Origin of the sequence: Thermostichus lividus PCC 6715 (genome assembly GCF_002754935.1) — a bacterium.
Lineage (GTDB): Bacteria > Cyanobacteriota > Cyanobacteriia > Thermosynechococcales > Thermosynechococcaceae > Thermosynechococcus > Thermosynechococcus lividus.
In genome coordinates, this window is the sequence record NZ_CP018092.1 from 55514 (window position 1) to 168492 (window position 112979).

109 protein-coding genes, 2 tRNA genes and 6 pseudogenes (2 of these 117 running past the window's edge) are annotated in these 112979 nt (G+C 54.0%); 55 read left to right on the forward strand and 62 right to left on the reverse strand.

The window, feature by feature from the left end:
- The 21 genes in view from infA to rplC are tightly spaced (at most 50 nt apart) and all read right to left on the reverse strand, a layout consistent with a single transcriptional unit that may run on beyond the window.
- Nucleotides 1–205 carry the 5' portion of a translation initiation factor IF-1 gene (infA, locus tag BRW62_RS00305; protein WP_011055956.1) on the reverse strand. The gene continues 20 nt to the left of window position 1, outside the view, so 205 of the gene's 225 nt are visible here — the first part of the coding sequence; its start codon is at nucleotides 203–205; the stop codon falls past the left edge of the window.
- On the reverse strand, nucleotides 198–785 hold the full coding sequence (locus BRW62_RS00310; protein WP_099797583.1) for an adenylate kinase: 588 nt from the start codon (nucleotides 783–785) through the stop codon (nucleotides 198–200). The genes infA and BRW62_RS00310 overlap by 8 nt, the downstream gene beginning before the upstream one ends.
- Nucleotides 785–2095, reverse strand: coding sequence for a preprotein translocase subunit SecY (gene secY / locus BRW62_RS00315; RefSeq protein ID WP_099797584.1), 1311 nt, complete (start codon nucleotides 2093–2095; stop codon nucleotides 785–787). Before secY ends, BRW62_RS00310 begins: the two co-directional genes overlap by 1 nt.
- Nucleotides 2096–2107: 12 nt before the next feature.
- Complete coding sequence (gene rplO / locus BRW62_RS00320) at nucleotides 2108–2569, reverse strand: 50S ribosomal protein L15 (protein ID WP_099797585.1); 462 nt, start codon at nucleotides 2567–2569, stop codon at nucleotides 2108–2110.
- A 13-nt stretch (nucleotides 2570–2582) separates the two neighbouring features.
- The gene (rpsE, locus tag BRW62_RS00325) at nucleotides 2583–3107 is read right to left on the reverse strand and encodes a 30S ribosomal protein S5 (RefSeq protein WP_099797586.1); all 525 of its coding nucleotides are present in this window, start codon (nucleotides 3105–3107) and stop codon (nucleotides 2583–2585) included.
- An 11-nt stretch (nucleotides 3108–3118) separates the two neighbouring features.
- Nucleotides 3119–3481, reverse strand: a complete 363-nt coding sequence (gene rplR, locus BRW62_RS00330; RefSeq protein ID WP_099797587.1) for a 50S ribosomal protein L18 — start codon at nucleotides 3479–3481, stop codon at nucleotides 3119–3121.
- Nucleotides 3482–4045, reverse strand: coding sequence for a 50S ribosomal protein L6 (gene rplF, locus BRW62_RS00335; protein WP_099797588.1), 564 nt, complete (start codon nucleotides 4043–4045; stop codon nucleotides 3482–3484).
- An 18-nt stretch (nucleotides 4046–4063) separates the two neighbouring features.
- Nucleotides 4064–4465 carry a 30S ribosomal protein S8 gene (rpsH, locus tag BRW62_RS00340; RefSeq protein ID WP_099797589.1) on the reverse strand — a complete coding sequence of 134 codons (402 nt, stop codon included), beginning with the start codon at nucleotides 4463–4465 and terminating at the stop codon, nucleotides 4064–4066.
- Between the two features lie 30 nt (nucleotides 4466–4495).
- Nucleotides 4496–5041 (reverse strand): 50S ribosomal protein L5, encoded by a 546-nt coding sequence (gene rplE / locus BRW62_RS00345; protein WP_099797590.1) that lies wholly within the window; start codon nucleotides 5039–5041, stop codon nucleotides 4496–4498.
- A gap of 50 nt (nucleotides 5042–5091) precedes the next feature.
- Complete coding sequence (gene rplX / locus BRW62_RS00350) at nucleotides 5092–5442, reverse strand: 50S ribosomal protein L24 (protein ID WP_099797591.1); 351 nt, start codon at nucleotides 5440–5442, stop codon at nucleotides 5092–5094.
- Entirely contained in the window at nucleotides 5442–5810 is a 369-nt protein-coding gene (gene rplN / locus BRW62_RS00355) for a 50S ribosomal protein L14 (RefSeq protein ID WP_099797592.1), read from the reverse strand. The genes rplX and rplN overlap by 1 nt, the downstream gene beginning before the upstream one ends.
- A gap of 12 nt (nucleotides 5811–5822) precedes the next feature.
- Complete coding sequence (gene rpsQ / locus BRW62_RS00360; RefSeq protein ID WP_099797593.1) at nucleotides 5823–6071, reverse strand: 30S ribosomal protein S17; 249 nt, start codon at nucleotides 6069–6071, stop codon at nucleotides 5823–5825.
- A complete protein-coding gene (rpmC, locus tag BRW62_RS00365; RefSeq protein ID WP_099797594.1) occupies nucleotides 6071–6283 on the reverse strand; it encodes a 50S ribosomal protein L29 in 213 nt (70 codons plus the stop codon). The genes rpsQ and rpmC overlap by 1 nt, the downstream gene beginning before the upstream one ends.
- A 2-nt stretch (nucleotides 6284–6285) precedes the next feature.
- Nucleotides 6286–6717, reverse strand: coding sequence for a 50S ribosomal protein L16 (gene rplP / locus BRW62_RS00370; protein ID WP_099797595.1), 432 nt, complete (start codon nucleotides 6715–6717; stop codon nucleotides 6286–6288).
- A gap of 14 nt (nucleotides 6718–6731) precedes the next feature.
- The gene (gene rpsC / locus BRW62_RS00375; protein ID WP_099797596.1) at nucleotides 6732–7448 is read right to left on the reverse strand and encodes a 30S ribosomal protein S3; all 717 of its coding nucleotides are present in this window, start codon (nucleotides 7446–7448) and stop codon (nucleotides 6732–6734) included.
- A gap of 12 nt (nucleotides 7449–7460) precedes the next feature.
- A complete protein-coding gene (gene rplV / locus BRW62_RS00380) occupies nucleotides 7461–7829 on the reverse strand; it encodes a 50S ribosomal protein L22 (RefSeq protein WP_099797597.1) in 369 nt (122 codons plus the stop codon).
- Nucleotides 7830–7865: 36 nt separating this feature from the next.
- Entirely contained in the window at nucleotides 7866–8144 is a 279-nt protein-coding gene (rpsS, locus tag BRW62_RS00385) for a 30S ribosomal protein S19 (protein WP_099797598.1), read from the reverse strand.
- A gap of 22 nt (nucleotides 8145–8166) precedes the next feature.
- On the reverse strand, nucleotides 8167–9033 hold the full coding sequence (gene rplB, locus BRW62_RS00390) for a 50S ribosomal protein L2 (RefSeq protein ID WP_099797599.1): 867 nt from the start codon (nucleotides 9031–9033) through the stop codon (nucleotides 8167–8169).
- A gap of 15 nt (nucleotides 9034–9048) precedes the next feature.
- Nucleotides 9049–9351, reverse strand: a complete 303-nt coding sequence (locus BRW62_RS00395) for a 50S ribosomal protein L23 (protein WP_099797600.1) — start codon at nucleotides 9349–9351, stop codon at nucleotides 9049–9051.
- Nucleotides 9344–9976 (reverse strand): 50S ribosomal protein L4, encoded by a 633-nt coding sequence (gene rplD, locus BRW62_RS00400; RefSeq protein ID WP_099797601.1) that lies wholly within the window; start codon nucleotides 9974–9976, stop codon nucleotides 9344–9346. Before rplD ends, BRW62_RS00395 begins: the two co-directional genes overlap by 8 nt.
- A gap of 19 nt (nucleotides 9977–9995) precedes the next feature.
- A complete protein-coding gene (rplC, locus tag BRW62_RS00405; protein WP_099797602.1) occupies nucleotides 9996–10637 on the reverse strand; it encodes a 50S ribosomal protein L3 in 642 nt (213 codons plus the stop codon).
- A 385-nt stretch (nucleotides 10638–11022) separates the two neighbouring features.
- Between rplC and tgt the strand changes: the two genes are divergently transcribed.
- Together tgt and BRW62_RS13190 are read left to right on the forward strand one after the other, a co-directional pair.
- Nucleotides 11023–12144, forward strand: coding sequence for a tRNA guanosine(34) transglycosylase Tgt (gene tgt, locus BRW62_RS00410; protein ID WP_099797603.1), 1122 nt, complete (start codon nucleotides 11023–11025; stop codon nucleotides 12142–12144).
- Nucleotides 12137–12598, forward strand: a complete 462-nt coding sequence (locus BRW62_RS13190; protein WP_227517453.1) for a DUF2752 domain-containing protein — start codon at nucleotides 12137–12139, stop codon at nucleotides 12596–12598. The genes tgt and BRW62_RS13190 overlap by 8 nt, the downstream gene beginning before the upstream one ends.
- On the opposite strand, the gene lpxB is transcribed toward BRW62_RS13190, so the two are convergent.
- The 4 genes and pseudogenes from lpxB to BRW62_RS00435 form a co-directional block, all read right to left on the reverse strand.
- The gene (lpxB, locus tag BRW62_RS00420) at nucleotides 12584–13744 is read right to left on the reverse strand and encodes a lipid-A-disaccharide synthase (protein WP_099797605.1); all 1161 of its coding nucleotides are present in this window, start codon (nucleotides 13742–13744) and stop codon (nucleotides 12584–12586) included. The genes BRW62_RS13190 and lpxB overlap by 15 nt on opposite strands.
- A gap of 2 nt (nucleotides 13745–13746) precedes the next feature.
- Nucleotides 13747–14898 carry a glutamate--cysteine ligase gene (gene gshA / locus BRW62_RS00425; RefSeq protein WP_099797606.1) on the reverse strand — a complete coding sequence of 384 codons (1152 nt, stop codon included), beginning with the start codon at nucleotides 14896–14898 and terminating at the stop codon, nucleotides 13747–13749.
- Nucleotides 14899–14930: 32 nt separating this feature from the next.
- Nucleotides 14931–15807: pseudogene (locus BRW62_RS14930) on the reverse strand (shikimate dehydrogenase).
- A gap of 6 nt (nucleotides 15808–15813) precedes the next feature.
- The gene (locus BRW62_RS00435; RefSeq protein ID WP_099797607.1) at nucleotides 15814–16152 is read right to left on the reverse strand and encodes a P-II family nitrogen regulator; all 339 of its coding nucleotides are present in this window, start codon (nucleotides 16150–16152) and stop codon (nucleotides 15814–15816) included.
- A gap of 452 nt (nucleotides 16153–16604) precedes the next feature.
- Here BRW62_RS00435 and rph point away from each other — a divergent pair.
- The 5 genes and pseudogenes from rph to BRW62_RS00465 all read left to right on the forward strand — a co-directional run.
- Nucleotides 16605–17267: pseudogene (rph, locus tag BRW62_RS00445) on the forward strand (ribonuclease PH); the annotation flags it as partial.
- Nucleotides 17260–17871 (forward strand): hypothetical protein, encoded by a 612-nt coding sequence (locus BRW62_RS00450; protein WP_099797609.1) that lies wholly within the window; start codon nucleotides 17260–17262, stop codon nucleotides 17869–17871. The pseudogene rph and the gene BRW62_RS00450, both read left to right, overlap by 8 nt.
- 320 nt (nucleotides 17872–18191) lie before the next feature.
- Nucleotides 18192–18896, forward strand: a complete 705-nt coding sequence (locus BRW62_RS00455; protein ID WP_099799765.1) for a response regulator — start codon at nucleotides 18192–18194, stop codon at nucleotides 18894–18896.
- An 8-nt stretch (nucleotides 18897–18904) separates the two neighbouring features.
- Entirely contained in the window at nucleotides 18905–20428 is a 1524-nt protein-coding gene (locus BRW62_RS00460; protein WP_099797610.1) for a YifB family Mg chelatase-like AAA ATPase, read from the forward strand.
- The gene (locus BRW62_RS00465) at nucleotides 20382–21668 is read left to right on the forward strand and encodes an ABC transporter substrate-binding protein (protein ID WP_099797611.1); all 1287 of its coding nucleotides are present in this window, start codon (nucleotides 20382–20384) and stop codon (nucleotides 21666–21668) included. The genes BRW62_RS00460 and BRW62_RS00465 overlap by 47 nt, the downstream gene beginning before the upstream one ends.
- Nucleotides 21669–21670: 2 nt before the next feature.
- On the opposite strand, the gene hpnH is transcribed toward BRW62_RS00465, so the two are convergent.
- Entirely contained in the window at nucleotides 21671–22681 is a 1011-nt protein-coding gene (gene hpnH, locus BRW62_RS00470; RefSeq protein ID WP_099797612.1) for an adenosyl-hopene transferase HpnH, read from the reverse strand.
- 565 nt (nucleotides 22682–23246) lie between these two features.
- On the opposite strand from hpnH, the gene BRW62_RS00475 reads away from it, so the two are divergent.
- From BRW62_RS00475 to BRW62_RS00490, 4 genes are all read left to right on the forward strand, one after another.
- Nucleotides 23247–25289, forward strand: coding sequence for an Rne/Rng family ribonuclease (locus BRW62_RS00475; RefSeq protein WP_099797613.1), 2043 nt, complete (start codon nucleotides 23247–23249; stop codon nucleotides 25287–25289).
- An 11-nt stretch (nucleotides 25290–25300) separates the two neighbouring features.
- Entirely contained in the window at nucleotides 25301–26185 is an 885-nt protein-coding gene (locus BRW62_RS00480) for a glutaminase (protein ID WP_099797614.1), read from the forward strand.
- A gap of 570 nt (nucleotides 26186–26755) precedes the next feature.
- On the forward strand, nucleotides 26756–28237 hold the full coding sequence (locus tag BRW62_RS00485) for a hypothetical protein (RefSeq protein ID WP_099797615.1): 1482 nt from the start codon (nucleotides 26756–26758) through the stop codon (nucleotides 28235–28237).
- 45 nt (nucleotides 28238–28282) lie between these two features.
- Nucleotides 28283–29047 (forward strand): hypothetical protein, encoded by a 765-nt coding sequence (locus BRW62_RS00490; RefSeq protein ID WP_198406074.1) that lies wholly within the window; start codon nucleotides 28283–28285, stop codon nucleotides 29045–29047.
- Here BRW62_RS00490 and BRW62_RS00495 read toward each other — a convergent pair.
- The 4 genes from BRW62_RS00495 to moeB are packed head-to-tail and all read right to left on the reverse strand — an operon-like array spanning nucleotide 29044 to nucleotide 32410.
- On the reverse strand, nucleotides 29044–29931 hold the full coding sequence (locus tag BRW62_RS00495; RefSeq protein ID WP_099797616.1) for a hypothetical protein: 888 nt from the start codon (nucleotides 29929–29931) through the stop codon (nucleotides 29044–29046). The two genes, BRW62_RS00490 and BRW62_RS00495, sit on opposite strands and share 4 nt — an antisense overlap.
- A 27-nt stretch (nucleotides 29932–29958) precedes the next feature.
- Complete coding sequence (locus BRW62_RS00500; RefSeq protein WP_099797617.1) at nucleotides 29959–30465, reverse strand: hypothetical protein; 507 nt, start codon at nucleotides 30463–30465, stop codon at nucleotides 29959–29961.
- Between the two features lie 33 nt (nucleotides 30466–30498).
- Nucleotides 30499–31236 carry a lipoate--protein ligase family protein gene (locus BRW62_RS00505; RefSeq protein WP_099797618.1) on the reverse strand — a complete coding sequence of 246 codons (738 nt, stop codon included), beginning with the start codon at nucleotides 31234–31236 and terminating at the stop codon, nucleotides 30499–30501.
- Between the two features lies 1 nt (nucleotide 31237).
- Nucleotides 31238–32410 (reverse strand): molybdopterin-synthase adenylyltransferase MoeB, encoded by a 1173-nt coding sequence (gene moeB / locus BRW62_RS00510; protein WP_099797619.1) that lies wholly within the window; start codon nucleotides 32408–32410, stop codon nucleotides 31238–31240.
- A 293-nt stretch (nucleotides 32411–32703) separates the two neighbouring features.
- Here moeB and BRW62_RS00515 point away from each other — a divergent pair, with 293 nt between their 5' ends.
- Nucleotides 32704–33693: a cysteine synthase A gene (locus BRW62_RS00515; RefSeq protein WP_099797620.1), complete on the forward strand. Its 990-nt coding sequence runs from the start codon at nucleotides 32704–32706 to the stop codon at nucleotides 33691–33693.
- 144 nt (nucleotides 33694–33837) lie between these two features.
- Entirely contained in the window at nucleotides 33838–34653 is an 816-nt protein-coding gene (locus tag BRW62_RS00520) for a M48 family metallopeptidase (protein ID WP_099797621.1), read from the forward strand.
- Here BRW62_RS00520 and shc read toward each other — a convergent pair.
- On the reverse strand, nucleotides 34650–36572 hold the full coding sequence (gene shc, locus BRW62_RS00525; protein WP_099799767.1) for a squalene--hopene cyclase: 1923 nt from the start codon (nucleotides 36570–36572) through the stop codon (nucleotides 34650–34652). The two genes, BRW62_RS00520 and shc, sit on opposite strands and share 4 nt — an antisense overlap.
- 86 nt (nucleotides 36573–36658) lie before the next feature.
- Between shc and BRW62_RS00530 the strand changes: the two genes are divergently transcribed.
- Together BRW62_RS00530 and BRW62_RS00535 are read left to right on the forward strand one after the other, a co-directional pair.
- Complete coding sequence (locus BRW62_RS00530; protein WP_099797622.1) at nucleotides 36659–37363, forward strand: phycocyanobilin:ferredoxin oxidoreductase; 705 nt, start codon at nucleotides 36659–36661, stop codon at nucleotides 37361–37363.
- A 189-nt stretch (nucleotides 37364–37552) separates the two neighbouring features.
- Nucleotides 37553–37634: transfer RNA gene (locus BRW62_RS00535), tRNA-Tyr, on the forward strand.
- 232 nt (nucleotides 37635–37866) lie between these two features.
- On the opposite strand, the gene BRW62_RS00540 is transcribed toward BRW62_RS00535, so the two are convergent.
- The gene (locus BRW62_RS00540) at nucleotides 37867–39360 is read right to left on the reverse strand and encodes a hypothetical protein (protein ID WP_198406075.1); all 1494 of its coding nucleotides are present in this window, start codon (nucleotides 39358–39360) and stop codon (nucleotides 37867–37869) included.
- A 99-nt stretch (nucleotides 39361–39459) separates the two neighbouring features.
- Between BRW62_RS00540 and BRW62_RS00545 the strand changes: the two genes are divergently transcribed.
- The 4 genes from BRW62_RS00545 to fumC all read left to right on the forward strand — a co-directional run bounded on the left by BRW62_RS00545 (nucleotide 39460) and on the right by fumC (nucleotide 45961).
- Nucleotides 39460–41205 (forward strand): FAD-dependent oxidoreductase, encoded by a 1746-nt coding sequence (locus tag BRW62_RS00545; RefSeq protein WP_099797624.1) that lies wholly within the window; start codon nucleotides 39460–39462, stop codon nucleotides 41203–41205.
- A gap of 97 nt (nucleotides 41206–41302) precedes the next feature.
- Entirely contained in the window at nucleotides 41303–42598 is a 1296-nt protein-coding gene (locus tag BRW62_RS00550) for an FGGY-family carbohydrate kinase (protein WP_099797625.1), read from the forward strand.
- Nucleotides 42599–42736: 138 nt separating this feature from the next.
- Nucleotides 42737–44536: a proline--tRNA ligase gene (locus BRW62_RS00555; RefSeq protein WP_099797626.1), complete on the forward strand. Its 1800-nt coding sequence runs from the start codon at nucleotides 42737–42739 to the stop codon at nucleotides 44534–44536.
- A 21-nt stretch (nucleotides 44537–44557) separates the two neighbouring features.
- Nucleotides 44558–45961 carry a class II fumarate hydratase gene (gene fumC / locus BRW62_RS00560; protein WP_099797627.1) on the forward strand — a complete coding sequence of 468 codons (1404 nt, stop codon included), beginning with the start codon at nucleotides 44558–44560 and terminating at the stop codon, nucleotides 45959–45961.
- Here the strand turns inward: fumC and BRW62_RS00565 are convergent.
- Together BRW62_RS00565 and BRW62_RS00570 are read right to left on the reverse strand one after the other, a co-directional pair.
- Complete coding sequence (locus BRW62_RS00565; protein ID WP_099797628.1) at nucleotides 45913–47178, reverse strand: dihydroorotase; 1266 nt, start codon at nucleotides 47176–47178, stop codon at nucleotides 45913–45915. The genes fumC and BRW62_RS00565 overlap by 49 nt on opposite strands.
- A gap of 4 nt (nucleotides 47179–47182) precedes the next feature.
- Nucleotides 47183–48535 carry a histidine phosphatase family protein gene (locus BRW62_RS00570; protein ID WP_198406206.1) on the reverse strand — a complete coding sequence of 451 codons (1353 nt, stop codon included), beginning with the start codon at nucleotides 48533–48535 and terminating at the stop codon, nucleotides 47183–47185.
- 14 nt (nucleotides 48536–48549) lie between these two features.
- Between BRW62_RS00570 and ruvC the strand changes: the two genes are divergently transcribed.
- Entirely contained in the window at nucleotides 48550–49077 is a 528-nt protein-coding gene (gene ruvC, locus BRW62_RS00575) for a crossover junction endodeoxyribonuclease RuvC (protein WP_198406076.1), read from the forward strand.
- Between the two features lie 45 nt (nucleotides 49078–49122).
- On the opposite strand, the gene BRW62_RS00580 is transcribed toward ruvC, so the two are convergent.
- Nucleotides 49123–49644: an anti-sigma factor family protein gene (locus BRW62_RS00580; protein WP_099797629.1), complete on the reverse strand. Its 522-nt coding sequence runs from the start codon at nucleotides 49642–49644 to the stop codon at nucleotides 49123–49125.
- A 53-nt stretch (nucleotides 49645–49697) separates the two neighbouring features.
- Nucleotides 49698–50363: a sigma-70 family RNA polymerase sigma factor gene (locus tag BRW62_RS00585; RefSeq protein WP_099797630.1), complete on the reverse strand. Its 666-nt coding sequence runs from the start codon at nucleotides 50361–50363 to the stop codon at nucleotides 49698–49700.
- Nucleotides 50364–50643: 280 nt separating this feature from the next.
- On the opposite strand from BRW62_RS00585, the gene BRW62_RS00590 reads away from it, so the two are divergent.
- The 8 genes from BRW62_RS00590 to BRW62_RS00625 all read left to right on the forward strand — a co-directional run bounded on the left by BRW62_RS00590 (nucleotide 50644) and on the right by BRW62_RS00625 (nucleotide 57758).
- Nucleotides 50644–51513, forward strand: a complete 870-nt coding sequence (locus BRW62_RS00590) for a phosphatidate cytidylyltransferase (protein ID WP_099797631.1) — start codon at nucleotides 50644–50646, stop codon at nucleotides 51511–51513.
- 71 nt (nucleotides 51514–51584) lie between these two features.
- Complete coding sequence (locus tag BRW62_RS00595) at nucleotides 51585–52568, forward strand: alpha-ketoacid dehydrogenase subunit beta (RefSeq protein ID WP_099797632.1); 984 nt, start codon at nucleotides 51585–51587, stop codon at nucleotides 52566–52568.
- 2 nt (nucleotides 52569–52570) lie between these two features.
- Nucleotides 52571–54001: a protein translocase subunit SecD gene (gene secD / locus BRW62_RS00600; RefSeq protein ID WP_099797633.1), complete on the forward strand. Its 1431-nt coding sequence runs from the start codon at nucleotides 52571–52573 to the stop codon at nucleotides 53999–54001.
- Nucleotides 53998–54933 (forward strand): protein translocase subunit SecF, encoded by a 936-nt coding sequence (gene secF / locus BRW62_RS00605; protein ID WP_099797634.1) that lies wholly within the window; start codon nucleotides 53998–54000, stop codon nucleotides 54931–54933. Before secD ends, secF begins: the two co-directional genes overlap by 4 nt.
- Nucleotides 54888–55646 carry a hypothetical protein gene (locus BRW62_RS00610; protein WP_227517460.1) on the forward strand — a complete coding sequence of 253 codons (759 nt, stop codon included), beginning with the start codon at nucleotides 54888–54890 and terminating at the stop codon, nucleotides 55644–55646. Before secF ends, BRW62_RS00610 begins: the two co-directional genes overlap by 46 nt.
- 46 nt (nucleotides 55647–55692) lie before the next feature.
- Entirely contained in the window at nucleotides 55693–56412 is a 720-nt protein-coding gene (locus tag BRW62_RS00615) for a DUF3120 domain-containing protein (protein WP_227517461.1), read from the forward strand.
- A 382-nt stretch (nucleotides 56413–56794) separates the two neighbouring features.
- Nucleotides 56795–57091 carry a Mo-dependent nitrogenase C-terminal domain-containing protein gene (locus BRW62_RS00620; RefSeq protein WP_099797636.1) on the forward strand — a complete coding sequence of 99 codons (297 nt, stop codon included), beginning with the start codon at nucleotides 56795–56797 and terminating at the stop codon, nucleotides 57089–57091.
- Between the two features lie 13 nt (nucleotides 57092–57104).
- Nucleotides 57105–57758: a ComF family protein gene (locus tag BRW62_RS00625; RefSeq protein WP_099797637.1), complete on the forward strand. Its 654-nt coding sequence runs from the start codon at nucleotides 57105–57107 to the stop codon at nucleotides 57756–57758.
- Here the strand turns inward: BRW62_RS00625 and cobS are convergent.
- Both cobS and BRW62_RS00635 read right to left on the reverse strand, forming a co-directional pair.
- Entirely contained in the window at nucleotides 57724–58479 is a 756-nt protein-coding gene (cobS, locus tag BRW62_RS00630; RefSeq protein ID WP_099797638.1) for an adenosylcobinamide-GDP ribazoletransferase, read from the reverse strand. The two genes, BRW62_RS00625 and cobS, sit on opposite strands and share 35 nt — an antisense overlap.
- Nucleotides 58476–59987, reverse strand: coding sequence for a M16 family metallopeptidase (locus tag BRW62_RS00635; protein ID WP_227517462.1), 1512 nt, complete (start codon nucleotides 59985–59987; stop codon nucleotides 58476–58478). The genes cobS and BRW62_RS00635 overlap by 4 nt, the downstream gene beginning before the upstream one ends.
- Nucleotides 59988–60208: 221 nt before the next feature.
- Between BRW62_RS00635 and BRW62_RS00640 the strand changes: the two genes are divergently transcribed.
- Nucleotides 60209–64099, forward strand: coding sequence for a bifunctional diguanylate cyclase/phosphodiesterase (locus BRW62_RS00640; protein ID WP_099797640.1), 3891 nt, complete (start codon nucleotides 60209–60211; stop codon nucleotides 64097–64099).
- Between the two features lie 96 nt (nucleotides 64100–64195).
- On the opposite strand, the gene BRW62_RS00645 is transcribed toward BRW62_RS00640, so the two are convergent.
- From BRW62_RS00645 to sppA, 4 genes are all read right to left on the reverse strand, one after another.
- Nucleotides 64196–65737: a CapA family protein gene (locus BRW62_RS00645; protein ID WP_099797641.1), complete on the reverse strand. Its 1542-nt coding sequence runs from the start codon at nucleotides 65735–65737 to the stop codon at nucleotides 64196–64198.
- Between the two features lie 122 nt (nucleotides 65738–65859).
- Nucleotides 65860–66318 (reverse strand): CBS domain-containing protein, encoded by a 459-nt coding sequence (locus tag BRW62_RS00650; protein ID WP_099797642.1) that lies wholly within the window; start codon nucleotides 66316–66318, stop codon nucleotides 65860–65862.
- Nucleotides 66315–66752: a chorismate mutase gene (gene aroH, locus BRW62_RS00655; RefSeq protein ID WP_099797643.1), complete on the reverse strand. Its 438-nt coding sequence runs from the start codon at nucleotides 66750–66752 to the stop codon at nucleotides 66315–66317. Before aroH ends, BRW62_RS00650 begins: the two co-directional genes overlap by 4 nt.
- 18 nt (nucleotides 66753–66770) lie before the next feature.
- A complete protein-coding gene (gene sppA, locus BRW62_RS00660; RefSeq protein ID WP_099797644.1) occupies nucleotides 66771–67595 on the reverse strand; it encodes a signal peptide peptidase SppA in 825 nt (274 codons plus the stop codon).
- A 190-nt stretch (nucleotides 67596–67785) separates the two neighbouring features.
- On the opposite strand from sppA, the gene murI reads away from it, so the two are divergent.
- Both murI and BRW62_RS00670 read left to right on the forward strand, forming a co-directional pair.
- Nucleotides 67786–68670 (forward strand): glutamate racemase, encoded by an 885-nt coding sequence (gene murI, locus BRW62_RS00665; protein ID WP_099797645.1) that lies wholly within the window; start codon nucleotides 67786–67788, stop codon nucleotides 68668–68670.
- A gap of 94 nt (nucleotides 68671–68764) precedes the next feature.
- Nucleotides 68765–69490 (forward strand): Bax inhibitor-1/YccA family protein, encoded by a 726-nt coding sequence (locus BRW62_RS00670; RefSeq protein ID WP_099797646.1) that lies wholly within the window; start codon nucleotides 68765–68767, stop codon nucleotides 69488–69490.
- Here the strand turns inward: BRW62_RS00670 and aroC are convergent.
- The 4 genes and pseudogenes from aroC to BRW62_RS00690 form a co-directional block, all read right to left on the reverse strand.
- Nucleotides 69458–70521 (reverse strand): annotated as a pseudogene (aroC, locus tag BRW62_RS00675) (chorismate synthase). The gene BRW62_RS00670 and the pseudogene aroC overlap by 33 nt on opposite strands.
- Before the next feature lie 101 nt (nucleotides 70522–70622).
- Complete coding sequence (locus tag BRW62_RS00680) at nucleotides 70623–70964, reverse strand: HesB/IscA family protein (RefSeq protein WP_099797647.1); 342 nt, start codon at nucleotides 70962–70964, stop codon at nucleotides 70623–70625.
- 80 nt (nucleotides 70965–71044) lie between these two features.
- A complete protein-coding gene (locus tag BRW62_RS14935; RefSeq protein ID WP_099797648.1) occupies nucleotides 71045–71293 on the reverse strand; it encodes a transposase in 249 nt (82 codons plus the stop codon).
- A gap of 15 nt (nucleotides 71294–71308) precedes the next feature.
- A pseudogene (locus tag BRW62_RS00690) lies at nucleotides 71309–71929 on the reverse strand (RNA-guided endonuclease InsQ/TnpB family protein); the annotation flags it as partial.
- A gap of 95 nt (nucleotides 71930–72024) precedes the next feature.
- Between BRW62_RS00690 and BRW62_RS00695 the strand changes: the two are divergent.
- Complete coding sequence (locus BRW62_RS00695; protein ID WP_099797649.1) at nucleotides 72025–73194, forward strand: RNA-guided endonuclease InsQ/TnpB family protein; 1170 nt, start codon at nucleotides 72025–72027, stop codon at nucleotides 73192–73194.
- Nucleotides 73195–73411: 217 nt separating this feature from the next.
- Nucleotides 73412–74436, forward strand: a pseudogene (gene rfaE1 / locus BRW62_RS00705) (D-glycero-beta-D-manno-heptose-7-phosphate kinase).
- 5 nt (nucleotides 74437–74441) lie between these two features.
- On the opposite strand, the gene BRW62_RS00710 reads toward rfaE1, so the two are convergent.
- Together BRW62_RS00710 and BRW62_RS13595 are read right to left on the reverse strand one after the other, a co-directional pair.
- A complete protein-coding gene (locus tag BRW62_RS00710) occupies nucleotides 74442–75836 on the reverse strand; it encodes an N-acetylmuramoyl-L-alanine amidase (RefSeq protein ID WP_227517467.1) in 1395 nt (464 codons plus the stop codon).
- Complete coding sequence (locus BRW62_RS13595) at nucleotides 75776–76141, reverse strand: hypothetical protein (RefSeq protein ID WP_227517468.1); 366 nt, start codon at nucleotides 76139–76141, stop codon at nucleotides 75776–75778. Before BRW62_RS13595 ends, BRW62_RS00710 begins: the two co-directional genes overlap by 61 nt.
- A 467-nt stretch (nucleotides 76142–76608) precedes the next feature.
- On the opposite strand from BRW62_RS13595, the gene BRW62_RS00715 reads away from it, so the two are divergent.
- The 3 genes from BRW62_RS00715 to BRW62_RS00725 all read left to right on the forward strand — a co-directional run bounded on the left by BRW62_RS00715 (nucleotide 76609) and on the right by BRW62_RS00725 (nucleotide 77589).
- The gene (locus BRW62_RS00715; protein WP_099797650.1) at nucleotides 76609–76833 is read left to right on the forward strand and encodes a replication restart DNA helicase PriA; all 225 of its coding nucleotides are present in this window, start codon (nucleotides 76609–76611) and stop codon (nucleotides 76831–76833) included.
- A 70-nt stretch (nucleotides 76834–76903) separates the two neighbouring features.
- A complete protein-coding gene (locus BRW62_RS00720; RefSeq protein WP_198406077.1) occupies nucleotides 76904–77218 on the forward strand; it encodes a hypothetical protein in 315 nt (104 codons plus the stop codon).
- 32 nt (nucleotides 77219–77250) lie between these two features.
- Complete coding sequence (locus tag BRW62_RS00725; protein ID WP_099797651.1) at nucleotides 77251–77589, forward strand: hypothetical protein; 339 nt, start codon at nucleotides 77251–77253, stop codon at nucleotides 77587–77589.
- Here the strand turns inward: BRW62_RS00725 and BRW62_RS00730 are convergent.
- On the reverse strand, nucleotides 77586–78020 hold the full coding sequence (locus tag BRW62_RS00730) for a hypothetical protein (protein WP_198406078.1): 435 nt from the start codon (nucleotides 78018–78020) through the stop codon (nucleotides 77586–77588). The two genes, BRW62_RS00725 and BRW62_RS00730, sit on opposite strands and share 4 nt — an antisense overlap.
- A gap of 173 nt (nucleotides 78021–78193) precedes the next feature.
- On the opposite strand from BRW62_RS00730, the gene murD reads away from it, so the two are divergent.
- From murD to BRW62_RS00760, 6 genes are all read left to right on the forward strand, one after another.
- The gene (gene murD / locus BRW62_RS00735) at nucleotides 78194–79558 is read left to right on the forward strand and encodes a UDP-N-acetylmuramoyl-L-alanine--D-glutamate ligase (RefSeq protein WP_099797652.1); all 1365 of its coding nucleotides are present in this window, start codon (nucleotides 78194–78196) and stop codon (nucleotides 79556–79558) included.
- Nucleotides 79559–79562: 4 nt separating this feature from the next.
- The gene (locus tag BRW62_RS00740; RefSeq protein WP_099797653.1) at nucleotides 79563–80723 is read left to right on the forward strand and encodes an AI-2E family transporter; all 1161 of its coding nucleotides are present in this window, start codon (nucleotides 79563–79565) and stop codon (nucleotides 80721–80723) included.
- Between the two features lie 12 nt (nucleotides 80724–80735).
- Nucleotides 80736–81407 (forward strand): hypothetical protein, encoded by a 672-nt coding sequence (locus BRW62_RS00745; protein WP_099797654.1) that lies wholly within the window; start codon nucleotides 80736–80738, stop codon nucleotides 81405–81407.
- Between the two features lie 2 nt (nucleotides 81408–81409).
- The gene (locus tag BRW62_RS00750) at nucleotides 81410–82216 is read left to right on the forward strand and encodes a DUF1838 domain-containing protein (RefSeq protein WP_099797655.1); all 807 of its coding nucleotides are present in this window, start codon (nucleotides 81410–81412) and stop codon (nucleotides 82214–82216) included.
- Between the two features lie 55 nt (nucleotides 82217–82271).
- Complete coding sequence (locus tag BRW62_RS00755; RefSeq protein WP_099797656.1) at nucleotides 82272–83234, forward strand: DUF362 domain-containing protein; 963 nt, start codon at nucleotides 82272–82274, stop codon at nucleotides 83232–83234.
- Nucleotides 83235–83631: 397 nt separating this feature from the next.
- The gene (locus BRW62_RS00760; protein WP_099797657.1) at nucleotides 83632–84696 is read left to right on the forward strand and encodes an adenosine deaminase; all 1065 of its coding nucleotides are present in this window, start codon (nucleotides 83632–83634) and stop codon (nucleotides 84694–84696) included.
- A gap of 483 nt (nucleotides 84697–85179) precedes the next feature.
- Here BRW62_RS00760 and BRW62_RS00765 read toward each other — a convergent pair whose 3' ends face one another.
- Entirely contained in the window at nucleotides 85180–86343 is a 1164-nt protein-coding gene (locus BRW62_RS00765; protein ID WP_099797658.1) for a glycosyltransferase family 4 protein, read from the reverse strand.
- Nucleotides 86344–86591: 248 nt separating this feature from the next.
- Nucleotides 86592–87884 (reverse strand): efflux RND transporter periplasmic adaptor subunit, encoded by a 1293-nt coding sequence (locus BRW62_RS00770; RefSeq protein WP_099797659.1) that lies wholly within the window; start codon nucleotides 87882–87884, stop codon nucleotides 86592–86594.
- Between the two features lie 139 nt (nucleotides 87885–88023).
- Here BRW62_RS00770 and BRW62_RS00775 point away from each other — a divergent pair.
- From BRW62_RS00775 to BRW62_RS00810, 9 genes are all read left to right on the forward strand, one after another.
- Nucleotides 88024–88097 (forward strand) — tRNA-Val (locus tag BRW62_RS00775).
- A gap of 321 nt (nucleotides 88098–88418) precedes the next feature.
- Nucleotides 88419–88745, forward strand: coding sequence for a 2Fe-2S iron-sulfur cluster-binding protein (locus BRW62_RS00780; RefSeq protein ID WP_099797660.1), 327 nt, complete (start codon nucleotides 88419–88421; stop codon nucleotides 88743–88745).
- A gap of 303 nt (nucleotides 88746–89048) precedes the next feature.
- Nucleotides 89049–90284 carry a response regulator gene (locus BRW62_RS00785; RefSeq protein ID WP_099797661.1) on the forward strand — a complete coding sequence of 412 codons (1236 nt, stop codon included), beginning with the start codon at nucleotides 89049–89051 and terminating at the stop codon, nucleotides 90282–90284.
- Nucleotides 90285–90351: 67 nt separating this feature from the next.
- Nucleotides 90352–90714, forward strand: coding sequence for a response regulator (locus tag BRW62_RS00790; protein WP_099797662.1), 363 nt, complete (start codon nucleotides 90352–90354; stop codon nucleotides 90712–90714).
- Nucleotides 90715–90716: 2 nt separating this feature from the next.
- Entirely contained in the window at nucleotides 90717–91037 is a 321-nt protein-coding gene (locus BRW62_RS14525) for a chemotaxis protein CheW (protein ID WP_250644942.1), read from the forward strand.
- Nucleotides 90991–91224 carry a chemotaxis protein CheW gene (locus BRW62_RS00795; RefSeq protein WP_250644943.1) on the forward strand — a complete coding sequence of 78 codons (234 nt, stop codon included), beginning with the start codon at nucleotides 90991–90993 and terminating at the stop codon, nucleotides 91222–91224. The genes BRW62_RS14525 and BRW62_RS00795 overlap by 47 nt, the downstream gene beginning before the upstream one ends.
- A gap of 31 nt (nucleotides 91225–91255) precedes the next feature.
- Nucleotides 91256–94066, forward strand: a complete 2811-nt coding sequence (locus BRW62_RS00800; protein WP_198406079.1) for a methyl-accepting chemotaxis protein — start codon at nucleotides 91256–91258, stop codon at nucleotides 94064–94066.
- A gap of 2 nt (nucleotides 94067–94068) precedes the next feature.
- Nucleotides 94069–96876, forward strand: coding sequence for a hybrid sensor histidine kinase/response regulator (locus tag BRW62_RS00805; protein WP_099797663.1), 2808 nt, complete (start codon nucleotides 94069–94071; stop codon nucleotides 96874–96876).
- The gene (locus BRW62_RS00810; protein ID WP_099797664.1) at nucleotides 96866–97366 is read left to right on the forward strand and encodes a chemotaxis protein CheW; all 501 of its coding nucleotides are present in this window, start codon (nucleotides 96866–96868) and stop codon (nucleotides 97364–97366) included. The genes BRW62_RS00805 and BRW62_RS00810 overlap by 11 nt, the downstream gene beginning before the upstream one ends.
- Before the next feature lie 17 nt (nucleotides 97367–97383).
- Here BRW62_RS00810 and rfbD read toward each other — a convergent pair whose 3' ends face one another.
- The 5 genes from rfbD to BRW62_RS00835 form a co-directional block, all read right to left on the reverse strand.
- The gene (gene rfbD / locus BRW62_RS00815; protein WP_099797665.1) at nucleotides 97384–98265 is read right to left on the reverse strand and encodes a dTDP-4-dehydrorhamnose reductase; all 882 of its coding nucleotides are present in this window, start codon (nucleotides 98263–98265) and stop codon (nucleotides 97384–97386) included.
- 8 nt (nucleotides 98266–98273) lie between these two features.
- Nucleotides 98274–98822 (reverse strand): dTDP-4-dehydrorhamnose 3,5-epimerase, encoded by a 549-nt coding sequence (gene rfbC / locus BRW62_RS00820; protein ID WP_099797666.1) that lies wholly within the window; start codon nucleotides 98820–98822, stop codon nucleotides 98274–98276.
- Nucleotides 98815–99702 carry a glucose-1-phosphate thymidylyltransferase RfbA gene (gene rfbA / locus BRW62_RS00825; protein WP_099797667.1) on the reverse strand — a complete coding sequence of 296 codons (888 nt, stop codon included), beginning with the start codon at nucleotides 99700–99702 and terminating at the stop codon, nucleotides 98815–98817. The genes rfbC and rfbA overlap by 8 nt, the downstream gene beginning before the upstream one ends.
- Nucleotides 99703–99744: 42 nt before the next feature.
- A complete protein-coding gene (rfbB, locus tag BRW62_RS00830; protein WP_099797668.1) occupies nucleotides 99745–100824 on the reverse strand; it encodes a dTDP-glucose 4,6-dehydratase in 1080 nt (359 codons plus the stop codon).
- Nucleotides 100825–100903: 79 nt separating this feature from the next.
- Entirely contained in the window at nucleotides 100904–102193 is a 1290-nt protein-coding gene (locus BRW62_RS00835) for an RNA-guided endonuclease InsQ/TnpB family protein (protein ID WP_099797669.1), read from the reverse strand.
- Between the two features lie 85 nt (nucleotides 102194–102278).
- On the opposite strand from BRW62_RS00835, the pseudogene BRW62_RS00840 reads away from it, so the two are divergent.
- Nucleotides 102279–102440: pseudogene (locus BRW62_RS00840) on the forward strand (IS200/IS605 family transposase); the annotation flags it as partial.
- A gap of 148 nt (nucleotides 102441–102588) precedes the next feature.
- Nucleotides 102589–103023: a nucleoside deaminase gene (locus BRW62_RS00845; RefSeq protein ID WP_099799772.1), complete on the forward strand. Its 435-nt coding sequence runs from the start codon at nucleotides 102589–102591 to the stop codon at nucleotides 103021–103023.
- Between the two features lie 9 nt (nucleotides 103024–103032).
- On the opposite strand, the gene BRW62_RS00850 is transcribed toward BRW62_RS00845, so the two are convergent.
- From BRW62_RS00850 to tyrS, 4 genes are read right to left on the reverse strand one after another with little or no spacing between them, the layout of a single operon-like run.
- Nucleotides 103033–103764, reverse strand: coding sequence for a cytochrome c biogenesis protein CcdA (locus BRW62_RS00850; RefSeq protein ID WP_099797670.1), 732 nt, complete (start codon nucleotides 103762–103764; stop codon nucleotides 103033–103035).
- Nucleotides 103765–103768: 4 nt separating this feature from the next.
- On the reverse strand, nucleotides 103769–106474 hold the full coding sequence (locus tag BRW62_RS00855; protein ID WP_227517469.1) for a M16 family metallopeptidase: 2706 nt from the start codon (nucleotides 106472–106474) through the stop codon (nucleotides 103769–103771).
- Between the two features lie 58 nt (nucleotides 106475–106532).
- Nucleotides 106533–106841, reverse strand: a complete 309-nt coding sequence (locus BRW62_RS00860) for a hypothetical protein (RefSeq protein ID WP_099797671.1) — start codon at nucleotides 106839–106841, stop codon at nucleotides 106533–106535.
- Between the two features lie 45 nt (nucleotides 106842–106886).
- Nucleotides 106887–108110: a tyrosine--tRNA ligase gene (tyrS, locus tag BRW62_RS00865; protein WP_099797672.1), complete on the reverse strand. Its 1224-nt coding sequence runs from the start codon at nucleotides 108108–108110 to the stop codon at nucleotides 106887–106889.
- 159 nt (nucleotides 108111–108269) lie between these two features.
- Between tyrS and BRW62_RS00870 the strand changes: the two genes are divergently transcribed.
- Nucleotides 108270–110204: a transglycosylase domain-containing protein gene (locus tag BRW62_RS00870; RefSeq protein WP_099797673.1), complete on the forward strand. Its 1935-nt coding sequence runs from the start codon at nucleotides 108270–108272 to the stop codon at nucleotides 110202–110204.
- Nucleotides 110205–110364: 160 nt separating this feature from the next.
- Here the strand turns inward: BRW62_RS00870 and BRW62_RS00875 are convergent, their stop codons facing one another.
- The gene (locus BRW62_RS00875) at nucleotides 110365–111654 is read right to left on the reverse strand and encodes an RNA-guided endonuclease InsQ/TnpB family protein (protein WP_099797674.1); all 1290 of its coding nucleotides are present in this window, start codon (nucleotides 111652–111654) and stop codon (nucleotides 110365–110367) included.
- 57 nt (nucleotides 111655–111711) lie between these two features.
- Here BRW62_RS00875 and tnpA point away from each other — a divergent pair, with 57 nt between their 5' ends.
- Nucleotides 111712–112107, forward strand: coding sequence for an IS200/IS605 family transposase (tnpA, locus tag BRW62_RS00880; RefSeq protein WP_099797675.1), 396 nt, complete (start codon nucleotides 111712–111714; stop codon nucleotides 112105–112107).
- A 191-nt stretch (nucleotides 112108–112298) separates the two neighbouring features.
- On the opposite strand, the gene BRW62_RS00885 is transcribed toward tnpA, so the two are convergent.
- Nucleotides 112299–112979 carry the 3' portion of an NAD(+) kinase gene (locus BRW62_RS00885; protein WP_099797676.1) on the reverse strand. Its footprint extends 240 nt past the window's final position, so the window shows 681 of its 921 coding nt (coding positions 241–921); its start codon lies off the right edge, out of view; the stop codon is at nucleotides 112299–112301.

Below are 112979 nucleotides of genomic sequence, written 5' to 3' on the forward strand. Positions count from 1 at the left end.
AGGTGATCCGTCCCTTGGTCAGGTCGTAGGGAGTGAGCTCGACCTTGACGCGATCGCCCGGCAGAATTTTGATGTAATTGCGGCGAATTTTGCCGGAAATATGGGCAAGAACATTAAAGCCATTGTCCAAATCCACACGAAACATGGCATTGGGCAAAGACTCTGTGACCGTACCTTCAATTTCAATGGCATCCTGCTTAGACACAATTGACCTCCCCAAGGCGAGCTTTAATCGCAGCAGTGACCTCCGCGATGGTGCCAGTACCATCCACATGAACAAATTTAGGATGGCCGATGTACTGCTGAATCATAGGTAGTGTTTCTTGCTCATAGACCTGTAGCCGCTTGAGAATGGTTTCCGGTGTATCATCGGAGCGCTGCTGACCGGAAGCTGCCTGCTTCGCTCGGTTAAGGGCGCGCTCTTGGAGGATGTGGGCAGGCACATCTAAAAACAGCAAATAGTCGTAGGTTTGGCCAATATCCGTCAGCATGGACTCAAAGATCTTTGCTTGGGACGGGTTGCGCGGAAAACCATCCAGCAGCCAGCCGGTTGCTGTATCCGCTTGCTGGAGGCGATTGGCCACCATGTCCACAATGACTTGATCTGGAACCAGTTCGCCGCGATCCATGTAGCCCTGAGCCTGTTGCCCAAGGGGCGTGCCTGCTGCTCGTTCGGAGCGCAGAATATCCCCCGTAGAAATGTGGGGAATACCAAAGTGCTCTAGTAAAATCGCTGCTTGAGTCCCTTTGCCAGAGCCGGGGCCACCGAATAAAATTAACCGCATTACTGCTTCACCATCCCCTCATAACGTTGTGAAATGACGTAGGTCTGAATTTGCTTCGAGGTATCAATGGCTACCCCCACTAAAATCAGCAGTGAGGTGGCACCTAGCCCTTGGAAGGTGGTGACGCGAGTGGCACTTTCCACTGCTGTGGGAATAATTGCCACTAACCCTAGGAAAATGGCACCCAGAAAGGTCAAGCGATTCAGCACGCGCTCTAGGTAATCTGAGGTGGCCTTCCCCGGACGAATTCCAGGAATACTTGCTCCCATCTTCTTCAGGTTTTGGGACATATCCACGGGGTTCACCACCAAGGAGGAGTAGAAGTAGCTAAAGAACAGGATCAACAGGAGATAGACAATGACGTAAACCCACGGTGTTGGCCCTGCCGGGGAGATGTAGGCACCAATCTGAGCTATAAGTTCGTTGCGGGTAAACTGGGCTAGGGTGGAGGGCAAAATGAGGACAGCGGAGGCAAAAATAATGGGCATGACTCCCCCTTGGTTAAGCCGCAGCGGCAGGTAGCTCGTCTGCTCGCGGTAGAGTTTGCGCCCCACCTGTCGCCGCGCCGAAACAATGGGAATGCGGCGGGTGCCTTCTTGGACAAAGACAATGCCGACAATCATGGCCAAAAAGACCGTAACAAGAATCACAATGCCGCCAACATTGCCGCCACTTTCAGCAAAGGCAATCGTTTGACCCACTGACCCCGGCAGGTACGCCACAATGCTCAAAAAGATGAGGAGGGAGGCACCATTGCCAACCCCTCGCTCAGTAATTAGTTCCGAAATCCACATCACCACCATGGAGCCAGCAGTGAGGGCAATGACAATTTCTGCAATAAAAAACGGCCCCGGATGCAGCGCTGCTCCGGGAATTGAACTGACGAAAACAGCAATACCAAGGCTTTGGAGGATGGCCCAAGCCACGGAGACGTAGCGGGTAATCTGCGAGATTTTGCGCCGCCCCGCTTCGCCTTCATCTTTTTGTAGCCGTTCGAGGGAGGGTAAGGCTGCCGTCAGCAATTGCATAATAATGGAAGCGTTGATGTAGGGCAAAATGCCAAGGGCAAAAATGCCGAGGGCAGATATCCCACCACCAGAGAAAATATCTAGAAAGCGAATAACGGCATTGTCTTCAACACTCTGAGCAAAGACGGCGCGATCAATGCCCGGAATTGGCAAATAAATGCCTAGACGCACTAAAATTAGTAGCCCAAGCGTGATTAGTAGTCGCCCTCGCAACCCAGAGGCTTGAGCCATCTGCATAAAGGTTTCTTGGGCGGTGGGGGCTTTGCCGCGATTCACAATCATGATCCGCTTCCTCTATTCGCTGTCAGTAACGACGGCATCGACACATACCCCACCCGCTGCTTCAATTTTGGCGCGAGCACTACCGCTAAAGGCAGCGGCGTGCACCTCCAGTTTGACGCTCAGCTCACCATCCCCCAGCACTTTCAAGGGATATTTTGCGGTGGTTAAAATTCCGGCCTCTAGCAGAGACTCAACGGTAACCACACTATTGGCAGGTAGGGTATTGAGACGAGCAACGTTAATTGTAGTGTAAAGCCTCCGGTTGACAATGGGGAAGTGCTTAAGCTTGGGTAGCCGTCGATAGAGGGGATTTTGCCCCCCTTCAAACCCGGGGCGGGTGGGACGACCGGAGCGGGATTTTTGCCCTCGCATTCCAAATCCACCACTGGCCCCTTGACCGGCTGAGATGCCACGGCCAATGCGCCGCTTCCGTCTCCGCGATCCCGGTTGGGGTTGAGCATCCTGAAAACGCATGGGCTACTCCTAACTACTTGCTATAAAGATTTTCCACAGGGATTTCCCGCTCTTCGGCCACTTCCGGGAAGGTGCGCAACGCCGCGAGGGCTTCTAGGGCTGCCCGGGCATTGTTAAGGGGGTTACTGGAGCCCAGTTGTTTGGCCAACACGTTGCGCACTCCAGCCAGTTCCAAGACGGTGCGCACCGATCCACCGGCAATAACTCCAGTGCCGGGGGCGGCGGGACGAATCATAACGCGGGCGGCTCCGCCTTCACCAAACGTAGGGTGAGGAATGGAGTTAGATTTAGTAATGGGAACTTCGACAAGGTGCTTTTTGCCATCAGCAACGCCTTTACGGACAGCCCCAATGACGTCGGCAGCTTTGCCGACCCCAACACCCACTTGCCCGCGTTCGTTGCCGACAATAACAATGGCGCGGAAGCTTAGTTTTTTGCCGCCTTTAACGACTTTAGAGACACGGCGGATCTGAACAACTCGTTCTTGCCAATCGGTTTCTTTTTCAACTTTACGGGGGTTTTTACGACGATTTGCCATCGGGTCATCCTCTAAAAGTCCAGTCCGGCTTCACGGGCAGCATCCGCAAGGGCTTTGACGCGACCGTGATAGATATTTCCGCCGCGATCAAAGACGACTTGCTGGATGCCAGCGGCCTTGGCACGCTCAGCAATCAGCCGCCCAACTTCAGCAGAGGCGGCACAGTTGCTGCCATTTCCCAGCTTTTGTCGCAGTGACGGCTCAACACTGGAGGCGGCGACAAGGGTATGATGCCGGCTGTCGTCAATGACTTGGGCATAGATGTGCTGGTGGGAACGGAAAACAGCGAGACGGGGGCGATCGCCGGTGCCTTTGACTTTGCGACGAATGCGCTGATGCCGACTTTGACGAGCGGCAGTACGAGTTTTCTTCATCTATTTCTTCCCTGTCTTACCAACTTTGCGACGGACAAATTCACCAGAGTACCGAATACCTTTGCCTTTGTAAGGCTCAGGGGGGCGAACCCCACGGATTTGGGCAGCCAAATTACCCACTAGTTCTTTATCAATGCCACTCACAAGGACGATGGTGCCCTGCTGGACTTTTTTGCCTTGGTTATCTTCTATTTCTAAAGTAATGCCGTCGGGGGGCGTAATTTCCACCGGATGGCTGTATCCCATGCTTAGCACCAGATTTTTACCTTGCTGTTGAGCACGGTACCCCACCCCTTGGATCTCTAGCTTTTTTGTAAAGCCCTGAGCCACTCCTTCGACCATGTTGGCTACAAGGGTACGGCACAGCCCGTGGCGTTCTTTTGCTGTTCGGGATTCGTCGCGCCGCTGGACGAGAATGGTTTCACCTTCTTGGGACACCGTGACCTCTGGGGGTAGTACCCGGCTCAATTGTCCTTTGGGACCTTTGACGGTGACCTGTTGCCCCTCAAGGGTCAGGGTGACATTTTTCGGCAGGGGAATGGGGCGTTTGCCAATACGAGACATGTAGGACGTCCTCCGAGCTTACCAAACGTAACAGAGTACTTCGCCGCCGATGCCCTGCTGCCGCGCCTCGCGATCGGTCATGATGCCGCTGGAGGTGGAAATAATGGCAATCCCAATCCCCCCAAGAACCCGGGGGAGTTCGCGGGAGTTGGCATAGACGCGCAATCCGGGTTTGCTAACCCGCTTGAGAGCAGTAATAATTGGCTGGCGTTGCTTGCCGCGATATTTGAGGGCAACCACCAATTGTCGCTGAATGCCGTCTCCCTGCTCTTCGTAGTCGCGAATGAACCCTTCTGCCTTTAGCACTTGGGCAATACTGCGAGTCATTCGCGTGGCGGGGATGGTCGTGCTTTGATGCCGCGCAAGGTTTGCGTTGCGGATGCGAGTCAGCATATCGCCAATCGTGTCGTTTACTGCCATAGTTGCTCCTTAAAAATCCTGCCTCCGGCGTTAGTTATCACGGAACGGCATACCCATTGCTTTTAGCAGGGCACGTCCTTCTTCATCAGTGGTGGCAGTGGTGATGATTGAGACATCCATGCCGCGAATTTGATCAATATCGTCGTAGTTGACTTCGGGAAAAATAAGTTGCTCCCGTAGTCCTAAGGTATAGTTGCCCCGGCCATCAAAACTTTTGGGGTTAACGCCACGAAAGTCACGAATCCGGGGGAGGGCAAGGTTGATGAGCCGATCTAGAAAGGAATACATGCGATCGGCACGTAGGGTAACGGCTACCCCCACTGGCATGCCTTGGCGAATTTTGAAGCCAGCGATCGCCTTCTTGGCACGGGTGACCACAGGTTTTTGACCTGTAATGGTCGCAATTTCTGCGAGTGTTGCTTCAAGGGCTTTGGCGTTTTGTGCCGCCTCCCCAAGCCCGCGATTCACCGTTATTTTGGTGATTTTGGGGACTTGGTGAATATTTGTGTACTGGAATTGCTGCATAAGTTGCGGCACAACCGTTTTGCTGTAATGGTCTTTCAGACGTTTGGACATGGGGGACTTCTCCTAGGCAAGGTCTCTGGGCGTGGTCAGAGAGGGGGAAACTAATCAATAATTTCCCCGGTTTTTTTGAGCATTCGGACTTTGCGACCGTCTTCGGTGTAGGTGTAGCAAATGCGGCTGGCAACGTTCTGCTTGCTGGAGTAGAGCATGACTTTGCAGCTATGAATGGGGGCTTCCTTCGTAATAATTTGGCCAGATTCCCCCTCTTGGCGAGGCTTAACATGTTTTGTTTTGAGGTTGACCCCTTTGACAATCACTTGACTGGTTTTGGGGAACACCGCTAGGACTTCGCCCACTTTGGCTTTATCGCGACCGGCAATGACTTGTACGGTGTCACCTTTTTTGACATGCATTCGATGGCGCACAGGTGCTTTTGCTTTTTTTGCAGCCATTAGAGAACCTCCGGTGCCAAGGAGACAATTTTGGTGAAATTTTTATCCCGCAGTTCGCGAGCAACCGGTCCAAACACCCGGGTGCCCCGGGGATTCCCCTCTTGGTTGATCAGTACAGCGGCGTTATCGTCAAAGCGAATGCTCATGCCACTTTCGCGGCGGATGGCTTTGCGGGTACGCACAATGACGGCTCGGACGACATCGGATTTTTTCACGGCCATGTTGGGGGTGGCATCCTTAACCGTGGCAATAATGACATCACCCACGCTGCCATAACGACGATTACCGCCACCGAGGACGCGAATGCAGAGCAGTTTCTTGGCGCCGCTGTTGTCGGCAACGTTCAGGTAGGTTTCCTGTTGAATCATGGCTGGCTCTCCTTAAGCAGTCCCAGTGTTGAGAATTTCGGCGATCGCCCAGCGTTTGGTACGGCTGAGGGGGCGAGTTTCACGGATCCGCACGCGATCGCCAACTTTAGCTTCATTGTTTTCATCGTGGGCTTTATAGCGGCGGGTTTTGACAACAATTTTGCCGTACTTGGGATGGGCAGAGCGGTTTTCAACGGCAACGACAACGGTTTTATCCATCTTGTCGCTAACCACCACACCCACACGTTCTTTCACTGCCATTAGTTGTGTCCTCCACTGCGGCGACGTTCATTCTCAAGGGTTAAAAGCTGAGCCAACTCATGGCGCAAATGCTTAAATTGGTGAGGTTTGACCTCCTGCCGCGTTGCTTTTTTGAACCGCAGATCAAACAATTCTTTTTTGATAGCAACGATGCGATCGCCCACCTCTTGATCACTGAGTTGCCGCAGGTCACTCATTTTTGTTAATGCCATCCCTAACCCTCCTGTTGCACGTCATCTTGATTACGGACAATAAAGCGAGTTTTGATCGGCATCTTATAGGCGGCGAGGCGCATCGCTTCCCGAGCCGTTGCCTCCGGCACCCCTGCAATTTCGTACATAATGCGTCCGGGTTTGACCACCGCCACCCAGTATTCCGGTGAGCCTTTCCCAGACCCCATCCGTGTTTCTGCGGGGCGCATGGTGACGGGTTTATCCGGGAAAATGCGAATCCAAATTTTGCCCCCACGGCGAATATAGCGGGTCATGGCTCGCCGCCCCGCCTCGATCTGCCGCGAGGTAATCCACGCTGGCTCAAGGGCTTGCAGGGCAAAGTCACCAAAATGAATCGAGCTACCGCGACTGGCAACCCCAGTCATTCGTCCCCGCTGTTGTTTCCGAAATTTAGTACGCTTAGGACTTAACATCGCTGACTTCCTTGTTAGTTAGAGCGATTTTCAAATTGAGGCAAGCGGCGTTGGCCAGTGCGCCGATGTGGTTCACGACTCGCAGCTTCTGGTTGACCTGGGAGCACTTCACCCTTGAAGATCCACACCTTGACCCCCAAAATACCGTAAATGGTGCGCGCTGTCCGATAGGCGTAGTCAATATCGGCACGTAGGGTATGCAGGGGCACTCGACCTTCGCGCGTCCATTCGGTACGGGCAATTTCAGCGCCGTTCAGCCGACCCGCCACTTGAATTTTGATCCCTTCAACCCCGGCTCGCTGTGCCCGCTGAATCGCCTGCCGCACAGCCCGCCGGAAGGCCACCCGCCGCTCTAGCTGCTGGGTGATATACTCCGCCAGCAAACTGGCTTCCGCATCCACACGATTGACTTCAAGGACATTGACTTTGACCGTGCGGCTAGGGGGTAGCATTTGCCGCAGGTCTTCCCGCAGCTTTTCTATCCCTTGCCCGCCTTTGCCAACAACCACCCCAGGACGAGCAGTGCGAATTTGCAACTCCACTTGATCGGCCTTGCGTTCAATGCGAATCTCGGCAATACCGGCATTCCCCATCACCTTGTTGATGTAGGTGCGGATTTGATGATCTTCTTTGAGTAAATCGGGGTAGCGATCGGCATCTGCATACCAGCGGGAGCGGTGCTCCTGAGTAATGCCGAGGCGAAAGCCAATTGGGTGAATCTTCTGTCCCACAGTGGTATCCTTCTACGATTCGTCAGCGGTGTTTTGGGCAGCCACAGCAATGGTGATGTGGCAGGTTGGTTTGCGAATTTGATAGGCACGGCCTTGAGCGCGGGGGCGAAACCGCTTTAAGGAAGGGCCTTGATCCGCGTAGGCTTGGCTGATCACTAGGGTTGCTGGGTCTAACCCCAGATTGTGCTCTGCGTTAGCCGCTGCCGAGCGCAGCACCTTTGTAATGGGTTCACAGGCACGATAGGGCATAAACCGCAGCATAATCAGGGCATCACGATAAGTTTGTCCCCGGAGTTGATCTAGCACCCGCCGTACCTTATGGGGGGACATGCGGACGTATTTGGCTGAAGCACGGGCGGCAGGAGAAGCGGTAGAAACCATAGACAGCTATCCAATACGGTGGCTAAACAGTAATGATCAATGGCGGGCTTTTTTATCCCCCTTGACGTGGCTGCGGAAGTTACGGGTGGGAGCAAATTCCCCCAGCTTATGGCCGACCATTTGCTCGGTGATATACACAGGCACGTGCTGTTTGCCGTTGTGTACCGCAATGGTGTGGCCAATCATCTCTGGCACAATGGTGGATGCCCGCGACCATGTTTTGATCACCTCCTTGCTGTTGCGCTCGTTGAGTGCCTCAATTTTCCGTAAGAGATGATCTGCCACAAAGGGGCCTTTTTTCAGTGAACGTCCCATAACCTAACTTCTCCGGAGTACCTTAAGACTGACGACCGCCACGACCACGCTTGGACGACTTCTTGCGTCGCCGCACAATGAGGGCATTGCTGAGTTTCTTCTTCTTGCGGGTTTTGTAACCAAGGGTGGGTTTGCCCCAAGGGGTAACCGGTCCACTGCGACCAATGGGGGCACGGCCTTCACCACCACCGTGGGGGTGATCCACTGGGTTCATGACGGAACCGCGTACCTTTGGCCGCCGACCTTTCCAACGATTGCGCCCAGCCTTACCCATGCTAAGGTTGTTGGCCTCCACATTGCCGACTTGGCCGATGGTGGCATAGCACTCTTTACGGAAGAGGCGCACCTCACCGGAAGGGAGTTTTAAGGTAACCATATCCCCTTCCTTAGCCACGACCTGTGCCATTGCCCCTGCGGCGCGCACCATTTGAGCACCACGACCGGGGGTAATTTCTACGTTATGCACACTGGTTCCCAGCGGGATTTTGCCAAGGGGCAGCGCATTGCCGACTTCAATGGGGGCATCGGGGCTGGCAATAATGTTGCTACCTGGAGCGAGATCGCGAGCATGAAGGATATAGCGCTTTTCACCATCTTGGTAGTGAATAAGGGCAATCCGGGCGTTGCGGTTGGGGTCGTATTCTACCGTGGCCACTTTGGCGGGTACATTCACTTTGCTGCTGCGGCGAAAGTCCACCTCACGGTAACGGCGCTTATGGCCGCCACCTCGCCGCCGACTGGTAATCACACCGCGATTATTCCGACCTTTATCCCGCTTATAGCCACGGGTGAGGGATTTTTCGGGGGTATCTGTTGTAATTTCGGCAAAGTCGGAAACGGATTTTTGGCGGGTACCGGGGGTGTAGGGTCGGTATGCACGAATGCCCATGATCTTGGTGCTCCGTTAAACGTCGGGGAAGAGGTTAATTTTGCTCTCGGGGGCAAGGGTGACGATCGCCCGCTTGTATTGGGTGCGATGACCGATGAAGCGCCCTACCCGCTTTGCTTTTTTGGGTAAGTTGTAGGTGTTAACGCCAGTGACCTTGACATTAAACAGATCTTCAATGGCGGCCTTGATTTGCGGCTTGGTGGCACGGCGATCGACATCAAAGGTATATTGGTTGTTTTCCAATAGCACCGTGGCCTTTTCGGTTACGATCGGACGCTTAATTAGATCCGCAAGGACGCGGGGCTGCACTTTAGTCACCGTACACCTCCTGAATTTTGGCGATCGCCCCCGTTGTGGCAACAATGCGATCGGCGTGGAGCAAATCAAACACATTTAACTGATCGGCGCGCAACACTTTAAGCGTTGGTACATTACGTGCCGAGAGAATAATCATTTCCGCCAGATCATTCACCAACAGCAGTACTTTTTGGTCTGGCTGCACCCCCCAGCGTTGGAGTGCTGTCACCAATTCCTTGGTTTTGGGGCGCGGCAACTGATCCGCAAACTCCTGAACCACAATTAAATCTGCGGCACGATCCATCAGCGCTGTGCGCAGAGCCAGCCGCCGCTCTTTACGGTTCATTTTTTGGGAGTAGTCCCGGGGCTTAGGGCCAAAGATGACACCACCACCGCGCCACAGAGGTGAGCGAATCGAGCCAGCACGGGCACGACCCGTACCTTTTTGCCGCCATGGTTTGCGACCACCGCCGCGAACTTCAGCACGGGTTTTCGTGGAAACCGTTCCCTGACGCGCGTTAGCTAACTGCCGCACAAGGGCGCGATGGACAATATGACTCGCGGTTTCTGGCTTGGCCGTAGCAAGATCAAGGGTTGCCTCGCCGCTATCAGCCCCTTGCCAGTCCTTTACAACACATGCAACCATAACTGCACTCTCTAAGCCCTTACTTGTGACCAACGACCTTTGCGGGGGTAATACTCACCAGTGCCCCCGGCTTACCGGGCAGTGCCCCCTTGATTAAGATCAAGTTCCGCTCGCTATCGACACGCACAACTTGCAACTTGCGAATTGTGACCGTTGCATTCCCCATGCGACCGGCCATGCGTTTCCCTGGAAAGACGCGCCCCGGCGTTGTACCGGCACCGGTTGACCCCGGTAAGCGGTGATTCTTAGAGCCGTGAGCCATCGGGCCGCGCTTAAAGTTGTGTCGTTTTTGATAGCCTGCAAAGCCGCGACCAATGCTGGTGCCACGCACATCGACCAATTGACCAGGGCTAAAAATATCCACGGTGATGGTCTGACCCAGTTGGTAGGGGGACGTGTCATCAAGGCGATATTCCCGCAGATGACGCATGGGCGGCGTTTGCGAATGTTTGCTGAGGTGGCCGCGCTCAGGACGACTAAGGGTTTTTTCGCGCACCTCGCCAAATGCCACCTGAATGGCCGTGTAGCCGTCTGTTGCAGGGGTCTTGATTTGGGTGATCGGACACGGTCCGGCCTGCACCACTGTAATGGGGACAGCTTTGCCCACCTCATCAAAGATTTGGGTCATGCCCAATTTTGTCCCTAAAATACCAACTGTCACGATCGCTTTCCTTAAAAGTACGAATCACAACAAAACAGCGAGAGGTAGCGTGCACACTACACCTCGGCAGATTCCCGCAGTTAGGAATGGTGGATTGACCCAGCAGTTACACGGTCAGCAAGACAACGCCTTGGGCGTATCTATCGTCGAGCAAGGACAGTTTCAGATGATAATGGCGTTATGGCGTTTGTTTACGGGCTAACAGCCAGCTACATCTGAATGGATCAGTGGAACCAAGGACTTAAGGGGATTGAGGCGATCGCCCCCAACTCAGTATCCGTTTTTGGTCACAAGTTTTAATCATAGATCAGCCATTGTAAGTTTGTCTAGGCATTTGCTAACATTTTTGACGCTCCTTTGAACCGCATGGCATTGGGAATGGGTTGTGTTTGAGTTTGTCTGTCAGCAGCAGTGTCGCCACAGCCATGCCCGAGCGGGTTTATTTCATACTCCCCACGGCAGTGTGGCCACGCCTCGCTTTATGCCTGTGGGCACCTTGGCTAACGTCAAAACCTTAACCCCTCAGCACCTTGAAGGGGCAGGGGCGCAAATGGTGCTGGCCAATACCTATCATTTGCACCTGCAACCCGGCGAAGAGATTGTTGCCGCTGCCGGTGGCCTGCATCGGTTTATGGGGTGGTCAGGCCCAATCCTAACGGATTCCGGTGGGTTTCAGGTTTTTAGCCTCAGTGAGATGCGCCAGATCTCCGATGCGGGGGTTGTGTTCCGATCGCCCCACGATGGCCAGATGATTGAATTGTCACCGGAGCGGGCCATCCGCATCCAAGAGCAATTGGGGGCAGATGTGATCATGGCCTTTGATGAGTGCCCCCCCTATCCCGCCAGTCGCGCGGTCGTGACCCAGGCAACCCAACGAACCCTGCACTGGCTCGAGCGCTGTATTGCAGCAAAGCAACGGCCAGACCAAGCCCTGTTTGGCATTGTTCAAGGGGGGGTATATGGCGATATCCGCCGTGAGTGTGCCACCGCCATGCTGGCCTACGATTTACCCGGCTATGCGATTGGGGGGGTAAGTGTGGGGGAACCGACGACTGCCATGCACGAGATTGTGGCGGTGACGGCGCCACTGCTGCCCACCCATAAGCCCCGCTATTTGATGGGGGTGGGCACCCACCTAGAAATGCTGCGGGCGATCGCCGCAGGGGTGGATTTATTTGACTGTGTCATTCCCACCCGCCTAGCACGCCATGGCTGTGCCATTGTTCAGGGGAACCGCTGGAATCTGAAAAATGCGCGGTTTCGCCGAGACTATGCCCCCCTCGATCCAACCTGTCCCTGCTACACCTGTGGTACCTTTAGTCGTGCCTACCTCAGTCACTTAGTTCGCGCCAAGGAATTATTGGCCTATACACTGCTGTCTATTCATAATGTCACTGAACTCATCGGTTTCACCCAAGCGGCGCGGCAGGCCATCCTCGAGGATCACTTTCCAAAGTTTGCGGCAGAATGGGAACAACGCCTATGCACATCCAGCCACGATGATTAGCTTTTCTGATGCGGTGTTATCGAGGGAAGAACGCTTGAGCCGCTGGGGGTTTTTGGGGTTGGCCACGGCTCCTTTAGTTGGCTCGGTTCTCTTTAACCATGGTATGGCTCCGCCCTTTGTCATTTGTCCCGTTCGTAGCTTGACGGGCATTCCCTGCCCTGGCTGTGGCTTGACCCGCTCCTTTATGGCGATCGCCCGCGGCAATTTTGAGGATGCCCTTTCTATGCACCTGTTTGGCCCTCCCCTATTTGCGGCGTTTATGTTGGTAGTTGTGCTAATGGCGGCAGAATTAAAAACTGGACGGCGACTACAGCGTACCCCCTTCCGTTACCTGCAACGGGTACAAAACTGGTGGTGGCTAGCCTTGCTGTACTTTGGGTACTATGGAGTGCGCCTCACGAGCTTGATCCAAACTGGCGAGTTTTACATCAACCCGTTTTCAATGGTGCGTTAGCAGATCTAAAATTTCCGTCGCGGCACGCTCCACCACACCGGGGGTTCCCATGGCCCGTCGCATAGCACGATACTCGGCCTTCATGGCTGCTTGCTGTTCAGGATTAGCGAGTAGCCCTAGGGCAGTGGCAGTAATGGTTTGAACCGTAGCGTTCTCCTGGAGTAGCTCCGGCACAATGGCTTTTCCGGCCAGTAAATTGGGGGGAGAGACAAAGTCAAGGTTAAAGTTCAAAAAGATGCGGTACAGCCAAAGACTAATGGGGTTGACCCGATAAATCACCACCTGCGGCACATTCAACAAGGCGGTTTCTAGGTTGACCGTGCCCGACTTGGCGATCGCCAGATCTGCGGCGGCCAACACCAGTAACGAGTCATCGGCGAGCGTGACTCTAATGGGGTAGTGCTGCAAAGCGGCCTCAATCGATGGGCGGTACTGCTGCAGAGAAAGCGGCAGCCAAAACCGCGCGTGGGGATAGACCTTGGCAATATTTGTTGCTGCTCCCAAAATCAAGGGCAACAGCGACCTGATTTCCTGCTTGCGGGAGAGGGGCAACAGGGCGATCGCCAACTCCTCTGGGCCAATCCCTAAGGCTTGACGCGCCGCCTCGCGACTGGGGGCAGCAGCAATGCGATCTAACAGCGGATGCCCCACCCACACCACATTGGCACCGTGTTGGCGATAGTATTTGGCTTCCTCTGGGAAAATAGCAATCAGGCGATCGCTGAGGGCAACAATTTGGCGGGTGGTTTTCAGGCTATGGGACCACACCCATTCCTGCGGCGCAATGTAATAGACCATCGGCACCGCAAAGTGTTTACGAATAAACCCTCCCATAGCCATATTGCCGCCAATATAGTCAATCAGGACAACCAGATCGGGGGGATGGCGCTGCAGATAGCGGCGAGCCTTGAGTTGCAGCGCAATGGTCGTTTTCACTAAGGGCAGGGCTTCCAGAAGGCCAACCGAGCCAATACCGCCGGTATTAAAGAGCACCGTTGCCCCTGCCGCCGCCATGCGATCGCCCCCCAAGGCAGAAATGCGCAGGGGAATGTTGCGGTCGGCAGCTAAGCGATAGAGAGCCTTGACTAATAATGCCCCCTGTAAATCCCCGGACACCTCACCCGTGCTAATAAACAAATGCGCCATGCCTATCCTTGAAGAATGGGAACCGGTTGACAGAGTTGCGCGGCAAACTCTTGTTCTGCCGTGGCCATTGCCTGCACCGCCGCCGCCATAATCTCTGAGATCGGTACTCCGGCATGGTACTGCCCTAGCCATTGTTGGGCAGTGTTGCCTTGACGCAAAATTTTCTTGATAGGAGCCAAAAAGCAGCTAAACCCCTGCCCCTTGGCGATCGGCCATACCTCCTCAACGAGTTCGGCAATCCAGGCTGCGGCTGTAAGTTGACGACCGTCTTGCCAGTGGGTCAACACCGCCTCGAGGCTGTGGCGAGCCGCTTGCATTTCGTTGGCATCGGCCAGTTGTGCTAGATCCACCCCTTGGCGGTGGAGGTAACTCCCCTGCAGCGGATCCAGCTCCGGCTGCTCCAGCAACTGCAACAAACGCGCTTCTAAAAGGGCAGTAATGGCCAGTAACTCAATGGGATCCGTAACGAGGTCACAAATCCGCAACTCCAGACGGTTGAGATCGTAGGGGCGGCGATCGCCATTGGGGCGCACCGCACTCCAAAGATGGCGCACATTTTGCATTGTGCCCTGCCGCAGTTGGGCTTCGGTCCACGCAATAAAATGGGCATGGCTGCTAAACAGGGGTACATAGGCAGGGGTCTTGGGAAACGTTGCCCAGCGAGTCGAGTGGTAACCAGTCACGTCCCCATCCAAAAAGGGGGAAGATGCACTTAAGGCCAGAAACAGCGCTGCCTCTAAGCGCACTAACCGACAGGCGCGGATCAGCGCGTCTGGGTCCCGCAGGCCAATATTGATATGAACACTGGCCGTCACAACGCGGCTGCCGTAGGTTTGCTCAATGTAGGTGTGGTAAGGATTGTGCGGGTCTGAGCGATAAAACTGCTGACTATCCCCTAAACTCAGGGTACTGCCAGGCACCAGCGTCAACTCCCCTAATGAGTGTAGGTAGGCTCGCAAGCGAAACCGTGGTCGCAATAGATCACACAATGCTTGATCGTAAAGATACACAGGCGGAGTTGTGAATTCGACATTGCGACTGTCCGGCTCCCGCACAAAACCGGGCAACGCTTGGACAATTTGATCCGACAGGCCAATAACCTCTCCTGTTGGGGTACCAGTATAGAGTTCAACCTCAAAGCCCTTGGATAGCATTGTTTCCCCTCAATTAGCACTATCCTAACCCGCTAGGGGCGCACCGGCAGCGATCGCTCAGCCAACGCTGCCTCAAGGGCAGCGGCCATCACCGCAGTGGGAGCCGGTTGGCCAAGCCAGTGCTCAAGAGCTGCCGCCCCCTGGTGCAGCAGCATCGTTAATCCATCAATGGTGTGCAGTTGCCGCGCCATAGCCAATTGCAGCAGCAGGGTAGGGCGAGGTTTATAGATTAAGTCATAGACCACTGCGGTGGCCGGCAATTGTGCTAAATCCTCCGCCGCAAGGGGGGTAGCCTCCCGGTGAGGACTCATGCCAATGGGGGTCGTATTGACCACTAAGCGAATATCCCCGAGACACGAAGTGCGTGCCTCCCACGGCAGCGCCTCTAAAGTGAGATTCGGCCAACTGGCTACAAAGGCTGCCAACCGCTCCGGCTGACGGCCACTCACATAAAGCTGTGAGCACCCTAAATCATGGCAGGCCGCCACCACTGCTCGGGCAGCACCGCCATAGCCTAAAACCAGTACTGCCGTGTCTGACCAGTTCCAAAGGAGCGATCGCAGCGGCGCTAAAAAAACCATGCACATCTGTGTTGGTACCTACCCACCCTTGGTCACTGCGATAGACCGTGTTCACCGCCCCTACCTGCTGCGCCAAGTCACTAATGGCAGCCAAGTGAGGCACAATGGCCTCTTTGTGGGGAATGGTAACATTAAAGCCCACTACCCTCAGTGCCGCCAACCCCGCTATGGCCGCCTCCAAATCGCTAGCCTTGACCGCAAAGGGCACATAGACATAATCCAGCCCTAAGTATTCCAGTGCGGCATTGTGCATAGCTGGCGAGAGGGTATGGGAAATGGGGTCGCCAATCACCCCCAAGAGCTGGGTATTGCCGGAAATGGCAACCATCAAGACTTAGACCGCTTCGTGGTCTTTTTCGCTGGTGCGGATACGGATCACCTGCTCCACTGGGGTGACAAAGATTTTGCCGTCGCCAATTTCCCCCGTCCGTGCGGCTTCAATGATTTTGGCAACCACCATATCCACTTGGGTATCTTCGACAACAATTTCTACTTTTAACTTTTGTAAAAACTCCACCGTATATTCTGAGCCACGGTAGCGTTCCGTCTGCCCCTTTTGGCGTCCAAAGCCCCGTACCTCCGAGACCGTCATCCCCACAATTCCAGCATTCACTAGGGCAATCTTTACTTCATCAAGCTTAAAGGGACGAATAATTGCTTCTACCTTTTTCAAAGTAAACTCCTTACCTATGGCCGTCAAACTAAGGTTCTCTCTCTATTTAGCACTGGCTAGAGACGATAACGTGTAGCAATAGCTACATTATCTTCCATCCCAGACACAGGGACACTTTAACTCTAGGATTGATAATAAAAAATCAACTAGCAGGAGGAACACCCATGGGGTGGCAGCGACCCGATGGCCGAGACCCACAGGAGTTGCGATCGCACCGCTTTCAACGGCACTTCACATCGGGTATGGCTGGAAGCCCCGTACTTCAGTGCGGGGAGGAAAGCTCCTTTAGCAACTTTAGTTGCCTTAGGTTATAATTGTACTGCGGACACCAGAAACGGTTGTTTAAGGCACTGGTAACGGTCGATTGGGGGTGTTGTAAACCACCCCAGAGGCTCGTGGTTGGCTTGCTAACTGCAGGGCTACTAAAAGCTCCCTGCTTTAGCTGGGAGTAGTTTACACAATTTCCCCTCGGATCGGTGCTAGCCCAAGCCGAACAAACCCACGTTTTGTGTACCGTGAGTGTGCGCGAAGGGGTACCCAAGTTTTTGGAGGGCAGTGGCCGTGGCTGGTTAACCGCCGAATACCGCATGCTTCCCGGTGCCACGCGCCAACGGCAGGAGCGGGAAGTGTTAACACTCTCTGGCCGCACCCAAGAAATTCAACGCTTGATTGGTCGCAGCTTACGCGCCGCCCTAGACTTTAGCCGTTTGGGGGAGCGCACGCTCATTGTGGATGCCGATGTGTTACAAGCGGATGCCGGCACCCGTTCTGTGGCCATCACTGGTGGCTATATTGCCTTAGTCGATGCGGTGAATCAACTCGTAAAGACGGGTGTCCTAGCAGAATCGCCCCTGATTCAGCAGGTGGCCGCCGTTTCCGTGGGACTCATCGACGGGACGGCTTACTTGGATCTCACCTATGCCGAAGATGTCGCGGCTAGCGTTGACTTTAATGTAGTGATGACCAGTGACGGTCAATTTCTTGAGGTACAAGGCACTGCCGAGGCCGGAGTCTTTAGCCGCAGTGACCTCAATACCATGCTCGATGCCGCCACCCATGGGATTCACCAGCTTGTTTTAGCCCAACAACAAGCCCTAGCAGAGCATTATGACTAATACTGCCATTTACCTCGGACACATTGTTAAATCCAACTCCCACTGTGATTACATTGCCCAACTGGTGGATCAGTTTGATGTGTCCACCCCACCGCAACCGGAAGACTATGGTTTTGGCCGCTTTGTGCAACTCGCGGATGAGCAGCGGCACTGGGCCGTTGGTGTCATTTATAACTCCCAATTGCTCAACCCGCAGTTTAATCAACTTAGCCCGCGCTTAACAACCACGGCAGACACCTTCCTCAGCCCGGATTTGGTGAGTGAAACCCGCACCCTGCTGTGGATTGCCCTCATTGGCCACCTTGAGCAAGCTCAGGGACACGCCTACGGTCAACAGGGAATCCCAACCTTGGTGGTGCCTGTGAATACGCCAGTGTGGCAGCTAACCCCAAAAGAGATCGCGACCTTTCATCGCAGCCACAACGGACACGCCCAGTTTCGCTACTATGCCCATCTATTGCGCTCAACGGGGAACTATGCTGCTCCCCTGCTTGCCCATATTCTGGAAACCATTACCCCCTTATTTGAGGGCAAAGAGCGGCGATCGCTAGAAATTCTAAGCAAGGAGTTGGCATGGCGGCATACCCTTGGTAGTTTGCGCTAGGCAGCGCCATTGCTATACATATAGCCCAGCTTCGCAATCAAAATTCATGAAAAATCGTGTGCAATAGTGACAAAACTGCGGAGTTTCTGCTAAGGTCTTTAAGTGTGTGAGGAGCGAACCAGTTAAGGGCACCGAGACGAAACACGGCCAGTCGTCGGTGCTCTTTCTGATTTTTGCAACTACAGAGATATGGAGGCGATCGCCAGTGAAGAGGAATGCCCCCACTGTACGCAGAGTAGCAGCCTTGGGGACTCTAGGTGTAAGCGTTTTCCAGATCAGCAGAGCTGCTGCCACTGACAGGACGGTGATGAGTGCTGCCGCTGCAAATTTTAATCATTGAAGATGACCGTGACATTGCCACGCTTGTCGAAAGCACGCTCACCAGTGATGGCTTTAGTTGTCGTTTGTGTCATGATGGCCTGCAAGGGCTAGAGTTAGCCAAAGACCTCCAACCCGATTTAATTATTCTTGACCTGCTGCTACCGCGCCTTGATGGCCTTGAACTGTGTGCCCGTCTGCGTCAAAAGCCCCTTGCCAAAGATCCTTATATTTTGATGCTGACAGCTAAAAGTGATGAAATTGACCGTATTGTGGGTCTTTCCACGGGCGCTGATGATTACTTGGTGAAGCCCTTTAGCCCTCGGGAACTCATTGCCCGGGTGCGGGCATTGTTGCGACGGAGTTTACGCCAAGGGGGGCAAACCCCCATCTACCGTACGTCCAGCTTTACCCTTGACCCCGACCAGCGAAAGGCAGTGCGCCATTTAGGTCACCAGCCCCCAGAAACCCTTGATTTAACAACCCTTGAGTTTAACTTACTGATGCACCTGATGAGCCAACCCGGGCGAGTGTGGCAGCGAGAACAATTAATTGAGCGGGTGTGGGGGAGCGACTACTTTGGGGATGATCGCGTTGTCGATACCCACATCGCGCGACTGCGAAAAAAGGTGGAACCAGATCCCAGTGAACCAAGGTTTATTAAAACTGTCATTGGAGTGGGGTATAAGTTTCAAGACCATGCTTGAGTAGAGGTATGCTGGCGCGGGTTTGGAGTGCAGCGGTTTTGGGCATTGATGCCATTCCAGTAGGGGTTGAGGTGGATGTGGCTGGGGGGCTGCCCGCCATTGTGGTGGTGGGGTTGCCGGATGCAGGGGTACAAGAGGCTCGGGAGCGGGTGAAGGCGGCCATTCGCAATGCTGGGTTTAACGTGCCGATGCGGCGGATTGTAGTCAATTTAACGCCAGCGGATTTGCGGAAGGAAGGCCCCAGTTTTGACCTGCCCATTAGTCTTGGTATCTTGGCGGCCTCTGGTCAGGTCGCCACGGAGGTGCTGGGGGATTATCTCTTTCTGGGGGAGTTGTCTTTAGATGGCACACTACGTCCGGTTGCTGGGGTGCTCGCGATCGCCGTTGCTGCCCAAGCCCAAGGCATGAGCGGGTTGGTGGTGCCCATGGCCAATGTAGCTGAGGCGGCGGTGGTGCAGGGCTTAAGGATCTACGGTTGCCAGACCCTTACGGAGGTGGCCGCATTCCTCAATGACCCGGCATCGCGATCGCCTACAACAGCACTGTCGGAACCAGTGCAGCGCCCTTCCTTTACCCTTGATCTAAAAGATGTCAAAGGCCAGTACCAAGCCCGCCGCGCCCTAGAAATTGCTGCTGCCGGCGGCCATAATCTGATCTTTGTCGGGCCACCGGGGAGTGGTAAAACCATGCTGGCACGGCGACTACCCACGATTTTGCCACCCCTGAGTTTTAGCGAAGCCCTAGAAGTCACCAAAATCCACTCTGTTGCGGGGTTACTCAAGGAGCGGGGGCGGCTGATCCAAGAGCCACCCTTCCGCAGTCCCCATCACTCAGCCTCAGGTCCCGCCCTAGTGGGGGGTGGCAGCTATCCTCGTCCGGGAGAAATCTCCCTTGCTCACCGTGGTGTCTTGTTCCTAGATGAATTAACGGAGTTCAAGCGGGATGTTTTAGAATTTTTGCGCCAGCCCCTTGAGGATGGACAGGTTACCATTTCCCGCACCCGCCAATCGGTGGTTTTTCCCGCACAATTTACCCTAGTCGCCAGTACCAATCCCTGCGCCTGTGGCTACTATGGCGATCCGGTGCAACCCTGTACCTGCTCACCCCGCCAGCGGGAACACTACTGGGCAAAGCTTTCTGGCCCACTCCTAGATCGCATTGATCTGCAGGTGAGTGTGAGTCGTCTTACCCCTGAGGAAATTACCCGCCAGACCTCAGGGGAAGACTCGCAAACAGTACGGCAGCGGGTTTTGGCAGCGCGGCAGCGATCGCAACAGCGCTTTGCCCACGACCCCGGTCTGCACTGTAATGCCCAAATGCAGAGTCGCCATTTGCGCCAGTGGTGCCGCCTTGATGACTCCTCGACCACCTTACTCGAAGGGGCGATCGCCAAGTTAGGCTTATCGGCGCGGGCAACAGACCGTATCCTAAAAGTAGCCCGTACCATTGCCGATCTGGCTGCCAGTGAACCCCTACAAGCACCCCATGTGGCCGAAGCCATCCAGTACCGCACGATTGATCGACTCCAATAGGCGCTGGTTACTGCTTGGCCTACTGGCACTCCTCAGCATCCTGCTGGTGGGATGTAGTGCGCCCCGTGCCAGCGATCGCCTCGAGATCACCTTCTGGCATGGGGTCAACCCCCCTGCTAACCGGGTTGTCCTGCAACGCTTGGTCGACCGCTTCAATGCTCAGCATCCTCAAATCCACGTCCAAGCCCTCTACGTCGGGCAACCCGACCAGCAATTGCCGAAAATCTTGGCCGCTGTTGTGGGGGATGCCGCGCCAGATCTGCTCTGGTACAACCCCACCATCACCGGCCAATTTGTCGATCTGGGGGCATTGCGTCCCCTTGATGACTGGTGGGCTACCACCCCCTATCGGAAGCACATCAGCCCTGCCCTCCTGCCCACGATGCGCTACGGTGACCACTACTGGTCCATTCCCTTTGCCACCAACAATGTCGGTATTTTTTACCGCCCCAGCCTGTTTGCTGCCGCAGGCATTACCACTCTCCCCACCACTTGGCAGGAGCTAGAGGCCGTTGCCCAAACCCTGAAAACCACGGGAACCATGCCCCTGCTGCTGGCTCTAGGACAAGGGGAATTCACAGTCTTTACATGGTTGCCCTTTTTTTGGAGTGCCGGGGGGCACCTCGGAGACACTGCCGCCACCGCCCACATTGACACCCCTGCCGCCATCACTGCCCTTGAATTTTGGCAACGCCTCCGCCAAAAAGGGCTAGCCACCCTGTCTGCCCCCGAGCGCGGCTACGAACTGGATCAATTTATCCGTGGGGAGGTGGCGATGCAAATTAGCGGACCATGGACCCTAGGGCAACTGCAACAGTCAGGGGTGGACTTTGATGTTTTGGCCATCCCTGCCCTGACAACCACCGCCACAGCTCTCGGAGGTGAAAACTTGTTTGTCTTTCGCTCTAGCCCTGAGCGTGAACAGGCCGCCCTAGAATTTCTGAGTTATGTCCTCAGCGAGGAGTTTCAAACCGAGTGGGCCGTGGGAACCGGCTATTTACCCGTAAATGAAGCCGTCTTGACTAGCGATCGCTATCAAGCATTTTTAGCCACACAGCCCACCCTGAAGGTATTTTTGGAACAACTACCAACAGCTCAAGCACGGCCAAATTTTCGCGGTTATGCCCGCTTTTCCCAAAATGTGGGTCGCGCCATTGAAAGTGTCTTACTACAAAAAGCGACTCCCACAGCCGCTGTCAAGACTGCTGAGAGCCGCTGGCAACTGATGCGCCCCCGCTAGGCTTAAAATAGACTGGCCGCCGCCTTCACCATATTGCCGGGGTTAAAGGCATCCATAGCCGCAGTGGGTTCATAACCACAGTGCACCATACAATCGCGGCACTTGGGATTACCACTCTTGTGGCCATAGTTCTCCCAGTTCGTATTGTCTAGGAGTTCTTGCCACGTTTGATAATGACCTTCGTTCAGTAAGTAGCAAGGCTTCTGCCAGCCTAGCACACTGTAGCTCGGCATCCCCCATGGAGTACACTCATAATCTTTCTCGCCAACAAGAAAGTCGAGGAACAGGGGATTGTGGTTGAAGTTCCAGTTCTTCTTGCCCGCACGGTAGGGTGCCAGAATCTCGCGGAAAAGGGCACGGGTTTGCTCTCGCTTCAGGAAATGCTCTTGATCCGGTGCCCACTCGTAGGCATACCCCGGAGAAATCATCATCCCATCCACACCAAGGGAGCTAATAAAGTCAAAGAAGGCTTGCATGTCTGCCACATTCGCGCCCTCAAAAATTGTCGTGTTCGTGGTGACGCGAAAGCCTTTTGCCTTGGCTGCCTTAATGGCCTTGACCGCAATATCGAAAACTCCCTTGCGATCCACACACTTGTCGTGCCACTCCCGTAAGCCATCTAAGTGAACGCTGAAGCTAAAGTAGGGGGAGGGCTTAAATTTGTGGAGGCTCTCCTCCAGTAAAATACCATTGGTACACAGATAAACAAACTTGCGCCGTGCCACTAGGCCACTGACAATTTCATCAATTTGCGGGTGCAGTAGGGGTTCGCCGCCGGGAATGGCCACAATGGGCGCGCCACACTCTTCAACCGCCCGAAAGCACTCTTCCGGGGTGAGGTATTTCCGCAAAATGTCTAGAGGATGCTGAATTTTGCCGCAACCGGAACAGGCAAGGTTACAACGGAAGAGAGGCTCAAGCATCAAGGTGAGCGGAAAGCGTTTTTTCCCTTGGAGGCGTTGTGAGATAATGTAGGTGGCGACTTCCACTGCTTGCTTGATGTGGACTCCCATGCGTTAATCTCCTCAATGGGGCTAATGACTCCATCTAAAACTCTTAACAGATGTTTATAGATGCTTATAGTTGTAGCAGCTTTACAGGCGATCGCTAAAGTGTCCTATCAAGTTTCCAAAGTGTCACACACGAGAGGTAGGGGTGGGTAGCGATCGCCACCAGCTCCAAGGGGCAAGAAAGTTTTTTCTAAAGACCCCTAGTCAATATTGACAGAGGTGCGTATAATCAGAGACCATTAGAGTAACTGTAGAAAAATGACTCTAATACTTAACTTTAATAGCCCAAGAGACAAAAAGTTAAGTACTCCCATCTCATCCCAGTTGGCCTTCGGTGGCATCTTTACTACCTGCAACCTGTGCAGAGTCTTCAGGTATCACCAATTTTGCATTCTAGCGTTCGTTGCCAACTGACCTCTACAGCAACTCTGACACCAACCTTACCTCTAGCCATACGTGCTGTCGTCTCCACTGTTTGCGGGGGGGCAGCGATGGCTTAGATCTAGCCGTTAGCTTTTTAGCCAATTCATGCTTACGTTTGTTGCGTTAAACTATCCAAGGATAATGAATGCCTAAGCAAATTATTATTGCCGAGCAGCATCGGCTGGCGGCAGTTTTTGCCGAAGATCAAATTCAAGAGCTCATTGTAGCCACCGGCAGCCATCAGGTGGGAGATATTTACCTCGGTGTGGTTGAAAATGTGCTTCCCGGTATTGATGCTGCCTTCGTCAATTTGGGTGACACCGCCCGCAATGGCTTTATCCATGTCACTGACCTTGGACCGCTGCGGTTAAAGCGTACCGCTGGGGCAATTACCGAACTGCTCAGCCCCCAACAAAAGGTGCTGGTGCAAGTGATGAAAGAACCCACTGGCAACAAGGGGCCACGGCTGACGGGGAACATTTCCCTGCCCGGTCGCTATCTGGTGCTCATGCCCTACGGGCGAGGGGTGAACCTGTCGCGGCGCATTGCCAACGAAGCGGAACGGCACCGGCTGCGCGCCCTCGGTATTTTGGTGAAGCCAGCGGGGATGGGGCTACTTGTGCGCACTGAAGCAGAGGGCATGAGCGAAGAGGCCATTCTCGAAGACCTAGAGCTATTGCAACGGCAGTGGGAAACCATTCAACAGCAAGCCGCATCTAGTCGTCCTCCCCTGCTGCTAGGGCGAGATGACGATTTTATTCAGCGGGTGCTGCGGGATGTCTATAGCAGTGATGTGAACCGTATTGTGGTGGATACCGCCGGTGGGGTGAAGCGCGTGAAGCAGCACCTAATGAACTGGAACAGTAATAAACCCCCCGTGGGTGTGCTCATTGACCATCACCAAGAGGCCATTCCCATTCTCGATTATTTCCGGGTCAATGCTGCAATTCGTGAAGCCCTGAAGCCACGGGTCGATTTACCCTCAGGGGGCTACATTATCATTGAACCCACAGAAGCCCTAACGGTCATTGATGTTAACTCTGGCTCCTTTACCAGTTCGGCCACCTCACGCGAAACAGTGCTGTGGACCAACTGCGAAGCAGCAACGGAAATTGCCCGGCAACTGCGACTGCGCAATATTGCAGGGGTGATTATTGTTGACTTTATTGACATGGACTCCCGCCGTGATCAACTTCAGTTGCTTGAGCACTTTAGTAAAGCACTGCGAGCCGATAAAGCCCGTCCCCAAATTGCCCAGCTTTCAGAACTGGGACTGGTCGAGCTGACGCGGAAACGGCAAGGGCAAAATATCTATGAACTGTTTGGCCGTCCTTGTGGAGCCTGTGGGGGCTTAGGGCATTTAGTGCATTTGCCTGGGGAACCGGACGATAGCCCCGGAGAAAGTGTGGAGCGATCGCCCCTGCCACGACCGGCAGACCCCCGCCGTAGCATCGATAACCGCAGCGAACCCAACGGCTTCACCTCAAGTGGTACCACCACAGAGACGCAGTTTCTCAATCATCCCGACTACCAAGAGGTAGGCGGAGCACGGCGATCCACCTCGCGCTCCCCCCGCGGTTCTAGTGGCAGTAATAGTCGTCCGCTGCGCCGCAACAGCGACAGCCGCAGTAGTGAGAGTAGCAATGGTCGCAAGGTGATTACAACCCCCACAGTGGTTGAGGTTGCCAGCCCTGTGGTCAAGCTCAGTCCTGAAACCCGGTCGGCTCGTCCACCGCGCCCCAGTCGTTCGGAGCCGCCAGAGGTGGTCACAGTCACGATGACGGATCAAGAGCAAGCTATCTATGCAGAAATCGGTATTTCACCCTTAGTTTTGCACAGCGAGGAGGTTAAAAATCCGCGCTCAGCCATTGTGATGGTGGCTAGCCCGGGTCAAGAGCCGCTGCCCTTACCAGAGAAAGTGACGCGCCCCCTTGGGGATCCATTGCCAGAGGATCCCCTTGAAGGTGAGACCCCCTTAGATAGCAGTGATAGCAGTGGGGAGTTGCCGCCCATCCCCCTTGAGCCGATCGTTGCGACCGTGCCACCAACTGAAATAGAGCAGGTCGTAGAGGTTCCGCAAGCAGCCCCTACGGAGAGTTCACTCCCCGCGGAGCCAACCGTATCGGCAGGACGACGGCGACGGCGGCGCGTCACCAGCAGTAGTGACTCCCCTAATCCGGAAACCTAGAGACAGCCAGCATGGTGGAACGCCTGCGGCAGCTACAATCTGAGCAGATTTATGAGTGGGTGGGTCGGGTTCCCTTAGACGGCACCCCGCTGCAACGACTCCCCAAGGTTGCAGCCGATGCCTTTGCCTTTGAGGTGTTGACCCATGACTATGCATTAACTGTGGGCGATGGGGCATTATCGTTTCCCTTAATGAGTGTGGTGAAGCCGTTTTTGTTGCTCTATGCCCTCACGCATTGGGATCAGCAGGTGTGGGAGTGGGTTGGGCAGCGTCCCTCCGAGTACCCGTACAACTCTGTCTTGCAATTAAGCTTGGATCAGGGGTGGCCCCGAAATCCGATGATCAACAGTGGAGCGATCGCCTTGGCCAGCCGTTTGAGTCAAGCCGGTGGCGTGGCTGCATTTCAAGAGTGGCTGAATCAGTGTGCGGGGACAGCCTTGACGGTTGATCCGGTTGTGCTTGCAGCGGTCTATCGCCATCCTAACTGGCACAATCGCAGTTTGAGCTACTACTTGGCAGAGGCGGGTAGCATCACAGATGCAATGGCCGCCTTAGACAGCTATAACCAAATCTGCTGCCTTCAAGGGACCATTCACGATGTTGCCCGCTTGGGACTGCTTCTGGCGTGCCCCCATCCTGCAATTCGCGATCGCCATCGCCACATAGTGAATACCCTGATGCTCATGTGTGGCCTCTACGAGGATTCGCCCCGCTATGCCCTTGACATTGGCTTGCCCATGAAATCTGGAGTGAGTGGCCTTGTCCTAGCAGTGGTACCTCAACAGGGGGCGATCGCCTGCTATAGCCCTCCCCTTGATGCCAGTGGTAACTCTGTCTTGGGGCTGCACCTCCTCCAGTGTATCAGTCGCCACCTCAGCCTCAGTCCCTTGAGCTAGGTAAACTCAGTAAACTCAGTAAACTACTCCCAGCTAAAGCAGGGAGCTTTTAGTAGCCCTGCAGTTAGCAAGCCAACCACGAGCCTCTGGGGTGGTTTACAACACCCCCAATCGACCGTTACCAGTGCCTTAAACAACCGTTTCTGGTGTCCGCAGTACAATTATAACCTAAGGCAACTAAAGTTGCTAAAGGAGCTTTCCTCCCCGCACTGAAGTACGGGGCTTCCAGCCATACCCGATGTGAACCTCACAGCTTGAAAAATGTCTCAAATTCTCACCGTATCTTGCAAACTGGAGGTGTTGCCGCAGCAGGCTGAAACACTTGATGCGGTGCTGGCTGCCGTTGCAAAATGCTGTGAGATCGATAGATAATCAACCTACAAACGTTGTTCCCTTTTGCAAATGTATTGTCGGACATCACTCTCATCACACTAACGAGGCTAGGACATGCAACCCCCTAACCCCGACCAGTTTACCGACCTCACGGTACCTCTGGGCACGGGCAGCACCGAAGAAGTTTGGCAAAAACCGCTACTATGTTGAGTAACAATTTTAGCGTTGCCTATTCGGATGAGTCCCTCGACCCGCAGTCCTGACCTTGAGGTGGAACAACTCCCCCAGTTATTACAGGCCGCTCGTGCCCGCTATCTGGCCGGGGAGCGATCGCCAACGGTTGTCAAGCCTCTGTGTCAAGCCCTGCGAGCCATTTTAGAGCGCAGTATCGATCCCAATGGCGACAGCCAGCAACGGGGGGGCTACCTCCAACGCCTCGTTGAAGCCTATTTTCGCTTATTTCCCCGCTGTTTGGACGGTGTGAGCCGCACTCAACTGCAACAGCAATCGCTCCACAAAACCGTCCTGCGGCTGCTGCAAATTCCCGCTACAGTGATTCAGGATGAGTACAATCGTCTCAATCGGGGACACTATAACGGCCCACTCAAACAACTGGTGCTAGCGTTTAGTCGGCCAGCGCTGATGCAGCGCACCCCACCCCCAACCCTCACAGAAGCAGAGTGTTTTCTCGCCTTTTTTATTCAATGCTTGCGCCAAGAGCTGGGAGCCAGCGTTCTGCTGACCCCCCAATTTCGCCAAGAGTATCGGGATCTGCTGCGCACCGTTTGCCTTGGCAGTGCTGACCCCGATCACTGTCAAAGTAATCTTATAGGATGGCTATGGGAAGCCATGAAATCCTTTGACCCGCTGAAGCCCTTTAGTGCCAGCGGCCATGGCCGACCCACCTTTGAAGCATGGGTTCGCACCGTTGTCAGCAATAAGCTGGCGGACGAAAAACGAAAACTGCTGAAACGGGAAGCGGATGAACTGCTATTTTACGAAAGCCGCGCCCTGCAAGTCTTTCAGGATCGCTACAGCGCATCGCCGCCAGAGATTCAGCGGGAGATTGACCCCAAGGCCTGCATCAGCCTGATTACGATTGTGCAAACGGAAATTACCGATCCGCGCATCCGCGCCTCCACCGCTCGCCTGCGGCAGCACATCGCCCAACTACTCGGTTGGAGCATTGAATATACCCGCGATGTCCATCAGCAGGTGCGGCGCATTTTGGGGCGTTACGTCCAGTCCACCCGCTCCTTGAATATTTGCTCCACTGATAGCAACCAAGAATGGATTGATAACTATCCTGATGCCCGCTCTCTACCCAGTAACAGTGGCCAAGGCATTGAATGTATGGTGGACTTTCTCAATGATCCCCAAACCCCCACATGGGTACGGGACTGGTGTGAGCGGCGCCGCACCCAAGCGGAAATTGCCCGCGAACTCTTTGTGAGCCAACCAACAATTTCCCGTTGTCTGGGTCGTGAATATCGCCTCTGGCTCTACCGTAAATTCTTTCAAGATCCGCAGATTCCTGAGTGGATGAAACGCTGGTATGACACCCAATCAATTCCCAGTCCCCATCAACGGCGGCAAACTCGACGGGAGATTCACCCCGAATATGCCCGTGGTACCTGCACTGCGAAGCAAATTGATGACCAAATAGAAACCAAACTCGCCCAGTGGTGCGATCGTAACGGCATTTACTATCTTCCCTAGGCGGTTTGGCTCAGTTTCTCGTACTTGGTTTGGATAATAACTGCTATGACTTCTTTCTTGGCACCGGTTGTTCCCATTCGTTCCCTGACATTAGATGCCGCCCACGCCGTCCTCAAGGAGTGCCGCCCAAGCCGCCAGCAACAGGTACTGCCCTATCTTGTAGCTCTCTATACGTTTATTGACTGGTGGGAACATGAAGGGGTGCTGAGTAAGGCAGACGACTGGGAGGATGTGCCTCCACAACTTACCCTTAGTACAACATGGTGTGAGCGTCCAGATGTTTTAGATTTACTCGATATTGCGGATCTGAATTTGGAAGGGGTGCAACTGGCTCTTTATCCTGTAGAGCAAGGTAAGGCGCTAGAAATCCACTGCCCCACCTTCTTAGGGGTGGTGAATGCTGATATTGCGGTTGCTGTTGCCCTGGATCGCGATCGCCGCTGGGCACGAATTCTCGGCTTTAGCGATCGCCAAACCCTCGTCAATCATTGGCAACAGTTCCCTGCGAATGCCCAAGGCTTCGGTACCTTTCCCCTAGAGCAACTGCAACCCATTTACTATCTTGCAGAGCAAATTAGCTTCCTGACTCCGCTGCCGGAAGCCCCCCCCAAAGCTGCCCCCACCAAGGGCAATACCTATGGCGAGCCGTTGCACAACATTCCAGAGTTGGCCGCCTTACTACAAACCCTTGAGAGCGAGCCTCCTCTGGAGCGCTCCAGCATCGATCAAGCAGCGGTACAGCGTCTTTTGCAAGCGCTTCAGCAGGGCTATGGCACTCCGGCCTCGGAAACTCCCTTATCGCGGGACTAGATCTCAGCGACTGCTCGCTCAATTAAGCGGCGTGCTAAGGTCTGAACCCCTGTGTGGTAGTAATAATTCGTGGTCATGTCGAGGAATGCCCCTAAGTAATCAAGGTTATCCTTCGAGAGTTCAATAAAGTTCTGTAAACTGTTCACCACCTTTTCGGGCGTTAGATCCCGCGAGGCCACAAACTGACTCATCCAACCTTGCACCGCGCCAACGCTTTGGAGAATAAAGCCCAACTGACCCGCAGGGCTGCCGCCGGGGACAACGCTACTAATGGCCTTGAAGGTTGGATTTTCTTGCAGGTCGTTGGGTTGCAGACTGTGGAGCGTGTTGAGACATTTCAACAAAAAGTCGGGGCCTAAGGGAATTAAGCCATCGAAGCAGATCAGTGCCGCCATACGCATTAAGGATTCGCCACCATAGTCCCCGAGGGCGCGGAGGAAGTCACTGAGGCTGTCCCCCGGAATCCCGTTGATTTGGCAGAAGGCAAGGATCTCAACAATCAGTTTAATGCTCAGATCAATGGCTTGTGCCCGCTCGGGTTTTGGGGTGATTTTGTCGAGAAAGCCAAGGAAGGAGATTTTTTCACCGACCTTGTTCGCTAAGGCGGCGGCACCTAGGAGTGCGTCGGTATTATCCACGGTTTGGTACAGCCACAGTGCCCGCTGATACCCCTGTGACCGATCGTTAAACAGCCGTACAGCGCGCTCGCCAATTTGTCGCACCAAGGCTGGATCGGTTTCTCCCGTCACATGGCGGATGGTGTTATCAAAGCCAACAATATTCTGCCACTGTCCGGGGATGACGAAATCTAGGGCTTTTAGCGACATCACCGTAATGCCGCCGCTGGGAAGTTGGTCAACAACTTTGAAGATGGCCTCGCTCACGGAATCTCCTTATGACTGGGGGATAGGTTACTGCGCTAGTTGCGCCAAACCAGCTAGGTCAAACTTTTCAATCCAAGCGCGGCGATCGCTGGCGCTAAAGCTTGGATCGCGGGAGAGCACTTTCACCTGATACCGATTGGCCACCAGAATGGCGGTTTGAGTGGTACCAATTTCGAGGGCAGGGTAACCCGCAATGGTAGTGGTGCTGTTTTGGAATTTGGCAGCGGCGTCCGGCAGACTAATGGTGTCTGAAATCGCTAGCATGGCAAGGTCTTTGCCATCTTTTTTGAGTTTTGCTTCCGCAAACCCTTTTTTCTCTTGCACGTAAATTCGCTCGTAGCCATCACCCTCTGGGGGAAAGAAGCGGTTAAATTCACTGCCTTGGGTGGCCTCGCGAGCCACTGCTGCCGGAGCATTGCGCTGGGTGCTCTCCTGCTGAACCTGTTGGTAGGGTGACGGAGGTGTAGCGGCACAACCAGTCACCACTAAGGTGAGGGCTAGCAGTAGGGCGGTGAACCAGCGGGTGAACGGCATTATTGTTCCCTATTCCAACACGCTGATTCTAGCTTAGAGGGTTTGGCCTGCGACCAATGTTGCAATTCTCTTAACGTCTTGCCATTCTGCGTGGGTGAGTGGTTCGGGGGTTAAGGTGACGTGCCACTGCTCGGCAAAGGCGCTCAGGAGAGCGTCTTGTACCCGCTCCGGTGGCGGTAAGGCCAATGAATGGGGTGCGCAGCCAAAGACCTGCTGCCAAAGATCACGGTTGGGTTGCAGGAGAATAGAGCCGTGCTGGAGGACGCGATCGCCTCGCCAGCCCTGAGCACTGCCGATGATCTTCTCACCACTGAGCAGGGTAATATCTGCGGCGGTGGCGGTGGCAAAACAGTTGACGGGTTGTTCTCCGTAGGCACTGAGGGCTGCATGGCCAAACGCTAGGGAATACCCTAACGCTTCCCAGCCCTTGAGGAGAAACTGGCAGAGTTGCCTATAGAGGTGATGGCGCGATCGCCCTAGCCCCCACACCACAATACTGTAGGTCAGATCCCCTTGGTGAAGCACCGCCCGCCCACCGGTGGGTCGCCGCACTAGCGAGAGGGGTTGCCCTTGCCACCCCAAAGAGCGCCAAGATGCTGGGAACTGCCGCTGATGATACCCCAAGGAAATGGCAGCGGGTTCCCATGTATAAAAGCGCAGGCAGGGGCGATCGCTGTGGTGCCACAACCACGTATCGATGGCCATTTGTAAGGCACCCGTGGTGGCGATCGCTGGAATGTAGCGCCAGTTCAAATCCCCTTGCAAGGGCATCCTAGTAAGTAGGAACGGTGGGATCGACCTCTTGGCTCCAAGCGTTAATCCCCCCCTTGATGTTAATCCCCTCAATGCCCGCTTGCTTCAAGATTGCCAGTGCCTTGGCCGAGCGTCCCCCCATCTTGCAGTGCACAAGAAGACGATGCCCATTCACCAGTTGACGGACTGTTTCGATCCCAGTGCCGTTTTCAATCTCTGAGAGGGGAACCAAAACTGAACCCGGGATTTTGGCAATCTCGTACTCGTTCGGATTGCGGACATCCACCAGAACATAGTCCGTCGCACCGCTATCTAGGAGGTGTTTGAGTTCCTGAACCGTCATTTCTGGAATGTCTGCCATTTGCGCTGCCTCTTGGGCTTGGGCTTGTCGAATACCGCAAAATTCTTCATAGTCAATGAGCTTGTCGATGACAGGGCGCTCTGGATTGGGGCGCAGTTTTAGCTCGCGAAACGTCATCTCAAGAGCGTTAAACAACAGCAGCCGACCACTGAGGGTAGTGCCCTTACCAAGAATAATTTTGATGGTTTCTGTGGCCTGAATCACGCCAATAATGCCCGGCAAAATACCCAGAACGCCCCCCTCTGCACAGGAGGGAACCAATCCCGGGGGTGGCGGTTCAGGATAGAGATCGCGATAGTTAGGACCACCTTCGTAGTTAAACACGGTGGCTTGGCCTTCAAAGCGGAAAATAGAGCCATAGACATTGGGCTTGTTGAGCAATACACAGGCATCATTCACCAAGTAGCGAGTTGGGAAATTATCTGTGCCATCCACCACAATGTCGTAGCTTGCGGCAATATCGAGGGCGTTAGCGGCATTCAGACGGGTTTCGTAGAGATCCACTTGGCAGTAGGGATTAATCTCAAGGATGCGCTGCTTGGCCGACTGAATTTTCGGCTTGCCCACCCAAGACGTGCCATGGATGATTTGCCGTTGTAGGTTAGAGCTATCGACAACATCAAAGTCCACAATGCCCAAGCGGCCAATGCCTGCGGCTGCAAGGTATAGCAGCAAGGGGGACCCCAGCCCACCGGTACCAATGCAGAGTACGCTAGCGGCCTTGAGGCGTTTTTGTCCCTCAACGCCCACTTCCGGCAAGATCAAATGGCGCGAATAGCGCTCATAGTCATCTTTAGTTAGTTCAATCGTTGCAAGATCAGGATTTAGCATGGTGAGAATGCAGTAAGGTCAAGCTGATCTAACCTGATCAGCAAAGGTGAGGGGTTAGTCTCTCCATTGTACTCAGAGAGTCCTCTCGCAACGCTCTAACTTGCAAGTGGTCTCAACGAAGATGAGTGTCGCGAGCCGTTCATCCAAATCCCTCGCCCTTACCAATATGCAGGGTACTGCTTCGCCGATGGGGGTGGTTGAAGGGTTTAGAGGACTGGTGCAGAATTCCCATCTGTTAGGGCAGGGGAATATGCCAACATAGGACTATTGAGTCAACACTATACGCTCTCGGCATGGATATTAAACAGGGATTTGTGGGTACTATTGGTCAAACGCCCCTCATTCGCCTCAACTACTTTAGTGACCTGACAGGTTGTAACATTTTAGGCAAAGCTGAGTTTCTCAACCCCGGTGGCTCCGTTAAAGACCGGGCTGCGCTTTACATTATCGAAGATGCCGAAAAAAAAGGACTACTCAAACCCGGTGGCACGGTTGTTGAAGGGACGGCTGGGAACACGGGAATTGGCTTAGCCCACATCTGCAATGCCAAGGGCTACAAGTGCCTAATTGTTATCCCCAACACCCAATCCCAAGAGAAAATCGACCTGCTGCGCACCCTAGGTGCCGAGGTGCGAACCGTGCCCGCCGTTCCCTACAAAGATCCCAATAATTACGTCAAGCTCTCGGGGCGGATTGCGGCGGAAATGGAGAATGCCATCTGGGCAAACCAGTTTGATAACCTTGCGAACCGCCAAGCCCACTATGAGACGACTGGTGCGGAAATTTGGCAGCAAACGGATGGCCAAGTGGATGCATGGGTTGCAGCCACGGGAACGGGTGGCACCTATGCTGGCGTGGCACTATACCTGAAGGAAAAAAATCCGGCTATTCGTACGGTGGTGGCAGATCCGATGGGCAGTGCCATCTATAGCTATGCCAAAACGGGAATCCTTAGCAGCAGCGGCAACTCAATCACGGAAGGGATTGGCAATAGCCGCATTACCGCCAATTTAGCGGGCGCACCCATTGATGATGCCATCCAAATTACTGATCAAGAGTGCCTGGAGGTGATCTATCAATTGCTGCATTACGATGGCCTGTTTATGGGTGGGTCAGTGGGCATCAATGTCGGTGCAGCCCTACGCTTGGCCAAAGAACTTGGCCCCAATCACACTATTGTCACAGTACTATGCGACGGTGGCTCCCGCTATCAGTCTCGCCTCTTTAACCCGGAGTGGCTAGCCAGTAAGGGACTCACGGTTCCTGAGATTAAGAAACCTTAAGGACTGGGAACAAGACGCTAGGGCTACCGGTCACAGGAGGGCAAGTAGCCCCTAGGCGTGGGTGTGGATTTTTGCACTGCTTGTGTGCTGTCTAGGTGAAGGATCAAGTTTGCCGTGAAACAAAGACGCTGGTTCCTGCTGTTAATGAGTGTGGTGTGTGGGCTAGCCATTGTCCTGCACCCCGGCATGGTACAGGCTCAAAACCTTTGGCAGCGCCTCCTGCTACAGGGAGTCCAAGTTCTCCAACTGTCCAATATTTCACCGCGACAGGAGGTGGCGCTTGGGCAACAGATTAATGACCAAATGCTGCGGCAAGGAATGCGTATCGTTCGCAATCGGGCAGCTCAGGATTACATTAACAGCATTGGCCAACGATTGGTGAGTGTAGGCGATCGCCGCGGTTTGCCTTACCAGTTTCAGATCATTCAAGACCGACAAGTGAATGCCTACGCAACCATGGGCGGGTTTGTGTATGTCACCACCGGGCTGATGCTGCGGGCTGAAAACGAGGCCGAGCTAGCCAGTGTGATTGCCCACGAAATTGGCCACATTGACCAGCGCCATGTGATCCGGCAGCTACAGCAGACCGCTATTGCCCAAGGACTGATGACCGCCGCTGGTTTGGATCGCGATCGCGGCATTCAACTGGCGATGGAACTGGCCTTCCGCCGTCCCCGTAGCCGTGAGCAGGAATTAGACGCCGATCGCTATGGTCTCAACCTGTTGACCCGCAGTAATTATGATCCGCGGGGAATGGTCACCTTCCTGCAAAAGTTACGACAGCAGGGGGGAACCCCACCAACCATTTTGAGCACTCACCCTGCCCCGGGCGATCGCCTCGCCATTGCCGAGAACTTAATTCGGTCTGGTTTAGGGAATGCGTGCTTGCATACCCCGCAGCCGATGTGTGGTACCGATACCATTGCCTATCAGCAAACCCTGCGTTCGTTTAGCAACTAGGCTTGCTCTCGCCACCGCGCATAGCGACCTAAAGCAGTCAAGGGAAAGTGCTGTTGGTAGTAGTGGTACTTCAGGTAAAAATGGCAAGGAAACCCCGTCCCCGTAAAATAATCCTCATTCCATGTGCCATCACTACGCTGGGTTTCTAGGAGGTAGGTTACCCCACGCTCAATTGCCGCTGTTGCAGCCTCCCCCGTCGCCTCTGCCGCCGCTAGCAGGCCAATGAGCGCCCACGCCGTTTGCGAAGGCGTACTATCCCCTTTGCCTTTCAACGAGGGATCATTGTAGCTCCAGCAGGTTTCCCCCCAGCCACCATCCCTATTTTGGCACTGCACTAACCATTCCGCCGCGCGGCGAATTCGCCAGCGATCGTAGCGGGGAGCAACCAGAGCTAACGCGGAGAGCACCCCACTGGTGCCATAGATATAATTCACCCCCCAACGGCCAAACCAGCAGCCTTCCGGTTCCTGCTCATTGCGCAGGTAAGCCAAGGCGCGATCTACTGCCGTGCTGTCAAACGAAAGAGCGCATCGCCCCACCATTTCCAGCACACGTGCCGTTACATCCGCCGTATTCGGATCAATCATCGCCTTGAGATCGCCGTAGGGAATAGCATTCAACCAATCTTGGTCGTTGTCCACATCAAAGGCTGCCCACCCTCCCGGACGGCACTGCATTGAAGCCACCCATGCGGCAGCACGCTCCATGGCCTGTCGTTTCACCTTTTCGTCAGGAAGTGTGACCGCCTCTAACGCCATCACCACCACGGCGGTATCGTCAACATCTGGGTAAAAGCGATTTTCAAACTCAAACGCCCAGCCACCAGGCTGACCCGTTTTATTTTTAACGCACCAGTCACCATAGTCGAGAATTTGCTTTGAGAGCAACCACTCCCCTGCCTTGACCAACGCAGGATGATCCGCAGCTATCCCTGAGTCCACCATTGCCCGCATCACCAGCGCCGTATCCCACACCGGCGAGACACAGGGCTGCACACGGTACTCCGTCTCTGTTTCAATGGCAAAGCGATCAACCGCCGCCATTCCCCGCTGCACAATCGGGTCATCCACTGCATAGTTCAGAACCCGCAGCGCCAGTAGGGAGTTCAGCATCGCCGGAATAATGCCCCCCCAGTCACCGCTGGCCTCTTGTCGCTCGAGCACCCATTTTTCTGCTGCCTTGATCCCTTCCTGCCGCAGAGGGGTGAGATTCCATGCTTCGCAGACCTTGAACACCTGATCCAAGCCAATAAACACATCCCCCCAGTTACCTTGGCGCGGCAGTTCATAGGATGCATTGGCGCGGCCTTCCACGTACAGTTCATCGAGGCTAAGGGCAGGCTGCATCGGATAGACAGGTTTGCGATCCATCACAATCAGCAAGGGCACCGTACTCCCTCGTGCCCAACTAGACATGTCATAGATGGTGAACGGGCTGCCCTCAGGCAGGAGCATAATCCACGGCGGCAGTGAAGGGATCCCCCGCCAGTCATAGCACCCCAAGAGGGCAAGATGCAGCTTGGTAAAAATACGGGTTTTGGTAATGCCGCCCCGTGCCAGAATAAACTGTCGGGCTTTGACTAGGGCAGGATCATCCATGGGAACCCCCAGCAGCCGTAACCCCATGTAGGCTTCGACACTGGTGCTGAGGTCGCCGCCATCACTGTAGAACAATTCCCAACCACCATGCTCTCGCTGGTGAATGCGCAGGTAATGCTCGGCTTTAGCTAAAGGAAGTCGCTGCTCAGTGCCCCAAATTTTGTGCAGCAGAATTACCTCTGCCGTCATTGTGACATTTGACTCCAATTCCGCCCACCAGTAGCCTTCTGGATATTGCTGGGAGAGTAAATAGTCTTGGCTAGCGCGAATGGCCTGTTGGAGCTTCTGTTGATCAATGGCAGGAGCAAGTTCAGTGTGCATGGGGTTCCGGTTGTTCACTGAAGGTTAGTTTAGCCGTGGCGATGCCCTGTCGCAAGTTGTGCGACGTTGAGCTAGGATCAGTACTTATGTCTCTCCGTCAGCAACAACATCCCCTCATTCAACGCTTGGCCGATCGCATCGAGCAGATTTGGCAGACTCACCTGCAGCTTGCTCCTTACGAGTTACCCGCAGACCTTGGCTATGTTGAAGGCAAACTGGAGGGAGAGCGCCTCGTCATTGAAAACCACTGCTACCAAGCTCCTCCCTTTCGCAAACTGCATTTAGAATTGGCACGGGTGGGGAACACCCTCGATATTTTGCACTGCGTGATGTTTCCGCAGCCAACCTATGATCTGCCCATGTTTGGCTGTGACTTAGTGGGAGGGCGTGGGCAAATTAGTGCTGCCATTGTTGATCTGTCTCCTGTGACTGGGGAGCTACCCCCTGCCTACACTACTGCCTTGAATGCACTGCCTAAGATAGCCTTTAGCCAGACGCGGGAGCTGCCGCCATGGGGCTATATTTTTTCGCCATTTTGCCTTTTTATTCGCCCCCAAGGTGCTAGCGAAGAGCAGCAATTTTTAGATCGCATTGGCGACTATCTAGCGCTTCACTGCCAGCTAAGCCAACAGAGCACCCCCCTCCTCGATCCCCAGCCAGTGATTGCTGGTCAACAGCAATATTGCCAGCAACAACAGCAAAACGACAAAACACGGCGAGTCCTTGAAAAAGCCTTTGGTCACGACTGGGCGGAGCGGTATATGACCACTGTACTGTTTGATGCACCATAGCTACCCATACTCTAGTCAAAGGGTTGTCTGAAGCTTGCTTGCAGGCAAGATCAAATCAGCCTGTGGGTCAAGACTGACCAATTGAAGACTGTTTTTTACGGCAATCAATCAGTTGATGTGGTCAAGGCACCTAGAATCTAGGGTTCCATTGGCGAACACCCTCTGCTATACTCAGAGATCGCGATGAATGGGTCGGTGCCCGAGTGGTTAATGGGGGCGGACTGTAAATCCGTTGGCTACGCCTACGCTGGTTCGAATCCAGCCCGGCCCATCAAGACAAAACACCTCATAAGTCCTATAACTATAAAGGGGCTTAAGGATTGATCTGCCTCCCTTATTTGGTGTATTTGTAGCCAAATCATAGCTGTTTGGCTGCTTTTTTCGCTCTTTTCTTACCAAATTCAACACTCGTGGATAGCTATATGTAGTCGTCCTCAAGAATAGAGTGTTGACAGGGCACCATCGCATCTCCACTGTCGGCGCAGTTCTAGAGAGGCAATCGTTCACTTCTGGTCGCTAGCTAGGGACTTGAGGGCTTGCTCCAGTTCCTTTTGGGAGCGGGGCATCCAGTGTTGTCCCCGTAGTCGCCGTAGCATTTCAAGCGCCTCTTCACGGCTTTGGCCGGTATTTTGCTGATGGCGTTGCCAAAAGTCATCCCACCAGCCGGGAGGTTCCTGCTTACTGCCGGTATATTCTGTGGGTCGCCCTGTATCCCCATCAATAACAAGGCTGCCCACATAATCGGCATTACTATAGACCTTGGCGATCTGATCGTGAATGTGGCGCATATCCGCTGCCGAGACAACGCCATTATCGGTAGCTTTATAGAATTGCACCGTGACGCGCACGGGGAATCGCGGATCTCGTTCAATGGGTAAATTATCAATTTCTGTAAAGGGACCTTCCACCTTGCCGTGGCTAATGACAGCAGCCTCTACATTAGAGCGACTTAGACCGGTAGGGGCAGCCGACTCAAAGACAACAGATGGAGCAGGGAACACGGACATTGGCTGACGGGGGCGTGGGGTTTGTTTGAGGGGGACTTGAATGAGCATGACCATATTCATACCAGCGGCTTCTGCTTGGGTAGAGGTGATCTCGCTACCACCGCTGATAACGCCAAAGTCACTGGCGCGCTGTCCCACAAGGCTCGCTCGCTCGCCATTTTTGTTAAAGAAGAGCCGCTGCCCCCACGTCATTCCTGCTTCAAAGGCATCCCGCTTGTTGTCAATGATAGTGGCACTGGTGCCTTGGCGGGTCACAAGAATGGTTAAAACCGCCGGATTTTTCTCATAGCTTTGGTAGTTAAAGAGGACGGGGTTAAAGGTGGCTTCTCCTTGAGCGGGAATTGGTAAGAAGCAGGCTTGGGCACTTACGAGGACGTGGCTGTCGCGCGCAGCAAGTAACGAACGCCGGTTCCCAGCCCAAGAACGGGGGTTGTGCAGGTATTTTCGGAAGTTCCCTAAAAGTTCCTTTAAGCTGACCCGCTCTAGGGGTTTGCCTTTTTCATTCCCCACAAGGATAAAGAAGCGCTCGAGGGGAATATCCGCAGTGCGATCGCTGAAATTGGGAAAGCGAATCACGGGCATGAGGCTGAGTTCGTAGGTTTTAGTGCGGGGGTTGTATTGTTGAATTTGAATGGTCATGTCGCTAATGTTGGGGCCTACCGCAGAGTTCTGATAGCGGCCTGTATCTTCCCATGTCACATCTAGGATGTTGAGGCCGTACTGCTGTGCTAGGCGTTGAGCCTCAGGATTGTGGATCATGCTGCGGGTTTGCTCAATGACGTGGCGGTAGCGATCGTACTCAATGGGGGTCGTCGTTGGTGACGGGGGGGTAGAGGCCACGGATGGCGTTGTGTCAATGCCCCAACTGGGTTGACTCTGGGCAGGTTGGATCATAATGGCATCTCCTTGGGGGAGCGATCGCCCCGATAAACTGAGTCCTAAACCAAAAACAGCCGCAAGGGCAAGGCTAAGCTTGAGTGGCGCAGACATAGGGCACATCCTGAGGGTAGGCTACTGTCTAGCCTAGACAAGGTATCGCAGCATAGGATGGTGGTTTCACTTTTTGCAACATCACAGGTAGATCACGATATGCAAACTGAGGTTCTGGTGGTGGGAGGGGGCACAGGGGGAGTTGCTGCTGCTTTAACCGCTGCTCGTTGTGGTGCTAAAACCCTGTTGGTAAGCGAAGAGCCATGGTTAGGGGGTATGCTCACCAGTGCTGGGGTGCCTGCGCCTGACGGCAATGAGCTATTGGCATGGCAAACGGGGGTGTGGGGACGGTTCCTGCGGGCGATCGCCCAACGACAATCCCATGGCTTAGATCATGCGTGGGTGAGCTTTTTTACGTTTGAGCCTAAAGTGGCTGCTGCCATATTCCATGATTGGGTGACGGCCAGCCCCAACTTAACGTGGATGGCCGGTCACACTCCCCAAGCGGTTTTGCGTCGGGGCGATCGCATCACCGGGGTAGAATTTAGTGCCTTTACCGTCTATGCAGAGATTACGATCGATGCCACGGAACTAGGGGATCTGCTGCCCTTGGGAGAGATTCCCCACCGTTGGGGGTGGGAGTGGCAGCCAGAGACCGGTGAACCCTCGGCACCCCCTGCCCCGAATGCGCTGACCACAACCTATCCTGTGCAAGCCCCCACGTGGGTAGTGATGTTGCGAGATTACGGCAGTGGTGAAACAGCGCCAGAGATTCCGCCGTCTCCCCTGTGGGATGATCATAAGTTTGAGGGAGCATGGCAGGGGTACGATCCAGAGCACTTCTTGAACTATGGCCGCCTGCCGGGCGATCGCTTCATGCTCAATTGGCCGCAGCAGGGGAATGACTATGGGGTGAACCTAGGGCGATTAGTGCAGTCTGCCACTGCTAAGCAAGAATTTCTGCAAGAAGCCCGCTGGCACAGCCAAGATTTTGCCTGCTACATACAACGCCACTTGGGTCGCCGTTATGGTCTTGCCGAGGATACCTTTCCCGTCCTACCAAACCAGCTTGGTGGGGGAGCCTATGCCTTGCATCCCTACTACCGTGAAAGCCGCCGCCTGATTGGCCTAACCACCGTGCAAGAGCAAGACATTTTGCCAGTGGCGGGGGGCATCGTAGCCCCAGCTCCGAGCACCGTAACAGGGCGCTATACAGGGGTGGCGATCGGGAATTATGCCAACGATCATCATTATCCGGGACACAACTTTGCCCTTGCGACCAAATCCATTCGCTGGGGCGGGCGCTGGACCGGTACACCTTTTATGATTCCCTACACCTGTCTGATTCCCAAGGACATCGACGGCTTCTTAGTAGCTGAAAAGAATATCTCGGTGACCCACATTGCCAATGGGGCAACCCGACTGCAACCCGTTGTAATGGCGATTGGTCAGGCGGCAGGTTGGCTGGCCGCTACTGCCGTTCAGCAACACCGACAGCCTCGGGATCTGGTTGATAGCTTAGATCTTATACCCCTCATTACTGAGCATCGGCAGGCGATTTTTCCGTTTTTCAACCTCCACCCCGATCACCCAGAATGGGAAGACTGGCAATGCCACACCCTCCGCACCTTTGAGGCCACACGTCCCTTGAGCGGCTACGCCCCCTTGCAAACCCCCGCACCAGACCCCTCCCCTGAGGGCTTGGTCTCTGTTTGTGGTGAGTTCCAAAAACTAGGGGACCAGCAATACCAACTTCTTGAGGGCGATCGCCAGTGGCCGTTGGTCACCCTGCGCTCAACGATCAATGACCGTCTGCACGAGTGTGTAAGCGGTCAGCAGGTACACATTATGGGGGTTGTCAATCCCTATGCACCATGGATTCGCGTTGAGATTCTTGACAGCTAAAATAGCCGTGGCGGTTGGCAGCTGCTCCATGCCTTAAGCAAATAGTGTTATGACACCCTTTGGTACAATGACATCGCCAGTCTCTTGAAACCTTGGCATGACCATCACCGCCCTTGGAATTGATTTTGGTACCTCCGGTGCCCGGGCGATCGCCCTCAACGCCAAGGGTGAGATACTTGCCAGCACTCGCCGCACCTTAGCCCAGCCAGATAATCCTCAAGAATGGGCGGCAACCCTGTGGGAGTTAATTCAGGAGATTCCCCTTAAAGTACGGCAACAGATCCAGCGCATTGCCATTGATGGCACTTCTGCCACGGTCTTATTGTGCAATCCTGACGGTGACCCCATTTCCCCCGCTCTTCTCTACAACGATGATCGTGCTCAAGAGTCCCTCAAGGTATTAGCAGGCATCGCGCCAGCCAATCATCTCGTCCTCAGTGCCACTAGTAGTCTTGTGAAACTGCTGTGGTTATGGGAGCACTACCCCACAGCAGGCGGTTATTTCTTGCACCAAGCAGACTGGCTAGCCTTTTTGCTCCACGGCCAACTGGGTATATCGGATTGGCACAATGCCCTCAAATTGGGGTATGACCCCGCTGCCGAGACCTATCCTGACTGGTTTTATCATCCCATCCTTGCCCCTTTGCAACCGTTGCTCCCTAAGGTTGTTGCCCCTGGAACAGTCATCGGCACTCCAACAAGGATAGCGCAATCGTTGGGACTGTCGTCAGAGTGCCAAATTTGTGCAGGCACCACTGATAGTATTGCTGCCTTTTTGGCCAGTGGTGCCCATCACGTGGGGGATGCGGTAACGTCCTTAGGCTCAACCCTAGTGCTGAAACTTCTGAGTAACCGTCCTGTGCAGGATCGGGCAGCAGGAATCTACAGTCATCGCCTTGGCGATCTCTGGTTGGTGGGGGGTGCCTCTAACTGCGGTGCAGCAATTCTGGGACAATTTTTTACCCCTACAGAACTAGAGCATCTCAGTCGCCACATCAACCCTCAGCAGCCTACGGGGTTAGACTATTATCCCCTCCTCAGGCGAGGAGAGCGTTTTCCCGTTAATGATCCGCACCTTGAGCCGCGTTTAGAACCACGACCTGCTGAACCCCATTTGTTTTTGCAAGGACTTCTAGAAAGCCTCAGCCGCATTGAACAACAGGGCTATCAGCGATTACAAACCCTTGGTGCGTCACCACTGCAACGGGTTTGGACAGCAGGGGGAGGTGCCCATAATCCAGCATGGCTAGCCATTCGTCAACAATTTTTGGGGGTGCCCGTGGCCATTTCGCCGCAAACAGAGGCGGCCTACGGTGCTGCACTCCTTGCCTGTGGCTCAACCAACTCCTTACAAAATCGACAACAAAGCTACCCTTTTACAAGCGGCTGCTGAGCACACATTACTGGTTTTCAACGCTCTATGTGTAGCAGCTATTTGGAGAATTCGTATTATATCCCCATAGCTAAAGCTAGGGGCTTGACGGCGCTTTTTCGGTAGAATAGAGTCTCTGTGCTGTATCAGTAGCGATCCATGCGCCTGTCGCAAATGCTTTTTGTCACCTTGCGGGATAACCCTGCGGAAGCGGAAATTCCCAGCCACAGGCTATTGCTGCGGGCTGGCTATATTCGCCGCATTGCCAGTGGGGTGTATAGCTACTTACCCCTGATGTGGCGGGTGCTCCAGAAGGTGAGTGCCATTGTACGCTCCGAAATGGATCGCAGTGGTGCCCTTGAGTGCCTGCTGCCGCAATTGCAGCCCGCTGAGCTATGGCAGGAATCTGGCCGTTGGGATACCTACACCCAAGCAGAAGGCATTATGTTTGCCCTCACGGATCGGGCAGAGCGGCAGTTGGGGCTAGGCCCAACCCATGAAGAGGTCATTACCACCCTTGCTAAGGATCTGATTCGTTCCTACCGGCAGTTACCGGTGCACCTGTATCAAATTCAAACTAAGTTCCGCGATGAAATTCGCCCCCGGTTTGGCCTGTTGCGGGGACGGGAATTCATCATGAAGGATGGCTACTCCTTCCATGCTGATGTGGCCAGCCTTCAGGACACCTATCAGGTGATGTACGACACCTACAGTCGTATCCTCAGCCGTTGCGGTCTTACTTTTCGGGCAGTTGAGGCAGATTCGGGGGCAATTGGCGGCTCTGGCTCCCATGAATTTATGGTGCTAGCCGATGCGGGTGAAGATGAAGTGCTCTATACCGCCGATGGTGAGTATGCTGCCAATGTAGAAAAGGCGGTGTCTGTGCCGCCAGCGGCTGTACCTAGCCCCTATAGGAAAATGGAAACCCTCAGCACCCCCAATGCAACCACCATTGAGGCATTAGTGGCGCAACTGGGCTGTGATCCGACCCAGATTGTCAAAACGGTTCTCTATCGTGCTGGGTTTGATAATGGTTGCTGCGGCTTAGTATTGGTGAGCATTCGTGGCGATCAAGAGGTGAATGCGGTGAAGCTTCAGAATGTGCTGACGGGTTTAGCTGCCAACTATGGAGCCAGTAAACTGTTGGATCTGAGGGTGGCCGACGCTGAAACCGCGCAGGAGTGGGCAGCACAACCCTTACCCTTTGGTTATATTGGGCCTGATCTGCCGGATACGTATCTAAAAACCACGGCCAACCTCATTCCCCAATTTATTCGAATTGCCGATACAACGGTGGCCGAGCTGAAGCGGTTTGTCACGGGGGCGAATAAGGCAGAGCACCATCGGGTTGGGGTGAACTGGGGCAACACCTGTGCCCTGCCAGCGTTAGTGGTGGATGTGCGCAAGGCGCAAGCGGGCGATCGCGCCTGTCATGATCCAACGCAGTACTTAGAAACTGCCCGTGGGATTGAAATTGGCCATATCTTTCAACTGGGCACTAAGTACTCCCAAGCTATGCAGGCTACCTATACCAATGAGCAGGGGGAGGAGGTGCCCTTAGTGATGGGGTGCTATGGCATTGGTGTCTCCCGCTTAGCCCAAGCTGCTGTGGAGCAGCACCACGATGCCAACGGGATTATCTGGCCGTTGGCGATCGCCCCTTATCAGGTCATTATTGTTGTCCCCAACATCACCGATCCCACTCAGATGCACTTGGCCACTGAACTCTACACCAAGCTGCAAACAGTCGGAATTGAGGTGCTGCTAGATGATCGCGATGAGCGTGCTGGGGTCAAATTCAAAGATGCGGATCTCATTGGAATCCCCTATCGGGTGGTAACGGGGCGCACGAGTGCCAAAGGGGAGGTGGAATTAGTAGAGCGCGCTACGGGCAAAACCGTGACTCTCTCTGTGAGCGAGGCGATCGCCTATCTGCAACAGCAAGTAGATCAGCTTTGACATTCCCTTAAAAGATGGATCATGGCTCCTGCAACCCGCACCGAATCCGATTCCCTAGGTACGATTGAGGTTCCCGCTGACTGTTATTGGGGCGCCCAGACGGCACGATCCCTAAAATACTTTCCCATTGGCGGCCTAAAAATGCCCCTTGCGGTCATTTATGCCATGGCACGGCTGAAGCAAGCAGCGGCGATCGCCAACCGGGATCTAGGTGTTCTGGCGCCGGAGAAAGCGGCGTGGATCTGTCAAGCAGCAGCGGAAATCATTGACGGTCGTTGGGATAATCAGTTTCCGCTATCGATTTGGCAGACCGGCAGTGGCACGCAAACCAATATGAATGTCAATGAGGTCATTGCCAACCGTGCCATTGAGTTAGCGGGAGGCACAAAGGGAACCAAAACCCCCATTCACCCTAATGATCACGTTAACTGTAGTCAGTCCTCGAATGATACGTTTCCCACCGCAATGCACATCGCCACTGTCTTAGAGGTACAGGAGCGGCTGCTGCCCATGCTGCAAAACATGCTGGCGGCTCTGGAGGAAAAAACCGCTGCGTTTGCCAACATTATTAAAATTGGGCGCACTCACCTGATGGATGCGGTGCCCCTCACCCTTGGTCAAGAGTTTTCGGGGTATGCTAGCCAGTTGGCGGCCTGTCAACACCACTTGCAGTACTGCCTCCAGCACCTTTATCCCCTAGCCATTGGCGGTACCGCCGTCGGCACCGGCTTAAATGCCCCCCCCGGCTTTGGCGATCGCGTTGCTCAAGAGTTAGCCCGGATGACCGGCTATCCCTTCTGTGTTGCCGAAAATCGCTTTGCGGCCTTGGCGGCTCACGATCCCCTAGTGCTGTTGAGTGGTGCCCTCAAAACGCTGGCGGTGGCCTTGATGAAAATGGCCAATGATATTCGCTGGTTAGGGTCGGGTCCTCGCTGTGGGTTGGGGGAATTAATCTTGCCCGCCAATGAACCCGGCTCATCGATTATGCCTGGCAAGGTGAACCCGACCCAGTGCGAAGCCTTGACCATGGTGTGTGTGCAGGTGATGGGCAATGATGCGGCCATTGGTATGGCTGGTAGTCAGGGCAACTTTGAACTCAATGTGTTTAAGCCCCTCATCATCCACAATGTACTGTGCTCCATTGAACTCCTCAGCGATGCGGGGTCTGCCTTTACGGACTTTTGTTTGCGGGGGCTACAGCCGAATCACCCCCAAATTCAGACGCATTTAGAGCGATCCTTGATGCTCGTGACCGCCTTGAACCCCCGTATTGGTTACGACAAGGCGGCAGCCGTGGCTAAAAAAGCCTATAGCGAGCAGAAAACCCTCAAGGAGGCTGCCGTAGAGCTGGGCTACCTCACCCCAGAGGAGTTTGATCAGTGGGTGCGTCCAGAGGACATGCTTGGCGAAAGCGCCGACAGTTGACCCCGTAGGGTGCGCTGCCAGTAGGGGGTATTGTGGCAGCGCGATCGCAGGCTTTGGGCATTTACCGTCCATGCTGCCGTCGGATCAAACAGGATAACGTTGCGGCTAGGGGGCTGCAACTGCGGGGGGGCAAGGCCAAGAATGCGGGCAGGCGCGGTACTGATGGCGTGCCAGAGGTCAACCGCCGTGAGGTGCCCAGGGGCGACTAATCCCTGCCAGAGGGCGGGCAAGGCCAACTCCAGACCAATTGCCCCCGGGAGGGCTTCGGCAAAGGAGATCATTTTTTCCTCGTAAAGGAGGGGGGTGTGGTCAATGGCGATCGCCTCAATCACGCCTGTTTTGACCCCCTCAATTAAGGACTGGCGATCCGTAGGGGTTCCGAGGGGTGGCTCAAGGCGCAGGTTTGGATCGTAGGTGGCCAAGTCCCCAGTGTCAAACAGTAGATGCAACCAACAAACGCTGGCGGTAACAGTCTCCGGCTTAGCCTGCGTTAAGATTTCAACACTGCGAGCGGTGGAGAGGCGCATCAGATGAATAGGGGTCGTGACGGTGCGCCCTAGCTCCAAAATTGCCAGTAGGGGAATGGTTTCACAGCAGATTAGTTGCTCTGCCAGACCCAAGCGCAGGGCGTCTAAACTCTCGCGGGCAACGCCATGGGCCGCCAAGGTTGCGTCAAACGGCCAAAGCGCCACACATTTCTGGATAGGTTGCAAATAGGTGAGAGCGCGCTGCAATAATGGCCAATTGACGAGGCCGGAGTCATCGCAAAACCCCACTACGCCGGCTGCGGCCAGTTCCGCTAGATTGCTAAGAGCCTTGCCTGCACCCCCTTGGCTGAGAGCCGCCCACACCCGCACCTGCGTCCAACTCTCTGCGGGCAAATCGTGCTGGATTGAGTTCCACACCGCTGGATCATCAATGACGGGTTGGGTAGTAGGCAAAAGAGTCAGGTGCTGCACCCCCCCCGCCGCCGCAGCAGCAAGCAGAGAGGTTAGGCTTTCGCGCGCTTCGTACCCTGGTTGGCCGCTGTGGCTGTAGAGATCTACTAAAGGGGGTGCCAAAATTAACTGCTCAGCAGGGACCCGCTCGCTCTCAGGGGGAATGTCCGCTGGGGCGATCGCCACCAGTTCATCGCCCCTAAAGAGCACATCCGCACGGTAATCTGCGCGGTTGAGCGGATCCACCACCCGCACCTGTTGCAGCAGTCGCCATGCCATGGCTTTACAAGGCTCCGGCTGCCGTCCGATCCAGCACGCCCCCTAAATGGGTGGTAATGTTGACCGCCTGTAGCCGCGGCAGCCCTCCTTTTAGCGGGTAGTCAATCACCGTCACACTGCCATTGCCTTGCTTAAAGAGCCAGAAGTTCTCGATCCCTAGGCCGACAATATGGCACAGCAGCACTTTATTGGTGGCATCGTGAGCCACAACCAAAACATTGTGGGGGGTAAGGGCACTGGCTTTCCATGCCTCGAGCCACTGCTCCCACGCTGTGACGACGCGATCGTGCACCTGTTGCAGGTTTTCCCCGTTGGGCATTTGCACCGCCGCTGGGGTGGTGCGCCACCGCTCTAGCTCCCCTGGGTACTGCGCTTCCACCTCTGGCTCAAACTTGCCTTCCCAGTCACCATGGCTAATTTCTGCCAAGGCTGGCTCTAGCTCTAAGGAAACATCGGGATGGTGCTGCAAAATGGCTAAGGCTGTGTCTTTGGGGCGCAATAGGGGGCTACTCAGGGCATGGTGGAAGGTTACATCCTTGAGAAAATCTGCCACAGTTGCCGCTTGGGCACGACCATTCTCATTAAGGGGCACATCAATCTGGCCTTGAAACCGTCCTTCGCGGTTCCAATTGGTTTCACCATGGCGCACCAAAAAGATACGCAGGGTGTGCGCCTTAAACCGGGGTTCCGGAAAGGGATCGTTGAGATGACTGGTAAGGTTCAGGGCTTCTATCTGCGCCGGTTGGTGCCGACCGTGGGCAAAGTTGAGAACACTGATGCCGCCATTGGCCTGTTGCAGCCGCAAATAGCCCTTGACCCCCAAGCCCAAGGCTGTGCAGATTAAGGCGCGGTTCATACCACTGTGGCCCACAATCAGGATAGTATCATTGTCGTGCTGGGGCAGCAGCGTATCCAAGACTAGACCGGCCCGATCAAACAAATCTAGGACTGGGAAGAAGTCCTTTGGCTCCCCAGTCTCATCTAGGGTCCGCATGACTAAGGTGTCCGGTGCCTCTTGCCAGCGGCGATAGTCCTCTGGAAACCGCTCTTTCACCGCTGCAAAGGGTAAGTCTTCCCACGCAGGTAAGGCAATTTCCTTGAGCAAATCCATAGGGATAGGGGCAGGGATCCCTAGACTGCCTAGTTGCTGGTAAATGTCCTCAGCCGTTTCCTGAGCACGCTTAAGGGGGCTGGTGTAAATTTTGCGGATGGGGATGCCCTGTAATGCTGCACCCACCTGCTGCGCCATCCAATGACCACGCTCCGTCAGCGAGGAGGAATCACTATGACCTTGGACGCGCTGTTCAACGTTAAATGTGCTTTCACCGTGGCGGACAATAATAACTCGGGTACTCAGATGTCTCTCCTTGGATGCACCATAGGCAATTGTATCTTGTCTGTTACCTCTCGAGGCCAGCCGTGCGTATCTTAGGGGTTGATCCGGGCTTGGCCACCCTTGGCTATGGCTGCATTGAAATGACACCCACAAGCTGCCACGTCTGCGATTTTGGGGTGATCACAACCACTGCCAAGGAACCTGTTGGCGATCGCCTGCACAGTCTTTACACTGACCTACACCAGTTAATTCCAGCCCTGCGCCCTGACGTGGTGGCGATCGAAAAATTATTTTTCTATAAAATGAGCCACACCATTGTGGTTGCTCAGGCGCGGGGGGTGATTCTCTTGGTGCTGAGTCAACTGGGGTGTCCGCTTTTGGAGTTTACGCCTGCCCAGGTCAAGCAAACACTGACAGGGTATGGCAACGCCACCAAAACTGAGGTGCAACTGGCGGTACAGCGGGAACTTGACTTGGCTACCCTCCCTAGGCCGGATGATGCGGCTGATGCCTTGGCGATCGCCCTTACTGCCAGCCGTCACCACGAGACTCCCTGTTCCTAGACAGGGGCGATCCTCCCTAGAGGTAGTTGTCAAAGTGGCGAATACTTAGTCCTGTTTGGCAGTATTGGTAGATGCTTCTGTGAGAGCAGAAGGGGCAGTCTCACTCACCGGAATTGCAACGGGAGGGCGATCGAGGCTGAGCATCAGGCCAACAGCTGTAGGTTCAACGGGTACAGGAGACACCTCTGGAGCAATGCTGGCAGGACTAGTCACTGCAATCTGTGATCCGGGGAGTGGGTTAGGGAGAAGCCCATTGAGAACACCCACCACCGATGCAGCTAGGGTGGCACCCACCCCTCCCCATACCCACACTGCGCGGGGGCGACGCTGCGCCTTGGCAATGACCCGAGCTGCCAAATAATCCGTAGGGCAAGGGGACACAGGCACGGGAAGTTGCTGCATTTGCACTTTTAGGGTTAACAGCCGCTGGTACAGTCGTTGAGCCTTAGGATCGCTGGCGAGCCATGCCTCCACCTGCTGTCGCTCCCCAGCCGTGACTTCACCATCGAGATAGGCACTCAGCAATTCGAAGTGATCTCGTTTGCAGTGATCCAGTTCGTCCATCATTGTTCAACATCCTTCATCAAAATCTAGCCAAAGCCAAGGTGTGGGGCAATAGTTTAGGAGCGGGGGCTGTCAAGGTGGGGTTGCAATTCCGTTTGCAGTCGCTGCCGAGCGCGGGCAATTCTTGATTTTACTGTTCCTAAGGAGACACCCGTGATCTGGGCAATTTCTTCGTAGGACAATCCCTCAATTTCCCGCAGGACAATCGTGGTTCGGAAGGTTTCCGGCAAGTTGGCGATCGCCTGTCGCAATTGGTCATAAAATTCATCGGTATGCAATAACTCATCCGGACTGGCATCACTGGAGGCGAGTTCCCATAGTATTTCCCCATCATGGGTCTTGAGGGGGGCATCGAGGGAGAGGGGAGCTTGGTGGCGCTTCCGTTTGCGCAGCTCATCATAGAATAGGTTTGTGGCAATACGGCTGAGCCAACCGCGAAATTTACTGGCATCCTGTAACTTATGAATATTCCGGTACACCCGTATCCACACTTCTTGTACTAAATCGGCTCGATCCTCCCAGTCCGGTGCCAAGTGATAGATCAGTCGCTCCACGTGAGCTTGATGGCGGCGTAACAACTCTGTAAACGCGGCTCGATCGGGTGATCTCCCCGCCTGACAGCGAATCACCAATTCCTGTGGTGAAAGTTTTGTTAGCGGCAGCGTCACCCGGTAACAGGTCTCCTCAACACTGGGCCAAGCAAGGGGGATACTGGATGTCATGGAAACAACAGACCTCAGACCAAACTATCTCCCATGACGCAAGGTCGGTGATCAGGTTCCCTCCTCCGTTATACCGTGCTAGCTGCCACTCTATGCGCAACAGCTCCTCTGGGCGGGCTTCACTGTTTGAGAGATGGTGAGGGATTTTTATCGCCGACTGCTTAATGTTTTCTTAATGTTGACTCAATTCAGACTAAACTTTAATTGTAGCGGCGATCGCCCCTTGATTTTCGTTAGGCTAACCTGTGAACACCTTATTTAGTCAACTGCCATAATCACCATGCCGTGGATACGCATTTCCAGTGGACTTGTTGCGATCGCGGTGGCATTGATAATAACCCTCTTGGGGGGATGGTACTTTTGCTTGGGTATTGGTGCCTTAATTTACCTAGGGCAACTGGAATATTTTGAACTAGCGCGTGCCAAAGGCAGTGCCCCAGCGGCTAAAACCACCTTAGTTGTCAGTCAGGTGCTACTGATTACTGCGCTGTTGCGTCCCGATTTGGCCGATGCCGTCTTTCCTGTCGCCGGTACCCTAATTTGCTTTTACCTGCTGTTTCAGCCTAAACTGGCCTCCATTGCCGACATTTCTACCTCCATCATGGGGCTATTCTACGGCGGGTATCTCCCCAGCTATTGGGTGCGCCTACGGGGGCTAGATCATACTGCCACCCTTCCCTTAGGCGGGTTTTGGCCACAGCAGTGGCACTTAGAGGCTCTCCCCCTAGGATTGCAGGCAACCCTGTTAGCGTTTACCTGTATTTGGGCGGCGGATATTGGGGCTTATACCGTCGGCAAGCTGTTTGGTCGCACCCGCCTATCGCACATTAGCCCCAAGAAAACTGTTGAAGGGGCGGTATTTGGTGTTTTAGGGAGCTTAGCCGTCGCCTTTTGGGGTGCCTATTCCCTCCAGTGGCCATGGCCGTGGTTCGCCGGAGCCACCCTAGGCTTGCTCATTGGCATTGCTAGCCTCTTGGGCGACCTCACCGAATCAATGATGAAGCGGGATGCCGGGGTTAAAGACTCTGGGCAGTTGATTCCTGGCCATGGGGGGATTCTGGATCGTGCCGATAGCTACGTCTTCACCGCCCCGCTTGTGTTTTACTTTGTTACCTTGCTGCTGCCAGCCTTGGGGCAATGGCACCCCTGAGGTGTTGGCGATCGCAAGCGGTGCAGTTTCAACTACCCTAGGAAATAGTCCTTAACGTTTGCCGCGCAACCATGGCCGAAACCTTGATGTTTAATGCCCTCCGTGCTGCCATTGATGAAGAAATGGAGCGTGACCCTACCGTATTTGTACTGGGGGAAGACGTAGGACATTATGGCGGCTCCTACAAAGTCACCAAAGACCTCTACAAAAAGTACGGCGAACTCCGCCTGCTGGATACCCCCATTGCCGAAAATAGCTTTACGGGAATGGCCATTGGGGCAGCCATGACCGGTCTGCGTCCCATTGTTGAAGGCATGAACATGGGCTTTTTGCTGCTGGCCTTTAACCAAATTGCCAATAATGCCGGGATGCTGCGCTATACGTCCGGCGGCAACTTCAAAATTCCGATTGTGATCCGCGGGCCTGGGGGGGTAGGGCGGCAACTGGGGGCAGAGCACTCCCAGCGCCTAGAAGCCTATTTCCAAGCGGTTCCAGGGTTGAAAATTGTTGCCTGCTCAACCCCCTACAATGCCAAAGGGCTATTGAAATCGGCCATTCGTGACCCCAACCCTGTTCTCTTTTTTGAGCACGTGCTGCTGTACAACCTCAAGGAAAACCTACCGGAAGAGGAGTATTACTTGCCCCTTGACAAAGCAGAGGTGGTTCGTCCGGGAACGGAGGTCACTATTCTCACCTATTCGCGGATGCGGCACCATGTCCTGCAAGCGGTGAGAACCCTTGAAAACGAGGGCTACGATCCGGAGGTGATTGATTTAATTTCCCTGAAGCCCCTTGACTTTGAGACCATTGGCGCATCAGTTTGTAAAACCCATCGTGTTGTTATTGTTGAAGAATGCATGAAAACCGGTGGCATTGGCGCAGAACTCTCGGCCTCTATTATGGAGCGTTACTTTGACGAGTTAGATGCCCCAGTGGTGCGGCTCTCCTCTCAGGACGTTCCCACCCCCTACAATGGCACCCTCGAGAACCTAACCATCGTGCAACCGCCGCAAATTGTGGCCGCTGTGCAGAAACTGGTGCGGGGTCAGATTTAATCATGGGGAAATATCGCGGCTGGCTAATTGCAATTTTAGTTTTACTGATGGCCGCCACATGGGTGATCGTGCGCACCCCGGCTCGCTTAGGTCTGGATCTGCGCGGCGGTGCCCAACTGACCCTCCAGGTGCAAACGACGGATAAAGTGCCGCAAATTACGCCCCAAGTGCTCTCAGCGGTACAAAGTGTGGTGCAAAAGCGCATCGATGGCTTGGGGGTTGCCGAGGCGGTGGTGCAAACCGCAGGCGACGATAAGCTACTGGTGCAGCTGCCGGGGGTCACCGATCCCGAGCAGGCAGAGCGCATTCTCAAGGGAACCGCCCAGTTATTGTTTGCACCCCAAAAGCCCGGCACTGAAGCGCAACTGCAAGTGGAGCGACAAATCCAAGCGCAGCTTCTCCTAGAGCAAACGCAACTCCTGCTAGAGCAATCCCAAAATGCCAACAATCCTGAAGCGTTAGCCGATATTGAGGCCAAGCTTGCTAAAAACCGCGAGTCTCTTGCGGCCAGTCAGCAGGCGATCGCCAACCTCTTTGCGCCTTCAGAGCTTACTGGAGCCATGCTGCAAGAAGCCTTCGCTAGTCCGGTGGCGCCCGGCTCCCCCAACTGGAATGTCATTGTCCGCTTTGACCCCCAAGGGGCAGAGTTGTTTGCCCGCCTCACCAAAGAGATTGCCGGTACGGGCCGCAGCATTGGCATTTTTCTTGATGACCGCCTCATTAGTGCCCCCACGGTGTCTGCGCAGTATGCTGAAACCGGCATTATTGGCGGCAATGCGGAAATTTCCGGTGGCTTTACCGCCCAAACTGCGAACGATCTTGCCATTCAGCTCCAGGGGGGTGCTCTACCGGTACCGCTGGAGGTAGTTGAAAACCGGACGGTGGGCGCGTCCCTTGGCCAAGACAGTATCCGTGATAGCCTCTACGCGGGGGTGGTGGGCCTAGTGCTGGTGCTGGTGTTTATGGTTGCCTATTACCGTTTGCCGGGTCTGATTGCCGATATTGCCCTTGTGCTCTACGCCATTTTTACCTATGCCGCCTTTTTGCTGTTTGGGGTGACCTTAACCCTGCCGGGCATTGCGGGTTTCATCCTCAGTATTGGCATGGCGGTGGATGCGAATGTGCTGATTTTTGAGCGCACCCGCGAAGAACTACGGCTGGGTAAAACCCTCTACCGCTCGGTGGAGTCGGGCTTTGATCGTGCCTTTGCCAGTATTTTAGACAGCAATGTCACCACCCTGATTGCCTGTGGGGCGTTGTTTGCTCTTGGCACGGGCTTTGTGCGAGGGTTTGCCGTGACCCTAGCCATTGGCATTGGGGTGAGTATGTTCACCGCCCTGACCTGTAGCCGTAGCTTCTTGTTCTACGCCATTAGCATCCCCAGCTTGCGTAAACCCACGTGGTTTTGTCCCAAACTGGAGACCCTGAAATGAGTTTTAGCGTCAATCGCCAGCGATCGCTGTGGTGGGGTATATCCCTAGTTGTCATTCTCAGTGGTCTGATGGCCATGGCCATCTCTTCGGTCTCCTTAGGCAGTCCGCTCCGCCTAGGCTTAGACTTTATTGGCGGAACGCGACTGCAATTTGAACTTGCCTGTAGTACCACAAACACCTGCAAGCAGCCCATTGACATTGATGTGGTTCGCCGCATTCTGAATCAAGAGGGGTTGGGCAACAGCAGCCTACAGGTGATTGATCAGTATGGGATTGGTATCCGCACCATTCCCTTAGGGGTAGAGCAGCGCACACGGCTCAGTAGTGCCTTGACTCAAGAATTGGGTGCCTTTAATCCGGCGCAGACGCAAATTGAAACCGTCGGCCCCACCCTTGGGGGGCAAATTTTGCGCTCCGGTCTGCTTGCGCTGCTGGTGGCCTTCATTGGCATTACGATTTATCTGACCCTACGCTTTCAGTTTGACTATGCCTTTTTTGCCCTTGTGGCGCTGTTTCACGATGTCTTGCTCACCGCAGGTATCTTTGCCATTTTAGGGCTGACCCTTGGGGTTGAAATTGACAGCCTGTTTATTGTGGCGTTGCTCACCATTATTGGTTTTTCCGTGAATGATACGGTGGTCATCTACGATCGCGTCCGCGAAACCCTTAAGCTCAACCCCGACCTGAACATTAAGGAGGTCGTCGATCAGGCCGTGGTACAAACCCTTGGCCGCTCCATTAACACAACCCTGACGACTCTGTTGCCCTTGGTCACGATTTTTATTTTTGGGGGCGATACTCTGCGCTTTTTTGCCTTAGCCTTAATTATTGGCTTTGTGACGGGTGCGTATTCTAGTATTTTTGTGGCGAGTACCCTGCTTGCTTGGTGGCGCGATCGCCAACCCACACCAACCCCTTCGCCAGTCACCTAGGCCAGACCCACTCCCGTCTCTCCCCCTGTGTTGTGCTAATTCCCATTACCCAAGAAAAACTGCGCCAGCTTGTTCCTGCGGTTGCCACAGGTGCTCAGTATCTCTACGTGTGGGGGAAGCTACAGGACGTTTTACGGCGGGTAATCTTTGCTGTGGTGGCCGTAGCAATTGTGACGTTTGGCCTCGAGTTTTTGGGAGATGGCACCCAGCTTGTGCTTGGTTTGGTGGCGGGGCTGTATTGGCTGTGGGCACCGGCTGTGTTGGCCAGTTGGCGCAACCGTCGCTACCGCCGATTTCCCTACGCCGGCTTTTGGCAAGGGCGGGTGCTAGAGGTCTATGTCACTGAAGAACTGGTGGGCAAAGAAGAGACCGTTGACGATCAAGGCCAGTTAGTCATCATCGAGAACCGCGAACGCTGCCTTAACCTTGAGATAGGCGACAAAAGCGGCTTTGAAACAACGGTGCGCACTAAGCTGCTGCGGCAGCACCGCGTGATTCGGCCAGGAGATGTCGCACAGATGCTGGTGCTATCGCGGCGACCGGACTTAGCAGAGATTGAGATGATTTCGGAAGTTTATTTGCCACGCCATCGCCTCTGGATTGGCAACTATCCGATGTTGCAGCGGGATATCTTCGTGGAATTATCGGAAACACTACGGCGGCAGCGGCGATCGCCCCGAAGATCCCGTTCTCCACGGCGGTCAACCCTGTGATACCTTAAAGGGAAAGACATAAAAGTTAACATTTCCCAAGAGTCCCTTGACCGCGCTGACCTCGACCGCTGTTTTCCCCGCCCTGCGCTTTGGCTCCCGGCCAGCGTGGTGTATTTTTTCTCTTGCGGCTTTTTTAGTCTCTGTCCCTGTCTTTATTGAGGCACCACTGGTACGTACCTATCCTTGGTTGAGCTTAGGGATCACTCCCCTGCTGTGGGGGATCAGTCGTTACCTACAAACCCAAACTCGCTACCAGCGCTTCGGTGCACTCCTCTATGGCTTTAGTTGGTGTTGGGGGGCAGGGTCGCTGTACTGGGGCTGGTTGCGCTGGGAACCGCTGTGGCACTTGCCGGTGGAGGCGCTGCCGTTACCCCTGATGGTTTGGCATCTGCGACAACGGCAACAACTGGTAGGGGTCTTTTTCTTTTTGGGGTCATTTTTAGGCACGGCCATTACGGATGCCTATTTTTACCTGATTGATGTGATTCCCCATTGGCGAGCCATTATGTACCTCGAGCAGGATCTAGTGTCAGTGCAAGAAATGCTCGTGCAGGCGATCGCCCAAGCCCAGACCTTTAGCGGGGAAGTGTGGGGTGTACTGCTTAGCCTAAGCCTACTGCTCATTGGCCTGTTGCCCCTGTTTCAATCCCAGATTCGCCAAGGAATACCTGCCATGCTGCCGAGTTGGGCGTTTATGGGGGCGGTACTAAGTACCCTTGTGGTGGATGGGTTATTTGGTTTAACGATTGGGCTTTTACCCCTTTAGGGGCAACATTTTGGCACACCGAATCGTCAATTTAAAAACTAGAAACTAAAATAGGAATGGATACCAAAAGGAACTCTGGAAGAGGCCGAAATAAAGTGTATCCATTATTACAAATCTCTGATGATTCAAGGAGACAGTCTATATTGCTGAATAATGCATTGACTTTTCTCTGGTGTTTACAGTTCATCGCAACGCCACGCAAGGTACGTCTAAAGCCCATTCGCCAGAGTGCACAAATTTAGTTTTTTCCTATCCAAATCCCAGCTTTGATGTTCTATTCTCAGTCTTGTATTTTTAGATGCTGATTCACGCTCTAGAAGGCTACGGGAATAGGCAATCTGTGCTGTGGCTATCTTTATTACGATGAGGTGTTGAGTTCACTATGCTTCGTCAGTCTGTTTTAACGCTGGGGCAACGGTTTATCAAAGCGGTATTGCTGCCGGTGCGTCGTTGGCTAGAGTGCTTTGACGTGCGCGATCGCCAGCTTGCTCACCGTCTGTGCCGTTTGATCCCTGCCCAGTGCCCCTTTGAGCGGGATATTGTGGTTGCAAAGTGGCACATCCATATTCCTCCCCTGTGCCATCTCAATCCCCTCTACGAAGAGTTGATGCTGTTACGCTATCGTGCTCTCTGTTATTTAGCGGACGAGTGTCAGGAAGATATTAGCGCCTACTGCTAGGGGGTACGTCGGAGTGTGGCGATCCCTAGCCGCCGTGCTGTTCCAACAGCCCTGCCCCTGCTGTGGTCGTCTGAGTCGGCAACCTCTGTGCCCAAGCTGCGAACGGCGGCTGCGAACGTGGGAGCTGCGCGATCGCCGCTCTTACTGGCGCGGATCAGTGCCCCTATTGCCGTGGGGCAGCTACCGTCAGGACTTAAAGCGGGCGATCGCCACCCTCAAGTACCATGCCCATCCCGAATTGGGCACCCTCTTTGGTGAATGGCTCGCTGTTGCTTGGCTAGAGAGTCAGGTCAGCCACAACCTGCCGCTCCAGGTGGTTCCCATTCCCCTCCATGCCGATAAATTAAAGGCGCGGGGCTTTAACCAAGCAGAAATCATTGCCGCCAGCTTTTGTCGTGCCCTAGAATTGCCCTTGGTTCCCCATGCCTTGGTACGGCAGCGCGCAACGCAGTCAATGTTTCAACTGACGGTGGCTGAGCGGGTCGCTAATTTAGAGCAGGCGTTTGTCTTAGGGCGCGGTTTAAGGAAGCAATGCTGGGTGCTGCTGTGTGATGACATTTACACCACGGGCACAACCGCCCGTGCGGCGGCAGAAACCCTGAGAGCCGCAGGGCATCGGGTACTGGGAATCGTTACAGTGGCGGTAGCGCTCCCTGAGCCACACTAAGGCCAACCAGCATCAGAGCCTCGTTCCACTCCACCACGGCACCGTAGGTATCGCCGGTGTGCCCTCCCACTTGGTGATAAAACCATGCCGGTACCAAGAGCATCAGGAGGAGGCCAAGACTGTGGAGGTATAGCAACTGGCCAAGGGAGAGGGGCAGTATCACACTCATGAGACTCAATACGAGGCCACTTGGCCAAAAATCCCAAGGGACGCGGCAGGAGACTTTATGAATCTGACCAGTTCCTGTGGGCTTGAGGTAGGGGTAGCGGGCGATCGCCCACACTTGTGCTACCCGTCCCCACACCGCCGCCCACAGCACGCTAAAGGGCATGGTTGAACTCGCCAGAGCACTGACTTTCAGCAACAGGATCACGATGGCAGCCATCACCCCAAACGCACCGCTGCGACTGTCTGCCATGACTGCGAGCCGCCGTTGCGGATCCCTCACCCCTAAGCCATCTGCTGTATCCATTGCCCCATCCAGATGCAGCCCACCGGTGAGCCCTAACCAGAGCGCCACCAGCAACACGCCTTGCACCAGCCGTGGCAGGTAAAGCAGGTCTAGCAGCCAGTCTGCCCCGAACAGTAGCCCGCCAATCAGTACCCCCACCCCTGGGCACCACTTTGCTGCGCCAGCAAGTTTGATAGGGCATCTAGGGGGAAGGGGCAAACAGGTGTAGAAGATCACTGCCCCTAGCCATTCCTGCCACAGGGACTTCATAATCGTGTTTGAATTTGGGCTACGGTGCGTTGCTGTGGCCGGAGGGACTGTGCTACCTGTTGAATATCAGCAGGGGTGATCTGTTCAATGGCCTCAAGGCGATTAAATAATTGCTGCCACCCCTCCCCCTTGACGGCGTAATCGGCCAAGAGCTTGGCCATCCCCTCGTTGGAGGTCAGGTTTTGCAGCAGTTCCATACGCAGTTGTGTTTTTACCCGAGCCAACTCGTCGGCTCTGATGGGATCTGCCTGTAGTGCTTGTAACTCCTTGGCAATGCCCGCCGCCAATGCTGCGGTAGTATGCCCTGGAGCCGGTGCGCCATAAATGAGAAAACGGTTGGGATATTTATTGCCCGGAAAGCCGACGTACGCTTGCACATTCAGGGCAGTTTTCTGTTCTAGGACAAGGGCGCGATAAAGGCGGGAGGTGCGGCCACCACTGAGAATCTGCGCCAACATTTCGTACTGGAGGTAAGTGGGGTCGCGCAGGGCAGGACAGGGATACGCCTCGATATAAAGGGGTTGGCTAGCTAGCTCTAGGGTAATGCTACGCGGTTCAGTCGGCGGAGGTTCAGGGGCGATCGCCGTGGCCTTGCCCTGACCCTTGGGATAGCGGCCAAAATATACCTGCGCCAACCGTTGCACCTGTTTGGGGTCAACATCCCCCACCAGCACCATGGTCATTTTTTCAGGGGTGTAATACTCCGCAAAAAAACGCTCGACATCAATGCGGCGCAGATTTTGAATATCGTCGCGGTAGCCAATCACCGGACGGCGGTAGGGGTGTTCCTGAAACGTGGTAGCTAAAAAGGCTTCAAAGAGTTGTCCTGAGGGTGAGTTCTCTGTTCGCAGGCGACGCTCCTCAAGGATGACTTCTTTTTCTTGGTAAAACTCACGGAACACCGGCTCTAGAAATCGCTCTGACTCTAAGGACATCCACAGTTCCAGTTTGTTGGCCGGAAAACTGTAGAAATAGCGGGTGGCATCAGCAGAGGTGGTGGCATTGAGACCGACCCCCCCTGCCTGTTGGACAATTTGACCATACTGGTTTTGCAGCACGTAACGATCTGCGACCCGTTGCACTGCCGCAAACTCCACCAATAGCTGCTGACGTTGGGCATCATCATGGGTAGCCTGTAGCTGATCAAAGAGCTGATCGAGTTGGGCAAATGTTTCCTTTTCTGCTGCATAGTTGCGAGTGCCAATGCGGCGGGTTCCCTTAAAGGCAAGGTGTTCCAGATAGTGCGCCACCCCAGTTTGCCCCTCCGGTTCATCTACCCCCCCCACATCGACATAGGTCAGGAAAGAAATAATGGGGGCTTGGTGCTGCTCCATGACAATAAAGTGCATCCCATTGTCAAGGTAAAACTCGCTAATTTGATTCATGGCGCGGTCAATGTAAGGCCGGATCGTCTGGGCAGACGCAATGGGCGTGAGCCATACCCACAGGGCGATCGCCCCAACACAGAAGCACTGGCATTGACTCCAAATAAGCTGCAACAATGACACAGGGATGTCTCAGGTACTGCTTCTATTACACCCTATTTCAGTCGTTCAGACGCTATGCTGCTGTCTTGATCTTCTGCGTGGTTTTTACCTCTTGCGCAGCAACACGCTTGGCAGCACTGACAAGATTAGCTTATAACTATTACCATTACTCTTTAATTTATTGCCCCAAAGACGTGATCCAGTTCTAAGCCGCTCACTCCCCAGTTCATTTTCTTGTTTTGATGGATTGTCAACTGCCGCCTTCTGACCCCTTGCAAGTGCGCGGGGTTCTTCTGCCCTGTAGTGGTGCTCTGCTGGACTTCCTTGAACATGCGGTCGGTCAGGATCTTTGTTGCGCCCTAGTAGAGATTTTGGCGGCGTTGCCTATGGGAGTTTGCCTCTACAATGCTGCCAAGCAAGTTATCTACATCAACCCCTACGCTCGCAACCTATTGGGGATCACTGATGCCTCGCAACCGGCAACGGAAATTTGGCAAAACATCCATCTTTTTGAGGAGGACAGCGCCGCCGCGCCGAATCATCCTCGTCCCTACCCCAAAGAGAACTTGCTGAAACCCCAAGGGCAACATCCTGCGGTTGATGAGCGCAGAACTGTGACTCTCCAGTATGGCGATCGCCGCATGACCATTGAGCTAGAAGTTAGACCGATTTTCAATCGTAGCGGGGAGATGCAACTTGGCCTGATCACCTTTCAGGATATTAGGGATCGCCATCGAGATGCAACGGAACACCAACATCTGATTAATCACTTGCGCCAGCAGGCAGACCGCTACTACAGCCTAGTACAACGCCAAACGGATTTTTTGATTTGCTCGCGAGCCGATACGGTCATTACCTTTGCCAACACGGCCTTCTGCCGGGCGTTTGAACGGGCGGTGACCGACGTGATTGGCCAGCCGTGGGCGACCTTTGTCCTGCCGGAAGATTTACCTGCTCTGTTAGCCAAAGTCCAGGCATTGACACCCGATGCCCCCACCTTTACCAACGAGAACCGCGTCTGTAGCCCTCAAGGGATTAAGTACACCCAATGGATTAATTTAGGTATTTTTGACGACGCTGGCCAACTTGTCGAAATTCAGTCTGTGGGGCGCGATATTAGCATGCTCAAAGAGCAGTTATTACGGGAGCAGGCACTGAATCGGGTGATTCAGGCCATTCGTAACTCATTAGATCTCGAGACCATTTTTGCCACAGTGGTTGAAGAAGTTGGCAAGCTGTGGCTGAAGCTCGATTGCGTGGTGGTGCAGTACCTTCCCCATCGGCACGCATGGGTGCGGCGATCAGAGTATCGCCAAGATCCCAACTGGCCGCACCATATTGGCTACGAAGTTTCCGATGCCGATAACCCCATGGCCGCGCAGCTTAAGGCGGGTCACATTATCCAAATTAGCGATGCCAGTGAAATTACGGATCCCGTCCTAAAACCTTTAACCGAGATGTTTCCGGGGGCATGGCTGATAGTGCCCTTACGGGTAGAAGAGCAGACCTGGGGTGCCTTGGGGGTGTTTACTACCAATGGTGCCCACCAGTGGTCTGCGGCTGAAATTTCGCTGATGACGACGATTGCAACCCAACTGGAAGTGGCCATTTATCAAGCCAAGCTATACCAACGGGCACAGGAGGAATTGGCGCAGCGCCGCCGCATTGAAGCAGCATTGCGCGACAGTGAAGAACGATTTCGCTCAACTGCGATGAATGTGCCGGGAGGCATCTTCCGCTATCTGCACTTTCCTGATGGGCGCAATCAAGTTTTTTACCTTAACCCTATGTGTGAAAAGTTATGGGGTGTGCCAGCGGCGGTGGCAGCGGCGGATGGTTCTGCGCTCTGGCAGCTTGTGCATCCTGATGATCGCCCTGCCATGCTTGAATCTGTAGAGAAATCAGCCCGAACGTTGCAGCCATGGTTTTGGCAGTGGCGAATCATTCACCCCAATGGCGACATTCGCTGGCTGGAAGGGGCAGGTCAACCGGAGCGCCGCGACGATGGTGCGGTGATGTGGTACACCCTTGTTCTGGATGTGAGCGATCGCCATGCGGCTCAAGAGCGCCTACAAGAGCAACAGGCACAGTTAGATTTAGCGGTGCAAGCCTCCAATATTGGCTTTTATTTTTGCGACTTACGCACCCAAACCGCCTATGTCTCTCCCACCTATAAAGCGCAGTTGGGGTATCCGGCCAATGCGGCGGAAGCCAGTCCTAAAGATTGGGCCAGCCGGCTGCATCCCGAGGATCGAGAGCGGGCAGTGAGTGCCTTTCAGCGGTTTCTGCGGGGCGAGGCAGCCTACAGCATTGATTTTCGCTTGCGTCACCGCGATGGCAGCTACCGCTGGATTCACAGTAAGGCTGTCCTCATTCGCGATTCCTTGGGGCAGCCCTGTAAGGTGGTGGGTACCCACATCGACATTACCGATCGCAAAACTGCGGAAATGGCCTTGCGAGAGAGTGAAGAGCGCTATCGACTGCTCGCGGAAAACATGAATGACATTGTGTGTGTGCACGATCCCGCTGGCCACTGCCTTTATATCAGCCCGTCCTACGAAGCACTCTTAGGGCGCAAGAGTACAGACCTAATTAGCCAACACTTTAGTGAACTGTCTCATCCTGAGGATCGCGCTCAGGTGCGGCAAGAATTGGCACAAATGATTCAACAAAATAAATTTTGGCCCCTCACCCATCGTGTGTGCACTGCCTCTGGCGAAACACTGTGGCTAGAGACCCTCATCAAGCCCCGCTACGACGACCAAGGTCAGTTACAAAGGCTGCAAACCACCTCGCGGGATGTGACGGCACGCCTTAAGGTGCAAAACCAACTGCATTACGAAGCCTACCACGACATGCTGACCGGCCTGCCCAATCGCCTTTACCTGATGGAACAGCTGGAAGCAGCGATCTCTGAGGCTCGCCGTAACCCCCGCTACCATTATGCCGTCGTCTTTTTAGACTTAGATGCCTTTAAGGTGATCAACGATAGTTTGGGTCATGCGGTTGGCGATCGCGTACTCGTTGAGTTTGCCCGGTTGCTGCGCAGCCTGATTCACCGCAGCCATACAGTGGCACGGTTTGGTGGCGATGAGTTTGTCATTTTGATGAGTGGCCTCAGCCATATACAGGAAGTGATTGCCCCCTGTGAAGGCATTATCACGCGCTTGCAAGACTCTATAAATGTTGATGAGCGGCAAATTTTTGTCAGTAGTAGCTTGGGTATGGTCTTTGCCCAAAATGAGTATCTAAACAGCCTTGAGGTGTTGCGCAATGCCGACATTGCAATGTATGAAGCCAAAGGCCATCAGCGGGGACGCTACGCCATTTTCAATCAAGGGATGTACAAGCAGGTGCTCCAACGCCTCCACATTGAACACGACCTCCGCCGTGCCCTAGAGCAGGATGAGCTGCGGGTGTTTTATCAGCCCTTTTTTGACTTACAGGAGCAGCGTTTAGTGGGGTTTGAAGCCTTAGTGCGCTGGTATCACCCTGAACGGGGTCTCATTTCGCCTGCTGAGTTTATTCCCATTGCGGAAGATACCGGCTTGATTGTGGCCTTAGATCAGTGGGTCTTGCGTCATGCCTGCCAGCAACTGACGCAGTGGTACCAGCAGTACCCCAGCACCAAGCGCCTGATTCTCAGTGTCAATGTCTCTGCCAAAACTCTGAAGCACCCAAATTTTTTGGCACACTTAGATCACATCCAACAGGAATTTCGTTTGGCGGAGGGCAGGTTAATCCTTGAGCTAACAGAGCGAATTGCACTAGAACTCAACGAAGAGATGAGGGGGCTACTGAGTGCCCTTAGCGATCGCCACATTGAAATTAGTATTGATGATTTTGGCACTGGCTATTCTTGCCTTAGCTACCTCCATAGTTTACCGATTCAGCACCTCAAAGTGGATCGCTCCTTCGTCAGTCAGCTGGAAAACAACCAACGTAACTATCAAATCACCCAAATGATTTTAGTCCTTACCCATCAATTGGGATACCGGGCGATCGCCGAAGGCATTGAAACGGCTGATCAGCTTCAACTGTTGCGGGAACTCGGGTGTGACTATGGCCAAGGGTATCTATTTGCCCGCCCAGCCCCTGCGAGCGCGATCGAACCCTTACTGCAAGCGCTATAGGTTGGCCACTAATTGTGTTGGTGTCCTCTGTTGGCTGCTGGCTAGTGGCGTTGTCTGGTTCATATCGATTCCGGCTCAGCCAACTGGTTGAGTGAGCTATCGCGGTTCAGCCGGCTCTTCGGTACTTACAATCTTGCCTAGGCGTTCAATCTGTAGGGGGGTGGCTGGGAAATCCGCCTGAATTAAACGGCGAATGAGTTGCACACTGGCAAAGTTTTGGTCAATGTGGGGAATGCCCTGATTGTCGATGCGTACAGGAATGATCTTGCCTTGAAGAAACTGACCTGAGCCGTCTAATTCTACATCGAGAATCAAGGACTTACCGAGGTTACCGTAGCTACCCAAGGTTTGGTAGCCCACAAAGTTGCCCAAGGAGTAGGCAATGAGGCGGCCTTTGTAGAGTTCGAGGGCGCGAGGGACATGCGGGCCATGACCAAGGACTAAATCGGCCCCCTGGTCAATCATTGCCCGCGCAAATTGCACCACGTTACCCCGATCTTCGCCGTAGAAATATTCGGTGCGATCGCGAGTATGGATTTGGTCGCTGCCTTCAGCGCCACCGTGGAAGGTGACAACCACAATATCAGCCGTCTTCTTGGCCTGTTGCACCAGTGCTGCCCCTGCATTCAGGTCTTGGATGCGGTTTTGGCCATGGTAGGTGGCAAAGCCAATGAAGGCGGTTTTGATGCCATTGGTTTCAAGATAAGCAATTTGATTCAGGTCACCAACGGCGGTCATGCCTGCGGCGTTGATGTGGCGCATCGTATCCCGAAAGCCCTGTTCATTGAAGTCATAGCTATGGTTATTTGCCACGCTCAGCACATCAAAGCCAGTGTTCCGCAGGAGCTGGGCATAGCTGGGAGGTGAACGAAAGGCAAAGCTGCGACCACTGCTGGTGTTTTTGAAGGGATGGGGATAATCGGTGAGGGTGCTTTCGTAGTTGCCAAAGAGAATATCAGCCCCCTGTAGGTGGGGCTTAACGTGGGCAAATAGTACTTGTGGATCAGCAGGAAGGCGATTATTGGGAAAATTCGTTCCCAAGACCATATCCCCCACCGCTTTAATGCGCAGGCGACGCTCTACCGCAGTAGAGGGAGGGAGAATGGCGGGAGGGCTTGGCTGTGGTGTGGTGACTGCGGGGGTTGGCTCCGGAGTGTCCGTCGGTGCGACTTCGGCAGTCAGTTGATTCTGTACGGCCCACGCCACAACCCCCGTGCTAGCGATCGCCAACACGCTAAGGGTAACCGCAGTAACGCCCGATTGCCTCGTTTTACTAGGTGTTGTAGGGGGAACGGCGGCAGGCAGAGTCATTGCTTCAGCCCCAGCAGCCGCTAAGCTCTCCTTAAGCTGTACAGTCTGTGTCCATTCCGGCCACTCTTCCCCCTTGAGGCGACCGTGGAGTCGCACACTGAGAATTCCTTGAGGACTCAGACGCTTCAGACCTTTGAGGACAAATTGGACACAGGCGTCGGGAGGCAGCGATCGCCCCGCTTCAAACATAATTTGTAAACAGTCACCCCGCCGTCGCACGAGGGCATGAACTCCCTTAAGATTTAGGGTGCGGTTCATCAATTGGGCGATCGCCTCCGCTTGACCCCGCTGCGCGTCCTGCCACAGTAGCTCCAAAGATGCTGCCATACAGCCTGTTTTTCAGGTTTGAGTCAGAGAATGTTGGGGGTGAGCCACCCTGCCGTTATTCTAGGGGATACTGCCAAGGATCATTCTAAGAAACAGACCAATTTAGCAAACGTCACGCCAAGCTAATTGTTATGCAACGCCCGTAATAAGTCATGGCGACTAATAATCCCCACCAGTTGGCCATCGTGATCCAGAACCGGTAAGCGACTAATGTGGTGGGTCACCATCAGGCGGGCAGCTTCGGAAATAGGCGCATCCACAGACACCGTATGGGGGTTAGGGGTCATTACATCTTGTACCTGCTGGCCTAGGGTTTTCTTCAGGTGCTGATGAAAGGATTCTGGGGACTCAAAGTAAATGACACTCCCTAAAAACGTAATGTACAGTGGTGGTTCTAGGGGCGCTTCCCGGACAATTAAATCCGCCTCTGACACTAAACCCACAAGGGTGCCATTGCTGTTAAGCACCGGTAACCCCCGCACCTGTTTTTCCTCCATGAGTTTAATGGCCTCAGTAATCGGGGCATCGGCGCGAATGGTGTAAGGGTTGGGGGTCATGTAATCACGAACAACAGCAGTCATAGCGAACCCAAGGAATGAGAGGACAGTTCAAGGGAAGGGTAACCACCATTCACTGCCAGATCAGGCCGGAGACTTTGGGCATGGCGCAAGTAGGCATGGTAAATGGGGTGATCGGCGCTAGGGGTATTGACATAAATCAGGCAGCGAATACAGTAGGGCAAGCCCCCCTCAACGTGCATTTGCTGGACATCCAACAGCGGAATATTGCGCCAGTGGGGGCACTCGCGGGCGATCGCCGCCGGAAAAATTTGATCTAGATCCCGAGTGACCGAAAACGTGACACTAATCACTTCCGAGAAATCAAGGGCGTTGCGCCGTTCGATTTCGCTGAGGAGTTCCAGCACTGCCTCACGGATAGCTGGAATAGAGTTTTCAGTGGCGGTGGTTGCTCCACGAATTGCTCGGACACGCCAGCCCACGTTATGCTCCTCCATGCAGCTACTGTATCCAGCTTAGGGGCGATAGAGCCACAGGGGAAGCCCATGGGTGGCCATTTCAAATTCTAGCCACTCCAGTCCTGCACGCCACGGGTAGTGTCGCTCTTCCTGCTGACGGGGAAGGAGCCGCGCCAAGGGGGACTTAGGTTCCTCGATGGTGTGTACTTTGGCTTTCTCTGGATCTAAGCCCGCTAACTCTGCTAGCCATCGCCGCGCGTCCTCTTCGGTGCCCAAGCGATCCACCAAGCCAAGGGCAAGAGCTTGCTCCCCTGTAAACACCCGGCCATCGGCAAACTGCCGTACCGTTTCAACCTCTAGGTTGCGGCCTTCGGCAACGGTTTGCACAAACTGTAGGTAGCTGGTATCAATCAACTCTTGCAGAATCCGAGTTTCCTCCTCAGTCAGCTCGCGGTCAAAGGCCAAAATATCCTTATAGGGGCCAGACTTAATCACCTTGAAGGACACCCCCACCTTATCGAGGAGTCGTTGCAGGTTGTTACCGCGCAAAATAACGCCAATGCTGCCGGTAATGGTGCCCGGATTGGCCATGATATGTTCGGCTCCCATGCCAATATAAACCCCACCGGAAGCGGAAATATTGCCAAAGCTAGCAACAATCTTGATCTTTGAGCGGAGTCGCTTTAGCGCCCCATAGATTTCTTGGGAATCTCCCACGGTGCCACCAGGGCTGTCGATGCGCAGCAGTAGCGCTGGGTACCCCCGCTCCTCAATCGTCTTTAAGGCTTTGAGAACTCGTTTGCGCGTCCCACTGGCGATCGCCCCGGTAATTTCAAGGCGAGCAATCTGGTGGCGATAGCTACGGAACAGTGGCCAAGGCATAGGCAGATAATCTTCAGTCCTGCGTGATCAGCATTTTCTTCAGACTTCTACTGTAGCAGCGAGTTGTAAAAGGATTCCATGGCTGCTAAAAGCTGCTAGAGTGGCACTAGATTTCAGTGTGGTTGCTTAGCCACGACTGTGGTGCTGAGCAACCCCGCTAACGTGCTCAAATGTTTGGTGTGAGGTCGGAGTGGACAACTGGTACGAGGGAACCCAAGGACTCGATCCTACAGGGTCGATTGGCGTGTTTGACAGCGGGGTAGGTGGCCTAACGGTTTTACGTGCCCTACAAGCTCAGTTGCCAAGGGAGTCGTTTCTTTACCTTGCGGATACAGCACGACTTCCCTACGGCACCCGCAGCCGCAGTGAGATTCTCCAGTACGTGCGGGAAATCCTCACGTGGATGCAGCATCGGGGGATCAAAATGGCCGTCATGGCCTGCAATACCAGTTCTGCCCTTGCCCTAGAACAGGTGCGCCATGAATTTTCCTTTCCCATTTTGGGACTCATTGAACCTGCTGCTCAGGCCGCTGTCACCATTGGTAAACGCATTGGCATTATTGCGACCCCTGCCACCGTTAAAAGTGGTACCTATGTACGGGTACTGCAGGAGTGCTCCCCCCACGTGGCGATCGCCCAAGTGGCCTGTCCGGAATTTGTGCCCTTAATTGAAAGTAACTGCCTCAGCGGCGAGCGAGTGCGCCGTAGTGTTCGCCAAGCCTTAGCCCCTCTGATTGAATTTGGACTCGACACCTTAGTGTACGGGTGTACCCACTACCCACACCTGCGCCACATCATTGCGGACTACCTTCCCAGTTCAGTTCATCACCTTGATCCGGCGACAACTGTTGCCCATAGCACTGCCCATGCCCTGAAAGCGCTCTCTCTCCAGACGGTTGCGCACCAAGGGCACGTTCACTTCTACGTCAGTGGTGCTCCAGAGCAGTTTGCCCGACTTGCCTCCCAGTGGTTAGGGTACTACCCCCGCACTCAACACCTACCCCTGAGTGTCCTCAGCCAGTCCTATAGTGTTGAGATCACCCTGCCCACGGTGCCTGCCGTTGTTGCCAGTTGAACCTGCCTTGCTAGGGAAATTTTGGCACAATAGAAGTTAGTTATCCCTGTGGGGATAGCCAGTGAATTCTATTGACTACCCTCGGAGGAACCTCGTGAGTAGTACCAGTAACTTTCAGGATGCCATTCGCCAAGCCCAAAGTAGCGCCCTAGTGGGGCCTAACGTCATCCGCAATGCACTTCCCTTTGTGGGGGGTGGCCTTCTTCTCACTGCCGTGGGTAGCTGGGGTGGCTTGGGCGTTATCAGTACCGCACCACAACTGTTTATGCCCACCTTTATTGTGGCAATTATTGCTGAAATTGCTCTCTTTTTCATTGCCCAAGGTGTGGCGGCCAAAGGTAATAATGGAGCAGCCGTCCCCCTACTTGCCACCTATAGCTTGCTGTCGGGCTATACCCTTGCGGGTCTGATCTATGTTGCCCTGAGCACCGTCGGCATTATGGGGATTGTGATTGCAGCAGGGGGGTGCGGCATCACATTTATGGCAGCTAGCCCCATTGGTTCGAATTTGTCAGAGCGCGATGGCTTTGCCCTTGCCAAAACGGTGCAACTGGGAATCATTGCCCTATTGGTGGTGCTGGTTGCCCAACTACTGTTTAGCTTCTTTGGCGTCTTTACCCCCACCTTTTTGGAAATTGCCATCTCTGGTGTTGGGGTAGTGCTCTTTGTCGGCGCTGCGGTGGTGGACTTTTTTATCTTGCCTCGCACCTACCGCGATGACCAGTACCTCGCGGCGGCGCTTTCGATGTACTTGACCTACATCAACCTGTTTATTTTTATTCTCCGCTTATTGATCGCGTTTAATCGCCGCCAGGGGTGACTCACTCCGAAGTAAGTGACATTGGGCATGATCTCTGAGCAGATGATCGCACAGGACTAAGGCCACCATGGCCTCTACCATGGGCACCGCTCGAGGTAAGACACAGGGATCATGCCGCCCTTTTGCCGCTAGGATAGTTTCTTCTCCCGCTTGATTCACGGTTTTTTGGCGTTGGCCAATGGTTGCGGTGGGCTTAAAGGCCACTCGCAAAATAATATTTTCACCGTTGGAAATCCCCCTTGAATGCCGCCAGAACGGTTGGTGCGGGTGCGAATACGGCCTGCTTGGTCGGCATAGAATTCATCGTTGTGCTCCAGACCTGTGAGGAGGGTGCCCGCAAACCCAGAGCCAATTTCAAACCCTTTGCTGGCGGGCAAGGACATGAGTGCCTTAGCGAGGTCTGCCTCTAGCTTGTCGAACACTGGGGAGCCTAGCCCTACGGGCACATTGCGAGCCACACATTCAATGACACCGCCAATGGAGTTGGCCTGCCGCCGGATCGCATCCACAAGGGCAATCATCTGCTCGGCGGTGGTGGGGTCGGGGCAGCGCATGATGTTGGCCTCCACTGCGGTGGCGGTGACGGTGTCGGGATCGACCGTGGCTTCAATGTCTTTAACTCGCTTAACGTAGGCAATGATTTCAATCCCGGCCACCTGGGTTAAAATTTTGCGGGCGATCGCCCCTGCGGCCACCCGCCCAATGGTTTCACGAGCGGAGGAACGACCTCCTCCCTGCCAGTTGCGAATGCCGTACTTACCGTCATAGGTGGCATCGGCGTGGGAGGGACGATAGACCTGTGCCATATCGGCGTAGTCAGCGGGACGGGGATCCTGATTGCGCACCAAAATGGCAATGGGAGTGCCGAGGGTTTTGCCCTGAAAGACTCCGGAGATAATTTCGCAGCGATCGCCCTCTTGGCGTGGTGTTGTCAGGCGGCTTTGACCGGGGCGACGGCGATCCAACTCTTTTTGAATATCTGCTTCACAAAGGTCAAGTTGCGGCGGGCAGCCATCCACCACGACCCCCACCCCTCCCCCGTGGGACTCCCCAAAAGTTGTGACCCGAAACAAATGCCCAAAGGTATTCCCCATGCTCGACTCAACCAACAATGGATTTCATTACGTTTGTTTTAGCCCTCTTTCGGCAGACTAAAGGCCATGCCACAGCCACAGGTTTGAGCAGCATTGGGGTTGTGAAAGCGAAACGCACCCCCCATCAAATCTTCGACATAGTCCACCCGTAGTCCCTTGAGCAACGGCACGTGTTGTGCTGCGAGGGCGATCGTCCACCCTTGGGATTGAGTCACCACATCGGTAGCTTCGGGTTCCCTCACTAACGCTAGATGATAGCTCCAGTCGCCACAGGTACTTGGCTCCACACAAATGCGAAAGACACTGCCAGCCTGCTGCTTGCCTTGGTGTGCCTGTAATCGCTCCAGTTCTTGAACCGCTGCTGTGGTTAGTTCCACCATAGTGACGATAAAATCAGCGCAAACCAGTATATCGTGCTTTGAGCAATCCCTGAGCGCATCTTGCGATTGATGCTTCGCATTCAATCGTCAGTTCGCGAAGGGCGTGGATCGTCTGGGGACGCTTGATCTTCAATGTACGCCAACAGTGTTTGAATGCTGGCGTGTCCTCCCACACTGATACAGCTATAAGCCCTGCTCCAGAAATAGGGTTTCCAAAAGAATTGCTTCAAGTAGTCAGAATACTCTTGCCGCATTCGTCTAGAGGACACAGATTTTAGGTTTTTTACTAGATTGGCAGGCTGAATCATGGGATGGGCATCAATCAGCAAGTAAACTTCCCCGTCCTAGAAGGGCGAGGCTTTCTGTAGCCCTCCGGCTATCTCGCAAGCCAGCCAGGAGCCTCCAGGCAGCGTTACGGACTGCCCCAAAAGCGCAATATTGATTGCTCCATTTAGGTCTGCATCACCAATCCATCCGCAATGCCCACACTTGAACTTTTTTTCAGTTCTCAACCCAATATGCAAGCAACAATGGCAGGTTTGACTGGTATAGGCAGGTGGTACAGCAACCACCTCAACTCCTTCCTTGATACCCTTGTATTCCAAGAATTGTCGCAACTGATAGAATGCCCAACTGTTAGACCGTCTCCGCTCGGTCGTGTTTCTCGGTTGCTGGTTGATTCTATCTCGAATGCCTGTCAAATCCTCGATAGCAACCATGGCATGGAGTTGTTTTGCTTCACGAATGATGGATGCACTGATGGAATGATTGAGCCATCGCTGAAAACGTCTCTCCCTCCCCGACAGCCGTTGCAGGACTTGTCGGCATCTACGCCGACTCGACCGTGTGCCCTTCGAGGCTTTTTGCTGGAGCGATGCTCTCACTTTGGCGAAATGATCTCGGACTTGATTCAACTGCTTAGCATCCCAACCTTTATCGGTACTAGTTTTAGCGATTTCACATCGGGTAGGGCTGGAAGCCCCGTACTTCAGTGCGGGGAGGAAAGCTCCTTTAGCAACTTCAGTTGCCATATTACCATTTAGGCGCATAAAATGAACTCATGCCACAGCAAATACTGACCATTGTCTGTCAACTAAATCCCACTGCAGAGCAAATTGTCAAGCTAGACCAAGTTCTGCAGGGCTTCGCTGAGGCTTGCAGATACATCAACAGTACCATTTGCCCCAGCATTACTAACAAGAACCGTATTCAGAAAGAAGTTTACAGAGCAGTACGACAGCAATTCGGCTTAACCGCTAACTTGGCTGTCAGGGCTTGTGCCAGAGTTGCCGCTAACCGCAAGGTGGGAAAGGTTAAGGGATTCAGGGCTACTTCTGTGGATTATGATGCTCGCCTGTTTGACTACAGAGCGAAAGAACAATGCGTTAGCCTCTCCACCCTAAACGGACGGGAACGCATTCCCTTAGTGGTGGGTAACTACCAGATAGAAAAACTCAAGGGCAAGAAGCCTACTTCTGCCACTCTCTGCAAACGCAAAGATGGTAAGTTTTATATCCACATCCAAGTAAAGGAAGAAGTGCCAGAACCTCAGACTGGACATGGGGTTTTGGGCGTTGACTTTGGTAGGACAGACATTGCACATACATCGGAAGGAGACAACTGGCATGGACAGCAGTTAACTAAGGTACGAGACCACTACTCCAAACTGAGGGCGGTACTCCAGCACAAGGCTAGTAAAGGCACACGCAGTTCTAGGCGTAGATGTCGGGAACTGGTGAAACGGCTATCTGGCAGGGAGAGACGCTTTCAGGCATGGGTAAACCACTGCATTTCTAAGACCATTGTGGCAAGGGCAAAAGCAACGGGCAGTGTTATTGCTTTGGAAGACCTGACAGGGATACGGGAGCGCACTAATCAAGTACCTCGTTCTAAAACAGAGCGTAGGCGTGCCAACAGTTGGGCGTTTTACCAACTGCGTAGCTTCATTAGCTACAAGGCACTCAAAGCAGGTGTGGGACTAGTGCTAGTTAATCCTCGCTACAGTAGTCAAACTTGCCACAGCTGCCTGCATATTTACCCCGACCCAAAGCAGTCCTATCGCACTGGGAAGCAGTTTAAGTGCGGGCATTGTGGCTGGACAGGAGACGCAGATTTCAATGGTGCTAGTGTAATTGCGCTTTTGGGGGCTGTTGTAAACCAGCCTAGAGGTTCGGGCTTGTCTTGTTCTCTTGCAGAACATAACAGGCTCAGGGCTACTGAAAGCCCCTGACTTCAGTCAGGGGAAGTTTACAATTTGGTGCAACTTACTGAGAACAAGGTTGTCGAAGTTGGTGGAGGTGTTGCTTTGGTCTATCCCAGAGGAACTTCATCATGGGCGTTTGACGGTTCTGGGCAGGTAACACGAAGCCAGCACAACTATGCTTTGGCAACGTTCCAGACGGGCAAGTAGTTTAAGAAAGACCCCAGCGCTTAGAAGACAAATCATCATGTTAGAAACAGCACTCCGGGAGCAATTACTAGCGGCACAACCGCGTTTGTTGCACTTGCTGGATCAATTTACACGGGCACAACTACTGGTGGTGGGGGATCTCACCCTCGATGAATTCCTCACCGGCCAAGTGGAGCGGCTCTCGCGGGAAGCACCGGTCTTAATTTTGCGCCATGAAACCACCCGCCAAGTTCCGGGGGGGGTGCCAATGCCATCTATAACTTGGCTAAGTTGGGGGCAACGGTACAGGCGGTGGGAGTCGTTGGCGACGATAGCCAAGGACAAGCCCTTTGCAATATTTTTCAGGCAGCGGGGATTGCCACCGAGGGTATTCTCAGGGATGCGGCTCGACCCACAGTGACCAAAACTCGCATCTCAGGTCATGCGCGCCAGTCGGTCACTCAGCAGATTGTGCGGGTCGATCGCAAGTCTGATGAGCTACCCCATCCACGCCTGCAAGAGGAATTAGCAGCCTTTATTCGCCACCATGCTGCCAGTGCTGATGCGATCGTCTGCTCCGACTATGGTGATGGTGTCTTCACGCCACCGGTGATCCAAGCTGCCCTACAGCACCACTGCACAATTGTGGATACGCAGCGGGATCTACCCCGATACCACGGCGCCTTTTTGTTTACGCCCAACCTCCCGGAAGCCGAAGCGGCGGTGGGATATGCCATTCGCAGTCCCGATGATGTGCTGAGGGCTGGCCAAGACTTACTGGAGCTGACTGCGGCCAAGCACATCCTCATTACCCGAGGGGATGCTGGGATGAGCCTATTTAGCCATGGCGAACCGCCCAGTCATTTACCGGCATTTAACCGCACCGATGTGTTTGATGTCACGGGGGCAGGAGATACTGTCGTGGCGGCCTTGACCTTAGCGCTGGTTGCGGGGGCAAGCCTCTGGGAAGCGGCAGTTCTGGGTAACTTGGCTGCTAGTATTGTTGTGCGTCGGTTTGGAACGGCTACCACCACCACAGCGGAAATGGCGGCGGCACTTCATCATTTGCTAGAAACAGACTAACTGGCTTAATCGGCGATCGCCTGCACCAGCCATTGGCGAACTCCCTGCGCCAAGGTACGGGCAAGCTGCTGCTGCGCTTGGGGGTTCACAATCCACTCAAATTCTTCAGGATGGATCATAAAACCCAACTCCAACAGAACAGCGGGGGCAACGGTTGGGCGGGTGAGGGCTAAGTTGTTCCAAAAGACCCCGTACTGCTGCCGTCCTAAATTGCGGCTGAGGTACTCTGCGAGGAATACGGCTAAGTCATGGCTTTGGGGATGGTACCAAAAGGCACCCATCCCTTGGGTGTTGCGGGCATCGCCAGCATCCGGCAGAGCATTGTAGTGCAAGCTCAGGGCAAGGGTTGGCTGGGCTGCCTCAATGGCGAGAATCCGATCTGGCAAATCCAGATCCATATCCTCAGTACGGGTGAGCACCACAGTAGCGCCTAGGGCTTCAAGTTCCGGTGCCAGTTTCTGGGCGACGGCCAGCGTTACCACTTTTTCTGGGGTGCCATCCGGCCCCCGCGCTCCCAGATCATCGGGACCCCCATGGCCGGGATCGAGCAAGATCGTGAGACCTGCCAAGGGTCGAGACCCCCGTTGAATGCGGGGCGGATGACGCAGTTGCAGGACAAGGCGAGTTTCCTCGTAGGCAACGCGGTACCCCCACTGTTGGCGGTGGTGCAGGTTAAAGCGGTATTGCACTTTATCTGAGCCTATGGCCTGCCAGTCAAGGCGTTGAATGACGGGATCTGCATCAAGGCGAATAATGTCGGTTTGGGGAATGGTGTTGTACAGGGTGAGGGTCAGGTGGCGATCGCCTTGGTCAATGGCGATGGGCACTGGCACATCGAGCGGGAAGATCACCTCTGTCCAGCCCAATCGTTGGCGACTAGTAATACTGCGAATGGTTGCAGTTGTGGGCACGGCACTGGCGAGAAAGCGGACGTCGTTGGCGCGAATCCAGCCACCGTAGTCGAGTTGCAGCCAATCCCCAGTTTGCCGCTGCACCCGGGCACGGGTTCCCACGGGTAGAGGAGTTAAGCGGGAATAGTCGGTGCCAGCTCCGGTACGAGCCACACCCCCAAGCTCGCGAGTGACTTCAACCACCGGTCGCTGAGCCGGATCCGCCACTTGAATCCGCGCACCTGCCAAGGTGATAGGAGGATTCCCCCCCATCTGCCATTGCACAGTGCCATAGTCACCCGGTGCTCTGAGTTGGCGGCAGTTGCGGTAGAGGGGCGCAGTGGTGCTAGTGACCGCAGCTTGGTCAATGAGTGCCGCTAAGTTCGAGGGTAACTGGATCATTGCTGGCAAGGGCGCTAGGGCGAGGCGATCGCCACCCAGTTGAATCGCTACGGAACGATTGGGCGGGGCGGTTGCTGTGAAGCAAACAATATCGTTGGGGAGGCGCACCAGATCCAGCGTTGGCTCCAGCGGCTTGAGGGTCGTGGGGGGGCTGCCACTGCGCGTGTAATTGTAAATGCCAAAACTTGCTTGCCTGCCGTCACGGTGATCCGGTTCACCCCGGGCTGAAGGGGCACGCTGGGGGCAAAGTGTCCGGCGGGGGAGCGATCGCCCACCGGAACCCCATTAATCGTCACCGGCATCTCGGGCGGGGCGGTACCAATAAAAAAAATCTGCGGCGCGGTGGTTGTATGCTGTGGTGGCGGATAAACCACCCGCAACTGTGGTGCAGCCATAACCCCAGCAACCGGCATAAGTAGGAGTGTACTAACGCCGCAGCTCAATAACGAGAGGGAATTCACTCAGCCTTGTAACCTCTTTTAACACTATTGAGCCTCTATTAAGCCTCTCTACTCACCTAAGGGAGCGTTCTAGGGGCAGAGGCATAGTGTTGACAATTGTTGCATAGTTTGTGATCCCCGTTAGATCTAAGTTGAATTTTGAACGAAAGACACATTCGATTTTCTCAGAAGATTTTTAATGCTGCCCCAAATCATTTGGTGAATTCGTTGATCCCCAGCACGTAAATATATTTTTTAACATTGGGATCATTGTCAGCGCCTTGAATTCACCGCATAATTAAATATGTTCCTAATCATAAATTTCCTTAATGTTGCGTAATGGTTATTTGCTTCGTATGTCCGCTCTAATTCATTTCCATACGCAGCATTGCTTATCACACTTTCAACCCCTAGTAAAAGAATTTAAGGATCATTTAATTATGGTGACGATGCAAACGATTCACTGCCCTCACTGTGGTAAATTAGCACTGCGACAGCGCTATGGCTCTGTTACTCATACCCAGTGTCCTCACTGTGACTATTTGATGACCATGTGCGATCGCACCGGCCGAGTGTTGGAGGCCTACACCCCCGAAATAACCCATGTTGGCTGCTATGGCGCAAACCTGACCTGCACCCTTGAACGCACCACTGCTCTGTGCTAGCCAAGAAATTTCTTAGAAGAATCTAAAGATTAATGAGGAAAATCCTGAGAGTTGTTAAGATAGTTTACATATGGCTATCTTACTTCTACTGGTTTTAGCATTAGTGCTCTGGTCTGTGCGGCTGCTGCACGGTGCCTATCGCCTACAGGATTTTTCTCTGCTGCTGGCCAGTGGGTTAGTGGCAGTCTCAGCAGGCGGCGTCATCTTTGTGTACAGCCTCATGAATGATTGCGTGGGGTACCTGAGCCAAGGGTCGCCGATGATTGAGGCAGAGTCACCGCTGACGATGTCGGATGTTGCCTACTTCAACAGTGGCTCCGATCGCAAGTTCTGGGATGCCAGCCCCGTCCGCCAGGATAACGCGGCTCCCATCACTACTCCTTAAGCCACCAAATCTCTCCCTAGGGATCAATCACCATGGGGATCCGCTATTTTACTGAGGTGAGTTTCCGGGATGACGATAACGATGTCTGGGATGCCCTCACGCGCGCTTTGGGGTTCGTAGAAAGTGAAACCCTAGAGCAGGCGATCGCCCTGCACCATTTTTTTGAGATGCATCCCCTTGTGTGCGGCGTTGAAACCTTTATCCAGTCCAGCGAGAGTTGCCCCTACCTGCTATTGACCACCGATGCCAAACGGATGAGTCAGGCCAATGTGCAGCGCAGCCGCCTAGAAGAGGCGATCGCCCTGCTGGGTGCAAACAGCGCCGGTCTGGATGAATGGCTATTTATGGAAACAACCGCAGACAAGTCCTAGGGAAACTCTTGCATTTGGGGATGGGAGCGATAGTCGCGATCGCCACTGAGCCATTCTACCAAGGTAATTTTGACCCGACCCGCCGCATTGGGAATAATTAAAAACTCTGCCTCTGCTTGGCTGTTCACCACACGAGACTTAAGGGTTGTAGAACCAGCATCAACAATTCGATTGCTATTGGGCGCATAGATTTCGTAATAGATTTGAATGTTGCGAGCGGGCTGATCGGTCTCATTGATCAATCGCCCCGTCAGGCGGTGATACCACACCCCGGCAATGTTTTCACTTTCGAGGGTAACCGCAGTCACCTTCACCACTTTAGGGGCTTCCCGCCGCCGTGCCAGCGCCGCTGGAGTGACTACCGGTAACGCCACACCAATGCTTCCCAGCAGCACACTGCACAGCCAAACGGTTCTCAAGAACTGCATCATAAAATCTTTCAGCCACGAGAATGGTAAAGTGTAAGACGTAAAACCTTGTGTTGGCGATCGCTCTTTAGCCTAGCATTTCGCTGTTCGCGGTCATACTGACAGTTGCTACAACCTCGGCAAAGCATCCTCAACGTCAGGTCTCCATACTTCGGTTTTTGTCAACTGTAGTCACTATGCCAACCGTTCATGTTATTGGTTTGGGGCGCTCCGGTATCGCTGCGGCTCGCTTACTCAAGCGTCAAGGCTGGCAAGTGGAGGTGAGTGATGCCCGTCAAACCCCCGCCCTCCAGTCACAGCAACAGCTACTCGAAGCCGAAGGAATTCGGGTCTGTCTGAATTACCGCTTCGACTTAGACACCCTGACCACCCTAGGTCTGCAGCGCCCTAGCGAAATTGTGATTAGCCCCGGCGTGCCATGGCACAGTCCTAGTTTGGTTGCCGCGCGCCAAGCCGGTATTCCCGTGCGGGGAGAAGTGGAAATTGCTTGGAATACCCTTGCTCATCTACCGTGGGTGTGTATTACGGGCACCAACGGCAAAACCACCACAACAGCCCTCACCGCCGCGATTTTTCAAGCCGCAGGCTACAACGCACCCGCCTGTGGCAACATCGGCAATAGTATCTGTGAAGTTGCCCTCACCGGCAGTGACCTCGACTGGGTCATTGCCGAAATTAGTAGCTATCAGTTAGAGTCATTGCCGCCGCTAGCCCCTAAATTTGCCCTTTGGACGACCCTGACCCCAGATCACCTCGAGCGCCATGGTACCCTTGATGCCTACGTTGAAGCAAAAGCCCACCTAATCAATAGTGCTCACCAACCCATTCTTAACGGGGATGACCCCTACCTGCGCACCCACCTCCGCGATCGCTGGCCGCAGGCATGGTGGACCAGTATCCACGGGGCAGCAGCACTCCCTAAAGGAATTGAGCAAGGGATTTACATCGAAGCCGGACAAGTATGGGTCAAAGAGCAGCCCCTAGTACCTGTGAGCCTCTTAAAAATGCCCGGTCAGCATAACCAGCAAAACTTTCTTTTAGCGGTTGCCGCAGCCTATCTTGCTGGCATTCCTGCCCTCACCATTGCCAACGCTGTTGCCAACTTCTCAGGCGTGCCCCACCGCCTTGAACCCATTTGTACTTGGCGACACGTGCAATGGATTAACGACAGCAAGGCCACCAACTACGACGCAGCAGCGATTGGCCTAACATCAGTCACCGCCCCAGTGGTCTTGATTGCCGGGGGCCAACCCAAAGCGGGCGATGATCAAGAATGGCTCAGCCTCATTCAACAAAAAGCCGCATGGGTGCTACTCATTGGCGAAGCGGCTCCTCAGTTTGCTAACCGCCTTGAGGCCATTGGTTTTACCAACTATGAGATTATGGAAACCCTCGATCGCGCCGTGGCAGTTGCTGCAGATCTCGTTACTGAATATCCCATCAAAACAGTTCTGTTCTCCCCCGCCTGTGCCAGTTTTGACCAGTATCAGAATTTTGAAGAGCGCGGTGAGCACTTTCGTCAACTATGTCTAGAATTGTAGCCCTATGAGCCAGTCTCCAGCGCCTATCCACTGGTGGAGCCGCCTATCCGTTGGGAGTCGCCTGCTGATCATTGCATTAGCCGCCCCTCTCTTGACCCTAAACTTTTGGGCGTTTGCCTCAATTCTCAGCTTTTTTGGCCCCTTGGTGGCGGTGTTAATTTTAGCCTCCCTGTTTGCCTTTCTCTTGAATTACCCCGTGCGTTGGATCGAAGAGCAAGGCAATCCCCGCGGACCGGCAGCAGTCGTAGTCTTCTTGCTGGCGCTAGTGCTTATTGCCATTGTTGGCATTGTTTTAGTACCCAATGTCTTAAATCAGGCGCAGCAACTCATCGCCCGCTTACCCGACTGGTTTAGCTCAAGCCAACGACGGCTCTTAGAGTTTGGCCAGTGGATTGATACCTTGAACTTACCCGTCACCATTGATATTGATGCCCTTGCCAACCAATTGCTGGAAAAGCTCAAAGATCAACTACAGGCCGTTGCCCGTGAAGCCCTGAACTTGATTTTAGGGACTGTCAGCAGTGTGGTGGATGTCATTATCAACGTGATCTTGACGGTGGTCTTGACCTTTTACCTTCTACAGCACGGCGATGAGATTTGGGACGGTTTAATTAGCTGGCTACCAGACACCTTACGCCCCACCGCCTCAGAGACCATTCGCAAGAGCTTTGAGAGTTATTTTATTGGCCAGTTAATTCTTGCGTTGTGTATGGGGGTTGGTCTCACCACAATTTTTGTGTTCCTGAAAGTGCCCTACGGTTTATTGTTTGGGGTGATTATCGGCGTGATGGCGCTGGTTCCCTTTGGCGGCACGGTGGGCATTATTTCCGTCAGTTTGTTAGTGACCCTGCAAGATGGCTGGCTTGCTCTGAAGGTGTGCGGGTTTTCCTTTCTGTTTCAACAACTTCTCGAAAATATTGTGGCACCGCGAATCATTGGCAGCTTCACTGGTCTCAACCCGGTTTGGGTCTTTTTAGCCATTTTGACTGGGGCGCGGGTGTCTGGTCTAGTAGGGGTGGTGATTGCGGTCCCCATTGCCGTAGTGATTAAAACCTTTCTCGTGAGTGTGCGATCGCGCCTGAACCTCGAAGACTCTTCACAGCTAGAATTATCCGCACCCCCTACCCCAACAACCACGTTTTCCTCCAAAATGAATCCATCCTAGGAGATAGTGGCGATGCTGCGTGTAATTCATCCCGGTCTTCTCACCTCATTGGTACTGATTGCCTTGACGGGAGTCATTACCACAGTAACGGCTTTTATCGGCTATTACGTGGGGCGGGACTCGTTGCGGGGGGTCTCGCAACCCGTGGTCAATCCAATTCTTGGCAATGCCCTCAGCCACAGTGGTCAAGAGCGCCCCACCATTCTTGATGAGGCTGAAATTATTGCCCGCACCCAAGCCACCATTGCCGACATGAGTAACACCTCAACGGAGCGAGACATTGTGCCCGCCCCTACTCATCCCGCAGCCCCTGAGCCACAGGCCAGTGAGCAGAGTAGCCTGCCGATTGTGGCAGAGGATAAAGGGGTGCGATTAGAAGTTCGCTCAGTCCAGTCTATTGGCCAAGACCTGCTTTTGAACGTTACCCTCAAAAATGACAGTAGCCAAGGGATTCAGTTTATTTATACGTTTCTGGAAGTGAAAGATGATCACGGGAACCTTCTCAGTGCCTTGACGGAGGGGCTACCCACCGAGCTTCCCGCGGGTAGTGATCTAGCAACCGGTGTCATTACTATTCCTAAAAGTTTGCTTGCGGACACAACAACCGTTACCCTGCGCTTAGCCAGTTACCCCAACCAAGATGTGCAGCTACAGGCGGCCAATATTCCAGTGCGGGGTGAGTAACAATGGAGACAGCTACAGCAGAATCCTATCAAGAGTGGGTTGCTGCCCGGGATTGGGTGCGGGTACGGGCAGATTTGGCCGGGGACACTACGTTTATGGTGTGGCAAGGGGCAGTGTATAGTTTTGTGCCGCAGGAACCGCGCCGCCACCTCTTTAACATTGTCGGCATGAGTGCTGCCCGCTGTGTGCCTCATCCAGAATCGGGTTGGTATTTTTTATCCCGCGAGCTAACGTTTTACCTTGACCCAGAGACAAATACCGTGGGCGATCGCTGGCGCAATCCTTGGACACAGGAGGTGTTAACCGTGATTCCTGTGGCTAATGATCCGGTACAGGGGCTGTTTCGCCGCGAGGTGCCCGCCCAGGTGAGGGCAACCACAACTACGTTTCAGTTTGATCTGTTTCCCTACTATGCCAATCCCCTTGCCAGCGACCCCCGGTTTGGTGAGTATAGCCCGCAGCCGCTGTACCAAGCCGTCGAGCTATTTAAGCTGACGGTGGCAACGGCTGATCTGAAGGAGCAGGAGAGTTCAACAATTCGCGATGTCCAGCTCTACTGGAGCCGCATTGGCCCGTGGTTGCCGTGGATGAAAATGGGCGATCGCCCCGGTTACCTGATCTACAGTGCCAGTGGCCAAAAAGCCTTTGAGGTTGCTGCGCTGCCGCGGTTACTGCAAGAGCAACTGCAACGATTGCCCCACTATTGCGAAGCCCCCACTACCTACCGCGACGGGGCGGATATGACCTCATGGCTCTATTTTCAAGAGCATTTTGAGGCCTATTTAGCCGGAGAAACCTTTCCGCTGTGATCCAATAGAGAATCCTGTGGCACACTGCAAACAGTGACCTTGAAAGGAGTTGCGGATGCCGACGGTTAGTTTATTGCGGGCTGCTACCTACGATGTGGCGGTGTTGAGCCAGTCTTTGGAGGCACTGTTGGCGCCCCTTGGCGGCATGGCCGCCATTGTTCAACCCGGCGATCGCGTCCTCCTGAAGCCCAACTTGCTCACAGGGGCACGCCCAAAGCACGAATGCGTCACCCGTCCTGAGCTAGTGTACTGTGTGGCCAAAATGGTGCAGGCGGTTGGGGGGCAGCCTTTTTTGGGGGATGGCCCTGCCTTTGGCTCTGCCTTGGGGGTAGCGCGCAACAATGGCTATCTCCCCTTTATTGAGGCGCTGAACTTGCCCGTGATTGAATTCCATGGCGATCGCTACAGTACCAGCAATCCTGAGTTTCAGCATCTGCGCCTCAGTAAGGAGGCCATGGCCGCCGACGTGGTCATTAATTTGCCGAAAGTCAAATCCCACGTCCAACTCACGCTTACCCTTGGTGTGAAAAATCTCTTTGGCTGCGTGCCGGGCAAAATGAAAGCATGGTGGCACATGGAAGCCGGTAAAGATAGTGATCGCTTCGGGCGGATGCTGGTGGAAACGGCTCGCGCCATCAGCCCCGATCTGACGATTATGGACGGCATTATCGGCCATGAAGGCAATGGCCCCAGCGGTGGCACCCCCCGCCCCTTGAATATATTAGCGGCCAGCCAGAATGTCTTTGCCCTTGACCGCGCCATGGTGGCCATTCTCAATGTTGATCCAGAGCGCATCCCCACCCAGCGCGCAGCGACGGCTCTCGGCTTAAACTACACCCTCGAGGAGCTACACTTTCCCTTGGCGCAACCAGAAGAACTACAGGTTCCAGACTGGAAACTGCCCAGCCAGATGATGCCCATCGATTTTGGTGCCCCCCGCGTCCTGAAATCTACCTTCAAGCATCTGTATATCCGCTGGATTAAAGAACCCTTAGCCACCTATACCCACCAGTCTTAGGAGAAGTACGGTTTTCAGAACCTTGTAAAATTTGTTAACATTAAGAGCATGGGCGTTTGTACCAGTAGCTAACGATCACACCTGAGCGACTCACCTGATCTGATGGGCTGGGCAGCTACTGACGAAGATACGCGGTAAGTTCACTCTTCGTGTGCTGTTGATGGCCTAGATGTCTGGAGCATCGGGCAGCCTATCCTTAAGTTCCGTTTTGGCCAGCATTAAGGAGTTGGGGTGTTCCTGAACAGAAGTATGATTTTCGGGTTTGAGTCTTTTACCGCCCTCACCCTAGCACTCTCCTTTGGGAGAGGGAACAAGACTCTTAGCTCCCCTCTCCCTAGGGAGAAGGGTTGGAGATGAGAGCAATTCATGGCCAGATTCAGCAACAGCAGGAGTTGGTATGGCACTTTACGCAGAACTGCATCGGCATTTAGGTGGCTCGGTTGTGCCGCGTATCCTCTGGCGTTACTTCCAGCGCAACGATCCGTCGCGTGCGGCTCGCTTCCCGGACTATAGCGAATTTGAAACGTTTTACACCAAGCCCCGCCAATCCCTTGACGAGTATTTAGAGTTACACACCTTAGTAGAGAGTGTGCAAACCCTCCAAACACTACCCTACTTTATTTTTCGGTTGATTCGCGGTGCCTACATTTTTGAAAACTTGGCGTATCTAGAGCTACGCTATACGCCTTACCTGCGCACCGATCCCCACCTCAGCGAGGCCAGTCGCATTGAGCAAATGGCGGATGTCGTGAAAACCGTCGGCTTAGCCTGCCAAGTGCCTGAGTATCCGATAGTCACCAGCCAAATTCTCTGTATGCACACGCGGCTACCCTACGCTGTGAATCGAGCCATTGTCGATTTGGCGGCTCATTTCCCTCAGTTTGTCTGCGGCATTGATTTAGCTGGGGGAGACTCAGTTTATGGCGATCGCCTTGGAGAATTCATCCAACTCTATGCCTATGCCCGCGATCGCGGCTTAAAGACCACGGGTCACCTTTACGAAACCGCCAACGGGTGCTACCCCCAACTCCTGCCGTACCTACAACGTATTGGTCATGGTATTCAAATTCCGTTGCGCTATCCTGAGTTGCTGCCAGAGGTAGCAGCGGCAGGGCAATGCCTTGAGGTGTGTCCCACCACCTATTTTCAAACCGGCACCCTCGAACGCTACGACCAGTTGCGTTTAGTGTTTAGCCGCTGTTTTGAAGCGGGGGTTGATGTCGCTATCTGTACCGATAATGCTGGCTTGCACAACGTGCGCCTGCCCTTCGAGTACGAAAACTTACTCACCCACGACATCCTTAACTTTAAGGAACTGCAAGCCTGCCAAGAAGCGGCCTTTCGCCATGCCTTTGCCTGGCCCCACGATCACCCTCCCGCCCTACTGTTGAGTCACTTGCTCCAGAACACATTGGGGGTGCTTGGTAGCTCCGTACTTGAGTGCGGGGCGGAAAAACCATAAAGCGGCGTTAGTCGCCAATTTATAGGAGTGATGTGGGCGGGCTAAAACCCCTCCGCTTTAGCGAGGGGATACAGCCAACTCAGGGGGCTTTAGCCCTCTCTATGTGTTAAACTAGAGACGTGGAAAGTAGGCGTATCAACTACGCGAAGAAACATCCTAGTACGGAGAAATCCCGGCACGTAAGTCACTACCGCTTTGGCGGCAAGCCTAAACCACTGCAAGCAATGGCAGGATGTTGAGCGTATCGAATTGGCTAGTGTTGAAAAGCGCGAAACCACGAACCGAAACATAAACGTAGTCCCAATAGCAGAAATGCTTGAGGTGAGTAGGGGGTCTTTGACTGCCCCCACCCGCATTAAGTTGTGGGTGACAGCTCAAGGGAAAAGCGAAGCAACGCGGCTTCAGCCCGTTGCGTAGCATCCTTTGGGAATCCCCTCTCTTTCAAGGAGGAGAGAAGTCAAGTCTAGTCTAGAGGGGCTTACTCTAAGCTGGCGATCGCGATGTTCCTACGGGATGCGCATAGGAATGCACAACCTCTTGATAGCACACCTCAAGGCGATCCAGATTGCGACTCAGGCTATAGCTTTCGAGCACTCGTTTCCGTGCTTTTTCCCCCAGTAGCCGGATCATCTCTGGATGGTGGTAAAACATGGGTAGTAAGGTTTGGAGTTGGGTCTTAACATACTGTGGATTCAGCACAATCCCTGCTCCCGTCAGGACTTCGCCATCAGCGCCTACATCCGTGGCCAAGCAAGCTAAACCACAGGCCATTGCCTCCAACAGCGACAGAGATAGCCCTTCAATTTGCGAAGGCAAAATAAAGACATCACAGCCGCGCAGGATCTCCAACCGTCGCTGATCGTCCACTACCGAGCCTAACCAGAGAATATTGTGTTCAGGACCATAATGTGCCATTAAGGATGGCATGAGGGAACCGCCACCTACCATCAGGAGTTTGCAATCCTCCGGCATATCTGCGGCGCACCACGATCGCAGGAGCGCCTCAACATTTTTTTCAATGGCGATTCTGCCCTGATAGACGTATAAATAGCGCGCCTTAAACTCGTCCTTGGCACCTGAATGTCCAGGGGTGTACTTGCAAGTATCCACGCCATTGGGAATGATCAGCAGCGTCTGCGCACCAACCCCAAGACGCATTAACAACTCTTTCTGTGCCTGCGAAAAAACGATTACACGGTCGTAATTAGCAAGAAACGGGGCATAGAGTTGATAGGTCATTAAGGCGGTGCCTGCCGAGAGGGTGCGATACTTTTCGCTATAGGCAGGGTGAAACGTTGCCACCAAAGGGATTTTTAACTCAGCACAAATATCCGGCAGAAAAAAGTCAAGGGGCGAGAGCGTTAACGAGGCATGGACAACATCCGGTTTGAGCTTTTTTAGGGATTCTACCAATACCTTATTCGCCCGCAGAGACGGGAGCGTATAAACCTGTGACTTGTAGAGGCATGGCAGTGGAACATCGGGGCACTCGCCGTCTTGCTCCACTTCATTTTCATCCTCTTGGGCAAAGTGCAAAAAGCTGACCTGATATCCCCGGTCTAGCAGGCCGTTGGTAATTTCCCGACTGTAGGTAACGTTACCGCAGGGGGGAGATTTTTTGCCTAACCATGCAATATGAAGAGTCACACATTATTCCTTTTAGCTTATTCGGCGGGTAACCCCACACCTTTCCTTTACCCTATAGGAGTGCTGGACAATAGGCCACAGCGGAGATGGCATATTCTCAAGGCACCGTATGATTATGATAATGGCAGGGAACACCAGCCTTCTCAGGCCAGACGGAGAATGATAACTACAGTGGTGCTCAAGGATAACCGGTGAATATCGGTGGTGCGAATGGATACATGGTGCAGGGTCATCGCGTTTTCCCTTGGTTAGTTGGTCTCCTGCTTGGGACGCAGCTGATCTGGGAAATCTGTGAACACGCGCTCGCCAGCGGTGACACCCGTGATGATTTGGGTTTGATCTTGCCAGCTACTGCCGATGGTGACGGGGCGAAACTCCGGTTTGTTATCCGCACCCACGACGTAAACGCCGGTCTTGCCCTTTTCGACAGCGATCGCCACTGTTGGCACTAGGAGGGCATTCGCCACTTTTTGACCAAGGAAATCCAAATCGACATTCATCCCGGAGCGCAGTTCCGCTAGCCCCGACAGGAGGGACACCCGCACCTGAAAGAAGGTAACATTTTGCTCCACCACAGCTTCGGGAGCGATCAAGCGCACCCGCCCCTGAAACGTTCGCCCGGGGTAGGCATCGGCGCGAATTTCCACGGGCTGCCCCAATTGTACCTGGCCAATATCAACCTCTGGCACTTCTGCTAAAATTTCTAGCCCTTTAGCGATCGCCACAATTGAGGTAGAAGTAGCCGATGTTGTTGTTGAGGCAGAGGTGGTTGGAGTCACAAAAGCCCCCGGAACAGCATATTTCTGGGTAATAATTCCATCGAAGGGGGCGCGGATCACGGTATCTTCCAAGGCCACCCGTGCAGCTTGGACTTGGGCTTGCGCTGCGGTTACTGCCGCCTCTGCTTGGCGGATATCTTCACTACGAGAGCCTCGCTGCAACAGTTGCAGACGCTTTTGGGCTTCGTTTAAGGTCGCGATCGCATTGTCGCGGTTGGCAATAAGTTCATCTAGGGTATCCCGCGGAATCACCCCTTCGGCAGCTAAGGCTTCATTCCGGTTCAGCCGTTCTTGGGCTAATTTGGCGCGGGAGGCGGCAGCACGGACTTGAGCTTGGGCTTGAGCAATTTCCTCGGCTCGGTTGCCAGCAACGGTGCGATCGCGCCGGGCAATGGCATCAGCTAAGTTGGCTTGGGCTTGGGCAAGCTGTGCCCGCTCATCGCGGTTGTCCATGCGGGCAATCACCTGACCTGCCCTCACGGCATCTCCCTGCTCCACGTAGAGGTCTGTGAGTAACCCTGAGCGCTTAGGGCTGATGTTGACCGTTTGCACCGGTACCACCTTCCCAGTGGCAGCAACCCGGGCAACCAAATCACGGCTATCCATCACCGGCACCGTGTAGCGATCTACGTCAAGGGGGCTGTGGCGCGATCGCCACACAATCAGACTACCGCTGGCAATGAGGCCAGCCACAATGCCCCCAATCAGCAGCGATCGCCACCGTTGCAAGGGTTTACCAACAAAGGGGATAAAGGCCGCCATGGATATTTTTGCAATGTTTTACCCATTCTAACGTTATGTTACGGGTTTGCCGCAGTTCCCCCACCCTTAGCAGTTTAGAGAGTAGGGGCATTCAAGTGCTGGTAAGTGCTGGGTAGTCATGGTATAGTAATTAATCCAAGGACGCATAGCTCAGTTGGTTAGAGCACCACGTTGACATCGTGGGGGTCACTGGTTCGAGTCCAGTTGTGTCCATCAAGGTTCAGAGGCTACAGCCCAGTTCTCAGCAGCACTTATGGGATAGTTCCCTTAGATATTTCTAGCCGCTATTAGCTATCTTTAGGGACGCCCGCCGCTATGCCTTCGGCACGCTACGCAAACACCACCCCCCAAGCCTCAACGGTTATGGGCGGAGCATTGCGGCGGATCTTTAGTAGGGAGTTCTTTGCTAGAATAGGAGCTGCGGCAAAAACTTGCCTAAAGTGAAAATGGCGAGATAGAAACTACTCTAAACTGCCAGCCAGCACAAGCTATTAGGCTCCTTGCTCTCAAAAAAAATTTTTCAGGAGAACACGAATGACAAAGCGTGATCATAGCAAAGTATATAACGTCACCTTAGTCAATGAACAAAAGGGTCTCAACAAAACCATTCGGGTTCATGCCGATGAATACATCCTCGATGCCGCCGAGGCTCAAGGTATTCCACTGCCCTACTCCTGTCGTGCTGGAGCCTGCGTCAACTGTGCAGGTCGCATCCTCAAGGGCACCGTTGACCAGTCTGATCACTCGTTCCTAAAAGAAAAGGAACTAAAAGCTGGTTTTGTACTGTTGTGTGCTGCTTACCCTACGTCTGATTGCGTCATTTCTACTCACGAAGAAGATAATTTACTTAACTTAACTTAAGTTTAATCAAATTAATCTTGAGTTGGTTTGTTGAGTTTTGTTGATGGTTTGAATTAGAAAGTTGTTGGCTATTTGTTCATTTTTTTCAAGTCATTAACTTTTCTGAAGTTTTCTTTCATAATTAGGTCGTCAAACCTTAATATAATCATCACATCACATCATTCTTGTAGTGGTGCAGGATATTTGCAGCCGTGTGGAGCCTTGTCGCCACAGCAGGCCAGCAAGGTGATGTCTTAACTTACGTGCTGGCGATCCTTGGGGTTCTGCGGATCTTGGGGCAAAGGCGGCAGTTTGGAGGTCGGTATGATGACATCAGATCGGGGGTTGAGCAGTAGCACGGAGCCGCAGTTTGTAGATGCGGTGCAGCCGGAGCGTCTTTTGCAACAACTGGCAACGTCGGGGGGGACAGGGTGCTTCAAGCTAACGGTACAGCAGCAGCAGTGGTTTTTGTATCTGCATCAAGGCAGTCTTATTTATGCCACCCATAGTATTGATCCGGGCGATCGCTTCGAGCGACACCTGCGGCGTTTGAGTCAGCAGGTGCCAAGACTAGATCGCGATTTACGAGCACAGGTACGACAGCAGTGGGAGTTGGCGAATACCCCCACCCCCATTTACGAATACGAAAGTCTGCGCTGGCTCCTCAAGGAAGGTATCATCACCCCTGAGCAGTTTCGCCAAGTGGTAGAGGGACTCATTCTAGAAGTCCTCGAATCATTTTTGCACCTGACGAAAGGGCAGCACCAGCTTGTCTCCTACTTTGATGTTCCCATCGCTACTCATTTTGATACAGCGCGTTTAGTCGCTGCTTGTAAAGCTCAGATTCAGCAGTGGTTAAGCTTAGGGCACAAAATTACATCCCCGTTTCAGCGGCCCTACTTTTTTAGCAGTGCCCAAGTCAATCTGACGCCGGAACAACAGCAACGGTTAGGGTCAATGCTGCGGGGGTTTAGCTTCCGTCATTTGGCGGTACTGATGAATCAGGATGAAATTTCTCTGGTGCGCAGTCTCCTGCCCTTGATTGAAAAGGGGGCTGTTGTGGTGCGTGAACCCCAGCGTCCCTTTGATCTTCTCCCTAACTTTGATGCCAGTCTATTGCAGGAACTGGTGACCACAGAGGATGCTGACAGCCAAGATCTAACCAGTGGCTTTTTCACCTCCCAAGTTCCCAACCGTACCTTTACCATTGTCTGCATTGACGACAGCCCTACCATGCTCAATGAAATCAAGCGGTTTTTGGCAGACGATGCGTTTCAGGTCATTGCCCTGAGTGATTCGGTTAAAGCATTAATGGAGGTGATGCGGCTCAAGCCTGATTTGATTCTGCTCGATGTGGGAATGCCTAACATTGATGGCTATAAGTTTTGTAAGGTCATTCGCAATCATCAACACTTTAAGTCTCTACCTATCATCATGGTTACGGGGAACACAGGGTTGATTGACCGGGCAAAGGCACGCCTTGTGGGGGCAACAGACTACATGACCAAGCCCTTTACCCAAGCAGAGCTACTAAAAATGGTTTTTCAGTACCTAACGTAGTGGTGGATTGCCTGACCACTGTATATTGACATTTACTGATGGTTTTTATTGATTTTTGGGAGGCGGCATGAGTACGGTCTTGGTTGTGGAAGATACCCCCTCAGAAATGGCTTTGATTGCCTCGTTTTTGAAGGACAGCGGCTATACGGTCATTTCAGCAACAGATGCCAAGGAGGCACTACAAAAAGTGACGCAGTACAAGCCGGATGTTGTGGTCACCGATGTGGTTATGCCGGGGATGAGTGGCTTTGAACTCTGCCGTAGTCTCAAGAAAAATCCGGAGACTGAAAAGTTGCCGATTATTGTGTGTACGTCCAAAAATCAGGAGTTGGATCGTCTCTGGGCAATGAAGCAGGGAGCAGATGCCTACATCACGAAGCCCTTTAGTCGCGAGGATTTGTTGCGGGCGTTGAAATCAGTGGTGGTTTAGCTATGACCCAAGCAGTTGCTGATGTTCATGTTAAGGGTCTGAGCGGGAGCGATGCCTATCTACGGCTCATCGTGAACGATCGCCTCACCGCATTAGTTCCCATGGTGGATGCCCAACAGGTGATGGTCGTTGCCCCTGACCAATTGACCGTGATGCCCAATATGCCGGGGCTAGTGATGGGCTTGCTGAACTACCGCAACCGCGTGGTTTGGGTTATTGATCTGGGTCAGTTATTGGGGCTAGACCCCCTCAGCAGCGATTGCCCCTACTATACCGTTGCCCTCATACGGTTATCGGAAAAAACGGCTAGGTGTTGCCGTTAGCGATGTCCGTGGCATTTTACGTCTAGCTCCCGGAACGATTCAGTCGCCGGTGGGTACCGTGAGTGCGGCTTTGGTGCCCTATCTGAAAGGGTGCTGTCTGGTGGACGGCCAGATGTGTTTCGTGCTCGATGCTCAGGCGATCGCCAGTGCGCCCCTCGGGGCGATGACTCCTGTTGATGCTGGATAGTTGACTATTTTGCCGTTAGGATGTGTGAACCATGACCACTGCTAAACCGCCCGTAGAGGTGCCTGAACTGCCCCCCTCGGTGATGAACTACCAGTTACCACCGCTGCCAGAGCAGCCAGCGTCAACACCGCAGGAGCACTTCAGCAAAGAACCAGTACCGCCCCCTAAGCCCAAGCAGTGGGGACTGCGGCCAAAGTTGATTACAACTGCCGTGGCTCTGGCAACCCTACCCATGGCGGTGGTGGGCTTCACGGCCAATGAAGTGACGCGCCAGCAACTCAGCCAGCAAGTGTTACAGCTACAGCAGCAGGGCACTAGAAGTGCCGCAATCCAGTTTGAGGCGTTTTTGCGCGATCGCCGTGGCGATATTCGGGTGCTGTCGTCTCTATTCAGCACTCGCTACGGCAGCGAACTACAGGCCGGGCAGCGGCAACCCCTACAGCAGGTGCTCAACCAGTTTTTAGATGCCTACCCCGCCTACGACAGTGCCGCAATTATTGCCAATGATGGCCGTGGCACAGTGATGGCACAATCCGCAGCGGGGAATAGATTAGCAAATAACATCCTACAGAATCACGAGTACTTTAAGCTCGCCATTCAAACCCGTGGGCCGGTGATCACCGTTGAGCCAACCCTTTCGTTGCCGGATCGTCCCTTAGGGATGTTTGTAGCGGCACCGCTGATCAACCCTCAGACCAATCAAATCACTGCGGTTCTGCGCTTACGGGTACCCCAAAGCAGTATTGATCAGTTTTTGAAAACCTATGGCCAAGGCGATCATCACGGATTTTACCTCGTGGAGCCAGGCGGGACAATCTTTGCGTCCTCGCTACCGGAATTACAGGGTCAGTCGCTGCAGAGCGTATTTCCCAAACTGGCTGAGCGACAGGCTACGGAAGCTGCCAATACCCTCACTGAAAAACGGCAGTCTGACGGGCGATCGCAAATGGTTAGCTCTACAAGCATCTCACAGCCCTTTGCCAGCATTGTTCTGAGTACCGATGAAGCCTACGCCCTCAGGCCACTGCAAAACCTGACGTGGTCGCTACTTTTGGGGATGGGGGGCACTGCCCTAGTAGCAGGGGCGATCGCCATCTACCTGAGCAACCGCGCCCTCAAGCCCCTACTGCAAGCGACCAAAGCAGTGACCCAAATTGGCCAAGGGGCACTGGACACCCGCATCCCAGTGCAGGGCGATGACGAACTTGCAACCTTGGGGCGCACCATTAACCAAATGGCTGAGCAGCTACAGGACTCCCTTGAACAAGCAACGGCTAACGCTCGGCGAGCGCAGCAACTGCGGGATATTTCCTTGCGGCTTGCCCAGCAGCAGGATCGTCCCGCCATTCTCCAGACCCTTGTGGACGATGCCCGCGAAAGCTTGCAGTGTGATCGGGTGATTGTCTATGAGTTTGATGACAATTACATCGGCACAGTCGTTGCAGAGTCGGTTGGTCGCGAGTGGCCCAAAGCCCTTAATCAGGTGATTGATGATCCGTGCTTCCGGCAAAATTGGGTCAAAGCCTATGCCAATGGCCGTATTCAAGCCACCGCGGATATTCTCAAGGCCAACTTAACAGAGTGCCACCTCAAGCAACTTGCCCCCCTCAAGGTTCGTGCCAACCTAGTGGTGCCCCTACGGGTAGAGCAGAAGTTAATTGCCCTCCTGATTGCCCATCAGTGCAGCGAACCGCGCTCTTGGCAGCAAGTAGAAATTGACTTTTTCCAGCAGCTTGCCACCCAAGCAGGTCTGGTGTTGGAGCGGGCTAACTTTCTGGCTCAAACCATCGCTGCCCAGCAAAATGCTGAACGCCTTGCCCAAGAGCAGCGTGCACTCACCGAACGGATTCAATCGCAGCTCATCAACTTGCTGAGCGAGGTGGAGGCCGCCTCCCAAGGGGATTTGACGGTACGGGCAGACATCACCGCCGATGAAATTGGCACCGTTGCCGATATTTTTAACTCCCTGATTGAGAGCCTGCGGGACGTGGTGGTGCAAGTGAAGGCCACCACCGCAAAGGTGAACGCTCAGCTCATGGATGATGAGGCTGCCATGAAGCAGTTGGCCGAGGAGTCGTTGCGCCAAGCCAAGAAAGTGAAACGGATGCTAGAGGCGGTGGAGCAAATGTCCACTTCGATCCAATTGGTGGCCGACAGTGCCAACCAAGCAGCGGATGTGGCGCGGCAAGCCTCAGAGCGCGCCCTCAGCAGTGGGGAAACCATGGATGAAACGGTGCAGAGTATTCTGCATCTGCGCGAAACTGTCGCCGAGACCGCCAAAAAAGTCAAACGGCTCGGGGAATCCTCGCAACAGATTTCCAAGGTGATCTCCCTGATCAACCAAATTGCGCTGCAAACGAACCTTTTGGCCATCAACGCCAGTATTGAGGCGGCGCGGGCGGGCGAAGAAGGCCGTGGGTTTGCGGTGGTTGCGGAAGAGGTGGGGGAACTGGCAGCGCGATCGGCGGCGGCAACCCGCGAAATTGAGCAAATTGTGGAAACGATTCAGCAGGAAACAAACGAGGTGGTACGCGCCATGGAAACCGGCACCGCTCAGGTGGTGGAAGGCACCCGTTTAGTGGAAGTGACCAAGGAAAACCTTGAGCAGATTGTGCAGGTGTCGCAGCACATTGATGAGTTGGTGCAGTCGATTTCCCAAGCTACTATCTCCCAGTCGCGCACCTCGAATACGGTGAATACCCTGATGCACGATATTGCCAAGGTGTCGGAGGGGATGTCCGCCACATCGAAACATATTTCCGAATCCTTGCAAGATACGGTGGCTGCTGCGCAGGAGTTACAAACCTCAGTCAACATCTTTAAGGTCAGCTCTGAGGTGTAGCAATGCTGGAACTCGGCCCTGACGAAGCCGTTCGCTTGCAGTTTTTAGAGGAGGCACAAGACTACCTACAAACCATTGAGGCAGGAGTTCTAGAACTGGGCGCCACACCTAGCACTCAAGTCATTGATGGGGTGTTGCGCGCAGCCCACTCGATTAAGGGTGGCGCAGCCATGATGGGCTTTACGCTCCTCAGTGACTTGGCGCATCGCCTTGAGGATTTTTTTAAGGTGCTGCGATCGCGCCCCTGTGACGATGCTGAGACCCAGCACCTGCTGCTGCGGGCAGTGGATCAATTGCAATCGGTGATTGTCCTCAATCGGCAAGGACTGGAGCCAAATGCCGCATGGCTGCATACCCAAGCTGAGCCAATTTTTAACCAGCTTCATGAGCGACTGGGCGATCCGAAGGCAGAGGATGAACTGTCACTGCTGAGTGGTGATGATGGCCATGCCATGCGGGTGGTTCTCTTTGAAACTGAAGTCGAGGCGTGCCTGCAACGCTTAGAGGCGGTGATTCAAGACCCCCAGCAGCCCTGTCTCAAGGAAGAGATGGCGATCGCCAGCCAAGAGCTAGAAGGCCTAGGGCAGATGCTAGAGATCCCTCAGTTTGCCCAGTTCTGTGCCACCGTTAGCGACTATTTGGCTCAGCCTGAGTGCGATATTTCTGCCATGGCTGCCAGCATTATCCAACAGTGGCGACGGTGCCAAGCCCTTGTGCTCACCGGGCAACTAGAGGCATTACCAACAGCCTTGACCCTAGACCTGCCCGAGGAGGCTGAGGAGCAAACGGTGTTTGATCTGGGTCTAGACGACCTCAACCAAGAACTTGGGGTCGAGGACTTTGCCAGTGCCGAGGTCAACGGCTTCTCCTTGGACGATGTGCTACCCTCACTAGAGCCACCTGTTCCCTCCACTGCCCCAGCTCCCACTGTCGTGAGTGCCCCACCTAAGCCGGACACCCAAGAGCCGAGGGAAATGACGGTGCGCGTGGCGGGGCATCACCTTGATGTGATCAGCGACCTGCTGGGGGAATTGTTGATTGAGTGCAATGGCCTAGACCTCCAGCGTACCCGTCTGCACCGATTACTCGATACCTTAAAGCAAAAGGTGCGCCTCCTTGAGCAGGCAAATTTTCGTTTGCGCACTGAGTACGATCGCGTCAGTGGGACGGTTGGTGCCACCCATCCGATTAGTGCTCAGGCTCAGCATGGGTTTGACAGCCTTGAATTTGATCGCTATACCGATGTGCATCTTCTCTCCCAAGAGGTGATGGAAACCATTGTTCAAATTCAGGAGATTACCAGCGATCTTGATCTTGGCCTTGAGGATACCGAGCGCACGAGCCGTGATCTCAATCGCACCGCCAAGCAACTGCAAGTGCGCTTTACCCAAGTACGGATGCGCCCCTTTGCGGATCTGGCCAATCGCTATCCCCGCGTTATTCGCGAGTTGAGTCAAGAGCATGGCAAAACAGTTGATCTTGTCATTGAAGGCAGTCACATCCTAATTGATCGCACGGTGCTGAGCGTGCTTGCGGATCCGCTGATGCACCTTGTGCGCAATGCCTTTGACCATGGCATTGAACCCGCACCGGAGCGCGAGGCGCTTGGCAAGCCGCCGACAGGTACAATTTTGCTCAAGGCCGCCTATCGCGGCAACCAAACCGTGATTACAGTGGCCGATGATGGCCGCGGCCTTAACCCTGAGAAAATTCGCCAAACTGCCAGTCGTCTTGGGGTGCCCGCAGGATGGCTGGCTACCGCCAGCGATCGCGATCTGTTCGAGCTGATTTTTGAGCCGGGCTTTTCCACCGCAACTCAGGTGTCGAATTTATCGGGGCGGGGGGTTGGGATGGATGTGGTGCGTACCAACCTCAAGCAGATTCGGGGCGACATTCACATCAACAGTACACCCAATCAAGGGACGACCTTTACGATTACAATTCCCTACACCCTTTCCGTTGTACGGGTGCTGCTGGTGGAGGCTGCCCATATGTTGCTGGCTGTACCAACAGAAGCCGTGGCCGAGATGGTCTTAGCGGATCAGTATTCACCAGTTGAAACCCTTGGCCACCCCCTCATTGACTGGGAAGGCTATATGACCCCAGTGGTGGCGCTTGATGAGTACTTTCAGTTTTCCCGTCCCTATCGTCCTGTTGAGGCAGAAGGCACCCCAATCATTAACGACCCCACCCTGATGATTCTTGCCCAAGGAGACATGGCTCTTGCGGTCAAGGTGGATCGCTATTGGGGCGAGCAGGAGGTGACAATCCGGCACGTCGATAGTGACTTGGCGTTACCCCACGGCTTTAGTGGCTGCACGATTTTAGGAAATGGTCGCATTGTGCCCTTGATCGACCCGCTGGCTCTCCTCGATGGGTTTGAGAAGGGGCGCGATCGCCCCTTACGCACCACCGACGCGTTGCCCCTCTCGACCCAAGACACAATTCTAGTTGTTGATGACTCGGTAAATGTGCGGCGTTTCTTGGCCACTACCTTAGAAAAAGCAGGCTACCACGTTGAGCAAGCCAAGGATGGCCAAGATGCCATTGATAAACTAGAGGCGGGCTTACAGGTGAATGCCTTGGTCAGCGACATTGAAATGCCGCGGCTGGATGGCTTTGGCGTGCTGGCGCACATTAAACGCATTCCCCATTGCCACAACGTGCCGGTGGTGATCCTCACCTCCCGCACCGGACAAAAACACCGCCAGTTAGCGCAGCATCTGGGGGCAGCGGCCTACTTCAGTAAACCCTTCCGCGAGGCAGAACTCCTAGAAACCCTTGCCCAGTTGATTCGCCATGGTACTTAAAACCCGTCGCCGTCGCCAACCTCAGCCCGTTGTCATGGAGCAGTTCTTGACGTTTTTGATCCGTCAGGAACAGTTTGCCGTGCCCATGGCACAAGCCAATCGCGTCATTCCCCTGCCTCCCATCTACGGCGATCGCTCTCGCCGGGGGGTGGGTCTGGTCAATCATGGCGATCGCGAAATTTTAGTGATTGAGATTGGCCGCTGCCTCTTTGCCGAGCCGTTGTCTGCGGCTGAAACCGAGAAACTCAAGTTCTTGCTGATTTTGCAGCCAGACCTTGCAGGCGAGTGGCTAGGCTTTCCGCTCGTGGATCCGCCAATTATTGAGCGGGTTCCCCAAGACCACATCCATCCCATTCCCAAAAACTATCTGCATTGGGGCAATATTCACCACGTCAGCTCCCTAATGGTCAGCAGCACTAATGACCCCAATCTGCCCCCCATCTTTATTGTGGATGTGCCCCAGGTGCTAGCCTCTCTCAAGACCCTGTAACGTGCCAAAACTAAGGCTTAATCAAGACAGCTTGCGGGGTTCAACTGTACCAGAATCGACTCTAAAACCTGCTCCCAGTGTGGTAAGGGCGCCCCTAACACCGCTGTGACTTTCTCGCAGTTAAGGGTGGAGAACGCTGGGCGCTGTGCCGCGGTCGGATAGTCACGACTGGGAATGGCTTCCAGTGTGGCAGTGGCATAGCCCTGAGCTTTGAGGTAGTCAAAAATTTTGCGGGCAAAGCCGTACCAACTGGTACTGCCTTGGGGGGTGAGGTGATACAGTCCCCTTGCCTGCAGCAGCAGCAGTTGATAGGTGAGGCGGGCAATGAAGCTGGCGGCGGTGGGCGTTCCAACTTGATCCGCCACAACCCGCACTAGCGGACGAGTTTGCGCAAGCCGTACCATGGTACGCAGGAAATTTTTGCCGCGGACATCATAGACCCAACTGGTGCGCAAAATTAGATAGTTAGCATTGACGGTGGCGATCGCCTGCTCCCCCAACCACTTGCTGTAGCCGTAGGCATTAATAGGAGCCGTAGCATCCGTTTCCCGATAGGGTACCGCTTGCTGGCCATCGAACACATAGTCTGTGGAGTAGTGAACGAGTACTCCCCCCAGTTCAGCCATGGTCTGTGCCAATATCTTCACTGCCGTGCCATTAATTCGCTGAGCCTGCTCAGGTTCCTGCTCCGCTTGATCCACTGCGGTGTAGGCCGCTGCATTGATCAGCACATCGGGGCAATGAGCGCGCAGGAAGCTCGGAATTGCCTCTAGATCCGCCAGATCGAACGTCACCGCAGTTCCTTGGCGAGCGACGGGGATGACATTTATCTGAGGCGGAGCCTGCTGCACCAACTGCCAGCCCACCTGCCCCATCGCCCCCAAAATCATGATCCGCATAGTGCCTCCTAGGCAAAGTGTGGCACGCACCCAAAGGGTTTCCCCTGCTGATCCTTAGCCGAGAGGAGCGGCTCACCGCTCAGGGGCCAGTCAACTGCCACGGTCGGATCGTTCCACAGCAGGGTATGCTCATCTCCTGGGTTGTAGTAATCTGTTGCTTTGTAGAGCACCTGAGCCGTTGCCGACTTCACCCAAAAACCATGGGCAAACCCGGCAGGAATCCACAGTTGATGATGGGTTTCGGCGTTTAGCCAAACCCCCACCCACTGGCCATAGGTTGGGGAGGATTGCCGCAGATCCACCGCCACATCAAAAATTTCTCCCTCAATCACCCGGATGAGCTTGCCTTGAGGTTGTTGGTGTTGATAGTGCAGCCCGCGCAATACCCCCTGCTGAGATGCAGAATGATTATCTTGGACAAAATTGACCTCTAATCCTGTTGCCGCCATAAACGCCCGCTGATTAAAACTCTCAAAGAAGAAGCCGCGCTGATCGCGAAAGATCTGCGGTTCTAGCAATAGCACCTCTGGAATGGCAAGGGGCTGTACCTTAAGCATAGGTGTCTCCTGTGACCTCGGCCCACACCTGTAGCAGGTATTGGCCATAGCTACTGTTGCGCAGCGGTTGCGCCAATTCGTAAAGCTGCTCAGGGCTAATATAGCCCTGCAAGAGGGCAATTTCCTCTAAGCAGGCAATTTTTACCCCTTGGCGTTCTTCGAGGGTGCGGATAAAACTACTGGCCTGCTGTAACAGGTCATGGGTACCCGTATCTAGCCATGCATAGCCCCGCCCCAACATCTCTACCCTGAGATCGCCTTGTTTAAGGTACAGACGGTTCAAATCTGTAATTTCCAATTCGCCACGGGCAGAGGGTTGAAGTTGTGCCGCCAAATCACAGACGCGAGCATCGTAAAAATAAATTCCGGGTACCGCGTAGTTGGACTTGGGCACTGCTGGCTTTTCTTCGATATCTAGCACGCGCCCCATCCTATCAAACTCAATGACGCCGTACTGTTGTGGGTTGGCAACCCGATACCCAAAAATCAAGGCACCGTGGTTCAGTTGCGCAGCCCGCTGTAATTTTTGCGGCAGATCATGGCCGTAGAGGAGGTTATCACCCAAGGTGAGACAGACAGGCGATCCCTGCAGAAAGTCACGCCCCAGCAAAAAGGCTTCGGCTAAGCCATTGGGGCTTGGCTGCACACAATAGCTCAGGGACAGCCCCCACTGAGACCCTGTTCCCAGTAATTTCTCAAAGAGGTACAGGTGTTCCGGGGTGGAAATAATGAGAATGTCACGGATCCCCGCCAGCATCAAGATAGAGAGGGGATAGTAAATCATGGGTTTGTCGTAGATGGGCATCAATTGCTTGCTGACCACCTGCGTGAGGGGATACAGCCGTGTCCCAGAACCGCCCGCAAGAATAATACCTTTCATCACTACCTCCGAGAGACGCTTTCCACTGGGCAGCAGCAGATGTTAATGGGGCGCGCTCAAGGTGCTGCCGTAGTGGCTGGCCAGCCAAGCGCTATAGTCGGCGGTGCGCACTGCCTGTACCCAGTCTTGGTGGCTGAGGTACCATTCCACCGTTTTGGTGAGGCCACTGGTAAAGGTTTCCTGCGGTTGCCAGCCGAGTTCTTGCTGAATCTTACTGGCATCAATGGCGTAGCGACGATCATGGCCGGGGCGATCGCCAACAAAGGTAATTAAACTGTGATAGTTGACATTGGGCTGGGGGTACCGAGTTTGTAGCAGGTCACAGAGGGTCTGCACCACTTCAAGGTTGGTTTTTTCGCAGTTGCCGCCAATGTTGTAGGTTTGCCCCGGTTGCCCCTTTTGCCACACCCTGTAAACCGCACGGCAGTGATCTTCAACGTAGAGCCAGTCCCGCACATTTTGGCCATCGCCGTAGATAGGCAGAGGCTGCTGCGCCAAGGCTTGGCAGATCATTAGGGGGATGAGTTTCTCGGGAAATTGGTAGGGGCCGTAGTTATTGGAGCAGTTGGTGGTCAACGTGGGGAGACCATAGGTGTGGTGGTAGGCGCGTACAAGGTGATCTGAGGCAGCTTTCGAGGCGGCGTAGGGGCTGTTAGGGGCATAGGGGGTGTTTTCCCGAAACGGCGGATCTGTGGGGCCAAGGCTGCCATAGACCTCATCGGTAGAAATATGAATAAAGCGGAAGGTGTCTTGCTCCCTGCTCGGTCGCTGCTGCCAGTAAGCCTTAACTTCTTCTAGGAGGTTGGCGGTGCCTACGACATTGGTTTGAATAAAATCTTGAGGACTGTTGATAGAGCGATCCACATGGCTTTCTGCGGCAAAATGGATTACGGCATCGGGTTGAATGGTCTGTAACAGGTCGGCCACAAGGGCACGATCGCCCACATCCCCATGCACAAACTGGTAGTTGGGGTACCGCCGCAGCATGGCCAGCGTGCCAGGATGGCAGGCATAGGTCATCTTGTCGAGGTTCAGCACCGCTCCCCAGCCTTCCGTGAGGGCTAGCCGCACAAAGTTTGCCCCGATAAACCCACCACCACCCGTCACGAGGAATTTGATCATCTGCCTGTTGAGAAATGCATTAGGTTCTGGCTTGCTTGACTTCTCTCCTCCTTGAAAGAGAGGGGATTCCCAAAGGATGCTACGCAACGGGCTGAAGCCGCGTTGCTTCCCTTTTCCCTTGAGCTGTCACCCACAACTTAATGCGGGTGGGGGCAGTCAAAGACCCCCTACCAACTCCGCTCAGACTCAATCCAAGCATCGTCGCTACTTTACGCAGGATGTTGGCAGCGCCATTACAATCCGCGTTGATGTACCAATTCTGAGCAGTCCTGAACAAGCCTCGCTTCGTCCGCTTCCCCGATGACTTCCAGCTATCAGGTTTTTCACCGAATGTCGGCAAAAAGTCACCATCCACAAACGATGCTTGAGAGGTATACGACTCCTCAGTTTCAACAAACTCTATCCCGTACTGCTCCGCTAACTGAGCAATCCGCTCTTTCAGTCTCGCAGTTGGGATCTGCACAAACTTCTGATTGGTCTTCTTGCCTAGGTTGGAACCGTCCTTTTGCTGCTGGTTCCAGCCAAATACAATCCGACCAATCCGGTTACGGGTGCAATGGTCAATCACAATCCTAGCCGCTTTGTTCACTGCATCACGTATCTGCCGATTGCGCTTCTCAGTGAGTTGTGCCAGTCGCTTTGACCAAAAGCCTTGAGGCTTACCTTCTTTCAGCTTGGCAATTTGCTTGTTGTACCAGCGGTTCAATGATTTCAGGTGCAGTCCATCCACAATGAAGCTGGTTCCCACATTGCTGACGCAGGTGAGCCAGTTGTTTAATCCCGAATCGATGCCCAGCACCCGCATCGGGTCTACATCAATCTGAACGGGGTTCAGACGATAGACAAACTCAGCGTAGAAACACCCATTGCGCGGCAGAATCCGCAGTTCCTTGATGTCCTCAAATTTGAGATTGGAGGGCATGGGGACAGTGAACGAATCAATCTGAAACCACACTTTCACTAACTGCCCCAGCGGAACCCGGATCATCCCATCAACCAACTTCAGCGCTTGTTTGGGATAGCTGACTACTGCCAACCCTCCCTTCTTGCGGTAATTTGGCATCCTGGGTTTCTCTGCCAGTTCTCCACCTCGCCACAGTTTCAACAATGCTCGGTAGGACTTAAACGACTCGTAGACCGAAATCAAGGTTTGCTGTGCAGCCTGGGAGTAAAGAGCTTGGAAGTGCTTACTGGTCTTGTATTCGTAACTCAGGCTATGCTTGCCAATCCACTGCCCGGTCTTAAAGTGCAGTTGACGAGCATAGTAGATGCCCTGATTGGTTAGCTTGTTTGCCTCAGAGCAGACAAATTCCATCACCCCCTTAAGTTCGTTATTGGGGTTGAGCAAAACTTGCTGACATCCAAACATGGTGAGTTTATGCAACAATTGTCTACAGCGTAGCACAGATAGACAAACAGGTAAACTATGGACTACCAGAAAAGCCGCAGTGCATCGAATTAAGGGGCGAACTGCACAGTTCCTCAGACAGGAATTCCCTAATCCATTAATGAAACTGCCGTCCATGTGGACATCCAGTTACTTTGTCTCAACGGCTGGCAATGTTAGCAGCGAAACAATTCAGCGCTACATTGAAGCTCAGGGCAAGAGTAATTGACCTTACTAGGGGCTAAAGCCCCCTGAGTTGGCTGTATCCCCTCGCTAAAGCGGAGGGGTTTTAGCCCGCCCACATCACTCCTATAACTCACCACTGTTCTGGTAGAAGGGCTTTGCTAGACTCAGAAGAGGTGGTGGAGCAGAGTCCTATGGATGACTTTATGCAGGCGGCGATCGCCGAGGCCAAACAAGGGCTGCAAGAGGGCGGCATTCCCATTGGCTCGGTGCTGGTGCAGCAGGGAAAAATTATTGGCCGGGGTCATAACCAGCGGGTGCAGCAGGGCAACCCCATCCTCCACGCCGAAATTGACTGCCTCTCTAATGCAGGGCGTATTGGCAGCTACGCTGACACCGTACTCTACTCAACCCTCATGCCCTGCTATTTATGTGCTGGCGCAGTGGTTCAGTTTGGCATCAAAAAAGTGATTGCGGGCGAATCCCAAACCTTTGCGGGTGCCCGAGCCTTCATGGAGAGCCATGGGGTTGAGGTCATTGATCTCAATCTAGAGGTGTGTCAGCAGATGATGGCAGACTTTATTACGCAGCATCCCCGCCTCTGGTTTGAAGATATTGGGAAACTGTAAACTTCCCCGCTAAAGTCGAATTGCCAAGGAAATAACCCCAAAGGCAATCAATAGCACGCCACTGAGGGTCGTAATCCAACTCGACCACTGCCGCAGTGACAGAAGCGTTTGCAGGGTGCTACTAAAGGTGCCCACCAAGATGAGGGGCACGACATAGCCGCTAGTATAGGCCAACAGCAGCCCTGCCCCGACCACCAGTTTTTGGGTGCTGGCCACCCATGCTAGGAGGGTTGCCAATACGGGGGTGCTACAGGGGGCAGCTACCAAGCCAAAGGTTGCCCCTAGGGTGTAAGCTTGCAGGCTGGCAGGAACGCGATCGGGAAGCTCTTCGAGAAACCGGCTGCGGGGAAAGCTGAGGGGGAGTGCATTTAAGAGGTTTAAGCCCATGAGAATAGCAATTAAACTGACCACAATCGTCAGTCCTAAACCCACTTGTCCGTAGATACGCCCAGCGATCGCCGCGACCATCCCTAGCCCTGCTAAGGTGGTGGCCAAGCCCAAGGCAAACCAGATAGATTGCCGTGCGGCTGATCCCTTTTGTTTGGTTTGTCTGGCAGCGTAGCCTGCAATATAGCCCACAGTAATGGGCAACATTGAGAGGGTGCAGGGGGTGAGGCTGGTCAACAGTCCCGCCAGAAAGACAACGCCAAGGCTGAGCAGGGTTAACTCACCAAGTTGGCCGATCACCCACTGATTTACCCATTGCTCAAGCTGGTAGATGTACACACTGAAATCACTCATGCGGTTATGGCTGAAAGGCAACAGGTGGGCCAGCAGTGACGATTACGAGCCGATCGGGATCGATGATCTCCCGTAGCACGTGGTTCACGTCCTCAAGGGTGACAGCAGCTAGGCGATCGCCAAACTGCTGCAATTCCTCTGGCGGTAAATCGACGCTGGCATTTCCCAGTACGGTTCGCGCTAGAACATCGACATTTGCCAGCTCCACCACATAGCTATTCATTAAACTACGCTTGGCAGTGGCAAGCTCGGCGGCAGTAAACCCATGGGTGCGGGCATCACGCAACAGTTTCAGGGTGGCTTGAATGGCTTGGGCAGTGTCTTCCGGTGCGGTTTGCAGTTGAATGAGGAACGGCCCCGCTTGGCTACTGGCGGTAAAAAAGCTGTAGATGCCGTAGGTTAACCCTTGGCGATCGCGAATTTCGGTACCGAGGCGACTGGCTAAGGTATCGCCCCCTAGGATATGGTTCATCACCATGGCAGCATAAAACTGCGGATCGCGGCGATCCAGCCCCGGTGCCCCGATGTAAGTAATGGCCTGGGCTTTACCGGGGATGACGGCGTTCTTAAAAAGGGTTTGCGGCGGCGGACTCACGGGGGGAACGGTTAAGTTTAGGGGGGCTATCTCAGGCTGCCACTGGCCAAAGAGTTCATTGAGGAGCGATCGCACTCTTGTGGGGTCAAAATCCCCCACAAGGGTGAGAATCGTCTGATCAGGGGCATAGGCGGCACGGTAAAAATCCACTAACTGCTGCCGTTGAATTCCCTGCACCGAGGCTGGCGTGGCAAAGTGATGTAGCGGATGATCACTGGGGTAGAGAGTTTCTTGGAAGACGCGGCGACCCAATCGTACCGGGTCATCGGCTTCTAGACTCAGCGCTGTCAGATAGCGTTGTTGGCTGAGGTTAAAATCTGCTTCAGGAAAGGTGGCGTTTTGCAACACGTCCGCAAGGGTGCGCAGGAGGGTAGGTACTTCGCTGGCGAGGGCATAGCCTTCAACATCCACGCCATCGCGAAAGGCACTAAATTCAAGGCTAATGCCGCGATCTTCTAGGGTTTGGGCAAGGGCTAAGGCATCCTTATCGCGGGTGCCGTTCAGCAGATTTGCTGCTGTCAAGTTTGCCACCCCGGGTTGGGTGAGCACATCGTAAGCAGTACCCGCATTGATGCGCCCAGCAAGAGTCACTGTGGGGGTACTGCGATCGACCAGTAGCAGCACTCGCAAGCCATTTTTGAGGGTAAAGGTTTCTACGGCAGTTGCGGGGGCGATCGCCCCTTGGGAACGTGTTGTTTTAGGCAGGTAGGTGGCAACAAGTGCAGGATCGACTGGATCCCCGACTAAATGATGCTCTGTGGTTTGGGTACCCCCCCGCCCAGACAACTCGACGTCGGCAAATTCACTGGGGATAAATTCCCCCACAACCCAGCGATCGCCCCCTAGGTAGGTTTGCACCACCCGCTGCACATCCGCCGCCGTTACCCGGTCAATGGCAGCGAGCAGGCGATCGCTAAACCGATAATCCCCCGCAACAGTTTCATCATTGGCCAATTGTGCCGCTTGGGCATCGATATCGCGGTTGCGCAGCACAAAATTGGCCTTTAGTTGTTGTTTGGCACGGGCTAGGGCTGGGGCGCTGAGGGGCTGCTGTGCCAATTGGTCTAAAATCTTGGTGATAGTGGTCTCGATGGTTGCTAAAGACTGATCGGGAGCAGCGATCGCCCCGATCTCAAACCACCCCCCCACTTGCAGCGCCGCACTATAGGAGTAGGCGGAACTGGCCTGTCCCGTCTCCATAAGAGACTGATAGAGCAGGGAACTGCGCCCCCCACTCAAGAGCATATCCAACACTTCAAGGGCAGGAATATCGGCATGGGTGAGGGCAGGAATCGGTGCCACCATCTGCAGTAAAGGAGCACTACCCGGCTCGCGCAGCGTAACCCGCTGTGAGGTAAATGAAGCGCCCGCCGCTCTGGCATTGACGGGCAGCGGCTCTGGGGGAGTGGGAACTTGACCGAAGGTTCTTTTCACTAGGGCAAGTGCCTCAGAGGGTCGCACATCGCCAGCAATGACCAACACCGCATTATCAGGACGATAGTACTGGCGGTAAAACGCCTTAACCTCACCAAGGCTAAATTGCTCAACATCGGTGGCGGTGCCGCCAACCGGCAAGCCGTAGGGATGGTTGGCATAGAGCGCACCCATCACCGCACGACTGAGGCGATATTCGGGACTGTTTTCGTAACCCTGTAGCTCAGAAATCACCACCCGCTTTTCACTCTCAAGGGCGGTAGGGGTAATGGCCGTATTCCGTAGGCGATCGGCTTCAAGGATCAGCAATGCCTCTAACTGATCAGCGCGCACCGTGTGATGGTAGGCAGTCATATCGTAACTGGTAAAGGCATTTGAGACACTGCCCAAGGCATTAAACAACTGGCCAAACTGCACAGGACGGGTGTCGGTTCCCTTAAACATCAGGTGTTCAAGCTGGTGGGCAATGCCGTTTTGTCCTTGGGGTTCATGGCGAGAGCCAACGCGGTACCACACCTGAAGGCTAACCACCGGTGCGGTCGGAATCTCCTTAATCAGAACCGTTAGGCCATTGTCGAGAACTGTTTTTGTCACACCACTACCCAGTCCTTGTACTGCATTAAGGGACATGATGACGGCCAAGCCAATACTCACCACCAGCAAAAAAAACTCGCGAGACACTCTTAAGCCACTGCCGGTTTCCGGCTAGAACGCGGAGCACAGCCATCTCTGGAACGCCTTAGCTGCCTTGGTGGGCGATCGCGCTCACCAACGCTGTAATCGCCGGTGAAAGACTTGAAAGCACCACCACTGCAGCCGCAGGAATAATGATTGTCGTTGCCATGCGCACCATCGCTTTAGACCCTCGCTGATCCACTTCAAACTTGTAGTCTTGGGCTTTAACGTAGTTACTGAGGCCGCTGACATCAAGTTGCAGCTTTTCGACATCGGTTTGCAGCTTGTGGACATTCGTCTGTAGCTTCTCTACGTCTGTGCGTAGTCCCTGTAGCTGACTGAGTACCTTGGTTTGAAACTCCTGCTCACCCATAGGATACATGCCTACTGCTGTGTCCCTTCTATCCTGACACAGGACTTAGGCCACAAAGCGCAGGAACTTTTTCTTGCCCACCTGTAACACTTGGTTAACGTAGGTCTCTGGGCTGTTCAGGGTAAACTCCACATCACTAATTTTTTCACTGTTGAGGCGCACCCCGCCTCCTTGAATCTGCCGTCGTGCTTCACTACTGCTGGGGCACAGTCCCGTCTGACTCAGAACGTAGGTGAGTTTCACAGGAAAGCTAAATTGACTCAGGGAATACTCAGGAATGGAACTCGCCTGCGCGGTTTGCCCTTGGGTGACAATGGCGGCCAGTTCTGCTTGGGTTTGCTGGGCTAGCTCGCGGCCATGGTACTGGCTGACAACCTCGAGAGCAAGGGCTTTTTGGCGCTCGCGCGGATTCGTGGGCAAGGCCTCAAGGGGTAGATCCGTCAACAGTTCGATGTACTGATTGACCAAGGCATCAGGGACTTTCTCGAGTTTGGAGTACATACTGGCAGCGGACTCTGTGAGCGCTACGTAATTCCCTAAGGATTTTGACATTTTCTGCACGCCATCAGTGCCAATTAAAATTGGCATCAACAGGCCGAACTGCAATGTTGGTCGCTGAAAGTGACGCTGCAGATCCCGCCCCACGGCAATATTAAATTTCTGGTCAGTGCCTCCTAGCTCCACATCGGCATCGACCGCCACGGAGTCGTAGCCCTGCATCAGCGGATAGAGAAATTCGTGCAGAAAAATGGGGCTTTCCTTGGCATAGCGTTCGGCAAAGCCTTCCTTGGCCAGCATTTGACCAACGGTCATTGTGCCCAATAGTTCGAGAATCTGCCGCAGGTCTAGGGTAGCCAGCCACTCTGAATTATAGCGGATTTCCAGCCGTCCGGGTGTCTCAAAGTCTAGAATGGGTCGCACCTGATCAAGATAGGTTTGCACATTCTGGGCGATCGCTGCAGGGGTTAATTGCTGGCGCACCTCCGATTTACCGGTGGGATCGCCAATTTGAGCCGTAAAGTCCCCAATAATGAGCACAGCACAATGCCCCGCATCCTGAAACTGGCGTAATTTACGCAGGACAATACTGTGGCCGAGGTGAATGTCGCTGCCGGTGGGATCAATCCCTAGCTTGATGCGCAAGGGGCGATCGCCCAAGGCAACCCAGAGATTTTCTTGGGGGTTATTGGAATCGGGGACATGGGGAAACGTTTCCACAACCCCCCGTTGTAATCGGGCAATGGTTGCTTCAAAGTCTGCTGCACACATCTTCATAGATCACATCGATCACGGTAGATCACATTGGCTGGAACATTTCTGGCCTAGGATGGCTATGATAACAATCAATGGCGATCGCTGGGCATAGTACTGCCGTATTCTTCGATCCCCTCTGCCAGCCCCTCAGTTAGGAGTGAGGACGTTACTGCCGTGTCAACCACTACCCTTGGCAAGCAGCGCCCCCAAACGCGCCCACAGGATGACAACTTTTGGCGTGGCGTTCTGCGAATTGCCAATCGCACATTTTTAGTGGGGATGACCCTCGGTTCAGCAGCGTTGGGAGGCAGCCTCCTTGGCTTGGCCGTCAGCTTTCGTAATCTCCCCGATGTGCGATCGCTGCGGGGCTATATTCCCAGTGAAACCACACATATCTATGATGCTAAGGGCACCTTACTGGTGAGCCTGCACGATGAAGAGAATCGTGAGGTTGTTCCCCTTGACAAAATTTCCCCAAACCTCAAGTTAGCCGTGATGGCGATTGAAGATAGCAATTTCTACCAACATCGCGGCATTAACCCCATTGGTATTTCCCGTGCCTTGGTGGTCAACCTAACCTCTGGCCGCACAGCCCAAGGCGGATCCACCTTGACTATGCAACTGGTGAAAAACCTGTTTCTCTCGCCAGATCGCTCCTTAAGTCGCAAAGTGGCCGAAGCCGTTTTAGCCATGCGCCTAGAGCAAATTTTTACCAAAGATCAGATTCTGGAAATGTACCTCAACCAAGTTTATTGGGGGCACAACACCTATGGGGTACAGACCGCAGCCCAAAGCTACTTCAAAAAATCAGCGGCGGATCTCACCCTTGCAGAAGCCGCCATGATGGCCGGTATTATTCAGGCACCTGAGGCCTTTAGCCCCTTTGTAGATCTGGAGACCGCCAAACAGCGACAACAGCTTGTGTTAGATCGCATGGTTGAACTGGAGTGGATCACCCCTCAAGAGGCTGCTGCCGCTGCCCAACAATCCCTGACACTCGGCGAAATCACCTCCTTTCAGCGCAGTCGCAGTCCGTGGATTACCGATGCTGTACTCCAAGAGCTAACGCAGCAATTTGGGCGTGAAGCTGTCATTCGCGGCGGGATGCGCGTGCAAAGTAGCTTGGATGCAGATCTGCAAAAAATGGCAGAGGCAGCAGTGCAGCGGGGGTTTGCTACCCTGCAAGCAAGCGGCATCCGCGCTGATCAGCTCGCTTTGGCCGCTGTTGATCCTCGCACCCACTATGTCAAAGCCTTAGTGGGGGGGATGGACTACAATCGCAGTCAATTTAACCGTGCCACCCAAGCGATGCGCCAGCCCGGATCCGCGTTTAAGCCCTTTGTGTTCTATGCCGCTTACGCCAGTGGCAACTACACTCCGGACTCTGGGATTAACGATTCACCCGTAAGCTATCGCGATGGCATGGGGCGGTATGTTCCCCAAAACTACGATCGCTCCTTTATGGGACCGATGTCAATGCGGATGGCCTTAGCCACCTCCCGTAACATTCCGGCCATTGTTTTGGGGCAGGAGGTGGGGATTGACCGCGTGATTGAAATTTGCCGTACCCTTGGCATTACCAGCCCCATGCTACCGGTGGTCTCTTTGCCCTTGGGTGCAGTGGACTTAACCCCCCTAGAAATGGCGGCTGCCTACGCTACTTTTGCCAACAATGGCTGGCAGTCTCCCACAACAACCATTATTCAGGTCACCGATAACAGCGGTCATTTGTTACTGGATCATACACCGCGACCAAAGCTGGTTCTAGACCCTTGGGCAGCCGCAGCAATCAATAATACGATGCAAAGTGTCATCACTAGCGGTACCGGCACCGGAGCCAGTATTGGCCGTCCCGCAGCGGGTAAAACCGGCACCACCTCCTCGGAGCGGGATATTTGGTTTGTGGGCTATGTGCCCCAATTGTCAGCAGCGGTTTGGGCAGGAAATGATAACTATGCACCCTTGGGCCAGGGTGCCACCGGTGGAGGCTTCATGGCACCCATCTGGCGAGATTTTATGACCCAAGCCCTCAAAGATGTTCCTGTCCAAGACTTTACGCCAATGTCGAAGTTTCAGCGACCGAAGCCTCAACGGCGTGATAGCAACTAGGGAGCCGTCTGAGGCTCCCCTTTTGTGCCTTAAATTTGCTGCACACAAAGGAAGATGTTATTGCCTAACCGCCCATGTCTGGAGTCTGCAAAATCGATATCGCTGAATCGATTGATTTGACTTCTCTCCTCCTTGAAAGAGAGGGGATTCCCAAAGGATGCTACGCAACGGGCTGAAGCCGCGTTGTTTCGCTTTTCCCTTGAGCTGTCACCCACAACTTAATGCGGGTGGGGGCAGTCAAAGACCCCCTACCAACTCCGCTCAGACTCAATCCAAGCATCGTCGCTACTTTACGCAGGATGTTGGCAGCGCCATTACAATCCGCGTTGATGTACCAATTCTGAGCAGTCCTGAACAAGCCTCGCTTCGTCCGCTTCCCCGATGACTTCCAGCTATCAGGTTTTTCACCGAATGTCGGCAAAAAGTCACCATCCACAAACGATGCTTGAGAGGTATACGACTCCTCAGTTTCAACAAACTCTATCCCGTACTGCTCCGCTAACTGAGCAATCCGCTCTTTCAGTCTCGCAGTTGGGATCTGCACAAACTTCTGATTGGTCTTCTTGCCCAGGTTGGAACCGTCCTTTTGCCGCTGGTTCCAGCCAAATACAATCCGACCAATCCGGTTACGGGTGCAATGGTCAATCACAATCCTAGCCGCTTTGTTCACTGCATCACGTATCTGCCGATTGCGCTTCTCAGTGAGTTGTGCCAGTCGCTTTGACCAAAAGCCTTGAGGCTTACCTTCTTTCAGCTTGGCAATTTGCTTGTTGTACCAGCGGTTCAACGATTTCAGGTGCAGTCCATCCACAATGAAGCTGGTTCCCACATTGCTGACGCAGGTGAGCCAGTTGTTTAATCCCGAATCGATGCCCAGCACCCGCATCGGGTCTACATCAATCTGAACGGGGTTCAGACGATAGACAAACTCAGTGTAGAAACACCCATTGCGCGGCAGAATCCGCAGTTCCTTGATGTCCTCAAATTTGAGATTGGAGGGCATGGGGACAGTGAACGAATCAATCTGAAACCACACTTTCACTAACTGCCCCAGCGGAACCCGGATCATCCCATCAACCAACTTCAGCGCTTGTTTGGGATAGCTGACTACTGCCAACCCTCCCTTCTTGCGGTAATTTGGCATCCTGGGTTTCTCTGCCAGTTCTCCACCTCGCCACAGTTTCAACAATGCTCGGTAGGACTTAAACGACTCGTAGACCGAAATCAAGGTTTGCTGTGCAGCCTGGGAGTAAAGAGCTTGGAAGTGCTTACTGGTCTTGTATTCGTAACTCAGGCTATGCTTGCCAATCCACTGCCCGGTCTTAAAGTGCAGTTGACGAGCATAGTAGATGCCCTGATTGGTTAGCTTGTTTGCCTCAGAGCAGACAAATTCCATCACCCCCTTAAGTTCGTTATTGGGGTTGAGCAAAACTTGCTGACATCCAAACATGGTGAGTTTATGCAACAATTGTCTGCAGCGTAGCACAGATAGACAAACAGGTGAACTATGGACTACCAGAAAAGCCGCAATGCAACGTATTTGCTGAACTATCACTTTGTCTGGATTCCTCGGCGGCGTAGACCTGTTTTACGGGGAGAAATAGCAAATCGGTGCAGGCAGTTGATATGGGAAGCAGCAGAGGAGATTGATTGTCAAGTTGTGTCGTTGGCAATTGAACCGGATCATGTCCACCTCTTTGTTAATTGCCCTCCAACAATTGCACCCTATCAAATCATTCATCGAATTAAGGGGCGAACTGCACGGTTCCTCAGACAGGAATTCCCTAATCCATTAATGAAACTGCCGTCCATGTGGACATCCAGTTACTTTGTCTCAACGGCTGGCAATGTTAGCAGCGAAACAATTCAGCGCTACATTGAAGCTCAGGGCAAGAGTAATTGACCTTACTAGGGGCTAAAGCCCCCTGAGTTGGCTGTATCCCCTCGCTAAAGCGGAGGGGTTTTAGCCCGCCCACATCACTCCTATAACGCCTGATGCACTAGCAGCAGTCACTGAGAAGCCCGCACGCTATACGTCAGCATGAGTGTCCGGAGTATGTCACTGAGAGCAGATCCGCTACCTTCTAGTTACGACTAGTTACGATGATTATTGTGGTATGGAATCCGTGCGCCTGCCCACGCTAATTTTTCCCGCAGGGTTTGATAAAACGAATAATGATCGCGCAGCAGAATAAAGCGGGCTTGGCAATCAGCCATCGACACCTGCACTCGCTGCCCCGGCCAAATGGAGGTAGCCATGACCCCATCCATCCATAGTTTGGTATTAAGGCTATGATCCTCCAGCGGCCAAATACTCACGAGAGAGCGCGACGGTAAGACAATGGGACGACTAGAGAGACTCAGGGGGCAAATGGGGGTGACCACCAAGGCTTCCATGCCGGGGTGCACGATGGGACCGTTGGCCGCTACGGTGTAGCAGGTGGATCCGGTGGGAGTGGCCACCAGAAGGCCATCTCCTTGGTACTGATCGACCACATCGCCATCAATTTCCATTTCCAGAATGGCGGTAATCATGCGATCCGCTGAGGCGGGCTTGATGCACATTTCATTGAGGGCATAGTAGCGATCGCCCACGGGTTCGGCGTTGGGTTTTGGGCCTTCAAACACTTGCGCTTGCAGCATCATCCGTTGCTGCATCGCGTACTCATCCCGCTCTAGGCGATCCCAAACGGTTTCCAACTCCGCAAACAGATCAAAAGGTTCGGTTAAGAATCCCAAATGCCCACCAACATTGACCGCAAGAATCGGAACTCC

What these genes read in the sequence shown, in the direction of transcription:
- BRW62_RS00310 (WP_099797583.1), bottom strand. Translation starts at nt 785, where the DNA reads ATGCGGTTAATTTTATTCGGTGGCCCCGGCTCTGGCAAAGGGACTCAA.
- secY (WP_099797584.1), bottom strand. Translation starts at nt 2,095, where the DNA reads ATGATTGTGAATCGCGGCAAAGCCCCCACCGCCCAAGAAACCTTTATG.
- rplO (WP_099797585.1), bottom strand. Translation starts at nt 2,569, where the DNA reads ATGCGTTTTCAGGATGCTCAACCCCAACCGGGATCGCGGAGACGGAAG.
- rpsE (WP_099797586.1), bottom strand. Translation starts at nt 3,107, where the DNA reads ATGGCAAATCGTCGTAAAAACCCCCGTAAAGTTGAAAAAGAAACCGAT.
- rplR (WP_099797587.1), bottom strand. Translation starts at nt 3,481, where the DNA reads ATGAAGAAAACTCGTACTGCCGCTCGTCAAAGTCGGCATCAGCGCATT.
- rplF (WP_099797588.1), bottom strand. Translation starts at nt 4,045, where the DNA reads ATGTCTCGTATTGGCAAACGCCCCATTCCCCTGCCGAAAAATGTCACC.
- rpsH (WP_099797589.1), bottom strand. Translation starts at nt 4,465, where the DNA reads ATGGCAGTAAACGACACGATTGGCGATATGCTGACTCGCATCCGCAAC.
- rplE (WP_099797590.1), bottom strand. Translation starts at nt 5,041, where the DNA reads ATGTCCAAACGTCTGAAAGACCATTACAGCAAAACGGTTGTGCCGCAA.
- rplX (WP_099797591.1), bottom strand. Translation starts at nt 5,442, where the DNA reads ATGGCTGCAAAAAAAGCAAAAGCACCTGTGCGCCATCGAATGCATGTC.
- rplN (WP_099797592.1), bottom strand. Translation starts at nt 5,810, where the DNA reads ATGATTCAACAGGAAACCTACCTGAACGTTGCCGACAACAGCGGCGCC.
- rpsQ (WP_099797593.1), bottom strand. Translation starts at nt 6,071, where the DNA reads ATGGCAGTGAAAGAACGTGTGGGTGTGGTGGTTAGCGACAAGATGGAT.
- rpmC (WP_099797594.1), bottom strand. Translation starts at nt 6,283, where the DNA reads ATGGCATTAACAAAAATGAGTGACCTGCGGCAACTCAGTGATCAAGAG.
- rplP (WP_099797595.1), bottom strand. Translation starts at nt 6,717, where the DNA reads ATGTTAAGTCCTAAGCGTACTAAATTTCGGAAACAACAGCGGGGACGA.
- rplV (WP_099797597.1), bottom strand. Translation starts at nt 7,829, where the DNA reads ATGGTTTCTACCGCTTCTCCTGCCGCCCGTGCTTCAGCCAAATACGTC.
- rpsS (WP_099797598.1), bottom strand. Translation starts at nt 8,144, where the DNA reads ATGGGACGTTCACTGAAAAAAGGCCCCTTTGTGGCAGATCATCTCTTA.
- rplB (WP_099797599.1), bottom strand. Translation starts at nt 9,033, where the DNA reads ATGGGCATTCGTGCATACCGACCCTACACCCCCGGTACCCGCCAAAAA.
- rplD (WP_099797601.1), bottom strand. Translation starts at nt 9,976, where the DNA reads ATGGTTGCATGTGTTGTAAAGGACTGGCAAGGGGCTGATAGCGGCGAG.
- BRW62_RS13190 (WP_227517453.1), top strand. Translation starts at nt 12,137, where the DNA reads ATGATTAGCTTTTCTGATGCGGTGTTATCGAGGGAAGAACGCTTGAGC.
- lpxB (WP_099797605.1), bottom strand. Translation starts at nt 13,744, where the DNA reads ATGGCGCATTTGTTTATTAGCACGGGTGAGGTGTCCGGGGATTTACAG.
- gshA (WP_099797606.1), bottom strand. Translation starts at nt 14,898, where the DNA reads ATGCTATCCAAGGGCTTTGAGGTTGAACTCTATACTGGTACCCCAACA.
- BRW62_RS00450 (WP_099797609.1), top strand. Translation starts at nt 17,260, where the DNA reads ATGACTAATACTGCCATTTACCTCGGACACATTGTTAAATCCAACTCC.
- BRW62_RS00460 (WP_099797610.1), top strand. Translation starts at nt 18,905, where the DNA reads ATGCTGGCGCGGGTTTGGAGTGCAGCGGTTTTGGGCATTGATGCCATT.
- BRW62_RS00465 (WP_099797611.1), top strand. Translation starts at nt 20,382, where the DNA reads ATGTGGCCGAAGCCATCCAGTACCGCACGATTGATCGACTCCAATAGG.
- hpnH (WP_099797612.1), bottom strand. Translation starts at nt 22,681, where the DNA reads ATGGGAGTCCACATCAAGCAAGCAGTGGAAGTCGCCACCTACATTATC.
- BRW62_RS00475 (WP_099797613.1), top strand. Translation starts at nt 23,247, where the DNA reads ATGCCTAAGCAAATTATTATTGCCGAGCAGCATCGGCTGGCGGCAGTT.
- BRW62_RS00480 (WP_099797614.1), top strand. Translation starts at nt 25,301, where the DNA reads ATGGTGGAACGCCTGCGGCAGCTACAATCTGAGCAGATTTATGAGTGG.
- BRW62_RS00485 (WP_099797615.1), top strand. Translation starts at nt 26,756, where the DNA reads ATGAGTCCCTCGACCCGCAGTCCTGACCTTGAGGTGGAACAACTCCCC.
- BRW62_RS00490 (WP_198406074.1), top strand. Translation starts at nt 28,283, where the DNA reads ATGACTTCTTTCTTGGCACCGGTTGTTCCCATTCGTTCCCTGACATTA.
- BRW62_RS00500 (WP_099797617.1), bottom strand. Translation starts at nt 30,465, where the DNA reads ATGCCGTTCACCCGCTGGTTCACCGCCCTACTGCTAGCCCTCACCTTA.
- BRW62_RS00505 (WP_099797618.1), bottom strand. Translation starts at nt 31,236, where the DNA reads ATGCCCTTGCAAGGGGATTTGAACTGGCGCTACATTCCAGCGATCGCC.
- moeB (WP_099797619.1), bottom strand. Translation starts at nt 32,410, where the DNA reads ATGCTAAATCCTGATCTTGCAACGATTGAACTAACTAAAGATGACTAT.
- BRW62_RS00515 (WP_099797620.1), top strand. Translation starts at nt 32,704, where the DNA reads ATGGATATTAAACAGGGATTTGTGGGTACTATTGGTCAAACGCCCCTC.
- BRW62_RS00520 (WP_099797621.1), top strand. Translation starts at nt 33,838, where the DNA reads ATGAGTGTGGTGTGTGGGCTAGCCATTGTCCTGCACCCCGGCATGGTA.
- shc (WP_099799767.1), bottom strand. Translation starts at nt 36,572, where the DNA reads ATGCACACTGAACTTGCTCCTGCCATTGATCAACAGAAGCTCCAACAG.
- BRW62_RS00530 (WP_099797622.1), top strand. Translation starts at nt 36,659, where the DNA reads ATGTCTCTCCGTCAGCAACAACATCCCCTCATTCAACGCTTGGCCGAT.
- BRW62_RS00540 (WP_198406075.1), bottom strand. Translation starts at nt 39,360, where the DNA reads ATGTCTGCGCCACTCAAGCTTAGCCTTGCCCTTGCGGCTGTTTTTGGT.
- BRW62_RS00545 (WP_099797624.1), top strand. Translation starts at nt 39,460, where the DNA reads ATGCAAACTGAGGTTCTGGTGGTGGGAGGGGGCACAGGGGGAGTTGCT.
- BRW62_RS00550 (WP_099797625.1), top strand. Translation starts at nt 41,303, where the DNA reads ATGACCATCACCGCCCTTGGAATTGATTTTGGTACCTCCGGTGCCCGG.
- BRW62_RS00555 (WP_099797626.1), top strand. Translation starts at nt 42,737, where the DNA reads ATGCGCCTGTCGCAAATGCTTTTTGTCACCTTGCGGGATAACCCTGCG.
- fumC (WP_099797627.1), top strand. Translation starts at nt 44,558, where the DNA reads ATGGCTCCTGCAACCCGCACCGAATCCGATTCCCTAGGTACGATTGAG.
- BRW62_RS00565 (WP_099797628.1), bottom strand. Translation starts at nt 47,178, where the DNA reads ATGGCATGGCGACTGCTGCAACAGGTGCGGGTGGTGGATCCGCTCAAC.
- ruvC (WP_198406076.1), top strand. Translation starts at nt 48,550, where the DNA reads ATGCACCATAGGCAATTGTATCTTGTCTGTTACCTCTCGAGGCCAGCC.
- BRW62_RS00580 (WP_099797629.1), bottom strand. Translation starts at nt 49,644, where the DNA reads ATGATGGACGAACTGGATCACTGCAAACGAGATCACTTCGAATTGCTG.
- BRW62_RS00585 (WP_099797630.1), bottom strand. Translation starts at nt 50,363, where the DNA reads ATGACATCCAGTATCCCCCTTGCTTGGCCCAGTGTTGAGGAGACCTGT.
- BRW62_RS00590 (WP_099797631.1), top strand. Translation starts at nt 50,644, where the DNA reads ATGCCGTGGATACGCATTTCCAGTGGACTTGTTGCGATCGCGGTGGCA.
- BRW62_RS00595 (WP_099797632.1), top strand. Translation starts at nt 51,585, where the DNA reads ATGGCCGAAACCTTGATGTTTAATGCCCTCCGTGCTGCCATTGATGAA.
- secD (WP_099797633.1), top strand. Translation starts at nt 52,571, where the DNA reads ATGGGGAAATATCGCGGCTGGCTAATTGCAATTTTAGTTTTACTGATG.
- secF (WP_099797634.1), top strand. Translation starts at nt 53,998, where the DNA reads ATGAGTTTTAGCGTCAATCGCCAGCGATCGCTGTGGTGGGGTATATCC.
- BRW62_RS00620 (WP_099797636.1), top strand. Translation starts at nt 56,795, where the DNA reads ATGCTTCGTCAGTCTGTTTTAACGCTGGGGCAACGGTTTATCAAAGCG.
- cobS (WP_099797638.1), bottom strand. Translation starts at nt 58,479, where the DNA reads ATGAAGTCCCTGTGGCAGGAATGGCTAGGGGCAGTGATCTTCTACACC.
- BRW62_RS00640 (WP_099797640.1), top strand. Translation starts at nt 60,209, where the DNA reads ATGGATTGTCAACTGCCGCCTTCTGACCCCTTGCAAGTGCGCGGGGTT.
- BRW62_RS00645 (WP_099797641.1), bottom strand. Translation starts at nt 65,737, where the DNA reads ATGGCAGCATCTTTGGAGCTACTGTGGCAGGACGCGCAGCGGGGTCAA.
- BRW62_RS00650 (WP_099797642.1), bottom strand. Translation starts at nt 66,318, where the DNA reads ATGACTGCTGTTGTTCGTGATTACATGACCCCCAACCCTTACACCATT.
- aroH (WP_099797643.1), bottom strand. Translation starts at nt 66,752, where the DNA reads ATGGAGGAGCATAACGTGGGCTGGCGTGTCCGAGCAATTCGTGGAGCA.
- sppA (WP_099797644.1), bottom strand. Translation starts at nt 67,595, where the DNA reads ATGCCTTGGCCACTGTTCCGTAGCTATCGCCACCAGATTGCTCGCCTT.
- BRW62_RS00680 (WP_099797647.1), bottom strand. Translation starts at nt 70,964, where the DNA reads ATGGTGGAACTAACCACAGCAGCGGTTCAAGAACTGGAGCGATTACAG.
- BRW62_RS00695 (WP_099797649.1), top strand. Translation starts at nt 72,025, where the DNA reads ATGCCACAGCAAATACTGACCATTGTCTGTCAACTAAATCCCACTGCA.
- BRW62_RS13595 (WP_227517468.1), bottom strand. Translation starts at nt 76,141, where the DNA reads ATGCCGGTTGCTGGGGTTATGGCTGCACCACAGTTGCGGGTGGTTTAT.
- BRW62_RS00715 (WP_099797650.1), top strand. Translation starts at nt 76,609, where the DNA reads ATGGTGACGATGCAAACGATTCACTGCCCTCACTGTGGTAAATTAGCA.
- BRW62_RS00720 (WP_198406077.1), top strand. Translation starts at nt 76,904, where the DNA reads ATGGCTATCTTACTTCTACTGGTTTTAGCATTAGTGCTCTGGTCTGTG.
- BRW62_RS00725 (WP_099797651.1), top strand. Translation starts at nt 77,251, where the DNA reads ATGGGGATCCGCTATTTTACTGAGGTGAGTTTCCGGGATGACGATAAC.
- BRW62_RS00730 (WP_198406078.1), bottom strand. Translation starts at nt 78,020, where the DNA reads ATGATGCAGTTCTTGAGAACCGTTTGGCTGTGCAGTGTGCTGCTGGGA.
- murD (WP_099797652.1), top strand. Translation starts at nt 78,194, where the DNA reads ATGCCAACCGTTCATGTTATTGGTTTGGGGCGCTCCGGTATCGCTGCG.
- BRW62_RS00740 (WP_099797653.1), top strand. Translation starts at nt 79,563, where the DNA reads ATGAGCCAGTCTCCAGCGCCTATCCACTGGTGGAGCCGCCTATCCGTT.
- BRW62_RS00745 (WP_099797654.1), top strand. Translation starts at nt 80,736, where the DNA reads ATGCTGCGTGTAATTCATCCCGGTCTTCTCACCTCATTGGTACTGATT.
- BRW62_RS00750 (WP_099797655.1), top strand. Translation starts at nt 81,410, where the DNA reads ATGGAGACAGCTACAGCAGAATCCTATCAAGAGTGGGTTGCTGCCCGG.
- BRW62_RS00755 (WP_099797656.1), top strand. Translation starts at nt 82,272, where the DNA reads ATGCCGACGGTTAGTTTATTGCGGGCTGCTACCTACGATGTGGCGGTG.
- BRW62_RS00760 (WP_099797657.1), top strand. Translation starts at nt 83,632, where the DNA reads ATGGCACTTTACGCAGAACTGCATCGGCATTTAGGTGGCTCGGTTGTG.
- BRW62_RS00770 (WP_099797659.1), bottom strand. Translation starts at nt 87,884, where the DNA reads ATGGCGGCCTTTATCCCCTTTGTTGGTAAACCCTTGCAACGGTGGCGA.
- BRW62_RS00780 (WP_099797660.1), top strand. Translation starts at nt 88,419, where the DNA reads ATGACAAAGCGTGATCATAGCAAAGTATATAACGTCACCTTAGTCAAT.
- BRW62_RS00785 (WP_099797661.1), top strand. Translation starts at nt 89,049, where the DNA reads ATGATGACATCAGATCGGGGGTTGAGCAGTAGCACGGAGCCGCAGTTT.
- BRW62_RS00790 (WP_099797662.1), top strand. Translation starts at nt 90,352, where the DNA reads ATGAGTACGGTCTTGGTTGTGGAAGATACCCCCTCAGAAATGGCTTTG.
- BRW62_RS14525 (WP_250644942.1), top strand. Translation starts at nt 90,717, where the DNA reads ATGACCCAAGCAGTTGCTGATGTTCATGTTAAGGGTCTGAGCGGGAGC.
- BRW62_RS00800 (WP_198406079.1), top strand. Translation starts at nt 91,256, where the DNA reads ATGACCACTGCTAAACCGCCCGTAGAGGTGCCTGAACTGCCCCCCTCG.
- BRW62_RS00805 (WP_099797663.1), top strand. Translation starts at nt 94,069, where the DNA reads ATGCTGGAACTCGGCCCTGACGAAGCCGTTCGCTTGCAGTTTTTAGAG.
- BRW62_RS00810 (WP_099797664.1), top strand. Translation starts at nt 96,866, where the DNA reads ATGGTACTTAAAACCCGTCGCCGTCGCCAACCTCAGCCCGTTGTCATG.
- rfbD (WP_099797665.1), bottom strand. Translation starts at nt 98,265, where the DNA reads ATGCGGATCATGATTTTGGGGGCGATGGGGCAGGTGGGCTGGCAGTTG.
- rfbC (WP_099797666.1), bottom strand. Translation starts at nt 98,822, where the DNA reads ATGCTTAAGGTACAGCCCCTTGCCATTCCAGAGGTGCTATTGCTAGAA.
- rfbA (WP_099797667.1), bottom strand. Translation starts at nt 99,702, where the DNA reads ATGAAAGGTATTATTCTTGCGGGCGGTTCTGGGACACGGCTGTATCCC.
- rfbB (WP_099797668.1), bottom strand. Translation starts at nt 100,824, where the DNA reads ATGATCAAATTCCTCGTGACGGGTGGTGGTGGGTTTATCGGGGCAAAC.
- BRW62_RS00835 (WP_099797669.1), bottom strand. Translation starts at nt 102,193, where the DNA reads ATGTTTGGATGTCAGCAAGTTTTGCTCAACCCCAATAACGAACTTAAG.
- BRW62_RS00845 (WP_099799772.1), top strand. Translation starts at nt 102,589, where the DNA reads ATGGATGACTTTATGCAGGCGGCGATCGCCGAGGCCAAACAAGGGCTG.
- BRW62_RS00850 (WP_099797670.1), bottom strand. Translation starts at nt 103,764, where the DNA reads ATGAGTGATTTCAGTGTGTACATCTACCAGCTTGAGCAATGGGTAAAT.
- BRW62_RS00860 (WP_099797671.1), bottom strand. Translation starts at nt 106,841, where the DNA reads ATGGGTGAGCAGGAGTTTCAAACCAAGGTACTCAGTCAGCTACAGGGA.
- tyrS (WP_099797672.1), bottom strand. Translation starts at nt 108,110, where the DNA reads ATGTGTGCAGCAGACTTTGAAGCAACCATTGCCCGATTACAACGGGGG.
- BRW62_RS00875 (WP_099797674.1), bottom strand. Translation starts at nt 111,654, where the DNA reads ATGTTTGGATGTCAGCAAGTTTTGCTCAACCCCAATAACGAACTTAAG.
- tnpA (WP_099797675.1), top strand. Translation starts at nt 111,712, where the DNA reads ATGGACTACCAGAAAAGCCGCAATGCAACGTATTTGCTGAACTATCAC.